This is a genomic window from Roseateles sp. P1_C1_2, assembly GCF_056406535.1.
This window is the reverse complement of sequence record NZ_JBFUAB010000012.1, coordinates 1-111232: the sequence shown is the minus strand read 5'-3', so window position 1 is coordinate 111232 and position 111232 is coordinate 1. Positions and strand designations below refer to the sequence as shown.

General features: G+C 68.9%; 106 protein-coding genes (1 of these 106 cut by a window edge). 53 read left to right on the top strand and 53 right to left on the bottom strand.

Going from position 1 to position 111232, the window contains the following annotated elements:
• Positions 1–229, top strand: the 3' portion of a protein-coding gene (locus tag AC1D2H_RS13585) for a hypothetical protein (RefSeq protein ID WP_478011326.1). It extends 1253 nt beyond the left edge of the window; 229 of the gene's 1482 nt are visible here — the last part of the coding sequence; the start codon falls outside the window, past its left edge; the stop codon is at positions 227–229.
• Positions 230–523: 294 nt separating this feature from the next.
• A complete protein-coding gene (locus AC1D2H_RS13580; RefSeq protein ID WP_478011325.1) occupies positions 524–2710 on the top strand; it encodes a hypothetical protein in 2187 nt (728 codons plus the stop codon).
• Between the two features lie 36 nt (positions 2711–2746).
• Here the strand turns inward: AC1D2H_RS13580 and AC1D2H_RS13575 are convergent, their stop codons facing one another.
• Positions 2747–3466 (bottom strand): hypothetical protein, encoded by a 720-nt coding sequence (locus AC1D2H_RS13575; protein ID WP_478011324.1) that lies wholly within the window; start codon positions 3464–3466, stop codon positions 2747–2749.
• On the opposite strand from AC1D2H_RS13575, the gene AC1D2H_RS13570 reads away from it, so the two are divergent.
• A complete protein-coding gene (locus AC1D2H_RS13570; protein ID WP_478011323.1) occupies positions 3465–3656 on the top strand; it encodes a hypothetical protein in 192 nt (63 codons plus the stop codon). The two genes, AC1D2H_RS13575 and AC1D2H_RS13570, sit on opposite strands and share 2 nt — an antisense overlap.
• A 28-nt stretch (positions 3657–3684) precedes the next feature.
• Here the strand turns inward: AC1D2H_RS13570 and AC1D2H_RS13565 are convergent, their stop codons facing one another.
• Positions 3685–3942 carry a hypothetical protein gene (locus AC1D2H_RS13565; protein ID WP_478011322.1) on the bottom strand — a complete coding sequence of 86 codons (258 nt, stop codon included), beginning with the start codon at positions 3940–3942 and terminating at the stop codon, positions 3685–3687.
• Positions 3943–4169: 227 nt separating this feature from the next.
• On the opposite strand from AC1D2H_RS13565, the gene AC1D2H_RS13560 reads away from it, so the two are divergent.
• The 3 genes from AC1D2H_RS13560 (at position 4170) to AC1D2H_RS13550 (ending at position 5772) form a co-directional block, all read left to right on the top strand.
• Complete coding sequence (locus tag AC1D2H_RS13560; protein ID WP_477931659.1) at positions 4170–4616, top strand: hypothetical protein; 447 nt, start codon at positions 4170–4172, stop codon at positions 4614–4616.
• Positions 4617–4768: 152 nt separating this feature from the next.
• A complete protein-coding gene (gene trhA / locus AC1D2H_RS13555) occupies positions 4769–5431 on the top strand; it encodes a PAQR family membrane homeostasis protein TrhA (RefSeq protein ID WP_477931660.1) in 663 nt (220 codons plus the stop codon).
• Between the two features lie 35 nt (positions 5432–5466).
• Positions 5467–5772, top strand: a complete 306-nt coding sequence (locus AC1D2H_RS13550) for a DUF1330 domain-containing protein (RefSeq protein ID WP_477931661.1) — start codon at positions 5467–5469, stop codon at positions 5770–5772.
• Between the two features lie 11 nt (positions 5773–5783).
• Here the strand turns inward: AC1D2H_RS13550 and AC1D2H_RS13545 are convergent, their stop codons facing one another.
• Positions 5784–6569, bottom strand: coding sequence for a hypothetical protein (locus tag AC1D2H_RS13545; protein ID WP_477931662.1), 786 nt, complete (start codon positions 6567–6569; stop codon positions 5784–5786).
• Between the two features lie 376 nt (positions 6570–6945).
• Between AC1D2H_RS13545 and AC1D2H_RS13540 the strand changes: the two genes are divergently transcribed.
• From AC1D2H_RS13540 to AC1D2H_RS13525, 4 genes are all read left to right on the top strand, one after another.
• Entirely contained in the window at positions 6946–7158 is a 213-nt protein-coding gene (locus AC1D2H_RS13540; RefSeq protein WP_477931663.1) for a cold-shock protein, read from the top strand.
• Positions 7159–7235: 77 nt separating this feature from the next.
• Positions 7236–7451 carry a hypothetical protein gene (locus AC1D2H_RS13535; RefSeq protein WP_477931664.1) on the top strand — a complete coding sequence of 72 codons (216 nt, stop codon included), beginning with the start codon at positions 7236–7238 and terminating at the stop codon, positions 7449–7451.
• 90 nt (positions 7452–7541) lie between these two features.
• Positions 7542–7799, top strand: a complete 258-nt coding sequence (gene infA, locus AC1D2H_RS13530; RefSeq protein ID WP_477931665.1) for a translation initiation factor IF-1 — start codon at positions 7542–7544, stop codon at positions 7797–7799.
• A 117-nt stretch (positions 7800–7916) separates the two neighbouring features.
• Positions 7917–8795 carry an alpha/beta hydrolase gene (locus AC1D2H_RS13525; RefSeq protein ID WP_478011321.1) on the top strand — a complete coding sequence of 293 codons (879 nt, stop codon included), beginning with the start codon at positions 7917–7919 and terminating at the stop codon, positions 8793–8795.
• On the opposite strand, the gene AC1D2H_RS13520 is transcribed toward AC1D2H_RS13525, so the two are convergent.
• A complete protein-coding gene (locus AC1D2H_RS13520) occupies positions 8773–9897 on the bottom strand; it encodes a threonine aldolase family protein (protein WP_478011320.1) in 1125 nt (374 codons plus the stop codon). The two genes, AC1D2H_RS13525 and AC1D2H_RS13520, sit on opposite strands and share 23 nt — an antisense overlap.
• A gap of 98 nt (positions 9898–9995) precedes the next feature.
• On the opposite strand from AC1D2H_RS13520, the gene AC1D2H_RS13515 reads away from it, so the two are divergent.
• From AC1D2H_RS13515 to AC1D2H_RS13495, 5 genes are all read left to right on the top strand, one after another.
• Positions 9996–10670, top strand: coding sequence for a DUF3348 family protein (locus tag AC1D2H_RS13515; protein WP_478011319.1), 675 nt, complete (start codon positions 9996–9998; stop codon positions 10668–10670).
• Positions 10670–13057 carry a coiled-coil domain-containing protein gene (locus AC1D2H_RS13510; RefSeq protein ID WP_478011318.1) on the top strand — a complete coding sequence of 796 codons (2388 nt, stop codon included), beginning with the start codon at positions 10670–10672 and terminating at the stop codon, positions 13055–13057. Before AC1D2H_RS13515 ends, AC1D2H_RS13510 begins: the two co-directional genes overlap by 1 nt.
• Complete coding sequence (locus AC1D2H_RS13505) at positions 13050–13703, top strand: OmpA family protein (RefSeq protein WP_478011317.1); 654 nt, start codon at positions 13050–13052, stop codon at positions 13701–13703. The genes AC1D2H_RS13510 and AC1D2H_RS13505 overlap by 8 nt, the downstream gene beginning before the upstream one ends.
• Complete coding sequence (locus AC1D2H_RS13500; RefSeq protein ID WP_478011316.1) at positions 13703–14215, top strand: DUF2894 domain-containing protein; 513 nt, start codon at positions 13703–13705, stop codon at positions 14213–14215. The genes AC1D2H_RS13505 and AC1D2H_RS13500 overlap by 1 nt, the downstream gene beginning before the upstream one ends.
• 83 nt (positions 14216–14298) lie before the next feature.
• Positions 14299–14943 (top strand): glutathione S-transferase family protein, encoded by a 645-nt coding sequence (locus AC1D2H_RS13495; protein ID WP_478011315.1) that lies wholly within the window; start codon positions 14299–14301, stop codon positions 14941–14943.
• 162 nt (positions 14944–15105) lie between these two features.
• On the opposite strand, the gene AC1D2H_RS13490 is transcribed toward AC1D2H_RS13495, so the two are convergent.
• The 4 genes from AC1D2H_RS13490 to AC1D2H_RS13475 form a co-directional block, all read right to left on the bottom strand.
• Positions 15106–15606, bottom strand: coding sequence for a hypothetical protein (locus tag AC1D2H_RS13490; RefSeq protein WP_478011314.1), 501 nt, complete (start codon positions 15604–15606; stop codon positions 15106–15108).
• A 178-nt stretch (positions 15607–15784) separates the two neighbouring features.
• Positions 15785–16486, bottom strand: a complete 702-nt coding sequence (locus AC1D2H_RS13485; RefSeq protein ID WP_478011313.1) for a creatininase family protein — start codon at positions 16484–16486, stop codon at positions 15785–15787.
• Positions 16483–18060, bottom strand: coding sequence for an ABC transporter substrate-binding protein (locus tag AC1D2H_RS13480; protein ID WP_478011312.1), 1578 nt, complete (start codon positions 18058–18060; stop codon positions 16483–16485). The genes AC1D2H_RS13485 and AC1D2H_RS13480 overlap by 4 nt, the downstream gene beginning before the upstream one ends.
• A gap of 172 nt (positions 18061–18232) precedes the next feature.
• Entirely contained in the window at positions 18233–18649 is a 417-nt protein-coding gene (locus AC1D2H_RS13475) for a GNAT family N-acetyltransferase (RefSeq protein ID WP_478011311.1), read from the bottom strand.
• A 133-nt stretch (positions 18650–18782) separates the two neighbouring features.
• On the opposite strand from AC1D2H_RS13475, the gene AC1D2H_RS13470 reads away from it, so the two are divergent.
• The 6 genes from AC1D2H_RS13470 to AC1D2H_RS13445 all read left to right on the top strand — a co-directional run bounded on the left by AC1D2H_RS13470 (position 18783) and on the right by AC1D2H_RS13445 (position 26667).
• A complete protein-coding gene (locus AC1D2H_RS13470) occupies positions 18783–19706 on the top strand; it encodes an N-acetylmuramoyl-L-alanine amidase (RefSeq protein WP_478011310.1) in 924 nt (307 codons plus the stop codon).
• Entirely contained in the window at positions 19706–20719 is a 1014-nt protein-coding gene (locus AC1D2H_RS13465; RefSeq protein ID WP_478011309.1) for an ABC transporter permease, read from the top strand. The genes AC1D2H_RS13470 and AC1D2H_RS13465 overlap by 1 nt, the downstream gene beginning before the upstream one ends.
• A complete protein-coding gene (locus AC1D2H_RS13460) occupies positions 20719–21615 on the top strand; it encodes an ABC transporter permease subunit (RefSeq protein ID WP_478011308.1) in 897 nt (298 codons plus the stop codon). The genes AC1D2H_RS13465 and AC1D2H_RS13460 overlap by 1 nt, the downstream gene beginning before the upstream one ends.
• Entirely contained in the window at positions 21615–22565 is a 951-nt protein-coding gene (locus AC1D2H_RS13455; RefSeq protein WP_478011307.1) for an ABC transporter ATP-binding protein, read from the top strand. The genes AC1D2H_RS13460 and AC1D2H_RS13455 overlap by 1 nt, the downstream gene beginning before the upstream one ends.
• The gene (locus AC1D2H_RS13450) at positions 22558–23517 is read left to right on the top strand and encodes a peptide ABC transporter ATP-binding protein (RefSeq protein ID WP_477931681.1); all 960 of its coding nucleotides are present in this window, start codon (positions 22558–22560) and stop codon (positions 23515–23517) included. The genes AC1D2H_RS13455 and AC1D2H_RS13450 overlap by 8 nt, the downstream gene beginning before the upstream one ends.
• A gap of 156 nt (positions 23518–23673) precedes the next feature.
• Positions 23674–26667: a TonB-dependent receptor gene (locus tag AC1D2H_RS13445; protein ID WP_478011306.1), complete on the top strand. Its 2994-nt coding sequence runs from the start codon at positions 23674–23676 to the stop codon at positions 26665–26667.
• Positions 26668–26717: 50 nt separating this feature from the next.
• Here the strand turns inward: AC1D2H_RS13445 and AC1D2H_RS13440 are convergent, their stop codons facing one another.
• The 3 genes from AC1D2H_RS13440 to AC1D2H_RS13430 form a co-directional block, all read right to left on the bottom strand.
• On the bottom strand, positions 26718–26972 hold the full coding sequence (locus tag AC1D2H_RS13440; RefSeq protein WP_477931683.1) for a glycine zipper domain-containing protein: 255 nt from the start codon (positions 26970–26972) through the stop codon (positions 26718–26720).
• Between the two features lie 161 nt (positions 26973–27133).
• Complete coding sequence (locus AC1D2H_RS13435; RefSeq protein ID WP_477931684.1) at positions 27134–27430, bottom strand: PsiF family protein; 297 nt, start codon at positions 27428–27430, stop codon at positions 27134–27136.
• 83 nt (positions 27431–27513) lie between these two features.
• The gene (locus tag AC1D2H_RS13430) at positions 27514–28851 is read right to left on the bottom strand and encodes a serine/threonine-protein kinase (RefSeq protein ID WP_477931685.1); all 1338 of its coding nucleotides are present in this window, start codon (positions 28849–28851) and stop codon (positions 27514–27516) included.
• Positions 28852–28891: 40 nt separating this feature from the next.
• Between AC1D2H_RS13430 and AC1D2H_RS13425 the strand changes: the two genes are divergently transcribed.
• The 9 genes from AC1D2H_RS13425 to AC1D2H_RS13385 all read left to right on the top strand — a co-directional run bounded on the left by AC1D2H_RS13425 (position 28892) and on the right by AC1D2H_RS13385 (position 37049).
• Complete coding sequence (locus AC1D2H_RS13425) at positions 28892–29287, top strand: VOC family protein (RefSeq protein ID WP_478011305.1); 396 nt, start codon at positions 28892–28894, stop codon at positions 29285–29287.
• Between the two features lie 63 nt (positions 29288–29350).
• Positions 29351–31069 (top strand): arginine--tRNA ligase, encoded by a 1719-nt coding sequence (gene argS / locus AC1D2H_RS13420; protein ID WP_478011304.1) that lies wholly within the window; start codon positions 29351–29353, stop codon positions 31067–31069.
• Positions 31066–31731: an SPOR domain-containing protein gene (locus AC1D2H_RS13415; protein WP_477931688.1), complete on the top strand. Its 666-nt coding sequence runs from the start codon at positions 31066–31068 to the stop codon at positions 31729–31731. The genes argS and AC1D2H_RS13415 overlap by 4 nt, the downstream gene beginning before the upstream one ends.
• 31 nt (positions 31732–31762) lie before the next feature.
• Positions 31763–32431, top strand: coding sequence for a thiol:disulfide interchange protein DsbA/DsbL (locus AC1D2H_RS13410; RefSeq protein ID WP_477931689.1), 669 nt, complete (start codon positions 31763–31765; stop codon positions 32429–32431).
• Positions 32428–33087 (top strand): thiol:disulfide interchange protein DsbA/DsbL, encoded by a 660-nt coding sequence (locus AC1D2H_RS13405; RefSeq protein WP_477931690.1) that lies wholly within the window; start codon positions 32428–32430, stop codon positions 33085–33087. Before AC1D2H_RS13410 ends, AC1D2H_RS13405 begins: the two co-directional genes overlap by 4 nt.
• A gap of 71 nt (positions 33088–33158) precedes the next feature.
• Entirely contained in the window at positions 33159–33764 is a 606-nt protein-coding gene (lptA, locus tag AC1D2H_RS13400; RefSeq protein WP_477931691.1) for a lipopolysaccharide transport periplasmic protein LptA, read from the top strand.
• Positions 33761–34549 (top strand): LPS export ABC transporter ATP-binding protein, encoded by a 789-nt coding sequence (gene lptB / locus AC1D2H_RS13395; RefSeq protein WP_478011303.1) that lies wholly within the window; start codon positions 33761–33763, stop codon positions 34547–34549. Before lptA ends, lptB begins: the two co-directional genes overlap by 4 nt.
• 166 nt (positions 34550–34715) lie before the next feature.
• A complete protein-coding gene (locus AC1D2H_RS13390; RefSeq protein ID WP_477931693.1) occupies positions 34716–36218 on the top strand; it encodes an RNA polymerase factor sigma-54 in 1503 nt (500 codons plus the stop codon).
• Positions 36219–36239: 21 nt separating this feature from the next.
• Positions 36240–37049, top strand: a complete 810-nt coding sequence (locus tag AC1D2H_RS13385; RefSeq protein ID WP_478011302.1) for a S26 family signal peptidase — start codon at positions 36240–36242, stop codon at positions 37047–37049.
• A 116-nt stretch (positions 37050–37165) separates the two neighbouring features.
• Here the strand turns inward: AC1D2H_RS13385 and AC1D2H_RS13380 are convergent, their stop codons facing one another.
• Positions 37166–38002, bottom strand: coding sequence for an AraC family transcriptional regulator (locus AC1D2H_RS13380; RefSeq protein ID WP_478011301.1), 837 nt, complete (start codon positions 38000–38002; stop codon positions 37166–37168).
• 126 nt (positions 38003–38128) lie between these two features.
• Here AC1D2H_RS13380 and AC1D2H_RS13375 point away from each other — a divergent pair, with 126 nt between their 5' ends.
• Together AC1D2H_RS13375 and AC1D2H_RS13370 are read left to right on the top strand one after the other, a co-directional pair.
• Positions 38129–38458, top strand: a complete 330-nt coding sequence (locus AC1D2H_RS13375; protein WP_478011300.1) for a hypothetical protein — start codon at positions 38129–38131, stop codon at positions 38456–38458.
• Positions 38459–38492: 34 nt separating this feature from the next.
• Positions 38493–39428: an alpha/beta fold hydrolase gene (locus AC1D2H_RS13370; RefSeq protein ID WP_478011299.1), complete on the top strand. Its 936-nt coding sequence runs from the start codon at positions 38493–38495 to the stop codon at positions 39426–39428.
• A 232-nt stretch (positions 39429–39660) separates the two neighbouring features.
• On the opposite strand, the gene AC1D2H_RS13365 is transcribed toward AC1D2H_RS13370, so the two are convergent.
• On the bottom strand, positions 39661–40515 hold the full coding sequence (locus tag AC1D2H_RS13365; protein ID WP_478011298.1) for an alpha/beta hydrolase: 855 nt from the start codon (positions 40513–40515) through the stop codon (positions 39661–39663).
• A 59-nt stretch (positions 40516–40574) separates the two neighbouring features.
• Here AC1D2H_RS13365 and AC1D2H_RS13360 point away from each other — a divergent pair, with 59 nt between their 5' ends.
• Positions 40575–41843: a THUMP domain-containing class I SAM-dependent RNA methyltransferase gene (locus AC1D2H_RS13360; RefSeq protein ID WP_478011297.1), complete on the top strand. Its 1269-nt coding sequence runs from the start codon at positions 40575–40577 to the stop codon at positions 41841–41843.
• Positions 41830–42342, top strand: coding sequence for a hypothetical protein (locus AC1D2H_RS13355; RefSeq protein ID WP_477931700.1), 513 nt, complete (start codon positions 41830–41832; stop codon positions 42340–42342). The genes AC1D2H_RS13360 and AC1D2H_RS13355 overlap by 14 nt, the downstream gene beginning before the upstream one ends.
• Here the strand turns inward: AC1D2H_RS13355 and AC1D2H_RS13350 are convergent.
• The 7 genes from AC1D2H_RS13350 to AC1D2H_RS13320 form a co-directional block, all read right to left on the bottom strand.
• Positions 42324–43487 carry an MFS transporter gene (locus AC1D2H_RS13350; protein WP_478011296.1) on the bottom strand — a complete coding sequence of 388 codons (1164 nt, stop codon included), beginning with the start codon at positions 43485–43487 and terminating at the stop codon, positions 42324–42326. The genes AC1D2H_RS13355 and AC1D2H_RS13350 overlap by 19 nt on opposite strands.
• The gene (locus AC1D2H_RS13345; RefSeq protein WP_478011295.1) at positions 43484–44197 is read right to left on the bottom strand and encodes a 16S rRNA (uracil(1498)-N(3))-methyltransferase; all 714 of its coding nucleotides are present in this window, start codon (positions 44195–44197) and stop codon (positions 43484–43486) included. Before AC1D2H_RS13345 ends, AC1D2H_RS13350 begins: the two co-directional genes overlap by 4 nt.
• A gap of 41 nt (positions 44198–44238) precedes the next feature.
• Entirely contained in the window at positions 44239–44757 is a 519-nt protein-coding gene (locus AC1D2H_RS13340; protein WP_478011294.1) for a hypothetical protein, read from the bottom strand.
• A gap of 55 nt (positions 44758–44812) precedes the next feature.
• A complete protein-coding gene (locus AC1D2H_RS13335) occupies positions 44813–46486 on the bottom strand; it encodes a long-chain-fatty-acid--CoA ligase (RefSeq protein WP_478011293.1) in 1674 nt (557 codons plus the stop codon).
• A 99-nt stretch (positions 46487–46585) separates the two neighbouring features.
• Positions 46586–48061, bottom strand: coding sequence for an NAD(P)(+) transhydrogenase (Re/Si-specific) subunit beta (locus tag AC1D2H_RS13330; protein WP_478011292.1), 1476 nt, complete (start codon positions 48059–48061; stop codon positions 46586–46588).
• Positions 48058–48381, bottom strand: coding sequence for an NAD(P) transhydrogenase subunit alpha part 2 (locus AC1D2H_RS13325; RefSeq protein ID WP_457352318.1), 324 nt, complete (start codon positions 48379–48381; stop codon positions 48058–48060). The genes AC1D2H_RS13330 and AC1D2H_RS13325 overlap by 4 nt, the downstream gene beginning before the upstream one ends.
• 2 nt (positions 48382–48383) lie before the next feature.
• Positions 48384–49499: a Re/Si-specific NAD(P)(+) transhydrogenase subunit alpha gene (locus AC1D2H_RS13320; protein WP_478011291.1), complete on the bottom strand. Its 1116-nt coding sequence runs from the start codon at positions 49497–49499 to the stop codon at positions 48384–48386.
• 85 nt (positions 49500–49584) lie between these two features.
• Here AC1D2H_RS13320 and AC1D2H_RS13315 point away from each other — a divergent pair, with 85 nt between their 5' ends.
• From AC1D2H_RS13315 to AC1D2H_RS13290, 6 genes are all read left to right on the top strand, one after another.
• Positions 49585–50082 carry an NUDIX hydrolase gene (locus tag AC1D2H_RS13315; RefSeq protein ID WP_478011290.1) on the top strand — a complete coding sequence of 166 codons (498 nt, stop codon included), beginning with the start codon at positions 49585–49587 and terminating at the stop codon, positions 50080–50082.
• Positions 50083–50099: 17 nt separating this feature from the next.
• Positions 50100–50858 (top strand): substrate-binding periplasmic protein, encoded by a 759-nt coding sequence (locus AC1D2H_RS13310; protein ID WP_478011289.1) that lies wholly within the window; start codon positions 50100–50102, stop codon positions 50856–50858.
• A gap of 9 nt (positions 50859–50867) precedes the next feature.
• Positions 50868–51569 (top strand): 2OG-Fe(II) oxygenase, encoded by a 702-nt coding sequence (locus AC1D2H_RS13305; RefSeq protein ID WP_477935357.1) that lies wholly within the window; start codon positions 50868–50870, stop codon positions 51567–51569.
• 98 nt (positions 51570–51667) lie between these two features.
• Complete coding sequence (mnmA, locus tag AC1D2H_RS13300) at positions 51668–52789, top strand: tRNA 2-thiouridine(34) synthase MnmA (RefSeq protein WP_478011288.1); 1122 nt, start codon at positions 51668–51670, stop codon at positions 52787–52789.
• On the top strand, positions 52786–54006 hold the full coding sequence (locus AC1D2H_RS13295) for a sensor histidine kinase (RefSeq protein WP_477935361.1): 1221 nt from the start codon (positions 52786–52788) through the stop codon (positions 54004–54006). The genes mnmA and AC1D2H_RS13295 overlap by 4 nt, the downstream gene beginning before the upstream one ends.
• Complete coding sequence (locus tag AC1D2H_RS13290; protein ID WP_478011287.1) at positions 53988–54650, top strand: response regulator transcription factor; 663 nt, start codon at positions 53988–53990, stop codon at positions 54648–54650. Before AC1D2H_RS13295 ends, AC1D2H_RS13290 begins: the two co-directional genes overlap by 19 nt.
• On the opposite strand, the gene AC1D2H_RS13285 is transcribed toward AC1D2H_RS13290, so the two are convergent.
• Complete coding sequence (locus AC1D2H_RS13285; RefSeq protein WP_478011286.1) at positions 54628–55140, bottom strand: CAP domain-containing protein; 513 nt, start codon at positions 55138–55140, stop codon at positions 54628–54630. The two genes, AC1D2H_RS13290 and AC1D2H_RS13285, sit on opposite strands and share 23 nt — an antisense overlap.
• A 51-nt stretch (positions 55141–55191) precedes the next feature.
• Between AC1D2H_RS13285 and AC1D2H_RS13280 the strand changes: the two genes are divergently transcribed.
• The gene (locus tag AC1D2H_RS13280; protein ID WP_478011285.1) at positions 55192–55623 is read left to right on the top strand and encodes a hypothetical protein; all 432 of its coding nucleotides are present in this window, start codon (positions 55192–55194) and stop codon (positions 55621–55623) included.
• Positions 55624–55717: 94 nt separating this feature from the next.
• Here the strand turns inward: AC1D2H_RS13280 and AC1D2H_RS13275 are convergent, their stop codons facing one another.
• The 14 genes from AC1D2H_RS13275 to AC1D2H_RS13210 form a co-directional block, all read right to left on the bottom strand.
• Positions 55718–58873 (bottom strand): S8 family serine peptidase, encoded by a 3156-nt coding sequence (locus tag AC1D2H_RS13275; protein WP_478011284.1) that lies wholly within the window; start codon positions 58871–58873, stop codon positions 55718–55720.
• Positions 58874–58905: 32 nt separating this feature from the next.
• Positions 58906–59655: an NF038120 family PEP-CTERM protein gene (locus AC1D2H_RS13270; RefSeq protein WP_478011283.1), complete on the bottom strand. Its 750-nt coding sequence runs from the start codon at positions 59653–59655 to the stop codon at positions 58906–58908.
• Positions 59656–59901: 246 nt separating this feature from the next.
• On the bottom strand, positions 59902–60423 hold the full coding sequence (locus AC1D2H_RS13265) for a type II secretion system protein (RefSeq protein ID WP_477935373.1): 522 nt from the start codon (positions 60421–60423) through the stop codon (positions 59902–59904).
• Between the two features lie 6 nt (positions 60424–60429).
• Positions 60430–60972, bottom strand: coding sequence for a type II secretion system protein (locus tag AC1D2H_RS13260; RefSeq protein WP_478011282.1), 543 nt, complete (start codon positions 60970–60972; stop codon positions 60430–60432).
• Between the two features lie 11 nt (positions 60973–60983).
• Positions 60984–61451: a type II secretion system protein gene (locus AC1D2H_RS13255; RefSeq protein ID WP_477935377.1), complete on the bottom strand. Its 468-nt coding sequence runs from the start codon at positions 61449–61451 to the stop codon at positions 60984–60986.
• Between the two features lie 9 nt (positions 61452–61460).
• Positions 61461–63629, bottom strand: a complete 2169-nt coding sequence (locus AC1D2H_RS13250) for a secretin N-terminal domain-containing protein (RefSeq protein WP_478011281.1) — start codon at positions 63627–63629, stop codon at positions 61461–61463.
• A complete protein-coding gene (locus AC1D2H_RS13245) occupies positions 63626–64147 on the bottom strand; it encodes a hypothetical protein (RefSeq protein WP_478011280.1) in 522 nt (173 codons plus the stop codon). Before AC1D2H_RS13245 ends, AC1D2H_RS13250 begins: the two co-directional genes overlap by 4 nt.
• Positions 64144–64641: a hypothetical protein gene (locus AC1D2H_RS13240; RefSeq protein ID WP_478011279.1), complete on the bottom strand. Its 498-nt coding sequence runs from the start codon at positions 64639–64641 to the stop codon at positions 64144–64146. Before AC1D2H_RS13240 ends, AC1D2H_RS13245 begins: the two co-directional genes overlap by 4 nt.
• Positions 64642–64664: 23 nt before the next feature.
• On the bottom strand, positions 64665–65789 hold the full coding sequence (locus AC1D2H_RS13235) for a hypothetical protein (protein WP_478011278.1): 1125 nt from the start codon (positions 65787–65789) through the stop codon (positions 64665–64667).
• Positions 65782–67293: a GspE/PulE family protein gene (locus AC1D2H_RS13230; RefSeq protein ID WP_478011277.1), complete on the bottom strand. Its 1512-nt coding sequence runs from the start codon at positions 67291–67293 to the stop codon at positions 65782–65784. Before AC1D2H_RS13230 ends, AC1D2H_RS13235 begins: the two co-directional genes overlap by 8 nt.
• Entirely contained in the window at positions 67290–68498 is a 1209-nt protein-coding gene (locus AC1D2H_RS13225; protein WP_478011381.1) for a type II secretion system F family protein, read from the bottom strand. Before AC1D2H_RS13225 ends, AC1D2H_RS13230 begins: the two co-directional genes overlap by 4 nt.
• A complete protein-coding gene (gene gspG, locus AC1D2H_RS13220; protein WP_478011276.1) occupies positions 68495–68917 on the bottom strand; it encodes a type II secretion system major pseudopilin GspG in 423 nt (140 codons plus the stop codon). The genes AC1D2H_RS13225 and gspG overlap by 4 nt, the downstream gene beginning before the upstream one ends.
• A gap of 122 nt (positions 68918–69039) precedes the next feature.
• Positions 69040–72228: an NHL domain-containing protein gene (locus tag AC1D2H_RS13215; RefSeq protein WP_478011275.1), complete on the bottom strand. Its 3189-nt coding sequence runs from the start codon at positions 72226–72228 to the stop codon at positions 69040–69042.
• Positions 72229–72472: 244 nt separating this feature from the next.
• Positions 72473–73852, bottom strand: coding sequence for a TIGR03790 family protein (locus AC1D2H_RS13210; protein WP_478011274.1), 1380 nt, complete (start codon positions 73850–73852; stop codon positions 72473–72475).
• Positions 73853–74462: 610 nt separating this feature from the next.
• Between AC1D2H_RS13210 and AC1D2H_RS13205 the strand changes: the two genes are divergently transcribed.
• The 3 genes from AC1D2H_RS13205 to AC1D2H_RS13195 all read left to right on the top strand — a co-directional run bounded on the left by AC1D2H_RS13205 (position 74463) and on the right by AC1D2H_RS13195 (position 76944).
• Positions 74463–75224, top strand: coding sequence for a TSUP family transporter (locus tag AC1D2H_RS13205; protein ID WP_477935394.1), 762 nt, complete (start codon positions 74463–74465; stop codon positions 75222–75224).
• A gap of 36 nt (positions 75225–75260) precedes the next feature.
• A complete protein-coding gene (locus tag AC1D2H_RS13200) occupies positions 75261–76079 on the top strand; it encodes an HDOD domain-containing protein (RefSeq protein ID WP_477935396.1) in 819 nt (272 codons plus the stop codon).
• A 67-nt stretch (positions 76080–76146) separates the two neighbouring features.
• Positions 76147–76944, top strand: a complete 798-nt coding sequence (locus AC1D2H_RS13195; RefSeq protein ID WP_478011273.1) for a substrate-binding periplasmic protein — start codon at positions 76147–76149, stop codon at positions 76942–76944.
• Positions 76945–76962: 18 nt separating this feature from the next.
• Here the strand turns inward: AC1D2H_RS13195 and AC1D2H_RS13190 are convergent, their stop codons facing one another.
• Both AC1D2H_RS13190 and AC1D2H_RS13185 read right to left on the bottom strand, forming a co-directional pair.
• Complete coding sequence (locus tag AC1D2H_RS13190) at positions 76963–77946, bottom strand: GGDEF domain-containing protein (protein WP_478011272.1); 984 nt, start codon at positions 77944–77946, stop codon at positions 76963–76965.
• 87 nt (positions 77947–78033) lie between these two features.
• On the bottom strand, positions 78034–78912 hold the full coding sequence (locus AC1D2H_RS13185) for an amino acid ABC transporter substrate-binding protein (protein WP_478011271.1): 879 nt from the start codon (positions 78910–78912) through the stop codon (positions 78034–78036).
• Between the two features lie 38 nt (positions 78913–78950).
• On the opposite strand from AC1D2H_RS13185, the gene AC1D2H_RS13180 reads away from it, so the two are divergent.
• Positions 78951–79661, top strand: a complete 711-nt coding sequence (locus AC1D2H_RS13180) for a hypothetical protein (RefSeq protein ID WP_478011270.1) — start codon at positions 78951–78953, stop codon at positions 79659–79661.
• Here AC1D2H_RS13180 and AC1D2H_RS13175 read toward each other — a convergent pair.
• The 4 genes from AC1D2H_RS13175 to AC1D2H_RS13160 form a co-directional block, all read right to left on the bottom strand.
• Entirely contained in the window at positions 79633–80742 is a 1110-nt protein-coding gene (locus AC1D2H_RS13175; protein ID WP_478011269.1) for a GGDEF domain-containing protein, read from the bottom strand. The two genes, AC1D2H_RS13180 and AC1D2H_RS13175, sit on opposite strands and share 29 nt — an antisense overlap.
• On the bottom strand, positions 80739–81647 hold the full coding sequence (locus AC1D2H_RS13170) for a pseudouridine synthase (protein ID WP_478011268.1): 909 nt from the start codon (positions 81645–81647) through the stop codon (positions 80739–80741). Before AC1D2H_RS13170 ends, AC1D2H_RS13175 begins: the two co-directional genes overlap by 4 nt.
• A 238-nt stretch (positions 81648–81885) precedes the next feature.
• Positions 81886–82788 carry a TIGR02285 family protein gene (locus tag AC1D2H_RS13165; RefSeq protein ID WP_477935410.1) on the bottom strand — a complete coding sequence of 301 codons (903 nt, stop codon included), beginning with the start codon at positions 82786–82788 and terminating at the stop codon, positions 81886–81888.
• Complete coding sequence (locus AC1D2H_RS13160; protein WP_477935412.1) at positions 82788–84089, bottom strand: UDP-N-acetylglucosamine 1-carboxyvinyltransferase; 1302 nt, start codon at positions 84087–84089, stop codon at positions 82788–82790. Before AC1D2H_RS13160 ends, AC1D2H_RS13165 begins: the two co-directional genes overlap by 1 nt.
• Positions 84090–84342: 253 nt before the next feature.
• On the opposite strand from AC1D2H_RS13160, the gene AC1D2H_RS13155 reads away from it, so the two are divergent.
• Positions 84343–86259 (top strand): TOL_0244 family TonB-dependent receptor, encoded by a 1917-nt coding sequence (locus AC1D2H_RS13155; protein ID WP_478011267.1) that lies wholly within the window; start codon positions 84343–84345, stop codon positions 86257–86259.
• The gene (locus AC1D2H_RS13150; protein ID WP_478011266.1) at positions 86247–86792 is read left to right on the top strand and encodes a TOL_0243 family YfiR-like periplasmic protein; all 546 of its coding nucleotides are present in this window, start codon (positions 86247–86249) and stop codon (positions 86790–86792) included. Before AC1D2H_RS13155 ends, AC1D2H_RS13150 begins: the two co-directional genes overlap by 13 nt.
• Positions 86793–86803: 11 nt before the next feature.
• Here AC1D2H_RS13150 and trhO read toward each other — a convergent pair whose 3' ends face one another.
• Genes trhO through AC1D2H_RS13135 form a run of 3 tightly spaced genes read right to left on the bottom strand, consistent with a single transcriptional unit; the run spans position 86804 to position 89177 of the window.
• A complete protein-coding gene (gene trhO, locus AC1D2H_RS13145; RefSeq protein ID WP_478011265.1) occupies positions 86804–87601 on the bottom strand; it encodes an oxygen-dependent tRNA uridine(34) hydroxylase TrhO in 798 nt (265 codons plus the stop codon).
• Positions 87602–87646: 45 nt separating this feature from the next.
• Positions 87647–88570, bottom strand: coding sequence for a hypothetical protein (locus AC1D2H_RS13140; protein WP_478011264.1), 924 nt, complete (start codon positions 88568–88570; stop codon positions 87647–87649).
• On the bottom strand, positions 88545–89177 hold the full coding sequence (locus AC1D2H_RS13135) for a hypothetical protein (protein WP_477935421.1): 633 nt from the start codon (positions 89175–89177) through the stop codon (positions 88545–88547). Before AC1D2H_RS13135 ends, AC1D2H_RS13140 begins: the two co-directional genes overlap by 26 nt.
• Before the next feature lie 223 nt (positions 89178–89400).
• Here AC1D2H_RS13135 and asd point away from each other — a divergent pair, with 223 nt between their 5' ends.
• On the top strand, positions 89401–90237 hold the full coding sequence (gene asd / locus AC1D2H_RS13130) for an archaetidylserine decarboxylase (protein WP_477935423.1): 837 nt from the start codon (positions 89401–89403) through the stop codon (positions 90235–90237).
• Here the strand turns inward: asd and AC1D2H_RS13125 are convergent.
• The 9 genes from AC1D2H_RS13125 to AC1D2H_RS13085 all read right to left on the bottom strand — a co-directional run bounded on the left by AC1D2H_RS13125 (position 90179) and on the right by AC1D2H_RS13085 (position 103783).
• Positions 90179–92488 (bottom strand): putative bifunctional diguanylate cyclase/phosphodiesterase, encoded by a 2310-nt coding sequence (locus tag AC1D2H_RS13125; protein ID WP_478011263.1) that lies wholly within the window; start codon positions 92486–92488, stop codon positions 90179–90181. The genes asd and AC1D2H_RS13125 overlap by 59 nt on opposite strands.
• A 91-nt stretch (positions 92489–92579) precedes the next feature.
• The gene (locus AC1D2H_RS13120) at positions 92580–93962 is read right to left on the bottom strand and encodes a glycoside hydrolase family 30 protein (protein ID WP_478011262.1); all 1383 of its coding nucleotides are present in this window, start codon (positions 93960–93962) and stop codon (positions 92580–92582) included.
• Positions 93963–93971: 9 nt separating this feature from the next.
• Positions 93972–95459 carry a tryptophan halogenase family protein gene (locus AC1D2H_RS13115; protein ID WP_478011261.1) on the bottom strand — a complete coding sequence of 496 codons (1488 nt, stop codon included), beginning with the start codon at positions 95457–95459 and terminating at the stop codon, positions 93972–93974.
• Positions 95459–96514: an ABC transporter ATP-binding protein gene (locus AC1D2H_RS13110; RefSeq protein ID WP_478011260.1), complete on the bottom strand. Its 1056-nt coding sequence runs from the start codon at positions 96512–96514 to the stop codon at positions 95459–95461. The genes AC1D2H_RS13115 and AC1D2H_RS13110 overlap by 1 nt, the downstream gene beginning before the upstream one ends.
• Entirely contained in the window at positions 96511–97371 is an 861-nt protein-coding gene (locus AC1D2H_RS13105; RefSeq protein WP_477935433.1) for a carbohydrate ABC transporter permease, read from the bottom strand. The genes AC1D2H_RS13110 and AC1D2H_RS13105 overlap by 4 nt, the downstream gene beginning before the upstream one ends.
• Positions 97368–98246 (bottom strand): carbohydrate ABC transporter permease, encoded by an 879-nt coding sequence (locus tag AC1D2H_RS13100; RefSeq protein ID WP_477935435.1) that lies wholly within the window; start codon positions 98244–98246, stop codon positions 97368–97370. The genes AC1D2H_RS13105 and AC1D2H_RS13100 overlap by 4 nt, the downstream gene beginning before the upstream one ends.
• A 1-nt stretch (position 98247) precedes the next feature.
• Positions 98248–99480, bottom strand: a complete 1233-nt coding sequence (locus AC1D2H_RS13095; protein WP_478011259.1) for an ABC transporter substrate-binding protein — start codon at positions 99478–99480, stop codon at positions 98248–98250.
• A gap of 132 nt (positions 99481–99612) precedes the next feature.
• On the bottom strand, positions 99613–100959 hold the full coding sequence (locus AC1D2H_RS13090; RefSeq protein ID WP_478011258.1) for a GH1 family beta-glucosidase: 1347 nt from the start codon (positions 100957–100959) through the stop codon (positions 99613–99615).
• Positions 100960–101020: 61 nt separating this feature from the next.
• The gene (locus AC1D2H_RS13085; protein WP_478011257.1) at positions 101021–103783 is read right to left on the bottom strand and encodes a TonB-dependent receptor; all 2763 of its coding nucleotides are present in this window, start codon (positions 103781–103783) and stop codon (positions 101021–101023) included.
• A gap of 215 nt (positions 103784–103998) precedes the next feature.
• Here AC1D2H_RS13085 and AC1D2H_RS13080 point away from each other — a divergent pair, with 215 nt between their 5' ends.
• The 5 genes from AC1D2H_RS13080 to AC1D2H_RS13060 form a co-directional block, all read left to right on the top strand.
• A complete protein-coding gene (locus AC1D2H_RS13080; protein WP_478011256.1) occupies positions 103999–105933 on the top strand; it encodes a glycoside hydrolase family 3 protein in 1935 nt (644 codons plus the stop codon).
• Between the two features lie 31 nt (positions 105934–105964).
• Positions 105965–106987, top strand: a complete 1023-nt coding sequence (locus AC1D2H_RS13075) for a LacI family DNA-binding transcriptional regulator (RefSeq protein ID WP_478011255.1) — start codon at positions 105965–105967, stop codon at positions 106985–106987.
• Between the two features lie 83 nt (positions 106988–107070).
• A complete protein-coding gene (locus AC1D2H_RS13070) occupies positions 107071–108354 on the top strand; it encodes a tryptophan--tRNA ligase (protein WP_478011380.1) in 1284 nt (427 codons plus the stop codon).
• A 1-nt stretch (position 108355) separates the two neighbouring features.
• Entirely contained in the window at positions 108356–108940 is a 585-nt protein-coding gene (locus AC1D2H_RS13065; RefSeq protein ID WP_477935448.1) for an ECF-type sigma factor, read from the top strand.
• Positions 108940–111232, top strand: a 2293-nt coding sequence (locus AC1D2H_RS13060) for a serine/threonine-protein kinase (RefSeq protein WP_478011254.1), incomplete at its 3' end; no start/stop codon positions are given. The genes AC1D2H_RS13065 and AC1D2H_RS13060, both read left to right, overlap by 1 nt.

Here is a 111232-nt window from a genome sequence, read left to right as displayed (position 1 = left end):
CCTGTACAAAGGGAAATTAGCCGGTATTGTCTCGGCAGTCACCATGGCAGCGGCCCCAGTGGGCATTCTGCTTGCATTACTTGATTCAACCGTCAAGTGGTCAAGCGCCGACAGTCAAAAAACACTAGCCGAGTTGTTTTTGGTTAATATTTTTGCCTCAATAACAATTGCCATTGTATTGCTGGATATTCGAATCACGCTGCTTAAGAACGCATACCTAGAGTCTTAGGCATTCTTTTGAAATTAATATCCGGCTCAGTTCATACAACAGTGGCGAATTTGGGGCCAAGTCTCAAATCTAACGGCCGGATGGCAATTGCCTGCGCACCACGCAATGATGCGCAGCAAGTGGGCTCACCCCCCTAACCAACACCCATTACCAGCACGCCACGTGCGGCTGATGTAGTCATGTCCGGCTTGTTTGAGCAGCACTCATTACAGATGAGGATGTAACACCGCCCGCCGCCACACAAGATGCCCTCCGATTTCGCCGCGATGACGGCGGCAGCCTCAAGGAGGACATATGTCGACACGAAACCATCGGCGCGTTGTCGCCGCCGCATTGGCGGCATGCCTGGCTCTGGGAACAACGCTCGCGCATGCAGAGGACGCGACGACCACCGACGCGCTGAAGCGCGCCCGTACCAAGGCCCTGCTGAAGAATGATGCGCAGTTCTTCAACGAAGCTGTGCGGCGCCTGACGCCCGAGCAATACCAGAGCGTTTTCAAAGCCGCCAAGTCGGCGTCTGCGCCGACCAAGGAGGGGCAAGATGCCCTGCGCATGCAGCAGCGCCTGGTAGGCGACCTGCCGACGGCGGATTTCGATCAGCTGGTTGTACTGGCCGCGCCGTTGTTCGCCGCCTATCAGGTCGAATGCGCCAAGAAGATGCCGGCCATCCACACCGTTGGCTGGAGCCCGACGTTCACCTTCGAGTCATCTCAAACGCCGCGGCCGTCCAAGGCCGGGGAACGCGCCGTGCGTATCCCTGTCGAGGGCTATGACCTTGATCAGCCCTGCATCGCCATCGACGTCAGCATCGAAGGCACGGTCCCGGTCTCCTTGAACGGCGACTTCAAGTCCGGCAGCACGGACTTCAAGGTCAACTTGCCCTCCGAGGATCAGAAGGATGGCCTGGAAATCGTCCTGCAGGAGCCCTTCATCGACCGCCTGCACACCGGTGACAAGGTCGTCATCAAGGTCACGGCGGCGAACAAGTTCGCGCTGCCCGAGACGGCGGAGGCCGACGGCAAGGAGATCTACCGCCGCAAGTCCATCGCGCGCCGGGTCTTCGTCGCCTACGAGACCGAAGCCTTCCGCACCCAGGTGCTGCGCTCGCGCATCCGGCCCGACGACATCAATGCCTTCCCGCTCCCGGAGAACGACATCGCCGCCCTGTTCGGGCCGCTGATCGCCAGGAACTATTTCGTGGTTCGCGTGTCGGTGCGCAACACGGAGTCGGACGCCAAGATCATCAGCACCGGCATGATCCGCGCCTCGGGTACGGCCATGATCGACCCCAAGGCGCCGGGCCCGTCCTTCTCCGTGCCGGTGTCCGTCGTGCCGCACAGCCTGACTCAGATCTATTCAGTGCTCACCGACGAGGAGGTGGACCGGGCGCGGCACCGCACCTTCCGGGCCCTGGAATTCATCGGCGCGCTGGCCGCAGGCGCACAGGGCGTCTTCAGCTACGGCGCTCAGGCCGCCAAAAACGTCGCGCTGTTCACGGGCATCGTCGTGCCCGAGGCCAAGAAGCTGTGGCCGGACCGCTGGCCGGGCTACCAGCGCAACATCGTCACCTATGCCATGCAGGACCTGGTCAAGGTGCCCGCCAATTCCGTCATGGACCACAAGTTCCTGTTCTTCTCCAAGAAGGAGCTGGATGGTCTGGTGTCCGACCCCAATCTGTTCAAGGCCTCGACCCCAACGGAGCAGATGATCGACAGGGTCTTCACCGGCGACTCTCGCAATCGTTCCAAGCCCGACGCCTACGTCATCGCACTCGCCTTCGACACGCTGGACATCCGCTTCGAGACCATGGCGGTGACCCTTGACCAGACCTCGCGCGACGTGTTGAAAGACCTGGTGGGCCAGGTGGCCGACCAAGCCGGAAACCTGGACCAGTCCGCCGTCTGGCTCACCACGCAGCCTGCGGTGGACTCGCTGAAGTTCGGTAGCTACTCGGTCGCCGACAGCAAGAAGCTCACGCCGGCACTGGCCGCCATTGCCGGGGTGAATGCGGGCACGGACGCCGACCTGTCCAAGGCAGTGCAGAACGCCAAGCTGCTGAAGGGATTGGCCGAGGGCGTGGAACCGACCACCAACACGTCGGCGCTGGCCACCGACCTCTACGCCTCGTCGGCCAAATACGGCCAGGCCAGCCTCGCCAAAGCGAAGCTCCGCGTCGGCGAGCTGACCCAGCGCGTCAACAGCGGAGCCGACGCCGAGATCGCAAAAGACGAGATCAACGCCCTGAAGAACACCATGACCGGCAGCCGCGACCTGCTGGCCTTCTACAAGGCCGTGGCCAGCACCTTGCATGACCTGGCCGGCACCATTGACAAGGTCAAGGCGGCGGCCACCGCCAGCACCTTGAGCAAAGACCAGAAGCGTCAGATGCAGGACTTCAACACCAGCGTCGAAGCGATGCTGACCGATCTCGCAAGCAAGCGCCCGCCACAGGCATCGCTGCAGGTCAAACCGGCGCAGTGAGCGCGCTCCCACTGAGCGGGGCCGGCACGGCCCCGCTCACCGCTTCGCCCGATGCAGGATGGTGGCGATGACCGACCGGTCGTCAGGCCCGGTGGTGGACGAACTGATGCCGGAGAAGTTCGGCCCCCACCAGGGCTGTTGGGCGATCTGGCCGACGGTGCCGCCCCAGCGCTGGGCCGCGCCCGCCCCGACGCCGAACAGGCGCAACTCGCACAGGGTGCGGCGGCACTCCACCGCGAGCAGCTCCAGGCCCTTCTGCACGCCGGCATCCTGCAGCGACTGTCGCAACTGCGTCTCCATCTGCCGGGACCAGTCCGGGTCCAGCGGCTCACCGGCAAAGCGGGCATGCAGTTCCTGCAGCGAGGGCGGCCGATCGCTCATGTCGAGCAGCAATTTGGCATGCTCGCTCGACAGCGCGACGGCGGGCACGTCCACGCGCAGGGCAGCAGGCGCCACGGCGGAGGCGCCGGTCTTGCGCGGGTCGGCCGCGGCCAGCACGGGCGGGCAGGCCGCTGCAGGCGTGACGGCGACAGGCGCACCGCCGTGGCTGCTTGCCGATGCCACCTGGCTGGCGGCCACCGCAGCGGCAGGCGCCGAGGTCGGCTGAGGCACGAGGGCTGGGGCCAGCGGCGCGCTGGTTGAAGCCGCGGCAGGCGCAGCCACCGGGCTGGCCGACGCACCGCTGAAGTAGTGGGTTGCGATGACAGCAAGGGCCGCGCCCGCGACGCCGCCGATGACAAGGTCTCGAATATTCATGGCTCCCTTGCCGCCAGCGGGCTTGCCGCGCTGGGCGCGGTCTGGGGCTGTACGGCTGCGGCGCAGCATAAGGGCGGCGCCGGTATGGCGCGACAAGGTCGAAGGCCTGGGCTGGCGCGTGACGCGCCTGGCGCACATCAGCGACTACTTCTGGGCCCCGGCCTTCGTGCTGGTGGCCGAGGCGGCCTGACTGACGCGAAACCGCGCTGCGCGTGGGCTCAGTGTGCGTGCGAGGCCGCGCCTGCGGGCGCCTCCGCCCGGGCCTTGCAGTGCTTGTCCATCATGCTGTCGGGCGCGCTGGCGGCGCGCCCGGGCTCGGCGGCGTGGCGCTTGCACATCTCGTCCATCATGCCGCCTCCCTTGGCGGCGTCCTTGGGGGCGCCTTCAGCCGCCGAGGCGTGGGCGGTGTGGCCTTGGGGCGCTTGGGCGGCGCAACCCGCCAGCGCCAGGACGAGAACGGGGGCGAGCGGCTTCATGCGGAATCCTCCAACAGCTTCGCCCCAGCATGCGCCGCCGTGGCTGCGCGGCGCTTGACGAGGATCAACCCCGCTGGCCTGCACCCCCCGAGCATCCTGAAGATGAAGGACGCTTCGCCGCCCTGACGCCGCCCGTCTCACCGCAAACAGGGCCGCGGGCGCACAGTGCGCCGGCGCACCACCGCGCGAACGCATTCACCGGCGTCGACGGTGAGGAGGACTTCAAGATGAACTACGCGAAGCACATGCTGACGGGGCTGCTGGCGGCAGGTTTGACGATGGTTGGCGCTGCGGCATTCGCCCAGGACTCCAGCTACAAGCCGAGCACGGTGTGGAACTTCTCCCATATCAAGATCGAGCCCGGGCAGTTCGAGAACTACATGGACTTCCTGGCCAAGACCTGGAAGAAGTCCAACGAGTTCGGCAAGAAGGAGGGCTACATCCTGTCCTACCACGTGTTCGCGGTGAACAACCCTCGCGAGGGCGAGCCCGACCTGATCCTGGCCATCGAGTCCAAGGATTACATGACCACCGCGCAGCAGCTGGACGTGCAGAAGAAGTACGAGGCCTTCATGGCCATGGACCCGCACAAGCAGGACGCGGCCTCCGGCGAGCGCAAGGTGATGCGCAAGCTGGCGGGCAGCATGGAGCTGCAGGAGCTGGTGCTGAAGTAGGTGGGCGGGGCCCGGGCTCCCATCTGAGCTCGGCGTTGTTCGCGTCCCGCGCGGCGACCTCATGCTTTTTCAACCCCCTCAAACCTTGGGTCGGAACCGTCACGCCACGCTGGCATGCTTGGTCCATCTCTCAGCAGTACGAGACGACCATCATGTTGCACCTCACGCCCACCCCCGACCGCGACCAGACCCTCGGTGAAGAGATCGCCAATGCCATCAGCCACGGCCTGGGCGTGGTGCTGGCCATCGCGGCCCTGCCCATCCTCGTGACGCGGGCGGTCAGCGCCGGCAGCGCGGCCGATGTGGTGGGCGCTGCCGTCTTTGCGGCCACGATGATCCTGCTGTATGGCATCTCCACGCTGTACCACGCCTTACCTGTGGGCGGCCGCGCCAAAGCGGTGCTGCTGCGGCTGGACCATGCCGCCATCTACGTCTTCATCGCTGGCAGCTACACGCCCTTCACGCTCGGCGTGCTGAATACCGGCCCGGGCACGACGCTGCTGATCGCCGTCTGGGCCGCGGCGGCCTTCGGTGTGGCCATCAAGCTGCTGAACCGGCTCAAGCACCGCTTCGTGTCCACGGGCCTTTACCTGGCCATGGGCTGGGTGGTGGTCTTCGCGGCCGGGCCGCTGGTGTCGCGCCTGCCGGCGGCGGGCCTGACGCTGCTGATCGCCGGCGGCCTGAGCTACACGCTGGGCGCCTTCGTCTTCCTGCTGGACAACAAGGTGCGCTACTCGCACTTCGTCTGGCATCTGTTCGTGCTGGGCGGCAGCGTCTGCCACTTCTTTGCGGCGCTCTGGTACGCCTATGGTTGAGGGCGCGACACTGGGCCCCTCAGCAAGGAGTGCCCATGCCCAAGGCCTACTGGATCGCCCGCGTCGACGTCAGCGACGCCGAGACCTACAAGCTCTACGTCCAGCGCAATGACGCGGTGTTCGCCAAGTTCGGCGGCCGCTTTCTCGTGCGGGCCGGCCAGTTCGAGAACCCCGAGGGCGCCAGCCGCGGCCGCAATGTGGTGATCGAGTTCCCGAGCTACGAGGTGGCGCAGGCCTGCTACCGCTCGCCCGAGTACGCGCCGCAGATCGCGCTGCGCCAGTCCTGCGCCGAGGCGGACATCGTCATCGTCGAGGGCTACGACGGGCCGCAGCCGGGCTGAACCGCAAGGGCTCAGCTGCTGCGCCGCCGCGCGAGAGCGAGCAGCGCCGCGAGGCCACCCACCCACAGCCAGGCGGTGCCGGGCTCCGGCACGGGCGCGTTGGCCACGCCCGGACTGACGGTCACGGTGTAGAGATTGGCGTTCGGAAAGCTCAGGTCGACGAAGAAGAAGGGGTCGGCCGAGGCCGAAGCGAACTCGTCGACGAAGCTGGCACCCGCGGCGGCGGTGATGGCCAGGTGAACCGTGCCATTGGGCCCGCCAGACTTCATCGGCAGCGACAGCACGCCATGGAATGACGGGCCGCCGCCGCAATTCAGGTCTGGCGCGCAGGCCGCCACGCCAATGCCCTGGCCGAGGCCGTTGGCGACGTTGAGCGTGGCGATGGCCCAGGCCTTGGAGCTGTCCCGGCCCAGGGCGTCCAGGTGGGTGGCGATGGAGATGGGCACCATGTCGCCCGGGTTGCCGCCGGTGACCTGGAACTCGTAGTCCAGCCACGCGGTGACGCTCGCTCCCACCGCATTGGCTGGGAAGCCATAGGCGCTGGCCTGCCCCGACAGCAGCACGAAGGGCGCCATGCCGACACTGCCCGACGCGCTGAGCGCCCCGCCGCCGCCCAGGCTGCAGCCGGAGGTGCTGGTTTGCAGCCCGTGGTTGCCCGGCTCGTCGGTGCGGCACTGGATGAACGATGCCGGGGCCGCGAGCGGCACTGCCGCCGCAGGCGGCGCCAGCACGGTGAGACCGGCCACCATGAGGCCGCTGGCGAGCCCGGCCAGGCGCATGCGCTTGATGAATCTCATGGCGGCCTCCCTGGCCTGGCCAAAGAACCAACTTAGGCGCGGGCCGTGGCGGCCGCCATCCCCAGTTGAGAAGGGCTCGGGCAGCGCCGGCCACGCAACGCGGGGGCGCCAACCGTGACCTAACCCCGCCGCAGGCGGGCTTGCAGCCTCGCGTCCTACAAGGGTTTAGAGGCCGCGTGGTACATTCGGCGCATAGATTCGCACAAGACCGTTTCCTCAAGGTCTTATCTGCAGCCCCGCTGGCCATCCCCTGGCCCTTCTTGCGAGCGGCTCGCTTCAGCAACTCCCGGTGAGTGTTCTTGAGTGTTTCTGTCTCCGCGCGGCATGACGCTGGCGGAGTATTTTTTCCATCTATACATTTCCCAAAGGAAACACCATGACTACAGAAACCGGCACCGTGAAGTGGTTCGACGACGGCAAGGGCTTCGGCTTCATCACGCCTGACAACGGCGGCAAGGACCTGTTCGCTCACCACAGCGAAATCAAGAACGCCGGCGGCTTCCGCTCGCTGGCCGAAGGCGCCAAGGTTTCGTTCGAAGCCACGCAGGGCGCCAAGGGCCCGCAGGCTTCCAACATCCGCACGCTGTAATTTGTGCACGGGCGCCTCGTGCGCCCAAGGCCGCCGCCAGCTCGATCTGGCGCGGCACCACCAAAAAGAAGAAAAATATGAACAACAACAATATCGAGGTGGGACGCTTTCTGGTTTCACCCATGACCCAGGCCCGCGCGGGCGGCGGTTTCGACGCCTTGGTGTCGATCCGCTCCGGTCGCGGCATGGCCAGCGTGGATCGCGTCATGCGTTTCACGCCGCAGTTCATCAGCCCGCAGGCAGCATTGCACTACGCTCGGACTGAAGGCCTTGCCTGGGCGCGCTGCCATTGAGGAGCGCGCGCGGTCACCGGCCGCACCAACAAGTGCCGGCACGGCCACGTGCTCGGCCTCCCGTCTAACTTTCGCAACGGAGCCCAACACTTGGCCAAAGAAGAACTGATCGAAATGCAAGGCGTCGTGGATGAAATCCTGCCCGACTCGCGCTTCCGCGTGACGCTGACGAATGGCCACAAGGTCATCGCCTACACGGGCGGCAAGATGCGCAAGCATCACATCCGCATCCTGGCTGGCGACAACGTGTCGCTGGAGATGTCGCCCTATGACCTGAGCAAGGGCCGCATCACCTTCCGTCACCTGGGCGGTCCGCGCCCCGCGCCCACGGGCGCCCAGCGCCGCTAAGCCCTCGCGGCTCAGCCACCCCCGATCGGCCGCCCGGCATGCCCTGGCGGCCGATACTTTTTGTGCGGCCCGTGCACAGCCCGACATCCAGCGGCCGCCCCAGCGCGTAGGCTCCGCATGCCCATGTTGAAAGCCGGCCTCTTCCTGCTTGGCGCCCTGCTGCTGGCGGGCGTGCTGGTGGCCTGCGCGCCGGTGAAGGCGCTGAATGCCCTCGCACCCCGCCACACGCACACGCTGACGACCGGTGTGGCCTACGGGCCGGGGCCGCGCCAGCAGCTGGACGTGTACCAGCCGGCGCGCGCGGCGCCGCGCGACGGCTGGCCGGTGGTGGTGTTCTTCTACGGCGGCTCCTGGAACCGCGGCAAGCGCGGCGACTACGCCTTCGTCGGCGAGGCGCTGGCCTCGCGCGGCATCCTGACGCTGGTGGCCGACTACCGCCTCTACCCGGAGGTTCGCTACCCCGACTTCCTGCGCGACAGCGCTGCGGCGCTGGCCTGGGGCCTGAGCCATGCCCAGGGCCTGGGTGGCAACCCGCGGCGGGTCTTCGTCATGGGCCACAGCGCCGGCGCCTACAACGCCGCCATGCTGGCGCTGGACGCGCGCTGGCTGCAGCCGACCGGCCACACGCCGCGCGAGCTGGCCGGTTTCATCGGCCTGGCCGGGCCCTACGACTTCCTGCCCATCACCAACCCCGACGCCAAGCCGGTGTTCTTCCACCCCGACTACCCGCCGCGCACGCAGCCACTGGAGCACGCCGGCAAGGGCGCGCCACGCAGCTTCCTGGGCGCGGCCAAGGACGACGAGCTGGTGAACCCGCAGCGCAACACGCAGGGCCTGGCCACCAAGCTGAAGACGCTCGGCGTGCCGGTGACGGTGAAGCTCTATGACCGCGTCGGCCACATGACGCTGATCGCGGCCTTCGGCGCGCCGCTGCGCTGGCTGGCGCCGGCGCTGGAAGACGTGACGGCCTTCGTCAACGGACCGCCTGGGCGCTGACCACGGCGCGCCGCAGCGCGTCCAGCGCGTCGCCGTCACGCCAGCCCTCGGCCGCATCGCCGACGACCACTTCCACCATGGCGCCACCCGCCAACACGTGCGAAGCCACGGCCCGCGCGCCGAGCCAGAAGCCGTCGCGCCGCGCCACTTCCAGCAGCCCCTCGCGCAGCGCCTCGGGCGCGGCGGGCAGGTGCAACTGGAAGGCGTTGACCTGCGGCCGCTCGGGCGCCACGCGCCAGCCGGGCTCGGCGGCCAACACGGCGGCCAGCACCTGGGCCCTCTCGCGGTAGGCGGGCATGCGCGGCAGCTGCGTGCGCAGGCCTTGCAGCGCGCTCAGCACGAAGGGGTGGACGGTGAAGAGGTTGCCGGCCAGGCGGGTTTGCCAGGGCGCGAGCTGGGCGATGAAGTCCTCGCTGCCGGCCAGCACACAGCCGGCCAGGCCGCCCAGGCCCTTGTAGAAGGACACATAGACCGATTCCGCCAGCGCGGCGATCTCGGCCAGCGAGCGACCGTAATAGGCCGAGGCCTCCCAGAGCCGGGCGCCGTCGAAGTGCAGCGGCACGCCGCGCTCCCGGCACCACCGGCTGAGGGCAACCAGGTCGTCCCACTCGGGCAGCACATAGCCGCCGCGGCGCAGCGGCAGTTCCACGGTGACGACGGCTGGCTGCTCCGGCGCAGCCATCACCTCCTCGATGCGGCTGGGCCGATCCGTGCGGCCGATGCGCAGGCCGCGCAGTCCCATCAGCTTTTCAAAAGCCTCGGCCTCGTCGATGGCGATATGGCTTTGCGGGTGCAGGGCCACCGGGCCGTCGCCTTCACCGCAGTGCACACGCAGGGCGGCCAGCTGGGCGGCCACACCCTTGTGCATGAAGCGCGCGGCCGGCTTGCCGAGCAGGGCCGCCACCTCGGCCTCCAGCGCCTGGATGGCCTGGCCCTGGCCATAGACGTCCAGCGGCAGCCCGGCCTCGGGCAGCTTGGCCAGGGCCAGCAGGGAGTCGCGCATGGACGTCAGCGGCCGGTGACCGTTGAGCCAGCGGGTGCAGCGGTTGCGCAGTTCGGCATCGGCGTGGAGGGTGGTGTTGGAGTAGCTTGCAGCGGGCATGGGCGCGAGTGTCACACCGGGCGGGAATGCCTTTCCGATCGGGGTTCACTAAACTCTCGCCCTTTTTCCTCGCGCGCTCGCACAAGCGCGCCAGCCCCATGCAAGCCCTCCCACCGCAGCCCATCGCCGCCGAGCCCCTGACCCGGTTGCTGCTGCAATGGGGCGTCGCGCCGGCGCCGGCGGCTCCCGTGGCCGAGCGCCTGGGCGGCTGGCTGGGCTGGGCGGAGGCCATCGGGCTGTCCCAGTTGCTGGCCACCGCCCCCGCAGCCGGTGCCAACGCCGCCGCCCGCAGTGAAGGCCTGGCCTGGGCCGACGCCGCGCTGGCGCGCCTGCAGGAAGAGCTGACCGCAGCCTTCGACGACGCGCTGCTGGCACGCGAATCGGCCGAGCTGGCGCCCGAAAGCGTGCCGCTGGCCGACCTGATGGCCCCCTACCGCCTGCACCACGCCCAGCAGCAGCGCAGCATGGCCGCCCGCGTCGCCACGCTGCGCGAGCGCCTGCGCCCGCGCCTGGCCGAGGCATCCGGCCCGCTGGCCCGCCTGGCGCAGCTGGACGCCGTGTTCGAGCGCGCCGTCGCGCAGCAGGAGCGCCCGCTGCTGGCCGGCCTGCCCGCGCTGCTGACCCGGCGTGCCGAAACACACCATGCCACCGACCCGCGCCGCTGGCGCGCCCGCTTCTGGGCCGACCTGCAGCGCGCGCTGCGGGCCGAGCTGGACCTGAGACTGCAACCGGTGCTGGGCCTCCTCGAAGCCCTGCACCAAGCCGATTCCTGATGAACCGTTTCCTGAACGCCCTCTACCCTCTCGCCCTGGCCGCCGGCCTCGCGGGCATTGCCGGCGCCGCGCTGGCCGCCGCGCGCCACCACCCGGTGGCGCTGGCGATGACGCTGCTGATCGCGGCCTTCTTCGCCATCGGCATCTGGGAGCTGACGGCCTTCCGCCGCGCCAGCCGCGAACTGGATGCGGCGCTGGACGGTGATGACTTCATCGCCAAGCTGCCCGCCACGCTGAGCGCGGCCGTGCAGCAGCGCCTGGACGGTTTGCGCGTGGCCCTGCCCGGCCTGTCGCTGGCGCCGGCCCTGGCCGGCCTGCTGGTGCTGCTGGGCATGCTGGGCACCTTCATCGGCCTCGTCATCACGCTGAGCAGCACGGCCAGCGCCCTGGGCCAGACGGCCGACCTGGCCGCGCTGCGCAACGCGCTGGGCGCACCCGTGCAGGGCCTGGGCCTGGCGTTCAGCGCCAGCGTGGCCGGCGTGACGGGCTCGGCCATGCTGGGCCTGATGGTGGCCCTGGCGCGCCGCGAACGCGCCGCCGTGGCAGCGCAACTCGACACCGCCCTGCTGGGCAAGCTGCGCCCGCTGACCGCCGCCCACCGCCGCGCGCTGGAACAGCAGGCCGCCGAGGCCGCGGCCACCGAGGCGGCGCAGCAGCGCCAGCTCGAGCTCGTCGCCCAGCTGCAGCAATACGCCAAGCAGATGGCCGAACAGCTCGCGGCGCAGAACGACCGCTTCCACGGCGAGACGAGCAAGGCCTACACGGCCCTCGCCGCCAGCGTGGACACGACGCTGCGCAACAGCCTGGCCGAGAGCGCCCGCCTGGCCGGCGCCGCCATCCAGCCTGCCGCCGAAGCCGCCATGGCCGGCATCGCCCGCGAGGCCGCGGCCCTGCACGAGCGCGTGGGCACGCAGGTGGCCGGCCAGCTCGGCGCGCTCAGCCAGCGCTTTGAAGCCGGCGTGGCCCAGATCGCCCAGCAGGGCGAGGCCGCCGCCAAGGCCCAGGGCGAAGGCCTGGCCCAGCAGCGCGAGGCCGCGCTGAAGTTGCTGGCCGACACCCATGCCGCCACGCAGCAGGCCGTCGAGCGCCTGGGCGAGCGCTGGGCCGGCGAAGCACAGGCCCTGCTCGCCAAGCTGGGCGAGGCCGACGGCGCCCGCGCCGCGGCCCTGCGCAGCCAGGTCGATGCGATGGCCGAACAACGCCTCGCCGCCCAGCAGGCCGTGGCCGACACCGCCGAGCGCTTTGCCGCGCAGACGCAAGCCCTGCTCGACCGCGTGGCCGAGGCCCAGGCACGCCAGCAAGCCACCCAGGCCGAACAGCGCGATGCGGCCCAGCAGGCCATCACCGCCACGGCCGAGCGCTTTGCTGCGCAGACCCAGACGCTGCTCGACCGCATCGCCGAAGCGCAAGCCCGCCAGCAGGCAGCACTCGCCGAACAGGACGCCCAGCGCCGCGCCGAGGCGCAGGCCGAAGCACAGGCTCTGGCCCAGCAGCGCGCGGCCAACGAACAGCTGCTGGCCGCCAGCGGCGAGCGAGCCCAGAACGCCCTGACCGAGCTGACCGCCGGCTTCGCCGCGCAGACCCGGGCCGCCGTCGCCGCCCTGGCCGAAGCGCATGGCCAGCTGCAGTCGGCCCATGGGGCCAACGACGCCGAACGCCTGGCCGCCTGGTGCACCGAGCTGCAGGCCGCGGGTGCCGCCCAACTGGCCCAGCAGCAGCAGCTCGCCGACGGCCTGCTGAGCCACACGCGCGACCTGGTGGCCCAGGGCCAGGCCCAGGCGCAAACGGCGCTGACCGAGGCCGGCGCGCTGCTGAAGGCCGCTGGCGAAGCACCGCGCGCGGCCGTCGAGGTGGTGGCGGCCCTGCGCGAGCAGCTCGCGCAAAGCCAGGCTCAGGACCGCGCGGCCCTGACCGAACGCGCCGAGCTGATGCAGACGGTGTCGACGCTGCTGGCCTCGCTGCAGCAGGCGGCCGGCGAGCAGCGCGCCGCGCTCGACGGGCTGATCAGCAGCGCGGCGTCCCAGGTGGATGCGCTGGTCGGCAGTTCGGCCAGCCAGCTCGAAGCCCTGGGCCAGCGCTTCACGGAGCAGACCGCCATGACCGGCCAGGCCCTGTCCGACGCGGCGACGACCATCGCCGCCAGCGCCGCCGAGATGGGCAGCCTGGGCGAGGGCTTCGGTGCCGCCGTCGAGCAGTTCCAGGGTGCCAACGCCCAGCTGGTGCAGCACCTGGCCGCGCTGGAGGAGCGCCTGGCCGGCGCGATGGCGCGCAGTGACGAGCAGTTGGGCTATTACGTGGCCCAGGCCCGCGAGGTCATCGACCTCTGCCTCGGCTCACAGAAGCAGGTGCTGGACGCGCTGCAGACCACGGCGGCCGCGAATGGATGAGCCGCTGGAGATCGAGCAGGAAGGCGTCGGCGCGCCCGCGTGGGCGGCCTTTGGCGACCTGATGGCCGGCGTGCTGGGCGCTTTCGTGCTGGTGCTGGCCGCGGCGCTGGTGGGCCAGCTGGACCTGGCCAACAAGCTGGAAGCCGAGGTGCAGCAGCGCCAGGCCGAACAGGCCCGCCGCGAGGCGCTGGAGCGCGCCCTGGCCGGCCCGCTGGCGGATGGGCGCATCACGCTGGTGGAAGGCCGCATTGGCATCAGCGGCGCGGTGCTGTTCGCCATCGGCTCGGACCAATTGCACGCCGACGGCCGCGCGCTGATCAAGAGCCTGGCCCTGCCGCTGCGCACCTATCTGGCCCAGCGCGACGAGATCCTGATGGTGAGCGGCTTCACCGACGACCGCGGCATGCTGGCCGGCAAGGGCGCATCGAAGTTCGCCGACAACTGGGAGCTGTCGGCCCAGCGCGCGCTGACCGTCACGCGCACGCTGATGGCCGAAGGCCTGCCGCCGGACGCCGTGTTTGCCGCCGCCTTCGGGCCGCAGCAGCCGGTGGCGTCCAACGACGAGGCCGCCGGCCGCGCGCTGAACCGGCGCGTGGAGATCGCGCCCACGCCGCGGCCCAAGCGGGCAGCAGCCTCGGCACCGTGATGGACGATCCCGTCGCCTGGGTGCAGGCCCGCACCGAGACCGACCCGGTGCGCCGGCGCGTGCTGGAGGGGCTGGCGCGGCGCGCATCTGCGCTGGAGGCGGGTGCGCTGCGTGAACGGCTGATAGCCAAGCTGGTGCAGCGCGCCGAAGCCGCGCCGGTTGCGCTGCCGGTGCGCCCGGCAGCGAACGCCCCAAGTCCGCTGACGGAACTTGTCGCCCAGCTGCAATCCGGCCCCGAGCTGCGCAATGTGCAGGCCCACCGCCGCACCTGGAGCGCGCTGCGCCTGACGCGCCGCATGGCCGAGGTCTGCGCGCCGGTGCCCGAGCACCTGGGCCCGCTGAACAGCCAGGTGCTGGTGGCCCGCGCGCTGCAGCAGGTCCAGGCCCTGTCGCCCGACTATCTGCAGCGCCTGATGACGCAACTCGACGCGCTGGCCGCACTCGCGCCGCTGCAGGTTGCCGCCGAAAGCGATGCCAGGCCGGCCCGCAAGCCCGCCGCTCGGCGGCGTTGACGCGCACAGCAGTTCGCTGCTGACAGGATCTGACAGGGCTCAGGCGCGAAGATGACAACGCTGCCAACGCTCCAACCTGCCGCATGACGCCCATCCTCTACTTCTCCCGCAACCCCAACCCACGCCTGGCCGTCGCGGCGGCGAAGTATTTGGCCGCGCCGGTCACCTACGAGTTCGCCGCGCCGCTGGCGCCGGGCCAGGCCGACAAATACCGCCATCTCAACCCCTCGCTGCGCCTGCCCATCCTGGTCGAGGCCGACGGCAGCTCGCTGTTCGAGGCCGATGCCATCGCTTGCCGGCTGTCGCAGCTGGTGGGCTCGGAGTTCTGGCGCACAGGCGCTGAGCTGCCCGACATGATCCGCTGGGTGAGCTGGAGCCGCGACAACTTCATGAATGCCTGCGACATGGTGCATTTCGAGCGCGGCACCAAGCAGCGCTACAAGCTGGGCGCGCTGGACGAGGGCCTGGTGGTGCGCGGCACCACGCGCTTCCATGAGACCGCGGCCATCCTGCAGGCCCATCTGGCCAAGCAGGAATGGTTGCTGGCCAGCGGCCTGAGCTATGCCGACTTCCGCATGGGCGTCTTCCTGCCCTTCAACGACGTGGCCAAGCTGCCGCTGGCCGACTACCCGGCCGTGGCCGCCTGGCATGAAAGGCTGATGGCGCTGCCGGCCTGGGCCGATCCCTTCGACGGCTTGAGCGCGCCCGAGCTGCCGCCTGTGGCTTAGGCTGGAATGCGGTTCAGCTAGGGCAGTTGTCGACCCAAACCGGAAATAGCACGAGGCCCGATGAGGCGGCCCAAAGCTGACGTTCAATGTTGAAGTTGATCTGCGGACTGAGGCTTGCCGAGCAAAGTCAGCTCCAAAGGGAGGTCAGGCGTCTTCCGAAATTTAGGAAATCCATTTCATTCGTTCTTGGACGACTACCCATTTCCCATTGACTTTCTTCAACCGGTAGGAATTTCCTGAAGAGCTGAGCGACGCTTCGTAGTAGCCGCCATCAACTTGCATCTCTGTGCCCGATATCCATGAGATAGCTCCTGTATTGAAGAGCAGGCCGCGGCCGCCTGTAGTTCTGTCGATGACGCCCTCCCTATCATTGAAATCGCACGCCGAGTTCCTTTTCACCGGAGGAGCGTGTCCAGCAAAGCGCTGAATGAACTCATCGTCAGGGTCAATCTTGACAAGGCCCTTCGTTGGATCAAACGTCAAAAATGCCAGGCAGTAAACCTTTGCGTTTCCCTTTATGGCAGAAGCGTTTCTGCCAAATTGGTATCGAAATACGGCCTCGCGCGCCAAGGACTCCTCGACATCCCTTCCGACCGTTGGAATTGGATCCGCACACCCGAAAAGCAGGGTCGTCGCCGCAAGGAGCGCGAAGTGATTTTTCATACGGTGTCATCCGACTGCGTCGTCGCGTAGATTTTTTGCCGAAAGCGAAACATCGCCAAATAAGCTTGCAGCTCGGTCGGGGTGTGCATGAGACTCAGAAAGCTTCAGCCTACCGGAAAGCCGCCGTCCGCGAGTGACCGGACCTGCCCGAAAGCTGCCCTCCTTGAACCGAAATGAGCTAAGCCCAGGGCCCTTCGATCAGCGCCCGCGTCTCCTCGACAGCGATGCGCCACATCTCCAGCACCTCGGCATCGGGCCTCTCGTACGCACCGCCGAAGTTGCCGTCACCGGCCAGCTCGCGCGCCGCATCCGGGGGCAGCACGGCGTAGCGCTGGTAATCCACGGCCGGCTTGCGGCCCTCGGGCTGGGTGACGCCGGCCAGGCGCGTCCACGGCAGGTTTTCCATCCACGAGGCATGGGCCGACTGCGGGTCCTTGGCCTTCACATAGGCCAGCGTCTTGGGCGAATTCCACCAGTTGTGGAAGCGCACGCGGGTGCGCGGGTGGGCGGCCATCCATTCGGCGACCGCTGCCGCGACCGGCTGGTTGCCGCCATGGCCATTGACGATGAGGATGCGCCTGAAGCCCTGGTGGTCCAGGCTGTCCAGCAGATCGTGAACGACGCGCACCATCGTCTCGACCTTGAGCGTGACGGTGCCGGGATAGCTCATGAAGCTGGGTGTGATGCCGAAGGGTAGGACCGGGAACACCGGCACGCCCAGCGGCTCGGCCGCCTCGACGGCGACGCGCTCGGCCAGGATGGCGTCGACCGCGAGGCTGAGATACGCGTGCTGCTCGGTGCAGCCTATGGGCAGCAGGCAGCGGTCGTCGGCTTTCAGCCAAGCCTCGACCTGCATCCAGTTCATGTCGGCGATCTTCATTTCACGTCCACTGCCGAGTAGTTGTTGAGGCCAAAGGGACTGACCTTCATGCCGACGACGCGCTTGGTTGTGGCGATGGCCGTCGTCGGGTAGGTCAACGGCACCCAGGGCGCATCGTCGCGATAGAGGCCTTGAGCACGGCGGTAGAGGGCGTCCCGCTTGGATTGGTTGGCGACCTGACGAGCCTCTGCAAGCATTGCATCGAACTCAGGCCGACACCAGCGTGCCACGTTGGAACCGCCTGCGACAGCCGCGCAGGCGAAGTTGGGCGTCAAGAAATTGTCGGGGTCGCCGTTGTCCGAGGCCCAGGCCAGCAGCGTCGCGTCATGCTCGCCGGCGCGGGTGCGCTTGAGCAGCTCGCCGAATTCCAGCGTGACGATCTCCACCTTGACGCCGATGCGTGCCCAGTCGGCCTGCAGCAGCTCGGCCGTCGCCCTGGGGTTGGGGTTGGTGGCACCGGCGCCGGCGCGAATCCACAGCTTCAGCGCAAAGCCGTTGGCCAGCCCGGCGGCCTTGAGCAGCTCGCGCGCCTTGGCCAGGTCCTGCGGCGCAGGGCCGGCCTTGTCGTCATAGCTCCACTGCGAAGGCGGATAGGGGTTGCCGGCCGGACTGGCAGCGCCGCCGTAGACGGCACGGGCGATCGATGCTCGGTCGGTCGCCAGCCCCAGGGCCTGGCGCACGCGGCGATCGTCCAAGGGCTTGTGCTCGACGTTCAGCCCGACAAAGGTCGTGACCAGGCCGGGGCCGGTCAGCAGCTGCAGCTTGCCATCGCGGCGGATCTCGTCCCAGGTCTGGGGCATCGGGTAGAGGCCGATATCGCATTCGCCGGCCTTGAGGCGCTGCAGCCGGGTGGCGGGGTCGGGCGAGATGGAGAAGATAAGCTTGTCCAGCGCCACCTTGCCGCGGAAATAGCCTGGGTGGGCGTCGTAGCGGACGACGGCGTCCTTCACATAGCTGCGGAACTGATACGGCCCCGTGCCAACCGGCTTGAGGTTCATGTCTTCCATGCGACCGGCGGCCTGCAGTTGCTGCGCGTACTCGGCAGACAGCACGCTCAAGAAGCCCATGGCCACGTCGGCCAGGAAGGGCGCTTCGGGCCGCGTCAGCTCGATGCGCACCGTGCGCGCATCCACGGCGATGACGCTCTTGACCAACTGGCCGAACTGCATGGCCGTCGCGTAGTACCAGCCCTGGCGCGGCTGGCCATGCCAGGGATGTTTGGCATCGATCTGGCGGGTGAAGCTGTAGACCACATCGTCGGCCGTCAACGGCCGCGTCGGCTTGAACCAGGGCGTGGTGTGGAAGGCCACGCCCGCGCGCAGGTGGAAGGTGTAGGTCTTGCCGTCGGCACTGACGTCCCAGCGCTCGGCCAGCGCCGGCACGAGCTTGGTGGTGCCGGGCTCGAACTCGACGAGGCGGTTGTAGAGGGCCTCGGAGGAGGCGTCGGCCGTGGAGTTGGCGTGGAAGAGGGAGTAGTCGAAGCCGTCGGGGCTGGCTTCGGTGCAGACGGTCAGCGTCTTGGCTTGAGCCGAGACCGAGGCGGCCACCAGCGCGAGCACGATCAGGCGTTTCATGTCAGTCATCCATTCACAAGCGAAACCGAGTATTCCGGGCCGAGCGCTGGGCCGCTCCCGAGCCGGCCCGCTTGGCGATGTGCGTGCGGCTCGATGCCGCAAGCATCGCCGTCCCCTCGGGGGACCAACCAGGGTTGCGCGCGTTCAGCGTCGCAAGACTGGGCGAGGGGCATCACGCTGTTCGCTTCCATGCCATGCCCAAGGTCGCGGGCGCGGTGTGCACGAAGCCGAACTGGGCATAGAGGGCGTCGGCCGGCACATCAGCCAGCAGGCTCACATAGCCCGTCTCAGGCACGTGGTCGCGCAGCCAGGCGGCGATCTCGCCCATGATGAGCTTGCCCAGGCCCCGGCCCTGGTGCTCGGGCAGCACGGCGATGTCGACGACCTGGAAGGCCGTGCCGCCGTCGCCGATGACGCGGCCCATGCCGATCGGCTCGCCGCCGTGCAGGATCTGCACCCCGAACAGCGTGCCCGGCAGGCCGCGCGCAGCGGCCTCGTCGGACTTGGGACTGAGGCCGGACGCGACGCGAAGGTGGCGGTAGGTGTCGGCCGACGGTGTGGCGTGCAGGGTCGTGTAGGCAGGACTCATGCGCGCATTCTGTGCCGGCCCATCACCTGCACTCATACCCGCAGCGCCCTCCGACATGGCCCCTGCGGGCTGGCCCGGGGCCGGCAACCCGGGTGCGCTGCAACAATCCGGGTCTGGCCACGCCCTCCCACGCATGAAGTCCACCTCCCTCGTTGCTGCCTCCCTGGCCCTGCTGCTCAGTGCCTGCGCCAGCGTGGCGCCGCCGGCGGCCACGCCGGCGCCCGCACGCCAGAGCGCCCCGGCCCCCACCGCTGCGCCGGCCATCGCCGTGCGAGCGCCCAACATCGACCGCAGCTACACCTCGCAGAACCAGGACAGCCGCGCGCTGTACATCGTGCTGCACTACACCGTCATCGACTGGGAGAAGTCGCTGAAGGTGCTGACGACGGGCGGCCAGGTGTCGGCCCACTACCTGGTGCGCGACAACCCGGTGGCCAGCTACGCGCTGGTGGACGAGAACCGCCGCTCCTGGCATGCCGGCGCCAGCTACTGGGCCGGCAACACCAACCTGAATTCGGCCTCCATCGGCATCGAGATCGTCAACGCCGGTTATGTGGACGGGCCCGGCGGCCGCGTCTACGCGCCCTTCCCGCAGGCCCAGATCGATGAGGTCATCGCCCTGGTGCGCGACATCCAGAAGCGCCACAACGTCAAACCCGACCGCATCATCGGCCACGCCGACATCGCGCCCGGCCGCAAGCAGGACCCGGGTCCGCAGTTCCCCTGGCGGCAGCTGGCCGAGGCGGGCCTGATTCCCTGGCCGGACGGCCCCTTGGTCATCGTCAAGACGCTGGAGCATGAGGTCGCGCCGCGCGACGTGGCCTGGCTGCAGGAGCGCCTGGCGCGCATCGGCTACAACGTGTCGCGCTCGGGCCAGCTGGACGTGTTGACCAAGGAAGTCATCGCCACCTTCCAGATGAAGTACCGGCCACGCGACATCTCCGGCACGCCGGACGCCGAGACGGCCGCGCTGATCGAGGTGGCGTCCACGCCGAGCGCCATGCGCGTGGCGGGTGCGACCGACACCGAGACGCGGCCCTACACCTCGCGCTGGTGATGCTCGCCTTCCTGCTCAAACGTCTCGCGACCCTGGTGCCGACATTGATCGGCATCACCATCGTTGCCTTCGGCCTGATCCGCCTTGTGCCCGGCGACCCCATCGAGGTCATGATGGGCGAGCGCCGCCTGGACCCGGAGGCGCATGCGGCGCTCGTCAAGCGCATGGGCCTGGACCAGCCGCTGCCGGTGCAATACGCGGACTACGTCGGCAAGTTGCTGCACGGCGACCTGGGCCAGAGCCTGGTCAGCCGCGAGCCGGTCAGCAAGGAGTTCGCAGCGCTGTTCCCGGCCACCGTCGAGCTGGCGACGGCGGCGCTGATCTTCGCGGTGGGCTTTGGCCTGCTGCTGGGCGTCAGCGCCGGCCTCAAGCGCGGCTCGCTGCTGGACCAGGGCGTGATGGGCACGGCCACCGTCGGCTATTCGATGCCGGTGTTCTGGTGGGGGCTGATCCTCATCATGTTCTTCTCGGTAAACCTGGGCTGGACGCCGGTGTCGGGCCGCATCGGCATCGAGTTCGACCCCGAACGCGTGACCGGCTTCATGCTGATCGACGCCTGGCTCAGCAACGAGGAAGGCGCCTTCAAGTCGGCGCTGATGCACCTCATCCTGCCGGCCCTGGTGCTGGGCACCAGCACGCTCGCGGTGGTGGCGCGCATGACGCGCTCGTCCATGCTCGAAGTGCTGCGCGAGGACTATGTGCGCACCGCCCGCGCCAAGGGCCTGTCGCCGACGCGAGTCGTCGTCGTGCATGCGCTGCGCAATGCGTTGATCCCGGTGCTGACGGTGGTGGGCCTGCAGACCGGCAGCCTGCTCGCGGGCGCCGTGCTGACCGAAACCATCTTCTCCTGGCCCGGCATCGGCAAATGGCTGATCGACTCGATCGGGCGGCGTGACTATCCCGTCGTGCAGGCCGGCATCCTGATCTCGGCGCTGACCTTCATCGGCGTGAACCTGATCGTGGATGTGCTGTATGGGGTGGTGAATCCGCGGATCCGGGGAGGCGGTCACTGATGAGCGCCGTCCTTGAGAAAGCCATCGAGCCGCCCGGCCCGCTGCGCGAGTTCTGGCTGGGCTTTGCCGCCAACCGCGGCGCCCTGGTCGCGCTGATCGTCTTCGCCGTCATCGCCCTGGCATCCCTGTTTGCGCCGCTGATCGCGCCCCACGACCCCATCGAGCAATACCGCGACTTCATGCTGACGCCACCGGTCTGGGCCGAAGGCGGCAACACGCGCTTCCTGTTGGGCACCGACGAGCTGGGCCGCGACATGCTGAGCCGCTTGCTGCATGGCGGCCGCGTGTCGCTGGGCATTGGCCTCGCTGCGGTCCTGATGTCGCTGCTGCCCGGCGTGCTGCTGGGCCTGCTGGCGGCCTTCTTCCAGCGCTGGCTGTCGCCCGCCATCATGCGCGTGATGGACATTGTGCTGGCCCTGCCGGCCCTGCTGCTGGCCATCTGCGTCATCACCATCCTCGGCCCCGGCCTGGTCAATACCGTCATTGCCATCGCCATCGGCGCGCTGCCGGGCTATGTGCGGCTGACGCGCGCCGCGGCCCTGGGCGAGATCGGCCGCGACTATGTGACGGCCAGCCGCGTGGCCGGCGCCCATGTGTGGCGATTGATGTTCATCACCGTGCTGCCCAACTGCATGGCGCCGTTGATCGTCAACGCGACGCTGAGCTTCTCGTCGGCCATCCTCGAAACCGCCGGCCTGGGCTTCCTGGGCCTGGGCGTGCAGGCGCCGACGCCCGAGTGGGGAACGATGTTGTCCTCCGCCCGCGACTACATCACCCGCGCACCCTGGGTCGTCACGCTGCCGGGGCTGACCATCCTCGTGTCGGTGCTGGCCATCAACCTGATGGGCGATGGGCTGCGCGATGCGCTGGACCCGAAGCTGAAGAAGGTGGCCTGATGCCCTTGCTGAACATCAGGAACCTCAAGGTCCAGTTCGGCAACTTCCCCGCCGTCGACGGCGTGGACCTGACGCTGGACGCGGGCGAGCTGCTGGGCATCGTCGGCGAGTCGGGCTCGGGCAAGTCGGTGACGATGCTGGCGCTGATGGGCCTCATCGACGCGCCAGGCAAGGTCACTGCGGACGCGCTGGAATTCCAGGGCCGCGACCTGTTGAAGCTGAACGCCTCGGAGCGCCGCGCGCTGATCGGCCGCGACGTGGCCATGGTGTTCCAGGACGCACTGAGCAGCCTCAACCCCAGCTACACGGTGGGCGCCCAGATCGCCGAGGTGTTGAAGGCCCACCTGGGCATGCGCGGCGCGGCGGCGAAGCAGCGCGTCATCGAGCTGTTGGAGCAGGTCGAAATCCCCGACGCGGCCAATCGCGCCAATGCCTATCCGCACCAGCTGTCGGGCGGCATGAACCAGCGCGTGATGATCGCGATGGCGATTGCCTGCGGCCCCAAGCTGCTGATCGCCGACGAACCGACCACGGCGCTGGACGTGACCATCCAGGCCCAGATCATGGCTCTGCTGCTGAAGCTGCAGCGCGAGCAGGGCATGGGCCTGATCATGATCACGCACGACCTCGCCATCGTGGCCGAGATGGCCCAGCGCATCGCCGTGATGTACGCCGGCCAGATCGTCGAGACCGGCCCCGTGCCCGCGCTCTTCGACGCGCCGCGCCACCCGTACACGAATGCCCTGCTCGCGGCGATTCCTGAGCACAACAAGGGCGCGACCCGCCTGTCCGCCCTGCCCGGCATCGTGCCCGGCGCGCTGGACCGCCCCAAGGGCTGCCTGCTGTCGCCGCGCTGCCCGCGCGTACAGCCGCGCTGCGTGGCCGAGCGGCCGGCGCTGGAGAACGGTGTGCGCTGCTTCTTCCCCGTCGAGGAGCGCGCCCATGTCTGAGCTCCTCCTCGAAGCGACCGACCTCGCCAGGCACTACAGCGTCAGCCAGGGCCTGTTCAAGCCCAAGGCGACCGTCAAGGCATTGAACGGCGTCAGCTTCACGCTGGCCCCGAAGAAGACGCTGGCCGTCGTCGGTGAATCGGGCTGCGGCAAGAGCACGCTGGCGCGCCAGCTGACGCTGATCGAGCACCCGACGCGCGGCGCCTTGAAGATCAGCGGCACCGATGCCGCGACGGCCGACAAGGCCACGCTGAAGTCCTTGCGCCGCCAGGTGCAGATGGTGTTCCAGAACCCCTTCGCATCGCTGAACCCGCGCAAGACCGTCGAGACCACGCTGGCCGAGCCCCTGCTGATCAACACGCCCATGACGGCACTGGAGCGCCGTGAGCGCGTGGCGGCACTCGCGGCCAAGGTGGGCCTGCGGCCCGAGCATCTGCGCCGTTATCCGCACATGTTCTCGGGCGGCCAGCGCCAGCGCATCGCCATCGCGCGGGCCATGATCCTGAACCCCGGCATCGTCGTCGCCGACGAGCCGGTCAGCGCGCTGGACGTGTCCATCCAGGCCCAGATCCTGAACCTCTTCATGGACCTGCAGGACGAGTTCGGCACCGGCTATGTGTTCATCTCGCACAACCTGTCGGTCGTGGAACACGTGGCCGACGAAGTGATGGTCATGTACCTCGGCACGGCGGTGGAGATCGGCGAGAAGAAGCGGCTGTTCGCGGCGCCCCTGCACCCCTACACGCGGGCGCTGATGAGCGCGACGCCGGCCCTGCGCAAGGCCGACCGGCGCGAGCGCATCGTCATCCACGGCGAACTGCCCAGCCCGCTGAATCCGCCCACGGGCTGCAGCTTCCACAAGCGCTGCCCGCTGGCCGTGCCGCGCTGCTCCGAAGAGGTGCCGCTGCTGCGCGAGGTGGATGGCCGGCGCGTCGCCTGCCACGTCGTTTGACATGACGCCACGGCGGGCATAACCGCCGTACATGCCCGGCGCTCATTCCGTGATGCGCGGAGTGTTGCTCCGGTGCCGACTCCGCGGGCTTGGCCCCTGATGGGGTGTGACTTGCGTCGCAAGAATCTTTGCATTCGGCAACGCAAGGAAAACACCATGAGATTCCAGCCCACCCCCATCGCCTGCGGCCTCGCCGGCCTGCTGCTGAGCCTGCAGGGCGCGGCCCTGGCCCAGCAAACCCCGGACGCCGCCAAGGCCAAGGCCGATGCGCAGGCGCTGGAGAAGGTCGTCATCACCGGCATCCGCGCCTCGCTGGAAACCTCGCTGGAGGCCAAGCGCAACGCCTCGGCGAACGTGGACGTCATCACGGCCATTGATGTGGGCAAGATGCCCGACAAGAACCTGGCCGACTCGCTGCAGCGCGTCGTCGGCGTGGCCGTGCGCACGGACTACGACGAGGCCGAGAAGGTGGCCATGCGCGGCACCAACCCCGACATGTCGCTGATCCTGTTCAACGGCCACACCGTCTCCGGTGGCGACTGGTATCTGTCCGACCAGGCCTCCAGCAGCCGCTCCACCAGCCTGTCGCTGATGCCCTCCTCGGTGCTGAACTCGGCCACCGTCTACAAGACCTCGCAGGCCAATATCGTCGACGGCGGCCTGGCCGGCACGATCAATGTGACGACCCGCAAGCCCCTGGATTCCCCGAAGGGCTTCAGCGGCGTGGTCAGCGCCGGCGGCGTGTACGCCGACCTGCCGGCCAAGACCAGCCCGCAGCTCAACGCCAACCTGAACTGGAAGAACGAAGACAGCACGCTGGGCTTCATCGGCCAGGTTTTCGCCGAGAAGCGCTACATACGCCGCGACACCGCCTCGCGCTTCGCCTACGGCGCCAACTCCGGCTGGGACCAGATCAACACGGCCACCATGCTGGGCATCACCGACGCCTCGCTGGCCGGCACGCCCTACAAGGCCGCCGACCTGAACGGCGTGCGCCTGCCGGGCTCCATGTCCACCGAATTCGTGGAAGGCGTGCGCGACCGCAAGGGCGGCATGCTCTCCGGCCAGTTCAAGCCCACCAGCAATACCGAGGTGGGCCTGACCGGCTTCTATTCCAAGATGAACGCGGCCAACTTCGGCCGCGCGACCATGGGCGCCCTCTACCAGATGCTGTCCGGCCAGTCCGGCCCGCTGGGCGGCACCACGGCCACCAACGTCAACGGCCAACGCGTCTACGCCTCCATCAAGAACCCGGTGATCGCCGAGGAAGAGACCATCTATGGCCACAAGCTGCGCGTGCTGAAGTCCGCGGAGATCTCCTACGCCAACGGCCTGCCGGCCCAGTACGTGGGCGACTCGGAAGGCTTCTACCGCAGCGGCGCCTATGCCAGCTCCAGCTTCCTGGACCTGGATGGCAAATGGGTCGTCAGCGACAAGCTGACCCTCAAGGGCCTGCTGAGCACGACCAAGGGCATCGGCCACACCGACATGGACCGCGGTCTGACCTACTCGCGCTATGGCCAGGGCGTCAAGTACGACATCACCGACCTCGAGAAGGCGCCGGACTTCAGCTGGATCAACGCCGGCAGCGGCACCACGCCCCTGGCCACCAGCGCGGCCCCCGGCACGCCCGGCTACCGCCTGACCGGCCGCAGCGGCCTGAACCGCTATCACACCATCGACAGCGAGAAGAGCTTCGCCGTCGACGGCGAGTACACGCAGGACAGCGGCATCTTCAGCTCGATGAGCTTCGGCTTTCGCAATGCCGACCACCGCCGCCAGTACGGCCTGTCGACCGTGGCCCTGAAGTCCGCCTTCGTGGCTGCCAACGCGCCTGACCCGGCCCTGGCCGTGCCCTACCCCGGCGACTTCGGCAAATACCTCGGTGGCAACATCGACAACTCCGGCTTCTATTTCTCGCGCGACACGCTGACCAGCCTTTTCGGCGACCTGGCCAAGCCCACCAGCCCCCAGTGGGAGCGCCGCATCTCCGGCTCCATCGACCTGCGCGAAATCCAGAGCTCGGCCTATCTGATGCAGAACCTGGAAGGCGAGAAGTGGTCGGGCAATGTCGGCCTGCGCCTGGTGCGCACGGCCGTCACCTCGCGCACGCCGGTGCCGATCCCGGCGGGCGCCTGCCTGCGCATCGAGCCGGGCAAGCCCTATGTGCCCTGCGCCGCCTACCCGGACGCCATCCTCGATGTCAGCGAAGGCCAGCCCTACTACGACAACACGGCCTTCAACGGCGCCACCGGCGTGATCTACCGCAAGGAGACCACCCGGCGCATCTTCGACGACATCCTGCCGAGCCTGAACCTGCGCTACGAGATCTTCAGCGGGCTGGTCGGCCGCCTGGGCCTGTCCAAGACCATCGGCCGCCAGAACTACAACCTCTACGGCGCCACCTACTCAGGCCAGGCCTGCACCTCGCAGGGCTGCACGGTGACGGGACCGAACCCGAACCTGACGCCGATGAGCGCGCGCAACCTCGACATCTCGCTGGCCTGGTATTACGACAAGCGCGCCATGCTGGCGCTCTCGGGCTTCAGTTCGCTGATCGACGGCTACGCCAAGACCGGCGGCACCGCGTCGGGTCAGACCGTCGAGTTGTACGACGGCACGACCAATCAGTACCGCACCTATCTGATCAACTCGTCCACGCAGCAGAAGGCGCGCATCCAGGGCCTGGAATTGAGCTGGGAGCAGCCGCTCCCCTGGGGCTTCGGCTTCCAGTCCAACGCCAGCTACACCGAAACCCGCGTGGAAGACGGCCGCCCGATGACGGGTGCGTCCAAGATCGCCGGCAATGTGGGCGTGTACTGGGAAAACGACGTGTTCAGCGCACGCCTGGTCTACAACTACCGCGGCGCCTACGTGTCCAGCACCACGGCACCGTCGCCGACGGCCAACAGCCAGGGCAATTCGACCATCGGCGGCGTGCTGATGCCTTCCGCGCCGACCATCGCGGCGCCGGTGGCCAACGTGGCCTTCTCGGCCAACTACAACATCACGCCGGAGCTGCAGTTGTCCTTCAGCGCCACCAACCTGACCAACCCGGTCCGCGCCACCTATCGCTACAGCGAGGCGGAGCAGCAGAAGGTCGACGCTTCGGGCCGCCAGTACTACCTGGAGGCGCGCTACAAGTTCTGAGTTTCAGAACCCGCAGCGCAAGGCCGGCTCACGCCGGCCTTTTTCATGCCTTAGCGGTTGCGCTTCTTGGCGACTTCGTTGCCGACCACGCCACCGGCGGCAGCGCCGACCGCAGCGCCGGCCGTCGTGCCGGTCACAGCGCCGCCGACGACGGCACCCGCCGTGGCGCCAACGATGGTGCTGGTCTCACGGGCCGACATGCCCGCGCAGCCCGTCAGGGCCAGGGTTGCCGCTGCCACAACGGACAGCAGGGTCAGGCGCCAGTAGGCGGTGGAGGGGCTGGAAATCATGTCAATCGTGCTCATGGTTTGCTCCTAAGGGGTGGCAATCACGTGAGCCAACTTTCGGCGCCGGCGGCCCCGGCCGGAACCAGCCGGCGGGCCAATCCCGTGTCGGAGCCAACCTACCACCCCAAAGCAAAGAGCCACCCGAAGGTGGCTCTCGTCCTACAGGGCTTGTCAGCCGGTCACTTGGGCGCCGAGGCGGCTGCGTCGGCCATGCACTTCTTGACGTGGCTCTTGGCGGCTGCACCGTGCAGCTTCTTGTCGGCGGCGGACTTGTCGCAGGTGGCGCTCGACGGGGCGGCCGCAGCGGGCGCTGCACCGCCGGACAGGCATTCCTTCATGAAGGCCTTGCGGTCGTCGCCCTTCTTGCCGTTGGTCTTGGCCTCGGCATTGCAGGCCTTCATCTTGTCCTGCTGCGGCGTGGCCTGGGCCCCGAAAGCAACGGCAGCGCAGGCGAGCAGGATGGCGAATCGTTTCATCGGGAACCCCTTCTTCGGGAGGTGGATAGGCGAGTCAATTCAAGCATGCGCCCATGACCGTGCCAAGCCGTGTTTCATCGGCGTCACAAAATTCGCCGCGGGTGGTGCAGGGCCTCGTGCGCCGCATGCAGGCGGCGCACCAGCACGCGGATGAAGCCGCGGTCGAAGCGGTGCTGGCATTCGGGGCTCAATTGACCCACGGACTCCGGCGTGAAGCAGATCGTCGTGCACTCCTGGCTGACGCGGATCTCGGCGCTGTGGCGGCGCAGGTCGGGGTTGGGCGCCAGATAGGCCATCTCGCCCACCGAGGTGCCCTGGCCCAGCGAGGCCACCAGCCGCCCTTCGCGGAAGACCTGCACCTCGCCCTGGGCAATGATGTGGAAGCTGTTGCCCTCCTGGCCGCGCCTGAAGAGGGCGTGACCGACGGGGTAGCGCTTCCAGCGCGCGCGCCGCACCACTTCCCACAGCTGCACGTCACCGAAGTCGGCAAAGAATTCCAGCGAACGCAGCAGGTTGAAGCGCTCGGAGTCGCGCACCTCGCCCAGGCGGTTCAACGGCACCTGCTGGCTGGCGACGAGAGCCGACAGCGCCTGGGCAAAGCTCTCCCAGTCGGCAAAGCGCTCGTGCGGGTGCTTGGACAGCGCGCGCAGCACGACGGCGTCCAGGCCCTCGGTGACGCCCTGGCGCTGGCCCATCAGCGGCAGCGGCGGCTGGTGGTAGATCTGGTGCATCAGCGCCATCTGGTGCGGCGCATCGAAAGGCGGGCGGCCGCTGATGAGGTGGTAGAGCACCGCGCCCAGCGCATAGATGTCGGCCCGGCAGTCGACGTCGCCGCCCTCGATCTGTTCGGGCGGCATATAGGCGAGCGAGCCGACGCGGTGGATCTGCGTCGAATCGGCCAGCAGGTTCAAGGCCGAGCCGAAATCGCTGACCTTGACGTCGACGACCTGGCCGCCGGGATCCAGCACGGCCAGCAGGTTGGCCGGCTTCACGTCGCGGTGGATGACGCCCTGGCGGTAGACATAGCTCAGGGCCATCGCGCACTTGAAGCCCAGCTCGACGATCTGGTCCAGCGGCAGCAGGCGATCGCTGCGGCAGAAGTGCTTCAGCGTGACGCCGGGCACGTACTCCATGACGAGATAGGGCGCGGCCTCTTCGGACACGGCGTCCAGGATGGCGACGACATTGGGGTGGTGCAGCCGCCCGGCCAGGGCCGCTTCGGCGCTGAAGAAGCGGTTGCTGAAGTCGCTGCTCGGCGCATCCGGCGGCGCCGCCCAGGCGCGCATGCGCTTGATGGCCACGTCCACGTCCTGGAAGGGGTCGCGGGCCAGGAAGACGTCACTCGTCGCCCCCTCGCCCAGGCGCTTGAGCACCTGGTAGCGGCCGATATGGGCGGGCAGATCGTCGGCGGATGCGGTCATCGCGGGGCATGATAGGGGCCGCTCCCGGAGGTGCAGGCCCTTGTTCTCCCACGTATTTCTCGGCACTCGTGACTTCGATCGCGCCTTGGCCTTCTATCGGCCGCTGCTGGCGCTGCTGGGTGTCACCGAACGTTTCTGCAACCCGGCCGAGGGCTGGGCCGGCTGGCAGAGCACGCCGGGGCCACGCCCGTTGCTGTTGCTGGGCAAGCCTTTTGAAGGCCAGCATGAGCCGGGAAACGGCCAGATGGTGGCCCTGCTGGCCACGAGCCGCGCGCTGGTGGACCAGGCCCACGCACTGGCGCTGGCCCAGGGCGGCCGCTGTGAAGGCCCGCCCAGCCTGAGGGCCCACTACCACCCGAACTACTACGGCGCCTACTTCCGCGACACGGAGGGCAACAAGCTCTGCGTCGCCTGTCACGAAGCGCCACAGCCCTGAGTCAGCGCAGCGGCCCCGCCATGCGTTCTGGCTGTTCGAGGTCCGCCTCCTAAAATCGCCCCCATGATCCAAGCCAAGCAGGCGCTGCTCGCCGCACTCGCCGACTCTCTCCAGGAAATCGCCCCCGGCTCGAATGCCGCCGTGGCCTTCGAATCCCCCAAGCAGGCTGCCCATGGCGACTTCGCCTGCACGGCCGCCATGCAGCTGGCCAAGCCGCTGAAGGCCAACCCGCGAGAACTGGCCACCCGCCTGATCGAAGCCCTGCAGGCCAAGCCGGCCTTCCAGACCTGGGTGCAGGCCCTGGAGATCGCCGGCCCCGGCTTCATCAACATCCGCCTGAAGCCCGAGGCCAAGCAGGCCGTCGTCGCCGAGGTGCTGGCCGCCGGCGCCAAGTTCGGCCACCGCGCGGCGACGGGCAAGCACGTGATGATCGAGTTCGTGTCGGCCAACCCGACCGGCCCGCTGCATGTCGGCCATGCCCGCCAGGCCGCCCTGGGCGATTCGCTGTGCTCGGTTTTCCAGAGCCAGGGCCACGACGTCACCCGCGAGTTCTATTACAACGACGCCGGCGTGCAGATCGCCACGCTGGCCAACTCCACGCAGATGCGCCTGAAGGGCATCAAGCCCGGCGACGCCGGCTGGCCCGAGGCGGCCTACAACGGCGACTACATCCAGGACATTGCCGACGCCTTCCTGCGCAAGGAGACCGTCAAGGCCGACGACCGCGAGTTCACCGCCTCGGGCGATATCGACGACCTGGACAGCATCCGCCAGTTCGCCGTGGCCTATCTGCGCCACGAGCAGGACCTGGACCTGCAGGCCTTCGGCCTGAAGTTCGACAACTACTTCCTGGAATCCAGCGTCTACGCCGGCGGCCAGCTGGAGAAGGCTGTGGAGCGCATCGTCGACGCCGGCAAGACCTACGAAGAAGGCGGGGCGCTGTGGTTCCGCTCCACCGACTACGGTGACGACAAGGACCGCGTCATGCGCAAGAAGGACGGTGGCTTCACCTACTTCGTGCCCGACGTGGCCTACCACGTCAACAAGTTCGAGCGCGGCTACACGCAGTGCATCAACATCCAGGGCACCGACCACCACGGCACCATCGCCCGCGTGCGCGGCGGCCTGCAGGCGCAGAACCTGGGCATCCCGCAGGGCTTCCCGGACTACGTGCTGAACAAGATGGTCACCGTCATGAAGGACGGCGCGGAGGTCAAGATCTCCAAGCGCGCCGGCTCCTATGTGACGCTGCGCGACCTGATCGACTGGACCAGCCGCGACGCGGTGCGCTTCTTCCTGATCAGCCGCAAGGCGGACACCGAGTTCGTCTTCGACGTCGACCTGGCGCTGAAGGCCAACGACGAGAACCCGGTGTTCTATGTGCAGTACGCGCATGCGCGCATCTGCTCGGTGATCCGCAAATGGGGTGGTGACGTGTCGACCATCGCCGGTGCCGACCTCAGCCTGCTGACCGCGCCGACCGAGGAAGCGCTGATGCTCAAGCTGGCCGCCTACCCCGACATGCTGGCGGGCGCTGCCGCCGGCATCGCGCCGCACGACGTGGCCTTCTATGCCCGCGACCTGGCCGGCGCCTATCACTCCTATTACGGCGCCGAGCGCGTGATGGACCAGGCCCCCGAGCTGAGCCGCGCCCGCGTGGCCCTGCTGGCCGCCACGCGCCAGGTGCTGGCCAATGCCCTGGGCATGCTGGGCGTCAGCGCGCCCGAGCAGATGAACCGCGACACTGCTGAAACTCCTTCGGAAAGCTCGGAGAACGAATGACTGCTGCTTCCAAACCCGCCGGCCACAAGAACCAGAAAGGCGGCTTCGTCCTCGGCCTCATCGTGGGCCTGCTGGTCGGCCTGGCCGTAGCCCTCGGCGTGGCCCTCTACATCACCAAGGTGCCCATCCCCTTCGTCAACAAGGTGCCGCAGCGCACCGCCGAGCAGGACGCGCAGGAAGCCGAACGCAACCGCAACTGGGACCCGAACGCGCCGCTGGCCGGCAAGGCCGCCCGCAGCGCCAGCGGCGTCGTCAATGCGCCGGTCGCCACGGTGCCGCCGCCGGCGACCACGACCGCCAGCACCGCCGCCGCAACGGCCAGCGCCGCCGCCACTGCGGCCCTGCCGCCGCCCAAGCCCGCGGCCCCCAAGGCCGAAGCGCCGGCGGCATCCACGCCCACGACGGCCGCCGCCACCGGCGCCGACGCCTATGTCTACTTCGTCCAGGCCGGCGCCTTCACGCGCCCCGAGGAGGCCGAAAGCCAGAAGGCCAAGCTGGCCATCCAGGGCTTCACGGCCAAGGTCATGGAGCGCGAGCAGAACGGCCGCACCGTCTTCCGCGTGCGCCTCGGCCCCTCGGACACCCGTGAAGCCGCCGAAGACCTGCAGCGCAAGATTGAGGGGGCTGGCTTCGAGGCCAACCTCGTTCGTGTACAACGCTGACCGCATTACCGCCTGAAGGATGACTGCCGCCATGAAGCGACGCGACTTTTCCGCCCTCCTCGCCACTGCGCCCCTGGCTGGCGCCGCGAGCGACGCCCTCGCCCAGGGTGGCCCCATCGAGGGCCGCAACTACATGGTGCTGAACCCGGCGCTGCCGACCGCGCCGGGCAAGATCGAGGTCGTCGAGTTCTTCTGGTACGGCTGCCCGCACTGCTTTGCCTTCGAGCCCGCCATCGAGGCCTGGACCAAGAACCTGCCGACCGACGTCGCCTTCCGCAAGGTGCACGTGGCCTTCCGCGCCAACGTCAAGATCCACCAGCGCATGTTCTATGCGCTGGAGTCCATGGGCAAGGAAGCCGCCGCCCGCCCGGCCATCTTCAATGCCATGCACCAGCAGGGCCTGGCCCTGGACGACGCCAAGAGCCAGGCCAAGTTCCTCAGCCCCCTGGGCATCGATCCGGTCAAGTACCAGGACGCCTACAACTCCTTCGGCGTGCAAACCAAGTGCACCCAGGCCGAGAAGCTGTCCGAGGCCTACCGCATCGACGGCGTGCCCAGCATCGGCGTCGCCGGCCGCTTCCTGACTTCGCCCAGCGACGCCGGCAAGGGCCTGGCCCAGCGCCTGCCCGAGCAGGAACTCGGCCAGAAGGCGCTGCAGATCGTCGAATTCCTGATCCAGCGGGCCAGGAATAAAGCATGAAGCGTCGCCACGCCACCACGGCCCTGATCGCCGCCGGCTTCGCGCCTGCGGTGCTCGCCCAGGGCGGCCCGGTCGAGGGCAAGCACTACACGCGCCTGGGTCAGACGCTGCCGGGCACGCCCGGCAAGATCGAGGTCGTCGAGTTCTTCTTCTACAAGTGCCCGCACTGCAACGCCTTCGACCCGCTGCTGGAGGCCTGGCTGCACCAGCTGCCGGCGGACGTCAGCTTCCGCCGCGTGCCGGTGGGCCAGCAGGCCATGCTGAAGCTGCACCAGCGCATGTTCTATGCGCTGGAAGCCATGGGCGCGCTGACACCGGCCGTGCACAGCGGCATCTTCAACGCCTTCCACCGCGGCGGTGTCGATGCCAATGACGAGGCGGCCGTCGTCGCCCTCGTCAGCCGCCTGGGCGTGGATGCGGCCAAGTTCAAGCAGACCTTCAATTCCTTCGGCATCCAGGCCAAGGTCCAGCAAGGCAACAAGCTGGCCGAACTGGCGGGCGCCAATGAAGTGCCGGCCCTGGTCATCGCCGGCCGCTGGCGCACCAGCCCCGGCCAGGCCGGCACGCCGGGCCAGAGCGAGGCAGCCCAGGGCCAGCAGGCCATCGCCGTGGCGGACTTCCTCGTCAAGATGGCACGGGCCGGCAAGGTTTCCTGACGCACTTGCCGTGGCGGAAAGGCTGGAGACGGTGGCTGGCCCCTAGAATGGCCTGCAACTTCCGTGCCGCCATGCCACGCCACCTGATCCCGCTCGCTCTCGTGCTTGTCTTCTCCGCCGCCCAGGCCGAGAAGGCCGACCGGCTCAAGCCCATGGTCTTCACGGCCGACAAGGAGGGCCGGATCGACAGCGTCAACCAGCGCACCGAGCTGTTTGGCAACGTCATCATCACCAAGGGCAGCCTGATGCTGAACGCCGAGAAGGTGGATGTGCGCGAGACCCGCGACGGCTACCACCAGGCCTATGCCACCGGCGCCACGGGCAAGCCGGTCAGCTTCCGCCAGGCGCGCGACACGCCCGGCGAGTCCATCGAAGGACGCGCCGACCAGCTCGAGTACGACACCCGCACCGAGACCGTGCGCTTCATCGGCAACGCCAATGTGCGACGCATTCGCGGCGCGACGGTGGCCGATGAGGTCACCGGCGCCGTCATCGTCTACGACAGCCGCACCGAAGTCTTCGCGCTGGAGGGCGGCAGCGCCTCGCCCAACCCGAACGGCCGCGTGCGCATGGTGCTGATGCCACGTGCCCAGCCCGACACGCCGGCCTCGGCGCCGCCCGCCGCGCTGCCGCTGCAGCCGTCCACGACGATCACGCCGCCGAAAAAGCCCTCATGACCGCGGTCGCAGAGTCCGTCACCAGCCGCCCCATGGCGGAATGCGGCAGCCGCCTCGAAGCCGAGGCGCTGGCCAAGACCTACGGCGTGCGCAAGGTCGTCAAGAACGTCCATGTGCGCGTCGACTGCGGCGAGGTCGTCGGCCTGCTCGGCCCCAACGGTGCCGGCAAGACGACCAGCTTCTACATGATCGTCGGCCTCGTGCGGTCGGACGCCGGCGTCATCCGCATCGACGGCGCCGAAGTGCAACGCCTGCCCATCCATGCGCGGGCCCGCCTGGGCCTCTCCTATCTGCCGCAGGAAGCCTCGATCTTCCGCAAGCTCACCGTCGAGCAGAACATCCGCGCCGTGCTGGAACTGCAGCAGGATGACCGCGGCAAGGCCCTGTCCAAGGCGCGCATCGACGAGCTGCTGAACGGCCTGCTGCACGACCTCTCCATCGAGGGCCTGCGCGACAGCCCCGCGCCGGCGCTGTCAGGCGGCGAACGCCGCCGCGTCGAGATCGCCCGCGCGCTCGCGACCCAGCCGCGCTTCATCCTGCTGGACGAGCCCTTCGCCGGCGTCGATCCCATCGCGGTGCTGGAGATCCAGCGCATCATCAGTTTCCTGAAGGCGCGCGGCATCGGCGTGCTGATCACGGACCACAACGTCCGCGAGACGCTGGGCATCTGCGACCGCGCGTACATCATCAGCGAGGGCGCCGTGCTCGCCGAAGGCACGCCCGACGAGATCGTGGCCAATGCCGACGTGCGCAAGGTCTATCTCGGCGAAAATTTCCGGATGTAGAGATGATGAGCCCCCCGTCCAGTCTTGCCGCGCTGAACGCGGGCCAGCCTAGCCGGCCCCCCGAGGGTGCGGCGATGCTTGCGGCATCGAGCCGCAAGCACATCGCCGTGGCGGGCCGGCTCGGGAGCGGCCCAGCGCTCGGCCCGGAATACAGCGGTCTCCCAGGATGAAGCAGACCCTTCAGGTCCGCCTCAGTCAGCATCTCGCGCTGACGCCCCAGCTGCAGCAATCCATCCGCCTGCTGCAGCTGTCCACGCTGGAGCTGCACCAGGAAGTCGAGCAGATGCTGGCCAGCAACCCGCTGCTCGAGACGGAAGAAGAGTTCACCGTCAGCACCCCCGAGCTGGCCAGCAACGCGCCGGCCGAGTCGTCTGCCGCCGAAACCAGCAGTGACAGCGGCACCGAAGCCGACACCGCCGAGGCGCCCGAGCTGAGCGGCGAGGACTTCGGCGGCACCGAGCGCGAGGACTGGGAGAACGGCACCGAGAAGGACGACTTCGACGGCATCCGCGAGCTGCCCAGCAGCTCCGGCAGCGGCAGTGACGACGACGGCGAGCGTGAGAGCCAGGAGTACGCCGAACTGACGCTGGCCGAGCACCTCACCCAGCAGCTCGCCGGCCACCACCTGTCGCCGCAAGACCGCGCCGCCATGCAGGTGCTGATCGAGTCACTGAACGAGGACGGCTACCTCGAAGACCCGCTCGACGAGATCGCTGCGGCCCTCATCGAGGACGCCGAGAGCCGCGAGGAGCTGCTGGACCACCTGCGCATCGCGCTGCAACTGCTGCAGAGCCTGGAGCCGGCCGGCATCGGCGCGCGCGACCTGTCGGAATGCCTGGTGCTGCAGCTGCGCGCCTGCCCCAAGTGCCCGGCCCAGGTCATCGCCATCCTGATCTGCAAGGGTCATCTGGAATTGCTGGCCCGGCGCGACATGCGCCGCCTGATGGCCGAAACCGGCGCCGACGAAGTCCTGCTGCGCGAGGCCCAGGGGCTCATCACCCAGCTCGAACCCAAGCCCGGCCGGCGCTTCGCCCAGGGCGCCGCGGCGGCCATCGTGCCCGACGTCATCGTGCGCAAGAGCGGCCGCGAGTTCCGCGTCATGCTCAACCCCGAGGTGGCGCCCAAGCTGCGCATCAACGACCTCTATGCCAACGCGCTGCGCGCGACCCGTGGCGGCATCAGCAACTCGCCGCTGGGCGGCCAGCTGCAGGAGGCGCGCTGGTTCATCAAGAACATCCAGCAGCGCTTCGACACCATCCTGCGCGTGAGCACGGCCATCGTGGAGCGCCAACGCGGCTTCTTCACGCATGGCGAGCTGGCCATGAAGCCGCTGGTGCTGCGCGAGATCGCCGACGAACTCGGCCTGCACGAATCCACCATCTCGCGCGTGACGACGGCCAAATACATGGCCACCAGCTGGGGCACCTTCGAGCTGAAGTATTTCTTCGGCTCGGGGCTCAGCACCGAGGCCGGCGGCGAAGCGTCCAGCACCGCGGTGCGCGCGCTGATCAAGCAGTTCGTCGCGGCCGAGGACATCAAGAAGCCGCTGTCGGACAGCGCGCTCGCGGCCATGCTGGAGGAGCAAGGCATCCAGTGCGCGCGGCGCACGGTGGCCAAATACCGCGAAGGCATGAAGATCGCGCCGGCGAATTTGCGCAAGGCGCTGTGAGCCAGGCTGCTTGACGTGCGGATGACTGCAATCTTGCTGGTGTTGGCGGCCGGCGCCATTCGCGCTGCTGCAGCCCCAATGCCACCGCTTCCAACCTTCCGTGAAGCATTCCTTCGAGCGCCTCCAGCGGCCATGGAGCCGGCATCTTCGGAGGGGGCCATCATGGTGATGGAACCGATTGCCGGATTGCCTAAGCGAAGCGAGGTTGTTGCCGTGAAGCTGCCTGGCACCGACAGCCTTTTCGCACTGCGGGTCGTCGCGCTACCCGGCGAGCAGGTTGCATTTGATGATGGCTATCCGGTCATCGACAACGTCAAGCGAACCGATCTCGTGCAATGGATTCCGCCAAGGATGACCGGATGGAGTTCATTCCCGAAATGGGGGCAAGTCTTGAAGGTGCCTTCCGCCTCGTACTACGTACTTGCAGACAACCATGGTGAAGGCGCCGTCGACTCTCTGACTCATGGCGCAGTCCCCCGTTCATCCATAGCCGGTGCGCTATCGACATGGGATGAGGTTTTGCATGAACCTGGCCGGATGAAAGCCGTCTTCGGGCGAGCGTTCAAGGACATGAGCTCGCGCCTTCCCATCAACTCCGATGGGTGGCAACTCGTCGATATCGAAATACTGGACGACCTGGATCTCCGATTCACCTATCGGACATCTGCACCTGGCACTGAGGTCGACCGAGCGGCGCTACAGGATGCAGCTTGTCAAACTAACTGGTTCAATCAGGCCAACGGCCTCAGGCTGAGGTATCGGGTCATGGCAGGGACAAACACTCGTTTCGAGACGATGATTGAACAGTCGGCGTGCCACGGCAAGCGCTGAAAGCATCACTCGCGCGACACCCCCTTCTCTGGCGCCAGCGGCTCGAACACGAATCGCAGGCTCCGCGTGTAGCTCTCGGCCTTGGTGCCGGCGTGGTGCTCAATACGCACCATGGTCTAGCCAGCCGTGAAGGCGCCCTTGCGCCACTCCCGCGGCGACTGCCCCGTGTGGGCCCGGAAGGCGCGTGACAGCGCCGCCTCGCCGCCGTAGCCCACGTCCATGGCGATGTGCTTGAGCGAGCGGCCCTCGCGCAGCCCCTTCTGCGCCAGGCCGATGCGCCAGCGCTGCAGGTAGACGCCGGGCGTGCAGCCGACCACGTCGCGGAAACTGTTGGCGAACACCGTGCGTGACATGCCGGCCGCCGCAGCCAGCTCTTCCAGCGGCCAGTCGCGCTGCGGCGCCTCGTGCAGGGCCACCAGCGCGCTGCGCAGCTTGGGGTGTGACAGGCCGGCCAGCATGCCGGACTCGACCTGGCCCTGGCTCATCAGCTCGCGCAGCACCCAGATCAGCAGCACCTCGAACAGCCGGTCCAGCATCAACTGGCGGCCGCAATGGGTGGCCTCGGCCTCCGCAAACAGCTGCTCCAGCACCGGCGCGCAGCCGGGCACCGAGGCCAGCGGCAGGCAGACCCAGGGCGGCAGGGCCGCCGCGACGGGGTGGCTGGCACCGCCCTCGAAGGCCATGTGGGCGCACAGGAACTGCGCGCCGCAGCTCGGGTCCGTCACGAAGCGGTGCGCCAGCGGGCGGGGGTAAAGCAGCAGGCTGGGCTCGGCGATGCGCAGCGGCTCGGGCCTGCCGTCGTGGTGCACCTCCACGCCACCCTCGCGGATCAGGTGCAACTGGCCACGCCCGGCCTGGGGCTCCAGGCTGTTGACGCCGCACAGCGGGCCCACCTGAAAAGTCTCGGCCCGCACGGCGAAGTGGGTGAAGAGAGCGGCAAGTCGATCGGCCATGGTCAGTACGAAATGCAAAGTTAAACGTACTTTATGGCATTTCTGGTACGAGCATCGTCGGCACAGTTCGTTCTGTCGCAAGACCACTCGATCCCCCCCAACGCACCGACTTCCCAGGAGCCTGCCATGACCCGCCAACCCAGCTTCAACCGCGCCGTTTTCCAGCTGCTGCTCGCCAGCGCCGCCCTTGTCGGCACCGCGGCCAACGCCCAGTCCTATGTGACGGACCCCGAGTCGGGCGCCAGCGTCAGCGTGGCGTCCACCGTGTCGCGGGCCGAGGTGCTGGCCGACCTGAAGGTCTACCAGGAGTCAGGCCTCGCCGCCGCCGAGCGCGCCGCGGCCGAGACCGGCCAGGACACCCCGGCCCTGCGCGCGGCCCGGGAGCGCTATGTCGCGCTGCGCCAGGGCGAGCGCTACGCCGCCCTGGTCGCCCAGTACCGCGCCGCCAAGGCCTGATCCCGCCACTGCCCCCCCCTCAGGAGACCTCACCATGAACGCCTTCACCCGCCTCGCCCTCGCCGCCACCCTCGCCATCGGCGGATTCGCCGTCCAGACCCAGGCCAGCGCCGCCCCGAATGCCGCGGCCGCAGTCGCCAGCCAATATGTGGCCGCCGCCGACGGCACGCCGCTCTACGTCAAGGACTGGGGCCCCAAGACCGGCCCGGTCGTCGTCTTCAGCCACGGTTGGCCGCTGAACGCGGACAGCTGGGAAGCGCAGATGCAGTTCCTGGCCGAGCGCGGCTTCCGCGTCATCGCCCATGACCGCCGCGGCCACGGCCGCTCGGGCCAGCCCTGGGCCGGCAACACCATGGACCAGTACGCCGACGACCTCGACGCCGTGCTGCGCACCCTGGACGTGAAGCGCGCCACGCTGGTGGGCTTCTCCACCGGCGGCGGCGAGGTGGCCCGCTACGTCGGCCGCCATGGCACGGCGCGCGTCGCCAAGGTCGTGCTGGTGAGCGCCGTCACGCCCATGCTGGGCGCCAGCCCCACCAACCCCCATGGCGTGCCCGAGGCCGTGTTCGACAGCCTGCGCAAGGCCTCGCTTGACAACCGCGCCCAGCTCTACAAGGACATCGCCGGCGGCCCCTTCTTCGGCTTCAACCGCCCGGACGCCAAGCCCTCGACCGGCCTGGTCGACAGCTTCTACGTGCAGGGCATGCAGGCTGGAGCCAAGGCCACCTACGACAGCATCGAGGCCTTCTTCCACTCCGACTTCCGCGCGGACCTGAAGAAGGTCGATGTGCCGACCCTGGTCATCCACGGTGCCGATGACCAGATCGTGCCCATCGAGACCACCGGCCGTGCCACGGCCAGGCTGGTCAAGGGCGCGCGCCTGATCGAGTACGCCGGCGGCCCGCATGGCATCACCGACACGCACAAGGATCGCCTCAACCAGGACTTGCTGGACTTCGTCAGCAAGTAAACGGTCCGACCTGCGGGACGAGCGCCGGGCCGCTCCCTAGCCGGCCCGCCTCAGGCGATGTGCTTGCGGCTCGATGCCGCAAGCATCGCCGTCCCCTCGGGGGCTGAGGCCGGACACAGGGCGTCCAGTGGACGGCCTGTGCCTACCGAAGGGCCGCGGCGCAAGACGCGGCGCGGTCTGCAAGACCGACCAGGCACGCCCGCGTCCAGCAGGGCGGGATTGGGCGAGGGGCTTAGTCCCGGGACGGGCCCTTCTCCGGCGCCAGCGGCTCGAACACGAAGCGCATGCCGCGCGTGTAGCTCTCGGCCTTGGTGCCGGCATGGCGCTCGCCGTCGATGGTGCGGTTCTGGAACACCAGCTCCGGATGCTTCAGCTCCGGCAGCAGGGCCTGGTAGCGCTTGATGCCGGCCAGGAAACCCGGCCACTCGTATTCGGCCCCGGTCACATAGAGCCGCGCCTTGATGGGCTTGCCCGTCGCCGCGTAGGCCTTGGCCCGGCCGATGATCCAGTCGCCACCCACCACGACGGCCGGGCTGGCGGCGATATAGCCCTTGAAAAGCTCGGGCCGGGCATACATCGCGTGCAGGGCGAACAGGCCGCCCAGCGAGCTGCCAGCCAGATAGCGCTGGGCCGGGTCGGCGCGGTAGTCGCGCTCCACCAGCGGGAAGATGTCCTTCTCCAGCGAAGCGATGAATTGGTCGGCATGGCCGCCGTTGCCGTCGCCCATGCGCACCGGCGACAGCTCCCAGTCGCGCAGCGTCTGGTAGTCGGGTTTGTCGCCGGCATAGCCCAGGCCGACGATGATGAACTCCGGTACGACCTCGTCGTATTTCAGGTTGTTGTACGAGGCGACGACGGTGGCGAAGTCCCAGTAGCCGTCGGTCACGTAGAGCACCGGATAGCGGCGCTTGGGGTCCTTGGCAAAGGAGCCGGGCAGGTGGATGTGCAGCTGATACGTGCGGCCATCGGCGTTCTTCGGCAGCACGCGCAATTGGCTGTTGGAAACCGTGTGCGGCGGATACGCCGTCTGGGCCTGCGCCTGGAGGGCGGTGAGCAGGAAGGCGAGAGACAGGACGAATCGCTTCATGAGGCAGCACGCGGCAGATGGCAACGCTGTCAGTTTAGAGGCCGGCGACAATGCGGCCCGTGAGCCTGCCCAACAAACTTTCCCTGTTCGTGTCCTGTGCCGGTGGCGTCGAGCCGCTGCTTGAAGAGGAGCTGAAACGCTTCCTGCCGCCCGGCGTGCGCAGCAAGGTCGAACCGCTGCGAGGCGGCTGCGGCGTGGTCGGCAGCCTTGAAGACGCGATGCAGATCAACCTCGAGAGCCGGCTCGCGCAGCGCGTGCTCATCGAGCTGATCGAAGGCCCCTACCGCCACGAGGACGATCTCTATGTGCTGGCCGGCCGCGTCGACTGGAGTGACTGGATCACGCCGCGGCACACCATCCGCGTCGACACCGTCGCGCAGCGCTCGCCGCTGAAGAGCCTGAACTTCACGACGCTGCGCATCAAGGACGCGATCTGCGACCAGCTGCGCGAGCAGACCGGCGAACGCCCCAGCGTCGACACCTATTCGCCTGACCTGCCGGTGCTGCTGCACGTCGGCCCCGAGCGCGCGGCGCTGTATGTGGACACCTCGGGCGAACCGCTGTTCAAGCGCGGCTGGCGCGTCGACAAGGGCGATGCGCCGCTGAAGGAGACGCTCGCCGCCGCCATGCTCGCCGCTGCCGGCTGGCGCGGTGACAGCGCGCTGCACGACCCCTGCTGCGGCTCCGGCACCATCCCCATCGAGGCCGCGCTGATCGCCTGCGACTCGGCACCCGGCCTCACGCGCCGCTTCGCCTTCGAGCGCCAGATCCCGTTCTCGACGCCCGACATGAAGACGGCCTGGGCCGGCATCACCCAGGCAGCCCGCGCGCGCATCCACCCGCCGGCCGTGCCCATCTATGCCAGCGATGTCGCCTTCCGCATGGTCGACTTCGCGCGCCGCAATGCCGAGCGCGCCGGCGTGGCCGCCTACATCCAGTTCAACGGCGGCGACGCGCTGGAGCGGCCTGCACCGCAACTGCCCGAAGGCATGCCCGGCGCCATCGTCATGAACCCGCCCTACGGCGAGCGCATCGAGGTGCGTGGCAAGGCGGCCATGTCGCGGGACGCGCGGGGCTCCGAAGAGCTGGACGCGGGGGACGACTTCTTCCCGCGCCTGGCCGCGCACTGGAAGCGCCAGTACACCGAGAACCCGGCCGGCTGGACGGCCTGGATGCTGAGTCCCGACATGAAGCTGCCCAACAAGATGCGGCTGAAGGAGTCGCGCCGCGTGCCGATGTGGAACGGCCCCATCGAATGCCGGCTGTTCCGCTTCGACCTCGTCAAGGGCTCGGCACGCAAGCCGGCCGAAGGCGATGCGCCCGCGTGAGCTGATCGCCGCTGCGGCTTTGGCGCTTGCCGCGGCCGCGGCGCAGGCCGACCCCTGCACGCTGGTGTTCGGCCAGGGCCGCAACCCGCCGCTGCGCGGTGGACCGAACTGGGACGAACTGAACCAGCGCTTCAACGCCGCGGTCGCCAATGCCCTCGACGCCGACGGCCGGCGCGTCATCCCGATGACGGCGTCTGCCGTGCAGATCGACCCCGAAGCGGCCGGCATCGCGCTACTGCAGGAGGCCGACCGCCTGCGCTGCGCCACCCTGGTGGAGACCGCGCTGTTCGCCGACGAGCAGGACACGCTGGTGCTGCGCTTGCGCGTCTACCCGCTGCTGCCCACGCTGGGTGATGGCGGCACCATCGTCGGCCTGCGCATCGGCACGCCGCTGTTCGTCACGCAGCGTGATCTGTCAATGGCGGCGCTCACGCGCCTAAAGCCCGACCTGGTCGGCCAGCAGATGGCGGCTGAATACCTTCAGCACGACCGGCGTTGATAAACCGCCTGCACGATCAGCGCCAAGGCGCACAGCGCGATGGGCACCAGGCTGGCCCAGTTCATCCATTGCCAGCCGCCGGTCGTGACGAGGGCGCCTGAGGAGAACGAGGTCAGCGTCATCGTCGCGTAGACGCCGGTGTCCAGCAGGCCTTGCGCGCGCGTCTTCTCCTCGGGCCGGTAGGCCTGGGTGAACAGCGTCGTGCCGCCGATGTAGAGGAAGTTCCAGCCCACGCCGAGCAGCAGCAGGGCGCCGAGGAAGTGGTCCAGGTCCTGACCCGACAGCGCGAAGGCGACGCAGCCCAGGTTGAGCAGCACGCCCACCGTCATGACCGGCAGCACGCCGACGCGCTTGATCAGCGGCCCGGTGAAGAAGCTCGGCACGAACATGCCCAGCACATGCCATTGCAGTACCGTGCCTGCGTCGGAGAACGGCAGGCCGCATTGGCCCATGGCGATGGGCGTGGCCGCCATCAGCAGGTTCATGACGCCATAACCGAGCGCACTCGCGGCCAGCGCGACCATGAAGACCGGTTGCCGCAACAGCTCGGCGCTGCTGCGGCCACCGGCGCCGGGCGCGGGCCGCGTCAGGGCCGGGAAGTCGATCAGCGAGATCAGCACCAGGCCGGCCAGCGCGACCCCGATCAGCAGCAGATAGGCGCCAGCGAAAGGTGCCATCAGCAGGTTCTTGCTGGCGCCGGCCAGCCAGGGGCCGAGCACCGCGCCCAGGCAGCCACCGGCCAGCACCCAGGAGATGGCGGCTTCGCGCTTTGCCGGCGCCACGATCTCCGTGGCGGCGAAGCGGTAGAGGGCCGCGCCGGCGTTGTAGTAACCGGCCACCAGCGTCGCGATGACGACGCCCCAGAAGTTCTGGTCCTGCACGCTCCACAACGAGATCGCGCAGCTGACGATGGCCACGAGCAGCCCGATCTGGAAACCGCGCCGGCGCCCGAAGCGCAGCTGGTGGCGGCCCACCATGCGCGCCATCAGCGCGCCGCCTGCCACATAGGCGCAGATCGGCAGCGTCGCCATCCACGGCCGCGGCGCCAGCGCCAGGCCGACCAGGCCATTGATGGCCATGAAGCAGATGTTGTTGGTGAGGAAGAGGCCCTGGGCCAGGACGAGGAGGGCCAGCTTCCTGTTCACGACAGAGCCAGCCAGGAGAGCACGGCCAGCGGTGCGGTGTCGGCGCGCAGCACACGCGGGCCCAGCGTGACGGCGGCAAAGCCGCGGGCACGGGCGGCGTCTTCCTCGGCGTCGCTCAAGCCGCCCTCGGGGCCGCTGAGGAAGAGCGCGCGCTGCTGAGGGAATGCGGCCAGCGGCGACGCGGCACGCGGGCTCAGCAGGCCGCGCCATTCGTCGTCACGATCCGGCAGCGCCGCGAGCCAGGCGGACAAGGACATGACGGCCTCGATGCGCGTCGGCACCGTGCGCCCGCTCTGCTCGGCCGCCGCGATGGCCACGCCCTGCCAGTGGGCGCGCTTCTTGTCGGCCCGCTCGCCATTCAGGCGCAGCACCGAGCGCTCGCCCATCAGCGGCTGGACGGCGGCGGCGCCCAGTTCGGTGGCCTTCTCGACCAGGAAGTCCATGCGGTCATTGGCGGGCATGACGACGGCCAGCGTGATCTGCCGGGCCAGCTCGCGCTGCGGCTGCGCGGCCTCCATGAGCTTCACACGCACCTCGCTGCGGCCCATGGCCGTCACCTCGGCCTGCCACTCGGGGCCGCTGCCGTCGAAGAGGGTCAGCGCGTCGCCGGGCTGCAGGCGCAGCACCTGCACATGACGGGCAGCACCGGGCGGCAGGGCGATGTCGCCATCGGTCGCGGCGAGCGGGGTATCGACGAAGAAGCGGGGCAAGGCGGGGCGGTGGCGGGTCTGAGACCCGTCAGTGTCCCAGATCAGCGCAGGCCCAGAGCGTCGCGCACGGCGGCCGCGGCGGCCTCGCCCTTGGCCTTCTGCACGCGCTCGACGAGCTGCAGGGCCAGGCCCTGCAAGGTCGCGAGGCTGTCGGCCCGCTCGACCTCGAGGGCAAAGGCATAGCCCTTGAAGGGGCCGAGCAGCTTGGTCGCCTCGCCGCTCAGATAGGTGTACAGGGCCGCGCGGTCCAGCAGCGGCGAATGGCCCGCCGAAGCCGGGGCCGCGGGGGCTGGCGCCGCGGCTGCCGGTGCCGGCGCGGCCGCAGGCGGCTGCACGGGCAGCGGCTGGCCGCCGGCGTTCTGGGCCGCGATCAACCCATGCTGGCGCAGCGTCTCGAAATCGGCTTCGTTCGCACCGGCGACGAGACGCACCCACTCGCTGCCCGGCTTGCTGGCGTCCAGCACAAGCAGCAGGTTGCGCGCGGTGCGCGACAGCGGCAGGGTGCGCGCGCGAATCTCGGCGCGGCCTGCCTCGGTCTTGGAATACAGCAGCTCGATCACGTTTTCTGGCCTCACCCCTGGTCGGACTCACCGCCCGCAGGGCATCGGGAAGCAATCAGCTCTTGTCCCGCAATTCCCTGCGCAGGATCTTGCCAACGGGCGTCTTGGGCAGTTCGGTACGGAACTCCACGATCTTCGGACGTTTGTAGCCCGTCAGGTTGGCCTCGCAATAGGCGCGAACGTCAGCTTCCGTGACATTCGGGTCTTTCTTCACGATGACAACCTTGACCGCCTCGCCAGCCTTGGCGTCCGGCACACCGACGGCGGCGCATTCCAGCACGCCAGGCATCTGCGTGAGGACGTCCTCGACCTCGTTGGGATACACATTGAAACCGCTGACGAGGATCATGTCCTTCTTGCGGTCGACGATCTTGAAATAACCGCGTTCGTCGACGGTGCCGATGTCGCCGGTGCGGAAATAGCCGTCCGCCGTCATGACCTTGGCGGTCTCATCCGGGCGCTGCCAGTAGCCGGCCATGACCTGCGGGCCGCGGATGGCGATTTCGCCGGGCTGGCCCATCGGCACTTCGTTGCCGTCGTCGTCCAGCAGCTGCAGCTCGGTCAGCGGCATCGGCAGGCCGATGGTGCCGCTGTAGGCGGTGCTGTCGGTCGGGTTGCAACTGGCCGACGGCGAGGTCTCGGACAGGCCGTAGCCCTCGACGATGGGGCAGCCCGTCTTCTCCAGCCACAGCTTGGCCGTGGCCTGCTGCACGGCCATGCCGCCGCCGACGGAGATGACCAGCTTGCTCCAGTCCACCGTGCCGAACTCGGGGTGGTTGGCCATGGCCATGAAGAGGGTGTTGACGGCCGGGAAGCTGTGGAAGCGGTGGTTGGCCAGTTCCTTGAACACGGCCGACAGGTCGCGCGGGTTGGGGATCAACACATTGGCGCCGCCCATGTGCATGGACAGCATCATGTTCGTGTTGAAGCCGAAGATGTGATAAATCGGCAGCGCGCAGATGGTGACGACCTGCTCGCCCTTGGGCACTTTCTTCAGCGCTGGCTGGTACCAGGCTTCGCTCTGCAGGATGTTGGCGACGAGGTTGCGGTGCAGCAGCACGGCGCCCTTGGACACGCCGGTGGTGCCACCGGTGTACTGCAGCACGGCGATGTCGTCCGGACCCAGCTTGGGCGCCTTGTAGGTCAGGCTGCGGCCCTTGGAGACGGCGTCATTGAAGCGGACGGCACCCGGCAGGTCGAAGGCCGGCACCATCTTCTTCACCTTGCGCACGACGTAGTTGACGATCGTGCCCTTGACCATGCCCAGCATGTCGCCCATGGCGGCCAGGATGACGTGCTTGGTCGGCACGTTCTTGATGACCTGCTGCAGCACCGAGGCGAAGTTCTCGATGATGACGATGGCCTTGGCGCCCGAGTCCTTGAGCTGATGCTCCAGCTCGCGCGGCGTGTACAGCGGGTTCACGTTGACGACCACATAACCCGCCCTCAGCACGGCGGCCACGGCCACCGGGTACTGGAACAGATTGGGCATCATCAGCGCGACGCGGTCACCCTTCTCCAGGCCCAGGCTCTGCAGATAGGCGGCCAGCGCGCGCGAGGCCTCGTCCACCTGCGCGAAGCTGACGCTCTTGCCCATCATCAGATAGGCAGGCTTGTCGGCGTTCTTCTTGAACGAGGTGTCGAGCAGGTCGACAAGGCTGGGGTAGAGCGACACGTTGACGTCGCGCGGCACCTCGGCCGGGTATTGCTTCAGCCAGATCGGCTCCATGCCTTGTCTCCTTCTTTGTTGCGGCGATTCTGACCGAAGGCTGACAGCCGACGGGTCAGGGGATTCGATAGCGCTCTCCAGGCGGAGCGCTTCCGCGTGTTATTCGACCGCCTTGAGCATGTCCTCGACAACCTTCTTGGCGTCGCCGAAGACCATCATGGTCTTGTCCATGTAGAACAGTTCGTTGTCCAGGCCGGCGTAGCCGGCCGCCATCGAGCGCTTGTTGACGATGATGGTCTTGGCCTTGTAGGCCTCCAGGATGGGCATGCCGTAGATGGCGCTGCCCTTCACGTGGGCGGCCGGGTTCACGACGTCGTTGGCACCCAGGATGATGGCCACGTCGACCTGGCCGAACTCGCCGTTGATGTCTTCCATCTCGAAGACCTGGTCATAGGGCACCTCGGCCTCGGCCAGCAGCACGTTCATGTGCCCAGGCATGCGGCCGGCCACCGGGTGGATGGCGTATTTGACGGTGATGCCCTTCTCGGTGAGCTTGGCGGCCAGTTCCTTCACGGCATGCTGGGCGCGCGCCACGGCCAGGCCGTAGCCCGGCACGATGACGACGCTTTCGGCATTGCCGAGCACGAAGGCCGCGTCGTCGGCGCTGCCGCTCTTGACCGGGCGGGCCTTGCCGTCACCCGTGGCGGCCGTGCCGGCCTCGCCCCCGAAGCCGCCCAGGATCACGTTGAAGAAGCTGCGGTTCATCGCCTTGCACATGATGTAGCTCAGGATCGCGCCCGAGCTGCCCACCAGTGAGCCGGAAATGATCAGCATGCTGTTGTTCAGCGAGAAGCCGATGCCCGCCGCCGCCCAGCCGGAGTAACTGTTCAGCATGGACACGACGACCGGCATGTCTGCGCCGCCGATGGGGATGATCAGCGTCACGCCCAGCACGAAGCCCAGGGCGATGACCAGGCCGAAGTCCATCGCGCTCTGGCTGTGCCAGAAACCGAAGATGAAGAAGGCCGCCGCCAGCCCCAGCACCGCGTTCAGCGCGTGCTGGCCCTTGAACACCACCGGCGCGCCCTGGAAGAGGCGGAACTTGCTGCCGCCCGACAGCTTGCCCCAGGCGATGACGGAGCCGGTGAAGGTGATGGCGCCGATGAAGGCGCCCAGGGCCAGCTCGATGCGGTTGCCGCCCGGGATGGGGGCCAGCGTGCGCGCGGCCACGCCATCTTCCGGCGGGATGGCGGCCAGGGCCGCATCCATGGCCGGCGTGATGCCGAAGGCCGCCGGCTCAGCGACCGCCGCGACTGCAATGGCCACCGCGGCCAGGCCGATCATGCTGTGGAAGAAGGCGACCAGCTCGGGCATCTTGGTCATCTCGACCGTCTTGGCCCGCCAGGCGCCATAGCCACCACCGACGACCAGGCCCAGCAGCACCCAGGCCAGGCCCACGCCGTGGCCGGCCAGCTTGACGATGAGGGCCGCGGTCGTCAGCACGGCGATGGTCATGCCGACCATGCCGAAGAGGTTGCCGCGGATGGACGTCGTCGGATGCGACAGGCCCTTGAGCGCCTGGATGAAACAGACGCTGGCGATCAGATAGAGCAGCGTGACGAGATTGAGGCTCATGCCTTGCCCTCCTTGGCAGCTGCGGGCTTCTTGTCCTTCTTCTTGAACATCTCCAGCATGCGCCGCGTGACGAGGAAGCCGCCGAAGATGTTGACCGCGGCCAGCGCCACGGCCAGCACGCCCATGCCCTTGGCAAACGGCGTCTCGGTCAGCGCCGCGGCCATCATGGCGCCGACGATGACGATGGCCGAGATGGCGTTGGTGACGGCCATCAGCGGCGTGTGCAGGGCCGGCGTGACGGTCCAGACGACGTGGTAGCCCACGTAGATGGCCAGCACGAAGATGATGAGATTGATGATGGTGTGGTCGACGATTTCCATGCTCAGTTCCTCGTGACTTGGCCGTCTTGCGTGACGCGGCAGGCCGCGACGATGTCGTCATCCAGCGGCACGTTGAACGCACCCTCCTTGGTGATGACGAGCTTCAGGAAGTCCAGCACGTTGCGGGCATAAAGCGCCGACGCATCGGCTGCCACCAGGGCCGGCAGATTGGTCTCGCCGACGATGACGACGCCATGCTTGACCACCGTCTTGCCGGCTTCCGTCAGCGGGCAATTGCCGCCGGCCGGGGCCGCGATGTCGACGATGACCGAGCCCGGCTTCATGGCCTTGACCATGTCCTCGGTGACCAGCACCGGCGCCGCGCGCCCGGGGATCAGCGCCGTCGTGACGACGATGTCGGCCGCCGCCACACGCTTGGCCACCTCGGCCTTCTGCCGGTCCAGCCAGCTCTGCGGCATGGGCCGCGCATAGCCGCCCACACCCTCGGCCGCTTCCTTCTCCTCGGCCGTCTCATAGGGCACGTCGATGAACTTGCCGCCCAGCGACTCGACCTGCTCCTTCACCGAAGGCCGCACATCGCTGGCCTCGATGACGGCGCCCAGGCGCTTGGCCGTCGCGATCGCCTGCAGGCCCGCGACACCGACGCCCAGGATGACGACGCGCGCCGCCTTCACGGTACCGGCTGCCGTCATCAGCATCGGGAAGAAGCGCTGGTATCTGTCGGCCGCGATCATGACGGCCTTGTAGCCGGCGATATTGGCCTGGCTGGACAGCACGTCCATGCTCTGGGCCCGCGTCGTGCGCGGCGCGGCTTCGAGCGCGAAGCTCGTCAGGCCTGCACCGGCCATGGCCGTGAGGCCGTCGCGGTCGAAGGGGTTGAGCATGCCGACCAGGGCCGTGCCGGGCTTCATCAGCGGCAGCTCGTCGACACCGGGTGCACGCACCTTCAGCACCAGCTCACTGCCAAGGGCCGCGGCCTGGTCGACGATCTCGCAACCGACCGCTTCATAGGCGGCATCGGTGACGCTGGCGGCGACGCCGGCACCACTCTCGATGCGCAGCGTGTGGCCAGCGGCCTTCAGCTTCTTGGCCGTCTCTGGCGTGACGGCCACGCGGGTCTCTCCGGCCGCGCGTTCGCGCGGGACGCCGATCTGCATGGAAGCTCCTGTCGGGGGGCAAGGGGTCGCGGCAGCTTACACAATGGATGCGCCACCCTGGTGCGGGAATTCGAGAGGAAGTTTCATGGCTGGAACAGATAGGTTTCGCCCCAGCGTCACTGTCGCGGCGGTGATTGCGCGTGGGGACCGCTACCTTTTGGTGGAGGAAGACACCCCCGAAGGCCTGAGGTTGAACAACCCGGCAGGCCATCTGGAGCTGGGCGAAACGCCGATCGAGGCCGTCGTGCGCGAAGCGCTGGAGGAGACGGCACGGGCTTTCACGCCCGAGGCTTTCCTGGGCGTCTACCTGGCCCGCTTCGTCCGCCCGGCGCGATTAGAGGATGTCACCTATGTGCGGCTGGCCTTCAGTGGGGCAGTGGGCGAGGAGATCGCCGGGCGCACGCTGGACCAGGGCATACACCGCACGCTGTGGCTGAGCCTGGATGAGATCCGCGCCAGCCAGGAGCGCCACCGCAGCCCGCTGGTGCTGCGCTGCATCGAGGACCACGCCGCCGGGCGCCGGCTGCCGCTGGACAGCGTGAATTCCGACGCATCGCTGGCCGAGCCGCGGCGCCTGGGCTAGGGTCACAATGCCGCGCGATGCCCCCTAAGCCCTCCCGCTTCCACCGCCAGCGTCTGGCCGCCTGCCTGGCGTTGCCGCTGGGTTGGGTTTTTGGTGCGGCGGCCCAAGCCCAGCCGCTGCAGATCGCCAGCTGGGATCGCGCGACGAATCCGCTGATCGGCATCAGCGAAGCGGTGCTGACGCGGCTGTACGCCGACGTCGGCCAGCCCATGCAGTTCATCGACCTGCCCGCGCGCCGGGCCGGCCTGCAACTGGCCAGTGGCGAGATGGATGCCAACACGCACCGGGCGCGCGACTACATCGAGGCCAACCCCGGCGTCGTCGCCGTGGCCACGCCGCTGGGCCAGGTGCAGCTGCGCGCCTACACGCGCGACCCGACGCTGCGGCTGACGGGCTGGGCCGACCTGCCGCGCTGGCGTGTCGCCCACCTGCGCGGCATCGTGCGCGTGGAGCAGCTGATGCCTGCCGGCGTGCACCGCGTCGAGGCCGGCAACCTGCGCGAGCTGTGGCGGCTGCTGGCCACCGACGCGGCCGACGTGGCCATCCTCAGCGAACTCGCCGGCAGCCCGGCGCAGAGACCGGTTGGCATTCAGGGCCTGCAGCGACTGGACCTCGTGTTGGACGAGCACACCGTCCACCATGTGCTCGCCGCCCGGCATGCGGCCCTGGCCCAGAAGCTCAACGCCGCCCTGCTGCGGCTGCAGGCCAGCGGCGAGCTCGAGGCCCTGCGCCAGTCGACGCTGCAGGCGCTGCTGAAGCGCCAGGGCGGCGGCTGAGGTGCCGGCATGACAGCTCCCGATTTCATCGAGGTCTACGAGGGCGCCCTGAGCCCCGAGGCCTGCCGCGCGCTGGTCGAGCGCTTCCAGGCCAGCCCCCGCGTGCAGCGCGGCGAGACCGGCAGCGGCGTCGATGTCAGCATGAAGGACAGCTGGGACATCGCCATCAGCCGCCACCCCGAGTGGACCGATGCCTGCGAGCAGCTCAACGACGCCGTCATCGCTGGTTTCAAGCACTATCTGCGCCGCTATGCCCATCTGGCACTGGCCCCGCTGAAGCTGCAGATGCAAAGGCCCGACGGCACGGCGGCGCTGCTGGACGCCGACGGCGTTAGCGCGCTGAATGACGAGATGCTGATGGGTCTGATCGCCAAGGTCTTTCGCCCCGGTGCCATCAACCTGCAGCGCTACCAGGCCGACCAGGGCGGCTACCCCTACTGGCATTGCGAGCAGTACCCCAAGCTCGACCAGGGCGAGGCCCTGCACCGCGCCGTGCTGTGGACCCTCTACCTGAACGACGACTTCGCCGCCGGCGAGACGGAATTCCTCTACCAGGGCCGCAAGATCGCGCCGCGCACCGGCAGCCTCTTGATCGCGCCGGGCGGCTTCACCCACACCCACCGCGGCAACCGCCCCCAGGGCGGCGACAAGTTCATCGCCACCTCCTGGGTGCTCTACCAGCGCGCCGAAAGCCTGTTCGGCAAAGGTTGAGGAACCTTGCCCCCAATGCGGCGTGCGCCGCGCCCCCCGAGGGGGCTCGAGAAAACTTGGGGCGGCCCGGCGTTTTCTCCTTTGGGACAATCAGCCCCATGAGTTCCGCAGGAAAAAAACATCGAGTCGTCGTCGGCCTGTCCGGCGGCGTGGACTCGGCCGTGACCGCCCACCTGCTCAAACAGCAGGGGCACGAGGTCATCGCCATCTTCATGAAGAACTGGGAAGACGATGACGACGACGAGTACTGCTCGACGCGCCAGGACTTCCTGGACGCCGCCTCGGTGGCCGACGTGCTGGGCATAGACATCGAGCACGTCAACTTCGCCGCCGAGTACAAGGACCGCGTCTTCGAGAGCTTTCTGCAGGAGTACCAGGCTGGCCGCACGCCCAACCCGGACGTGCTGTGCAATGCGGAGATCAAGTTCAAGGCTTTTCTCGACCATGCGATGCGCCTGGGCGCCGAGAAGATCGCCACAGGCCACTACGCCCGGGTCCGCGAGGTCGACGGCGAGTTCCAGCTGCTCAAGGGCCTGGACCCGCTGAAGGACCAGAGCTATTTCCTGCACCGCCTGACGCAGCAGCAGATCAGCAAGGCCATGTTCCCGGTCGGTCATCTGCCCAAGACGGAGGTGCGCCGCATCGCCGCCGAGATCGCGCTGCCCAACGCGAAGAAGAAGGACTCGACCGGCATCTGCTTCATTGGTGAGCGGCCCTTCCGCGAGTTCCTGAACAAATACCTGTCGCACCAGCCCGGCCCCATCAAGGACGAGCGCGGCCGCAAGCTCGGCGAGCATGTCGGCCTGTCCTTCTACACGCTGGGCCAGCGCCAGGGCCTGGGCATCGGCGGCGTGAAGGAAAAGGGGTCGCCGCGCGGCGGCGGTGAACACGAGCCCTGGTTCGTCGCTGCCAAGGACATCCCGAACAACACGCTGATCGCCGTGCAGGGCCATGACCATCCACTGCTGCAAAGCCCCGCCCTGGTGGCCGACGACCTGAGCTGGATCGCCGGCCGCGCGCCGACGACGGGCGCGGCCGCGGCCAAGACCCGGTATCGGCAGGCCGATGCGCCCTGCAGCGTCGGCTTCGACGCCAACGGCAAGCTGACGCTGCGTTTCCCCGAGCCGCAATGGGCCGTCACGCCCGGCCAGAGCGCCGTGGTCTACGACGGTGACGTCTGCCTGGGCGGCGGCATCATCTCGGCGGCGCTGGCGGCATGACCAAGTTTGACCGCCTCCTGGCGCGACTCGCCGAGCCCGGCGTGGTGCTGCGCCTGGCGGCGCTGGCGCTCTGCACCATGGAGTTGGTCAGCGCCGGCTCCGCGCTGCTGGGCGTTCGCACCGAGCCCTATGACGGTCTGGCCGCCTGGGTCTGGCGCCAACTCGGGGGCGACGTCAATGACCGCAGCCTCGTCCTCGTCTGCGTGGGGCTGCTGCTGGCCTTCGTCGCACTGATCTTTCACCTGGCGCGCCAGGGCCAGACCGCCGTGCCGGTCAACCAGCGCCTGGCCTGGCTGCTGCTGGTGGACCTGCTGGCCTTCGGCGTGACGCCCGGCCTGCCCTTCCTCGTCACGGCGCTGGCCGCCGTCGTGCTGCCGGCGCGCCTGGCGCTGGGCTTCGGCTTCGCCCAGGTGCTGCTGAACACCGGCATCTACGCCGCGCCGCAGGCCGCGCCCTGGCTGGACCAGTTCGGCCTGCTGACCTCCATGCTGGCCCTGCACGGCCTGGCCTTCGGTCTCGGCCGCATGGCCGCGGCAGAGGGCGAGAAGCGCCGTTGGCTGCAGGCCGTGCTGGCCGAGCAAATGTCGGGCGAGCACCTGCTGGCCGAGCAGATGCGCTACAACGAACGCATGCAGATCGCCCGCGAGCTGCACGACCTGATGGGCCACCACCTGACCGCGCTGAATCTGCAACTGCAGCTCGGTGGCGCCCTGCTGGCGCGCCAGGACACCCCGGGCGCCGGCCAGGCGATGGGGCGCGCCGAGGGTGTGGCGGCCCAACTGCTGGCGGATGTGCGCGAGGCGGTGTCGCAGCAGCGCAGCTCGCAGCGCATCGACCTGTCGGCCGCCCTGCAGGCCCTGGCCGAGGGCATTGCCAGCACGCGCATCGAGCTGGCCCTGGACGACGCCGCCCGCGACCTGGGCCCCCGCGCCGCCCACGCGCTGCTGCGCTGTGTACAGGAAGGCGTGACCAACAGCGTTCGTCACGCCGGCGCGCGTCGCGTGAAGGTTGAACTGCGGGGAGATGGGGATGAGGTCGCCGTCAGCATCGACGATGATGGGCGAGGCGCGCCGAACTGGCACGCGGGCCGTGCCGAGGGCTTTGGCAATGGGCTCTCGGGCATGGCCGAGCGCATGACCGAACTGGGTGGGCAGATGTGCGTGACCCGCACCAGCCCGGGTTTTCGAATCGAGTTGAGATGTCCACGATGGGTGTGATCAAGATCCTGCTGGTCGAGGACCAGCAACTGGTACGCGAAGGCCTCAAGGGCCTGCTCGCGCTGCACGACGAGCTGCAGGTCGTCGGCGAGGCCAGCGACGGGGCCGAGGCGCTGGAGTGGCTGTCCGCCGCGCCGGCCGACGACATGCCCGACGTCATCCTGTCCGACATGCGCATGCCGCGCCTGGACGGTGTCGGCCTGATCCGCGCGCTGGCCGCGCGGGCGCTGCGCCTGCCGACCGTGCTGCTGACGACCTTCGACGACACCGCCGCCTTCGACGAGGCCGTGCGCGCCGGCGCCCGCGGCTTCCTGCTCAAGGCCATCAGCCCCGAGACGCTGGCCCAGGCCCTGCGCGACGTGCACGGCGGCGGCACCGCGCTGCGGCCGTCGCTGACGACGCGCATGGAGGCCAAGGGCGGCGAGCGCGCCTTCACCGCGGCGGATCACCCGGACCCGCTGTCGCCCAAGGAACTGCAGGTGCTTCGCCTGGTGGCCAGCGGCCGCAGCAACACCGAGATCGCCGGCCTGCTGGGCAACAGCGAAGGCGTCATCAAGAACCACTGCTCGGCCATCTTCTCCAAGATGGGCGTCAGGGACCGCACGCAGGCGGTGCTGCGCGCTATCGATCTAGGCTGGATTTAGTCGGGCTGGCCGGCAAGGCCAGGTGCAGCACCCAATAGCGCTGCAGCTTGCCGGGGCCGGCCACGCAGGCCAGGCCGAACTCCTGGAAATCGGCGGCCATCAGGTTCTCGCAGTGCGCCGGGCTGGCCAGCCATTGGGCCATCGCTTCGTCCAGCGTCTCGGGCCCGCCGGCCAGGTTCTCGCCGGCCGAGCGCATCAGATAGCCCGACTCGCGCAGCCGCGTGCGCAGCGAGGTGCCCGCGGCGCCGACGTGGTCGATGCGGTCGCGCGCGGCCAGTTCCTGCGCGTAGCGGCGCGCTGATTCCGCCAGCACAGGGCTGGCGCGCAAGGGTGCCGCGGCAGGCCACAGGCGTTCGCCACAGGCCTGGGGCTGGGCGCGCAGGGTGTTCAGCCGCGCCAGCACCGCGTCGCCCGCCGGCTGGCAGCTGTCCTGGGCCACGGCATGGGCCAGGCCCGTCAGACCAAGCAACAGAGGCAACAAGGCTCGCATGGCCGCATCCTAGTTGTTGCCAAGCAGTCCAGCCGAGCCCACCATGGGGGCATGAAACCCCAACGACTTCTCGCCCCCCTGCTCGCCTGGGCCGCCTTCACCAGCTGCGCCCAGACACCGCCCGCCGCACCGGCCGCGCCAACCCCGCCCGCCCCACCCGTTGCCGTTGAAGCCGAGTCCGTGCGGCTCGGTCGCGAGCTGCGTGCGCTGATCGGCCCAGCGGCCTGCAGCAGCAACTCGCAATGCCGCACGCTGGCCGTCGGCGCCAAGGCCTGCGGCGGGCCGGCCGGCTATCTGGCCTGGTCCACCGTGGGCACCGACGCCGAACGCCTGGCCGACCTGGCCGCGCGCCAGGCCCGGGCGCACAAACGCGAGATCGAGGCCAGCGGCATGCTTTCCAACTGCGCGATGGTGGCCGACCCCGGCGCAGCCTGCGTGGCGGGGCGCTGCCAGTCCGCAGCCCAGCGCGGCGGCGCCAGCTAGCCAGCCTGGGGGCAGCCAACAAGCAAAAAAGGCCACACGCCTTGCGGCATGTGGCCTCGCTCGGGGACCAAGCCCCGTGGCGGTTTGGCGCTACTTACTGCGCCGGGTCGGCATCCACCAGCTTGGAAGGCGCGTTGGTCGGCTCGTTTTGAACCGGCAGGGCGCCGTCGGTCGAAACGCGCAGGACCGTGGTCGCCTGCACCTTGCCGGCCAGGTCCAGCCACTGAGCGCCACCGACGGTGCGCTTGCCAGCAGCCACGCCCGACCAGGCCAGGCCCACCGTGGCCGTGCTGCCCGCGTAGACCGTGCTCGGCACGACGGCGTTCAGGCCGCCGGCATCGCCGGGGCTGACGATCCAGCTCGACAGCTTGTGCTTCATCGGTGCCGCGGCGCCGCCATAGGCGAGCACGCAGACGCGATAGGTGCCAGCCGCCGGAGCGACGACTTGCAGCACTTCGTTGGAACCGTCGTTGCCCGAGTACAGCGAGCTGGTGCCGTTCGGGTAGGACACGACCATGTCGTTGTCGTCGTTCGGACCGCTCGTGTCAGCCTGACGCAGCGCCCAGCGCGCAACGATCGCACCAGCCGGCACCGTGAAGTTGTACTTCGCGATGGAGGCAAAGTTGGTGGCGCTGCGGCAGCGGGACAGCAGCGTGGCGGACGAGGTGGCCAGCGGCGTCAGCGACGTCTCGGCACCCATCGTCACGTCCTTCAGGCCGCCCTTCAGCGCGGTCATGCGGCCGCTGAAGCCGGTGCGCACGGTGAACAGCTTGCTGCCCGAACCCGTCGAGGCGGTGAACTCGGCGGGTGCCGAGATCGCCTTGCCGGCGCGAGCCTGGATAGGCGCGCGCACCGAGTGCGTGCCGTCGTTCCAGACGAGCTGGCCGAACTGCCAGACACCTTCGGCGGCACCAGCCACGGCGATGGTGACCGTGAAGGACTTGGTTTCACCCGGGTTCAGCGTCAGCGAGGCCGGCGACACCACGGCGGTGAAGCCCGCCGGCGGCGTGACGGCGGCCGTGTAGGTGGCGGCCGACGTACCGACGTTGGTGACGTTGCGAGCAACGATCGTGCTGCCTGTGACCGTGCTGACCGTGATGGACGGCAGGTTCAGGTTGTAGGTCTCGTCCAGCGTGCCGATGTTCGTGCAGTCGCTGGCCGGGGTGACCGCGGCCTTGTTGACCTTGCACTGGTACTTGACCCAGTCGTTCTTGCCAGCGTTGTAGACCAGGCCCGGATCGTTGGCCTTCTGCGGGTCGATATGACCGGCACCTTGCGACCAGGGCAGCAGGCCGTTGGAAGCACCGGCCAGGCCGTCGTCCAGCGTCGAGTAGGCCGAGGTCATCAGCGCCGACTTGATGGCGCCAGGGCCCCAGGTCGGGTTGGCTTGCTTGAGCAGCAGCGCCACGCCAGCCACGTGCGGGCTGGACATGGACGTGCCTTGGTAGGAAGCCCAGGCCGGTCCCGGCACCAGCGCGCCGGCGGCCACGGCGTCGCGATCGGCCTGGTTCAGGGCCGGCGTCACCTGGGCGATGACGTCCACGCCAGGCGCCGTCACGTCGGGCTTGAGGAGATTGGCGTCACCGGCGTTCGGGCCACGCGAAGAGAAGTTCGCCATCGTCGGCGCCGGAGCGCTGCCGAGGTAGAACTTGCTGATGCTGGCGGTGGCGCCAGCGGTCTGGGCGTAAGCCTTGATCGCATTGCCATCGGCGGTCGTGACGTGCACGGTCGGCACCGAGTGGGCTTCGGCCACCAGGCCGCCACCGTTGTCCGAAAGGATCATGCCGACGCCACCGGCGTTCAGCACGGCCAGGCTCTTGTCGACGCGGGCGTTGTTGCCGCGCGTGCAGACCACGATCTTGCCGGCCACCTTGGCGGGGTCGAGCTCGAGCGGGTTGCTGAAGCACAGGTTCAGGTTGGCGCTGGCGCCGGCAATGCCTGCGTCTTCCGCGCGGATTAGCGAGGCGCTGCCCAGCGGGTTGGGGTTGACCGAGGCACCGGTGTACTTGGCGGCGTTGCCCAGCGTGGCATCGGCCGAGAAGGCGCGGTCATGCGTGGAGGCGGCGACCGTCGTCAGCCAGGGGCTGATGTGGGCGACAGCCTGGCCAGGGCCGCTGTTGCCGGCCGAAGCGGCGACGAACACGCCAGCGACGGCAGCACGGTAGAAGGCCTGCTCGACAGGATCGTTGACCGAAGTCTGCGAGCCGCTGATCGAGTAGTTGATGACGTTGACGCCATCGGCCACTGCCTTGTCGATGGCGGCCACCGAGTCGGAGTTGAAGCAGGAGTTCTGGCTGCCGGTGCCGTCGGTCGCGGCGGCATTCACATAGGTGTAGCAGACCTTGTAGGAGGCGACACGTGCGCGCGGCGCCATGCCCGAAGCCTGGCCGAGGGCGAGGCCGTTGACGATGGCCGTGACGTTGGAGTTGCCCGCTGCGGTGGAGGCCGTGTGGTCGCCGTGGCCGCCATGGCCGGTCGCGCCGCCCAGGTCGTCACGGCCAGAGGCGAACGACGTCCAGTGCGGGGTGTTGCCGGAAGCGATGAAGCCAGCATTGAAGTGCTGGATGCTGATCAGCTTGTTGTTGCAATGCTTGGCGGGGTCGATGCCTTCGCCAGCCATGCAGACACCGGTGAAAGTGGCGGGCTTGGGACCGTAGACCAGGGTGTCGGCCGGGTTGTTGCTCGGCACGCCGTTGACGTCGACACGGTCGAAGAAAGCGGGGTTCTCGGGCCAGATGCCCAGGTCGACCACGCCGATGACCATGTTCTCGCCCTTCAGGGCCGCACCGCCAACGGTCTTGGACCAGAGGCCGCCGGGTTCGCTCAGCTTGAGGAACTTGGAGGTCGAGATGGTGTCGAGCTGGCGAGCTTCGTCTTGCCAGATGCCGACCACTTGCGAGTTGGCGACCAGTGCGCGGGCCTCGTCTTCGGTCAGGCGGGCAGCGAAACCGTTGAAGACGTTCGTGTAGGTCGCCAGCACGGGCGCATTGCCCACGAGGGAAATGACGTTGCTCTGCTGCTGGCCCAGATAGCTGATGTAGGCCTGCACGGCAGCGCTGCCGAACTTGAAGCTTTCACCGGCTGCCGGTTGGGTGGCGGCCAGGCCTGACACCGTGCCCTGGTAGGAGGCAGCGGGTTCATCCTTGAGCTGGACGATGTAGGTCTTGCGATCCTGCGCAAAGGAGCTCGTGGCCAAACCAGAGAGCAGGACCAGCGTCGCCAGTGCGGCGGGCTTGAGTTTCATCTTCATCGAAATATCCTTTCGAAGCGGGGGGTATGGGATCAGACGGCGCGGCGGCGACGGGCACCCAGGGCCGCCAGGCCGGCGGCACCGAGCAGGGCCAGGCTGGCCGGCTCGGGCACGTGCTCGATGACGATGTCGTCGAGGGCGAACTGGGCGCGGTCGGTCGAGAAGGACGAGCAGGTGTTGCCGGCACCCGGGGCAGGGCATGCGAAGCCGTAGGCGTACACGTAGTCGAACTCGATGTTGCCGAAGGCGCCGGTGTTGATCGTGCCGAAGTTCAGGTGTCCGCCAGCATCCAGACCCGTCAGGGCAAAGGTGGCGACCGTCGACACGCCATTGCGCACGCCTTGCAGGCGGACAAATCCGGGGGTGTTCTGCAGGGGGTCACCGCTGCCGATGAAGCTGGCAGCGAAGCTGCGCACCGAGAAGCGGAAGCCGTCGGTCGAACCGAAGACGACGGCGGCGTCGTCCAGCATGGCCAGATAGTTGGTCGGGTTGTTGGCCGGGCACAGGAGGTCGGCGCAAGCACCGTTCAGGAGTGCACCGACCAGATCACCGGTCTGGGCGCCTGCGGCGTTCGAGAACGGGTCGAAGAACATGGTCCGGCCTGCCAGGCCTGCCTGGTAGAACTCGTCGTTGTGGCCGAGGACGCCGCTGTCGCCGTACATCAGCACGGACATGTCGACCGGGTCGAAACTGATGGTCGAGCGCAGCACGCCGGCCTGGGCGCTCACCGAAGCGGCCAATGCCACCGCAGCCAAAGCGATCGACGTCAAAGTCTTCTTCATTGAACTACCCACTTTCTTTGTAAAGTTGAATCACACTGCGCAGGCAAGCGGCGCCGGCGGCGCTGCAACCTCCTTCGGATCGAATGGAGGTCCTGCGTATGAGTCGAATGACCCATCGAGGCGGCCGATTCTGGGTGAGCAGGAATTCACGGCCATCCCCAGTTGCCCGGCCTTCAGGCGAGGGGGGAACGGGTATTCACCGAGTCAACAGACTTGACTAGCCCGTACGAAATTCCACTGCACTAATCACCTTGACACGCCGCTGGCTGCTGAGGCGGCCGAAGCCGCAGAACCTGGATCGGCGATGAACTGGGGTCTGGCCGAATTGCGCGAGGCGAAGAGCAGGTCGCGCGCCTGCCGGACCTGCGTGCCGTCGGGCCCGAACTCGCGCAGCAGGAGGTGCTCGGAGCGGCTGCGCACGGCGCTGAAGGCGCCCGGCTGGCCGGGCTCGGCCACCAGTTCCCAGTCGGGCTTGCCGGTGAAGGGGTCCGCGTAGGCACGGCGCAGGTGGCGGCGCGGTTGGGGCGTGCGGTTGTCGGCGAGCAAGTCGTCCAGGCTCTTCGGATATTGCTGCGGCGGGTTGGGCGTGGCCAGCGCATAGGCGGCGATGGCCCGCGCGATCTCGCCGCCACGGAACAGCAACTCCCGCTCGCGTTCCCGCTCGGCCGCCGTGCTCCAGGCCTGGCCGAGGGCGGCGAGGCCAGCTGCGGTCAGCGCAACGAGGAAGAGGACGGCGAGATAGCTGTAGCCGCGCTGCAGACGCCCCATCGCCGGCTACCAGTCCGCATAGAGACGGCCATCGGCGCTGCGCCCGGCGGCGCCGCTGCGCACGTCCCAGAGCCGACCACTGGCCTGCATCTCGGTGGGCGGCGGCAACTCCACCCAGGTCTCACGGCTGGCGGTCAGCGGGTCCTCGGGAATGTCACGGACATAGCGCGCCGCGGCCAGCTCCTGCAGCGACTCGGGATAACGGCCCTTGTCAGCGGCGTACTGGTCGATGGCGTCGCGCATCGTCGTCAACGATTGCAGCAGGGCTGTCTCCTTGCTCTTGTGCAGCGAGGCGAAATAGCGCGGCGCGGCGATGGAGGCGAGCAGGGCCACGATGGCCATCACGACGATGAGCTCGATGAGGGTGAAGCCGCGATGAGCCGGGCGCCGGGCCGCCGTGAAACCAACACTGCCGGCTCGCGCCCCCTCGGGGGCTGAGGCCGCGCAGAAAGCGCCCAGTGGGCGGTTTCTGGCTGCCGAAGAGTGGCGCCCTGGGGCGCCACGCGGCCTGCAAGGCCGACCGCGTACTCGCGAGCGGGGGGCTGACATCCGCTGCTTCATCACCATTCCTTCAATCGCGAACCATCCAACGCCTTGCGCTCCGAGCGCGAGTAGACGTCGAACACATCCTTGCCGGCCCGCGGGTCGTCGGGGGCGCTCTCGTAGGCACGCAGGCCCCAGGTCTCGGCGGCACTCATCTCGGCCGGCGCGAAGGGGTCGCGCGGCAGGCGGCGCAGGAAATAGATCTTGCGGCCATTCGGCGACTTCACATCGGGCACGCCGTCGACGAGCAAGGCCAGCTTCGGCGGGTAGCCGCTGTCCTCGGGGCTCTGCACGATGCTGCCGGTCTCGACGGCATGCTTGTAGGCATCCAGGGCCTCGCGCAGCGTGCGCAGGGCCTGGCGCAGCTCGTGCTCGCGGCCACGCTGCACCGACAGCTCGAGCAGCGGCCGCGCGGCGGACGCGAGCACGCCCAGCATGACCAGCACGACCAGCATCTCGATGAGCGTGAAGCCACGAGCTCGCATCGGCGCTACCTACTTCACCGCTTCTACGGTCAGCAGCCCAGAGCCTTCCAGGCGCACCGGCGCGGACTCGCCATTCAAGCCATTGGCCACCAACGAACTGACGCCGATATTGAGCACCTGCCCTGCCGCCGGCGGCAGCGCGCGGAAGGCGACGACACGGTCGCCGCGCGGCGCCAGCTCGACCGGATAGCGCCCGGGCGTGACACCCTGCAGGGGCTGGGCCGGCGTGAGCTTGGCGGGGTCGTACTCCAGCTCGCCCTTGATCTGCAGGCCGCTTTCGTTCTTCAGCGCGACGGAGACGGTGCCGCCGGGCGGGATCTGCGGCGTGACGTCCAGCTTCAGCGTCGCCTCGGTGGGCGCGGCGGCAGGCTGGAACTGGGCCGCGGGCGCGGCCGTGCCGCTGCTCGGCGCCACGCCGACCCTGGCCTCGCGGCGCAGCAGGCTGCTGAAGGCGCCGGGGCTGGCGTCCGTGCCGCTGGCCAGTCGCGTGAGGGACGCATCCGGCACGGCCAGGTTGCGCACGACCCGCGGCGTGATCAGCAGCACGACCTCGGTCTTGGCGCGCGTGTCGGTCTGGGTGCCGAACAGGCGACCCAGCACGGGGATGCGCGACAGCCCCGGGATGCCGGAGCCGCTCTTGCGATCCTCGTCGTTGATGAGGCCGGCCAGCACCTGCGTCTCGCCGTCGGCCAGGCGCAGCACGGTGGAGGTGTTGCGCGTGCCGATCTCGTAGGCCGTCGTGCCGCCGGGGCCGGTGACCTGGCGGATCAGGTTGCTGACTTCCAGGCCGATCTTGATGACGACGTCGTTGTCGAGCTGGATGGTGGGCTCGACGTCGAGCTTGAGGCCGACGTCGAGATAGCTGACCGAGGCCGCGACCGACGTGGAGCCGGTGAAGTTGGTCGTCGTCGTGAACACCGGCAGCTTCTGTCCGATGTGGACCTTGGCCTTGTCGCGGTTGCGCACGCGGATCTTGGGATTGGCCAGGATGTTGGAGTTGCCGGCCGTGCCGCGCAGCGTCGCGATGACGGTCGGGTTGGCGATGCTGGCGCGGAAGTTGATCGGGTTCTTGCCGCCAATGAAGACGCGAGACGGGATCGCGCCCGAGGCATCGCTGATGCCCACTTGCATTTCCTCGGGCCACTGCAGGCCCAGCGAGTCGACCTGGTCGGTGGCCAGCTCCATGACCTCGACCTCGAGCATGACCTCGGGCTCGGGCAGGTCGACCGAGGCGATAAGCTTTTCCACCAGGCGCAGCACCTCGGGCGTGTCGCGCACGATGAGCAGGTTGAGGCGCTCGTCGATGTGGATGTCGCGCACCTTGGCGATGGTGCGCACCATGGCCTGCACCTGCTTCACGTCGGCGTTGGTCAGGTAGAGGGTGCGGGTGATCAGCTCCTGGTGCTCGCGCTGCTTGGCGGCCGTGTTCGGGAAGATCAGCACCGAGGTCTCGTTGAGCAGCTTGCGGTCCAGCTGCTGGGTGCCGAGGATGACGCGCATGGCCTCGTCCATCGTCACGTTGCGCAGGAAGACGGTCACACGGGCATCGGAGCGCACGTCCTTGTCGAAGACGAAGTTGACGCCGCTGGAGCGGGCCAGCGCCTCGAAGACCTGGCGCAGCGGCGCCTCGCGGAATTCCAGCGTGACCGGCTTCTGGAAGGCCGGGCCGAGTTCGCCGACCGCCGCCTCCAGCGGCCGCGCCTGGGCGACCTGGCTGGCCAGCAGGCGGGCACCGGGGTGCTGGGGCGACTCGGCCAGGATCTCGCGGGCCACGGCTTCGGCACGCTCCAGGCGCCCTTCCTTCAACGCGGCACGGCCGGTGGCCAGCTGGGCGTCCTGACGGCGGCTGCGCTCCACTTCGGTGGTCAACGCGGCCAGGCGCGGATGGCGGGCGTCGGCCTGGGCCAGCTGGCTCAGCAGCGCCGAGGCTTCGTCCCAACGCCCGGCGCCGCGCAGCGCCTCGATCTGCAGAATGAGCCGCGCCGAGGCCTGCTCACGGGCGCGCACCTGGGCGGCGCGCAGCTGCGGGTCGGTCGGGTCCTTGGCGAGGGCGTCGTCCAGCACGCGCAGGGCCGCGGGCCACTGGTTGCCGCGGCCGAGGTCCTCGGCCTGGCGCAGCGCCGGGTTGGCGCAGGCCGTCAGCAGCGCGACGGCGAAGATGAGAAGGAGCTTCTTCATGGGATGGGCCTGAAGACGATGTTCTGGGGAAGCTGGCCGGGCAGCCAGGTCAGGCGCACGCCACTGTCGGTGACCTGCTCGACGCGCCATTGGCCGTCGATGACGTCGCCACGCTTGGCGCTCAGCGCCTTGTTCGGGCCGGTCAGCAGGGCAACCTCGACGGCCTTGGCGCCCTCGCCTTCGATGACGCGGCCGATCATCTGGTAGGGCGCCGGCGGCGCGACGGGCGGCGGTGGCGGAGCGGCAGCGATCGGCGGCGGCGCGGGGGGCGGTGGTGGGGGGGGCGGAGGTTGCCAGGCTGCCAGTTGGGCCGCGGGGACCTCGGCCCAAGGCTGGCGCGCACCGTCCACTGGCGCGGGGGCGATGGTGGGGGGCGCAGCGACAGGGGCGGGGCGGCGAGCCGGCGCGGCGACGGCGGTCACGGCCTCGTCGTCGGGGCGCGTCGCGACCCAGGCGGTGGCAGCCAGCGTCGCAACCAGGGCGCCGGCGAGAACGAGTTGACGGGACGTCGGCTTCATGGCGCGGCCCTCCCGTGCAGCGACCACTGCAGCTCGGCATCGACGTCGGCGCTCAAGGGGCTGACGCGGCGCAGCTTGATCGCGTCCAGGCTCAGCGCCGGGTCGTGCTCCAGCGCGGCGGCTATGAAGCGGCGCAGCTGCGCATAGCTGCCGGTGACGGGCATGGTCACACGCAGCCTCTCCAGGCCCTCGGTGCTGGACAGCCGGTGTTCGGTGCGCGCACCGACGAGGTCGAGGCGGATGCTGAGCTCCAGCAGATCGGCCAGGCGCTGCTGGCGGCTGCTCGACGCCGGCAGCGTGGCCTGCCATTGCTGCACGCTGATCGGTACGGCCGTCGCGACGGCGGCGGGCCTGGCCTTGGCGCGCAAGTCGCGGGCCTCGGCTTGCAGCCTGACGGCCTGGGCGTCCCAGCGCTGGCCCAGCACGACGGCCGCCACGGCGAGCGCCAGCGCGGCAAGACCGGCGAGGCCGGGCCAGCCTAACTTTCTGAACATCCCCTTGATGAGGGCCTGCCGTTTCACGAGCCCCCTCGCGTCGCCACGCGGGCATTGATCTCGAAGCGCTGGCCGACCAGGCCCGTTTCGGCGGCCGAGAAGCGCGACAGCACGACCTGGTTCCAGCCCGGCGTCGTGCCAAGCTGTTCGGCCAGCTGCAGGGCCAGCAGCTTGTCGGGCGTCAGGCCTTCCAGGCGCAGCTCACCGCGGCCGGCGCTGGCGTCCAGGCCCAGCCAGGCGATGGTCTTGGCGTCGGCACCGACGGTCTCGACGCGCGTCAGCAGCGGCTCCCAGGGCATGGCCAGCAGCGCGCGGGCCTCATTGGCCGAACGGTTCTCAGCCGGTTCGGCACGGCCACGCGCAGCCGGCTTGGGCGCCGCTGCCGGGCGCAGCGTGGCGACGCGGTCGCGTGCGGCCTGGGCGGCATCCAGCGTGCGATGGCTGTCGACGGCGCTCCAGGCGGCCGTGGCCAGCACGAGGGCACCGGTGGCGGCCAGCGGCCAGGCCAGCGGCGAGCGTCCCGAGCGCGGCAGGAAGTCGGGTTGCGGCGTCGCGGGGCCGGGCTGAGGGATCAGTTCGGCGGCAGACGTGCCGACGGCGAGCGGTGGGTCGCCACCGAGATCGGCCAGGCTCTGCACGCGGCGCGACTGCAGGCCCGTCACGCGGCCACGGTCGAGCTGGATGACGACGGCAACGTCGCCTTCATGCCAGACCGCGCGGCCCGAGCCGGCGCGCGTTGCGGCGGGCAGCGAGGCCAGCCATGCGGCCCAGGCCGGACGCACGGCGGCGAGGCGCACGCGGGCGGCATCCGCCTGGCTGCGCAGCGCGGCCAGGTCCAGGCCATGCAGCGCCGACGCGCCCGCCGCTTCGCCGAGGCGCCAGGGCGCGATGGCGAAGCGCTGCGCGGCGCCGCCGAAATAGTGGGCGAACTGCTGCTGGGCGTAGGACTGCACGGCATCCAGGTCGGCCAGCGGCAGCCCCGGCTCGGTGACCAGTTCATGCAGGGCGCGGGCGCTGACGACCAGTTCGACGGCCGTGCCTGGCATGTCGCGGCACCAGGCGGCGAACTCGTCGCCGCCGGGCGTGACGAAGAGGCGCCGCGGCTTGGCCAGCTTCGCGGCGATCTGCTGGCGCAGGCGCTCACTCATCGAGGGTGACACGTTCCAGCTCCTCGAAGGTGGTGTCGCCACGGCAGACGGCCGCCAGGGCCATCTCGCGCAGCGACTTCATGCCACGCGCCTTGGCCGCGGCCTTGATTTCGGACATCGGCGCGCGTGCGGCGATGAGGTCGCGCAGGCCATCGTCGAGCTTCAGCAGTTCGGCCACCGCGCGACGGCCCTTGTAGCCTGTGCCGCGGCAATGGCCGCAGCCCTCGCCCTTCAGGAAGTTGCCGTTGATGACGCCGTGTCTTGTGAGGGTGGCGGCATCAGGTGTGAACGGCTGCGCGCAGTGCTTGCACGTCAGCCGCACCAGGCGCTGGGCCAGCACGGCGTTCAGGGCCGACACGACGTTGTAAAGGTCCAGGCCCATGTGCATGAAGCGGCCGATGACGTCGAACGCGTTGTTCGCATGCACCGTGCTGAAGACCAGATGGCCCGTCAGCGCGGCCTGCACGGCGATCTGCGCGGTCTCGGCGTCGCGGATCTCGCCCACCATGACGCGGTCCGGGTCGTGGCGCAGGATGGAGCGCAGGCCGCGCGAGAAGGTCAGACCCTTCTTCTCGTTGACGGGGATCTGCACGACGCCGCTGAGCTGGTACTCGACTGGGTCCTCGATGGTGATGATCTTGTCGGCGCCGGTGTGGATCTCGGCCAGCGTCGCGTACAGCGTCGTCGTCTTGCCGGAGCCGGTGGGGCCGGTGACGAGCAGCATGCCGTGGGGCTGGCGGGCCTGGTGGCGGATGGCGGCGCGCTCGTCGTCGCCAAAGCCGAGGGAATCGAGCGTCAACGAGCCGGCGCGGGCGATGGCCGCGCGATCCAGGATACGGATGACGGCGTCCTCGCCAAACACGCTGGGCATGACGCTGAGGCGGAAGTCGATCTCGCGGCCCTGCACGCGCAGCTTGAAGCGACCGTCCTGCGGCAGGCGGCGTTCGCCGATGTCGAGCTCGGCCATGACCTTGAGGCGCGACACGAGTTGCTCGGCCACCTGCGGGCTCTCGACCTGGCGCACCACGGCCATGACGCCGTCGACGCGGAAGCGAATCATCGCGCCACGGGCCGTGCATTCGATGTGGATGTCGGAGGCGGTGTCCTGCAGCGCGTCGTAGATGGTGGCGTTGAGCAGGCGCACAACGGGGCTGGCCTGCTCGGACAGCGCCAGGGCCGACAGCTCCTCGGTGTGGTCCTCAATGGTGGTCAGCGCGTCTTCGACATCCGACAGCGCGCGGAAGTCGGCCTCGCCAGCGCCGAGGAAATGGGTCACCGCCTCGGTCGATGCACGCTGCCAACCCACCGGCGCGTTCAGGCGCGACTCGACACTCTGCAGCAGCATGGTGTCCTCGTCGCGCTCGGCGAGCAGCACGCGCTTGTTGTCGGCACCCACGGCCAGCACGGCGCGCCAGCGCTGGGCCTGGGCCTGAGGCCATTGCTCGAAGTCGAGGTGCCAGGGGCCTTGCTCGGCCGGCAGCCAGTCGCTCAGGCTGGTGCTCATTGCACTTGCTCCACCAGCTGGAAGATCGGCAAGTACATCAAAACGATGATGCCGCCGATCAAGACACCCATGATCAGCATCAGCGCCGGGTTGACGAGGCGGGACAGCAGATCGGTCAGGCGTGCGGCCTCTTCGTCATGGAAGGCAGCGGCACGCTCCAGCATGGCGGCGACCTCGCCGCTGCGCTCACCCACCCGCAGCATGCGGCGCGCGACCGGCGTGGCCAGGTCTTGTGAATCGAAAGCGGCCGACAGGCGCTCGCCACGCTCGATCTGTGCGGCGGCGGCCTGCACGGCGGCGCGCCAGGGCGCGGCAACGACGTCGACGACGATCTTCAAGGCCGGCAGCGCGGGCACGCCCGAGGCGAGCAGCATGGCCAGCGAACGGTAGAGCCGCGCCAACGCCAGCACGCGCAGTCGCGGGCCTAGGCCCGGCAGCGTCCACAGCGCGGCCTGGGCCCGCTGACGCACGATGGGCTGGCGCAGCAGCGTGAAGATCGCAAAGCCCACGGCCGCGATGCCACCGATGACCAGGCCGGGATGCGCGCCGGCCGTCTGGCCGAACTCGATCAGCACCCGCGAGGCCCAGGGCAGGTCGGCACTGGTCTGCTCCAGGATGCCGGCAAAGCGCGGCAGCACGTAGAGCAGCAGGAAAAGGATGACGAGGGAACCGACACCGAGCAGCATCAGCGGATAGACCAGGGCCGCGACGAGGCGCGAGCGCAGCGCATCGACCCAGGCCAGGTAGCGCGCATGCTGGGCCAGGGCCGTGGACAGCTGGCCGGTCTTCTCGTTGGCGGCGACGATGGCGCAGATCAGCTCGTCGAAGGCCTGCGGCTGCTGGCGCAGCGCGACGGACAGCGGCTGGCCCTGCTCGATCTGGCTGGTGACGGCATCCAGCGCGGCGCGCACGCCGGGCTGGCCTTCCTTCTCGCGCAGCGTGCTCAGGGCTTCGAGCAGGGCGATGCCGGCGTCCAGCAGCACGGCCAGTTCCTGGCTGAAGAGCTGCAGCGGGAATTTGCTGTTGCGGCGCCAGGGCTGGGCGCTCTCAGAAGCGGCAGCGACCTCCTGCACCTCCAGCACGTGCTGGGGCGGCACACCGAGCACGGCGGCGACGGCGGCGCGGTCGGGCGCTTCGACCCGCTCGGTGCTGACGGCGCCCGCGCGCAGCACGCGGGTCTGGAACTGGGGCACGGCGAGGATCACCAAGAGGTGAGGTCGGCGTCCTCACCCTCACCGCCGGGGCGGCCGTCCTTGCCGAAGCTCAGCAGGTCGTATTCGCCATGCTCGCCGGGGCTGCGGTATTGGTATTCATTGCCCCAGGGGTCCTTGGGCACGGCCTTGGACAGATAGGGGCCGGCCCATTTGGGCTCGTCGGCCGGCTTGGTGACCAGCACGGCCAGGCCCTGCTCGGTGCTGGGATAGCGGCCGACATCCAGGCGGTACTGGTCCAGCGACTTGGTCAGCGCATCGATCTGGGCACGGGTCGCCTTGACCTCGCTCTTGCCGATCTGGCCGAAGAACTTAGGCCCGACGTACCCGGCCAGCAGGCCGATGATGACCATGACGACCAGGAGTTCAAGCAGGGTGAAGCCGCGTGGGCGGGCGGAAAAGGGGCGGGACATGGTCGGGCAGGGTACAGCGGGAGGGCGACTGTTCAACGGCAGGCGCCGTCGGGCAATCGGGATTTGACCGACCCGCATTCTCAGGGGAGGCATGTAAAGAGCCTCCCCCATGGGGCACCTCGTCAGTCCCCGACGATGGCGCCTTCGCTGAGGAAGACCAGCCGGCCGGCCGGCGTGACGGTGATGGCCGTGGGCTGGTTGATGTTGCCGCCCGGGCCCGGCTGCAGGACAGACACCAGGCTGTTGCTGGCGATCACGGTGCTGACCTGGCCGCTGGGGGTGATGCGACGGATGGCGTTGTTGCCCGTGTCGGCCACATAGAGGTTGCCGCGGGCGTCGAAGGCCAGGCCACTGGGGTTGTTGAAGCGGGCGAAGGCGCCGATGTCGTCGATGAGGGCCGAAGAGTAGGGAGCGCCCGCCGCCGTGCTGACCTCGCCGTTGGGCGCCAGCTTGCGGATGGACTGGTAGCCGTCGGTGAAATAGACGTTGTCCGCCTTGTCGATGGCCAGATACCTCACGGCGCCGAGACGGGCGTCGCTGCCCACGCCGTTCACATAGCCGCTTTCGCCTGATTTGCCGGCAATGGTGGTCACCGTCCCGTCGGGCGTGACGCGCCGCAGCACGTAGTAGCCTTGTTCAGCGACGATGAGATTGCCCTTGCTGTCCACCACCATGCCGGCAGGCGCGCTGAAGCGCGCGGCAGCGCCGACGCCATCCACACAGCCCCAATCCCAGGTCCTGCCGGCGATGGTGGTCACCGTGCCGCTGGCGCTGATGCGGCGGATCTGGCCGCCATCCGAGACATAGAGATTGCCCGCCGCGTCGTAGGCCAGGCCGATGGGATGGGCGAAGGTGGCCAGGCTGGCCGGGCCGTCGTCGCCGCCATAGTTCGAGGTACCGGCCAGGGTGTCCAGCAGCCGGCTGTCCAGGGAGAAGCGCCGGATGCGGCGATTCGTGGTGTCCGCGAGGGTCAGCGTGCCGTTCGGGGCGAGGATCAGCGCGCTCGGGTGGCCGGCATAGGAGGCAAATCGGGCCGCAGTGCCGACCCCGTCGGCAAAGCCACCCGAGCGCCCGCCGCCCGCCAGCGTCGTCACCGTGGCGTCCACCGTCAGGGTGCGCACAGCGTAGGCCGAGTTGTCGAAGAAGGCGAGACCGCCGTTGGGAAGGCTGGCCAGCACCGTCGGGTTGCCGGCCGACGCGGTGGCGCCTGGGCCATCGACGCTGGTCGGATAGCCGTCGTTGGAATTCCCGCTGCCGACGGCGGTCACGACATTGCCGATGGTGGAGATGCGCGCAATGCGCTGGTTGTCGGCAACGAAGAGATTGCCGCGCCCGTCAAAGGCCAGGCCCGTGATGTAGCCGAGGCGGGCCGAGGTGCGGTAGCCCTCGGTCTGGCCATAGCTGTCCGGCGCACCGGCGTAGTAGCTGACTTCCCCGGACGGCGAGATCTGGCGAATGGCGGTGCCGTCGGCCACAAAGACGTTCTTGTTGGCGTCGACCGCCAGCTTGCCGATGTTGGAAAAGCGCGCAGCACTGCCTGTGCCATCGGTCTTGCCGCTTTCGGTGGGGCTGCCCGCCAGCGTGCTCACCACGCCCGCCGACGTGATCTTGCGCACCAGCTGGCCGTTGGAGTTGTTGCGCTCGGAAAAATAGAGCGTGCCGTCGGCGTCAACAGCCATGCCCATGACCCCGCTCACGCTCGCCTGGCTGAGCGCGCCATCCCGGGTGTTGCAGCCGTCAGTGCCCAGGAAGCCGGACACCACACCCGCGGCAATGCGGCGGATGTTGCAATACTCGGCCACATAGACGGTTCCGGCCCGGTCCACCGCGATTTGCTGCGGGTAGTAGAAGCGCGCATCCACCAGGGGGCCATCGACGCGGGAAGGGTTCTTGGCTTGGCCACCAAACAGCTTGACGGTGCCGTCGGGGCTGACGCGCCGGATCACGCTGTTGTTGTTGTCGATCACATAGACATTGCCGCTGGGGTCGGCGCTGATGCCCCCAGCCCAGTTGAAGCGCGCCAGGTTGCCCTTGCCGTCGGCATAGCCGCTGCCACCGGTGTTGCCGGCCAGGAGGCGCACCAAGGGCGTCACTTCCAACCGAGCGGCGTTGCTGTTCAGCGTGGCAGCCGCATTGCTGACGGCCGCACGCAGACGGGTATGCGTATCGGCCAGCGTGACGCTGCCGATCGAGTAGCTGGGCGAGGTGGCGCCGGGGATGCCGCTCCAGCTCAGGCCCTCGTCCTGGCTTTGCTGCCATTGGTAGCGCAGCGGCGGGGTGCCGGTGGCGGCAACGCGGAAGGTGACGCCTTCACCGTTGAAGAGCAGGGAGGCATCTGACGGGTGCAGGGTGATGGCCGGGGCCGCGGCGTTCACGGTGGCGACGGCCGCCTCGCTGAGCGCGTAGCCGGCGCCGTTGCCGACGCGCACGGTGAAGCGGTCGCCGCTGCTGGCAAGGGCCAGGGTGGTGATGTAGCTGGCCTCGGTGGCACCCAAGATGGTGTTGCCGTTGCGCAGCCACTGGTAGGCCAGCGGCGCGCTGCCGGCGGCCGTGACCTTGAAGGTGACGGAGGCGCCGTCGCTGGTCGTGACCGACTCTGGCGCCGTGACGATGCGCGGCGCGACCGCGGTCACGGTGAGCTTGGCTTCCTGGCTGTTGACCGTGCCGGCCGGGTTGGTGACCACGACCTTGAAGACCGCGGCGTTGTCGGCCAGCGCCAGGACCGCGGTGGTGTAGGTGGCCTTGTCCGCGCCCGCGATGACGACGCCATTGCGATGCCACTGGTACTGGATGGGCTCGCTGCCGGTGGCGCTGACGTCGAAGGACACCACGTCGCCATCCTTGGCCGTCTGGGCCTGGGGCTGGGCGGTGAGGTTCAAGGCGATGGGCGAGACCGTCAGCGTGACGACGCTGCTCGTCACCGAGGCATTGGGGCCGCTGACCACCACGACGTATTTGGCGCCGTTGTCGGCCATGTGCAGCACCGGCGTGGTGTAGCTGGCACCGGTGGCGCCGGTGATGGCCTTGCCATCGCGCTGCCACTGGTAGCTCAGGCTGGAGCCACTGGCGCTGACGCTGAAGGTGGTGGTGGCACCGTCGTTGACCTTGGCGTCCAGGGGCTGGGTGCCGATGCTGGGCGCCACGATGGCGGGAGGGGTGACCGGTGGCGTCGGGGTGGGGTCGGAACCGCCGCCACCACCACCGCCTCCACAGGCGGTCAGCGTCAGGCCGGCACAGAGGCTCAGCATCCAGCCCGCAGCCCGCAGACGTCGGGCCATGGCTTGCGGTGCCACGCGATCGATTCTTTTCATCACAGTCCCCAGCTCTTGCAATCCAGCCGGGGGTGCATCCACGCCGCGGGCAGCCATCGGGCTGTCCGTCCTGCTTGCCGTGCGCGCCTCCCCAGCGCCAGCCCACTTTTGGGGCTCAGTCGCGATGACGCTGAAGGAGCAGCTGCCTCGCGGGGCGCCACGATAGAGGCGGCCCGACGTGAGTGTCCATGGCAGAAAGCCCCATCGCGGCCCGGCGCACCCCGCATTCGAGCGAGCGCAAACCCTAGGCCGAAACCGCCAGGGCGCAGCGATTGGCCGGGTTGTCGGGGCAGGGCCCGACCCAGCGGATCTGGGTGGCCGCCGCGGGCGGCAGGGGCGCGCGAGCGTCGAGGGCCTGGGCAAGCACGCCGGTGAACTCGGCCAGCGCGGCCCAGGCGCCAGCCGCGCCGATGCGGTATTCCAGGCTGTAGCGCGAGCCAGGCCGCAGACTGCGCGTCTTGATCTGGTATTCGCCGGAGACGATGGCGAAGCTGGGTGTGTCACGGAAGGGCTGGGCCAGCGGTTCGCCGACAAACAGCCCCTGCCCCGGCCACTGCACGGCCTTCCAGTAGGCCTCGATGGCCGTCGCGCCACGCCAGTACTGGTCGATGAGGACCGAAGCACGCGGGAACTTCTGCTGCAGATTGCAGGGCTCCTCGACGGTGCCGTAGCTGGCCGTGACCCCGGCATCCAGCCAGGCGGTGATGGGCATCTGGCCAGCACCCGAAGGCAGCAGGCCGCCGGTGGAGGTCAGCGAATCGGCCAGCGCGCCGGGTCGAAATTGCAGCGTCGACAGATTGGCAACGCTGGTCAGCCCCGTCAGATAGAAGAGCAGGCCGCTCTTGCCCGACAGCGCGTTGGCACTGGCCGGGCCGGCACTGTTGTCGACATAGTTCAGCGCCAAGGCGCCGCTCCAGGCCGCGGGCAAGGGAGCGAAATCGTTCCAGCGCACGCTGCGGTCGCTGTCGGTCGTGCGCACCAGCCAGCCCTCGCCGGCCGGCCGGGTGGCGTCGGCGGCGACGCCGCGGTTGATCAACGCCTGGGCGGCCGCCAGCGTGCGGGCGCCCAGCAGCATCGAGGGGCGTATCTGCACGTCAGCCTGCGGCCGGCGCGCTTCGCTGTCGTAGAGCGGTGAGGCGGCAGTGCTCTTGCAGGCCTCGGTCGATGGGCTGGGGTTGCAATAACGCGCGTCGAAACCCAGGGCCATCGCGCTGGTGATGCCCATGCTGCAGGCCCCGCTGACCCGGCTGGGTGCGGCCCAGGTCAGCAGCGTGGCCTGGATGCCTGCCGGCAACTTGGCGTCGATGTCGGATTTCAACAACGCAAAGTCGGCCGCTGAGATCGCGTCCTGGGCCGTGTTAACCCGTACGCGGATCAGGTTCGCCGCCGGCACGCCGCGCGCCGCGAGATAGGCGGCGCCGACGGCCTCGCTGAGCGCATCGCCCTCGGCGACGACGACCGCCAGGTCGGCCGGCGCCAGGCCGTTGCCCGGCAGGGTAAGTGTCAAGGTCTGCCCTATGCCACCGCCGCCGCTATCGCCCTCTCCCGCGCCACCGCCACCGCCGCCGCAAGCGGTCAGCAGGGTCAGCGACAACGGCAGCAGCAGGCGTATCGACGGGCGCATGCAGCGATTCTGCAGCGCGGGCGCGCTGTCGGTTGCGCACAGTTTTGGTGCGCTTCTGCACCTTTCGCGGCCAGCGAACCCGGGCTAACCCCAGTGTCATGCACCGTGGCGGGGCAATACATTCTCGCCACTCGACGCGGTTCCGGGCTTCGGTTCAGGACCGCCGGGCGGGTTGTGAGGAGACAAATCAAGCGCCAAGCGCACCAGGTTGCTTCGTAACCCCGAAGACAATCCACCGGCCACCAAGGCACCCCTTGGTGGCCGTTTTCTTTTGTGGGCCGGAGGCCCCTCGCCTGCTCTCGCACGCTGAACGCGGCGTGCCCAGTCGGTCTTGCAGACCGCGCTGCGGCAGTGCCGCAGCTCTTCGGCAGGCACATCACGCCCACTGGGCGCAATGTGTCCGGCCTCAGCCCCCGAGGGGACGGCGATTGACCGGGCATCAAGCCCGGTCAACATCGCCAGACGGGCCGGCTCGGGAACTGGAGTCGGACACAAGCAGTCCCTGCGGACTGCTTGTGCCTACGGAAGGACATGGGCCTCTGGCCCATGGCAGGCCCGGCGCTCGGCCCGCCAAAGGCACGACGGCCGCGCCGATGATGAAATCCAAGACATGCTCGAACTCGCTACCGTCGCCCTCGCCTCCCTGCTCGCAGGCTTCATCGACGCGGTGGCCGGTGGCGGGGGACTGGTGCTGGTGCCGGCCCTGTTCAGCACCTACCCGGGCGCCGCACCGGCGACGCTGCTGGGCACGAACAAGGGGGCGTCGGTCTGGGGCACGGGCTGGGCGACGCTGCAGTACGTGAAGCGGGTCGACCTGCCTTGGCGTCGCCTGATGCCGGCCGCCGTGCTGGCGGGTGCCGGCAGCTTCGCTGGCGCCTGGGCGCTGACCCTGGTCAGCGCCGACGGCCTGCGCAAGGCCCTGCCGCTGGTGCTGCTGGCGGTGCTGGTCTACACACTGGCCAAGAAGGACCTCGGGCGCGAGCACAAGCCGCGCTTCGCGGGCCGTGCCGAGGCCCTGGTGGCCGGCGGCATCGCGCTGGGCGTGGGCTTCTACGACGGCTTCTTCGGCCCCGGCACCGGCAGCTTCTTCGTCTTCCTGTTCGTGCGGCTGCTGGGTTACGACTTCCTGCATGCCTCGGCCACGGCCAAGCTGATGAACCTGCTGACGAATGCCTTCGCCATCGTCCTCTTCGTCAGCAAGGGCCACATCTGGTGGCATGTCGCCGCGGTGATGGCGGTGACCAACGTGGCCGGCAGCCTGCTCGGCACCCGGCTGGCCCTGAAGCATGGCGCCGGCTTCGTGCGTGGCGTCTTCGTCATCGTCGTCGGCGCCCTCATCCTCAAAACAGCCTGGGACGCCTTCTTCCGCTGATCTACCATCAAGCATTCCCTAGCGCCCCTACTCACCATGCCCGTCGATCCTCAACTGCGCAATCTGGACATCGAGATCCCGACCCAGCCCGAGGTCCTCGTCAAGCTCTCGCTGCTGATGGCGGCCGAGGACATCGACCTGCAGGCCATGTCCTCCCTGGTCGAGACCGACATGGCCCTCGCCGCCGCCGTCATGAAGGCGGTCAACTCCTCGCTGTATGGCCTGCGCGGCCGCGTGCAGACCGTGCACCAGGCGCTGACCTACCTCGGCATGCGCGAGGTGGCGGCCATCACCTTCGAGATGGGCCTGCGCGCCGCCTTCCCGGCGGCCGCGGAACTTGAATCGGTGTGGACGCGCGCCTCGCAGCGCGGCCTGCTGATGGGCCGCATGGGCCAGATGCTGGGCGTGGACCCCTGGGCCGCCCACTCGGCCGGCCTGTTCGAGGAATGCGGCAAGGCGGTGCTGTACCGCCACGCCCCGACTCACTATCCCGCCATGCTGCGTGCCGCGACACGCGACGCCGAGCTGGTGGAGCTGGAAAAGACCGCCTTTGGCGTCAGCCATGACGCGCTGGGCGCCGCACTCTGCGAAAGCTGGGGCCTGGCCCCGGCGGCCGTGGCCAGCGTGCGCTATCACGTCGAGATCCAGGCCTCGCTGACCATGCCGGAAAGCCTGGCCCGCCGCAGCGTCGCCGCCATCTCGACGGTGGCCTGGGCCCTGCTGAACCACCAGGACCAGCTCGACGACATCGCCAGCCAGATCGCGCCCCAGGCCCAGCTCGACGAGACCCTGGTGCTGCGCGCGGCGCGGCGCGTCAACGAGCAGTTGCTCGCTGCCCAGGAACACGGCCGCTGAAGCCGCTTCCCGGCGCGCCGCCGGGCCCTTAGCATCGACGCATCGGCCAGAACAACAAGGAGGCTGCATGCGCAACGCTCGGAGCCTGTTCGCGGGACTCTGCGTCGTGGCGGCCGGTGGCCTCGCGGCCCAGCCCATGCCCGCGGCGTCGGATGCCGCCCAGGCGGTGCAGTGGTTGAGCGAACCCTTCCCACCCTTCAGCTTCGTCGGCCCCAGTGGCCCGGCGGGCGTGGCGGTGGACCTGATGAAGGCGGCCCAGGCTCAGGCCAACCTGCCCGAGGGGACGCCCCTCTTCCTGCCCTGGGCCCGAGTGCTGCAGGCGCTGGCCGGGCCGGCTCCCGCCTGTGTGACGGCGATGACGCGCACGCCAGCCCGGGAGAAGCAGTACCAATGGGTGGGGCCTTTTTTGTCGGCCGACCTCGCCGTGGGGCGCAGAAACCCCGCAGCGCCCTGGCCGGCAGGGGACAAGCCGCTGGCCGGCAGCGATGTCGTCGTCATCCGCGGCGACGTTTCCGAAGAGACGGCGCGCACGCTGGGCGCCGAGGAGGCGCGCATCCATCGCGTGGCCGACCCCGTCATCGCGGCGCGCATGATGCTGGCCGGGCGGGTGGACGGCTGGGTCTATGGCGAGGCCGTCATGCGCTGGACGTTGACCAGCCTGGAGATCCCGCCGGACCGCTACCGCTTCGACGGCCAGATCCGCGGCGGCGACAACTATTTCGCCTGCAACGCCGCCGTCAGCGCCGACTACCTCAAGCGCCTGCAGCAAGGGCTGGATGCGGCGAAGAAGGTCAAGGGCAGCGCCAGCGACTACGACCGCATCCTGTCGCGCTATCTGCGCACCGACACGATGCCGCGTAAATAGGGCCTGCAACCCCTCGACTCAGGCCGCCAGGCTGAGCCGGTCCCGTCCGGCATGCTTGGCGATGTAGAGGGCCTCGTCGGCCGCCTGCAGCAGCGCCTGCGCGCTCAAGTACGGATGAGCCGGGCTGGCCGCCGCCAGGCCCACGCTCAGCGTCAGGCTGCCTTGGCCATCAGGCAGGCGCAGCGCACGCAACTCATCCCGCAAGGACTCCAGCACGCCCTGGGCCTCGGCCATGCCGAAGCCGGGCAGCAGCGCCACGAACTCCTCGCCGCCCAGGCGGGCGACGACGTCGGTGTCGCGCTTGAAACGGTCATTCAGCAGGTTGGCCACGCGCTGCAGGGCCACGTCGCCAACGGCCGTGCCATGGGCGATGTTGAACTGCTTGAACTGGTCCAGATCCAGCACGGCCAGGGACAACAGGCCGCGCTGGCGCTGGGCGCGCTTGAATTCGCGGCGCAGGGCCTCGTCGAAGGCGCGCTGGTTGGCGATGCCGGTCAGCGCGTCGATGCGCGCCAGGCTGGCGAGTTCGCGCTGGTTGGCCTCCAGCGCCGAATGCGCCTCCTCGAGCAGGTGGCGCTGCTGGGTCAGCTCACGCCGCAGCTCACGGGCATCCTGGTCCTGCTGCCACAGCGAGCCGCGGGCGCGCTGCATCGCGTGGCCGATGCGGTCCAGCTCGGCGGTCAGGCGGGGCGCCACGACGGCTTCCGGTGTCAGGGGGATGGGCGCCGATTCCATGGCCTCGCAGCCGGCGGCGAGCTGGCGCAAGGGGCGCAGCAGCAGGGCTTCGATGAGCAGCAGCTGGGCGGCGCTGAGCAGCAGCACCAGCCAGGCCGAACGGGCCACGCCTTCGCTGGGCGACTCGAAACCACCCAGGCTCCATTCGAAGACGGCCACGATGAGGGCCGTCAGCAAGGGCACACCCAGCGTCAGCCTGAACCGCAACGAACCCAGCCGCCGCGGGCTGACGCGGTCCAGGGTTTCGGCGGGGGAATCGGTACTCATGGGTCGACGCTGACTGCAGACAAATTGTCACGGCCGCATCCAAGGCCACCGCTCGGGGTTTGTCTGCAGGGAGTACTGCAGGCTGCTTCAGTACGGAACCTGGTCCGACGGGTACTTCCAGAAGTCCTTCAGCAGATAGTTCATCGGCAGATTCAGCGCCTTGTTCTTGGGCGGGATCGGCTTCATGAACCAGCGCTCGTAGATCGCATGGGCTTCGCGGCTCGTGACGAGGCGCTTCATCTCCTCGTCGACGATGGCCTTGAGCTCCGGATCGTTCTTGGGCAGCACGATGGACAAGGGCTCGATGGTCAGGAACTTGCCGACGACGCTGAATTTGGCCACGTCGGGCCGCGCCGACACGATGCCGTAGAGCAGCACGTCGTCCATGACGAAGCCGTCGGCCTGGCCGGCCGCCAGCATCTCCATGGCCTTGGCGTGGTCGGGCGCCTCGACGATCTTGACGCGCAGTGCGCGCTCGTCGTTCGCCTGGGTGATGGCTTTCAGCGGCGTCGTTCCCTTGGTGGAGACCAGCGTCTTGTTCTCGAAGCCGGCCAGGTCGTTGATGCCGCTGTCGGCCCGGACCAGATAGCGCGCGCCCGTGATGTAGTGCGGCACCGTGAAGGCGACCTTCTCGCGCCGCTCGGCATTGTTGGTCGTCGAGCCGCATTCCAGGTCGGCCTTGCCATCGACCACCATCTGGATGCGGTTGGCCGGCGTCACCAGCAGGAACTGCGGGTTCAGCGCATTCATCTTCAGCTTCTTGCGCACCGCCTCGGCGACCTTCAGGCACAGATCCACCGCATAGCCGACGGGGTGGCCGTCGGGCAGCAGATAGCTGAAGGGAACGGAGGATTCGCGGTGGGCCAGCACGATGCGGCCGCTGGACTGGATGCGCTCCAGCGCCGGGCCGGCCTGTGCGTTGTTGACGAAGCTGAGGGCAAGGAGGATCGACAGCAGGGTTTTCATGGCCAGGCCATTGTGATTCAGACCCATAGAGTCTGCGCATGCGAAGTTGGCGTTGGCTGATGCTTGCGGCGTTGGCCGGCACGGTTGCGGCCGATCCGGGCTATTACATCGTCACCCCCTATGACCAGGCCGGCCGCGTGGGTGCGGAGCTGCGCTACTGGACGGTCAAGGCGCCCGACGAAAAGGCGGTGCTCTGGCCCGAGCTGGGCCTGAGCTATGGCGTCAACACGCGCTGGACGACGCGGCTGCTGGCCAGCTGGGAGGGCGAGACCCTGCGCGGCGCCAGGCTGGAGACGTGGAACTGGATCAACGAGTTCATGCTGACCCAGGGCGAGAAGCCCTATGACCTGGCCATCCACGCCCAGCTGGTGCGCAACCGCGAGGACCGCACCAATGCGCTGGAGCTGGGCCCCGTCTGGCAGACCGACCTCGGCCGCCTGAAGCTGAACGCCAATGTGTTCTGGGAATACGACAGCGACAAGCGCGACACGCGGCTCAAGCTGCAGTGGCGCGGCGTCTACCGCGTGGCGCCGGGCTGGCGGGTCGGCGCGGAAGGCTTCAGCGAGGTCGGGCAGTGGAACGACTGGGCGCCGCGAGCGCGCCGGTCGCACCGCGCCGGGCCGGCCTTGCTGGCCACGCTGTGGGACGAAGGGCCGGACACGGTGACGCTGAACGCGGCCTACCTGTTCGGCAAGACCTACGGACAGCGCGGCGACATGTTCACGGTGCAGTTGCAATGGCTGCGCTGAGCGGCGCATCGCCTTCAGCGGCGACGGTGCGGTTGCGGCCGGCGCCCTTGGCTTCGTAGAGGGCGCGGTCGGCGGCGGCCAGCAGGTCGGCAAAACTCGTCGCGCTGGCCGGCACCATGGCCAGCCCGACCGACAGGGTCGCGCCGACGGTGCCACCGTCGGGCGTCACGAAGGGGGCCTCCTGCACCATCAGCCGGATGCGCTCGGCCACCTCGCAGGCACCGGCCAGATCGGTGCGTGGCAGCAGCACGACGAACTCCTCGCCGCCGTAGCGCGCCGCCAGGTCGCCGGTGCGCAGCGAGCGCAGGATCAGCCCGCCCACCTGGCGCAGCACCTCGTCACCCGCCGGATGGCCGTGGCCGTCGTTGATGGCCTTGAAGTGATCGATGTCCAGGAACAGGCAGGCCAGCGGGTAGCGGTGGCGCACGGCCTGGCTGAACTCGATGAGGCTGCGGTGGTCGAAATAGCGGCGGTTGTGCACGCCGGTGAGGCCGTCCGTCATGCCGGCGCGGCGCAGGCGCTCGCGGTTGAGCATGCTTTCGATGGCGATAGCGGCGATGGCCGACAGGCGGTCCAGGAACTTGGTGCCTGAGGCGGTGTCGTAGCGCTCGGGGTCGCGCGAACCCAGGTGCAGGCTGCCGATCAGCAGGCCCTGGCGGATCAGCGGCAGCAGGGCCGCCGAGCGCACGCCGGCTTCGGCGCCGAAGGCCTTGGGCAGCAGGGCCTCGTCCGGCCCGGGGCCGATGAGGCGGGTCGTGCGCGCGGCGCCGAACAGGTCCTTCAGCGGGCCATGGCCGTCCAGCAGCTGGGGCGCCTTGATCATGGGCAGGGCCGGCAGCGCACGGCGCAGCTCCTGCTCGGGATCGAGCAGCCACAGCTCGGCGGCATCCAGGCCGAAATCCTCGCGGCAGTCGACGAGCAGCAGGTTGACCAGCTCCTCCATCGAGCTCACCGCGACGAGGCGGCGCTCCAGCGCGTCGAAGCGGTCCAGCTTGCGCTCATTGGCCTTTGCGGCGTCGAGCAGGGACTGCAGCTGGCGGCGCAGTTCCTGGACCTGGGCTTGAGGGTTGGGCGCGTTCATGAAGGCGGGATTGTCAGGGCGGCGCGCGTGAAGCTCCGTGGCAGGCCGGTGACGGGATCCGTGAAAGAGATTTCGCGTGCAACCAATTGCAGCGGCGCATCCAGGCGCGGCGGGTTCTCGTGGGGCTGCAGCACCGGGTAGATACGGTCGCCGACCAGGGGCAGGCCGAGGGCATTCATCTGGGCGCGCAACTGGTGGCGCAGGCCGGTGTGGGGGCGCAGCTCGTAGCGCGCCAGGCCGCCCGGCAAGGTCTCGACGAGATCGACCCAGGTTTCGGCATTGGGCTCGCCATCGACGACCTGCATCTGCATGAAGCCATCGCCCTCGGGTTCCACGAGGCGGTGGCGCAGCACGCGCGGCCAGGGGCCGGCGCCGGCCGGCGCGATGGCGTCGTAGACCTTGGTGACGGTGCGGTCGCGGAACAGGCGGTGGTAGGCGTCGCGCTCCTCGCGCCGCAGGTTGAAGACGACCAGGCCGGCGGTCTCGCGGTCCAGCCGGTGCACGGGGTTGAGGTCCACCAGGCCGGTGGCGTGGCGCAGCCTGGCCATCAGCGTCTGGCGCGCATAGATGCCGCTGGGCGTCACAGGCAGGAAATGCGGCTTGTCGGCGATGAGCAGGTGTTCATCCTGGAAGACGATGCGCTCGCCGGCCGGGATGTCGGGCTCGACGTCCAGATGGCGCCAGTAGTAGACGCGCCGGTCGCCGCGGTAGGGTCTGTCGGCGACGGGTTGGCCGGCGTCGTCCACCACGTCGCCGTTGACCACCCGCTCGGGCCAGTCGACGACGCGCGGCAGGCGCTCGGCCAGGAAGGCCGTCATGCTGGGCCAGGGCCCCGGAGGGCAGAACACGGCACTCGCCGCGACGCCGTCGCGCAGCGGCAGAACCGGCTTGGGGGGCCTGGCCACCCTAACTCCGGCGGTGGGGCGCGCCCGAGGGGCGGGCGAGGCGGGCCGCTGACAAGGCGCGCCGACGCCGTGGGCGCATGCCCAGAAGGAGAAGCAACGCAGCCAGCGGTCCGCAGCGCACGTCCAGCGGGCGTGCAGCGTTGGATGTCGAAGCCAAGCCTGTCGAGGGTGAAGCCTGGACGTCGAAGCGATCCACCTTTTGCGTCATGAGAAGCGGCCCGCCGCCGGAGTTGGGGTGTTACTCGATGCGCGGCCCGCCGCGGGCGCGCTCGTCCATGTAGGCGTTGAGGCGCTTCATGTCCTGCGCTTCGGAGCGCGCACCGCGCCAATCGCGCACCCAGGCCTCGCGATTGGGCTCGCTCGCCAGCTTGCGCACCGCGGCGTCGATGGCCTCGATATGTCGCTTGCCCGCCGGTGTGCGGCTGCAGGACACGGTGGCCAGCAAGGTGCTCAGGCCCTCGGCCACCGGCAGCGCGACGAGGGCGCCCGGATCGCCGGCGCGGGCCAGGTAGTCGTTGACGACGGTGGGGTACTCCAGCGTGTAGTCCATGCGGCCGGCGCGCAGCATGTCCAGCAGCTGGGTACTGAGCTGGGCGCCGACGGCCAGGCGCGGCACCGTGTACTGGGACAGCAGGCTGTCGATCTGCGCGCCGAAGGCCCGGTCGCGCGCCACCAGCAGGCGCAGCTCGGGGCGCTTCAGCAGTTCCGACAGTTGCAGGCGCCCCTCCCGGGGCCGACCTTGGGAAAGGCTGTCCATCAGGTCACGCCGCACGATGACGTGGAGCTCGCGCGAGATCAGCGGCGGGTAGAGGTGGGAGAAATAGGCCCACTGCAGGCGCTCGGGGGTGCGCACATGCATGGTCGAGCACAGCGTCTGGCCGCGGCGGCTCTCGGCCTCGTAGCGGGCGGTGCTGGACTCGACGAACTCATGCCGGAAGTTGGGCATGCGCGTCAGCAGCACGCGCATGAAGCCGTCCACCTCGCCATGGCCCAGCTCGGCGATGGAGCGCGGCGGGCGGCCCTGCACGAAGCTGAAATGAGGCGGCACGTCCTGGGCCACCCAGCGGATGGTGTCGACGGGCGCCGCGGCCTCGGCGGCCGAGGCCACCAGGCATGCGGCCGCGCACATCCAGCGCAACATCAATCCCCTTCAACCCACTCGATTCGAGCGCCAAGTTCGCAGATGTGCTCGACGAAATTGGGATGGGCGCGGCGGATCGGCGTCGCGTTCTTGATCACGCTCTTGCCCGGGATGCTGGCCGCCACCATCAGCAGCGCGATGGCGACGCGGATGATGTAGGGGCTCTCGACCTCGGTCGGGCTCAGCGGCTTGCCGCCGAAGGTGATCATGCGGTGCGGGTCGCTCAGGAAGGCATGGGCGCCGAACTTGGCGAGCTCGCTGGTCCAGCCCATCGCGCCGTCATAGACCTTGTTCCAGAACATCACACTGCCTTCGGCCTTGACGCCCAGGGCCACGAAGATGGGCAGCAGGTCCACCGGCACATAGGGCCAGGGCGCCGCTTCCACCTTCTGCAGGATGTTGCGCGTGAAGGGTTCCTTGACCTTCAACGGGCCATTCGTCACGCAGCGGCTCCAGCCGTCTTCATGGACGATCTGCACGCCGAACTTCGCGAACGTGCGGTCCAGCAGCGGGAACATCTCCGGCGCGCCGTTCTTGACCTGCACATTGCCGCCGGTGATGGCGCCCAGGGCCAGGAAGGTGACGATCTCGTGGAAGTCTTCCGTGAAGGTGTAGTCGGCGCCGCCGAGCTCCTGCACCCCGGTGATCTTCAGCTTGGACGTGCCGTGGCCGTCGATCTTGGCGCCCAGCAGCGACATGAAGTTGCAGAACTCCTGCACATGCGGCTCGCTGGCCGCATTGGTCAGCGTGGAGACGCCGTCGGCCAGCGCCGCGCACAGCACGAAGTTCTCCGTCGTCGTGACGGAGGCGTAATCGGTCCAGTGGTCGTTGGCGCTCAGCGGCCGCTTGACGTGCAGCACCAGGCCGTCGGGCAGGCGCTCGACGTCGGCGCCGAAGCGCTGGAACACCTCGACGTGCGGGTCGATCTCGCGCGCGCCCAGCGTGCAGCCCTTGACGTCGTCCTCGATGCGCGCCGCGCCGAAGCGGGCCATCAGGCCCGGCACCAGCATGATGGAGGAGCGCATCTCCTCGGGCAGGCGGTCGGTGGCCGGGTCGAAGTGGGTGTCGCGGTGGTGGACGTCGAGGATGCCGGTCTTGAAATCGAGCTCCACCTGGGAGCCGAGCTTGCGGAAGACCTCGACGATCTTCTTCACATCGGTGATCTCGGGCACGCCGCGCAAGCGCACCGGCTGCCGGGTCAGCAGCGTGGCGCAGAGGATGGGCAGGACGGCGTTCTTGTTGGCCGAGGGAGTGATGCGGCCCGAAAGGGGCGTGCCGCCGTGGACGATCAGATGAGACATCGAATGACAGGTTTCGGTGCGCGCAAGCGGCGCGCGGTGGCATTGTCGGCGTTTGCGGCGCGGCGCACCCGCCACCCCCCGGAAGCTTTGTTCCGCACGGGGGGAATCAATCTTCCGCCGTCGGGTCCAGGCGCCTGGCCGTCCCAGTCGGCTGCGGGCCTGTCGAGCGACGCCGCATCCAGGGGACGGCGTTGTTATGCTGGCGCGACCAGTCCGGGTCACCCAGACCCCCAACGACAGGGAGGTGATTCCATTGCGCCAGCCCGCTGACGAGGACCAGCCTCACCCCACCCACCGCCGCGTTGGCGGTGGCGCCGTGCCACTGCTGCTGGCGCTGCTGTCCGGCCCCGCGGCGGCGCAGGATCTGAGCCAGCTGTCGCTGGAGCAGCTGTCCAACATCGAAATCAGCTCGGTATCACGGCGCCGCGAGAAGCTCGCGCAGGTGCCGGCCTCGCTGTACGTGATCAGCGCCGACGCGATACGGCGCTCAGGCGCGCGCAGCCTGCCCGAGGCGCTGCAACTGGCGCCCAACCTGCAGGTCGCGCGGGTCGATGCCAACCAGTACGCCATCAGCGCCAGGGGCTTCAACAACTCGGTGGGCAACAAGCTGCTGGTGCTGATCGATGGCCGCACGGTCTACGCGCCCTATTTCTCCGGCGTGCAATGGGACCAGCAGGATGTGCTGCTGGACGATGTCGCCCGCATCGAGGTCATCAGCGGGCCGGGCGGCAGCGTCTGGGGCACGAACGCGGTCAATGGCGTCATCAACATCATCAGCCGGCCGGCCGCGGACGCGGGGTTGCTGCTGCGCGTCGATGCTGGCACTGACGAGCGCGCGGCCGCGCTGCGCCACGGCGGCAGGCTGCCGCTGCAGGGGCACTGGCGCGCCTACGCGAAGCTGCAGCAGCGCGATGCCACCGAGACCGAAGCCGGCGCGGCCGTGAAGGACAGGTCGCGGCGCTGGCAGTTGGGCTGGCGCGCCGACTGGCTGGACGGCGAGGACGGGCTGACCTTGCAGGGCGACATCTACCGCGGCCATACGGTGGACCGCATCAACGGCGCACAGAACTTCGGCGGCTTGCGCACGTCGGGCGAGAACCTGCTCGCGCGCTGGACCGGCCAGCTGGACGGCGGCTCGCGGCTGCGCCTGCGGGCCTACTACGACCGCGTGGAGCGCGAGGACGCGATCCTGTACAGCCCGCGCTTCACGGTGCTGGACCTGGAGGCACAGCACAGCCTGGCCTGGGGTGCGCACCAGATCGACTGGGGCGGCGGCTGGCGGCGTTCGCGCGACCATGTCACGCCGGGCCGGCTGTTCGGCTTCGCGCCCGACCACGCGACGCAGCAGTGGCAGAACCTGTTCGTACAGGACGAGTTGCATCTGGCGGACGGCTGGCGGCTGACGGCCGGCACGAAGTTCGAGCACAACGACTACACGGGCTGGGAGACGCTGCCGTCGCTGCGCCTGGCCTGGTCGCCATCGCCGCGCTGGCAATGGTGGGCCTCGCTGTCGCGCGCAGTGCGCGCGCCGGCCCGGCTGGACCGAGACCTGCGCCTGCCGCCGCAGCCACCCTACATCATCGCGGGCGGGGCCGGCTTCGTGTCGGAGGTCGCACGCGTCGTCGAGTTGGGCCACCGCGGCCAGCCGAGCAGCACGCTGAGCTATGCGCTGACGCTCTACCACCACGACTGGCAGCGGCTGCGCAGTGGCCAGCCGCCGCCCAATGCGATGGTGCAGAACATGATCGCCGGCAGCAGCTGGGGCCTCGAAACCTGGGGGCACTGGCAGCCGCTGGCCTGGCTGCGGCTGAGCGCCGGCTTCAATCACCTGCAGCAGGACCTGTCCGTACAGCCGGGCAGCCGCGACCCGGTGGGGCCGTCCGCCCTGGGCAACGATCCGCCGCGGCAATGGCAGCTGCGCGCCACGCTGCAGCCGGCGGATCGCCATGAGCTGGACGTGGCGCTGCGTCATGTCGCTGCGCTGCCGCAACCGGCCGTGCCCGCCTACACCGTGCTGGACGCCAACTATGGCTGGCGCGCCGCGCCAACGCTGGCGTTGACGCTGGGCGGCCGCAACCTGCTGCATGGCCGCCATGCGCAGGCCAATGCCGCGCCGGGCCGCAGCGTCTTCGGGCCCGAGGCCTACGCGCAGCTGCGGTGGACCCCGTGACACCGGCGCGGCGCCGGTCGCTGCTGGCCCTCGCGTTGGGTTTGCCGGTGGCCGGCCTGAGCCGCGCACAGACCGACGATGCCGTCGGCGAGGTGCGCATCAAGGCCGAGTTCCTCTACAAGTTCACGGCCTACGTGGACTGGCCCGACGGCGCGCTGGGTGCGGCCGATGCCCCCTTTGTCATCGGCGTGCAGGGGTCGGAAGCCATGCTCGGCGAGCTGAACCAGACCGTGCAGGGGCGCACCGTGCAGGCGCGACCGGTGCAGGTGCGGCGCGTACGCGCGGCCGATGCCGACCCGGGCCTGCACCTGCTGTTCCTGGCTCAGGGCGAGGCGGCCAGCCCGCGGCGCGGGCTGTTGCAGGTCAGCGAGGGTGCGGCCGGCGACGCGCCGCCGCGTGCCAGCGCCATTCACTTCATGGTCATTGGCGGGCGCGTGCGCTTCGATGTGCTGCTCGACGGCGCTGAACGCGCCGGCCTGCGCCTGAGCTCGCGGCTGCTGTCCGTGGCTCACAAGGTGCATGCGGCGCGTTGAGGCCGCCGGTTTCAGGCTGAGCCGCTGCCGGGATCCAGCCGCCGCGCCCGCGCCAGCCGCCAGGCATCCGCCGGGTCGCTGAAGACGGCCTCCGCCGTCGTGTCGGTCTCGCGACCAGCGGCGTCGATGGCGATGCGCTTGTCGAAGACATAGCACTCGCCCTGCCAGTCCTGGGCCGCGTCGTCGGGGAAGGCCTCGAGGTAGCTCAGGATGCCGCCGTCCAGCTGGGCCACCTTGAGCCCCTGGGCCTGCATCCAGGCGGCCGTCTTCTCGCAGCGGATGCCCCCGGTGCAGTACATCGCCACCGTCTTGCCCTGCCATGCGTCGCGCTGTGACTCGACATAGGCCGGGAAGTCGCGGAAATGGGCCACGCCGGGGTCGATGGCGCCGCGAAAGCGGCCGAGCTTGAACTCGAAGCTGTTGCGGTTGTCGAGAACGACGGTGTCGGGGTCATCCAGCAAGGCGCGGAACTGTTGCGGGCTGACGTGGGTACCGCTGTCCTCGCCGCTGACGCCTGGCACGCCGAAGGCGACGATCTCGCGCTTGACCGACACCTTGAGTCGGCCGAAGGGCGAGCGCTCGCATGCGTTGTGCTTGAAATGCAGGCCTGCCAGGCCGGGTTGCTGCTGCAGCAGCGCCTCGAAGGCGGCCACCACCGCCGCCGGCCCCGCCAGGGCCGCGCTCAAGCCCTCCGGGGCGACGAGGATGACGCCGCCCAGCCCCACGGCCGCGTCGCGCAGCCAGGCCGCCAGGGCGCTGGGGTCGGCAATTGGCGTGAAACGGTAGAAGGAGCTGTGGATCAGGGACATCGGTGCGGATTGTCGCGCCCGCCCTGAACCACAGACCTCGCCCGGTCAGCCGGGCGCCGAGGCCGCTTCGCTGGCCACCGGTGCCGAAGGTGGCGCCGGCACGACCACCGCAGGGCAATCCGCCTCCCGCTCCGGCGGGTTGGACAGCGGCACCGACTTCAGCTCGCCCGTCAGCGTCCTGAGCAGGGCCCGGCCGCAACGCTGCTGCAGCACCTGGGCACGCTCCATGCGCTCCCGTCGGCCTTCCAGATAGCGCACCGTGCGTTGCCGCCCTTCGTCGGTCGCGCCGGGCGGCAGGTCGCTCGCCAGCGCATCGGCGGCCATCGCGAGCAGCTGGGCCGTGCGCTTGACCAGCAATTCGCCGTCCTTGCTGGACCAGGCCTCCACCACGTTCTCCTCCACCAAGGGGTCGGAGACGACGGTGACCGAGGCGCGACGCTGCGGGTTCGGATCGGCCGCGACACGCCAGCCGGCGTCGGCCTGCACGATCAGCGCGCGGCTGTCCTGGGTCATCCAGAACGCCGGCACCAGCTCGAGCCGCCAACGTGCGTCGGCCAGCGGCGTGGCGGCGCTGGACAGCAAGCCGCGCGCCTGCGTCACCAGGCCCTCCGGCGTCATCTGCGCCACGATGTTCTGATAGGGCGCCACCACCAGGTCGGCGCGCTGCTGCCGCTTGTTGGCCTCCGCGCGCAGCACGCCCTCGTTGACGGCGGCATGCGTCAGGATGGCGACCAGAAGACCGGCGGCGTTGGGTGCCGGGTACATCATCTGCCCCGTCTTCATGCCGGCGCTGTCGCGGTCCAGCACGCCGTGGAACTCGACGCCGGGGCGCGCCAGGCTGTCCCAGCCCAGCGCCCAGCTGTCGCCACGCGTCTGCGCCCCCGCCGCACAGGGCAGCAGCGTCGCCCCGACGATCAGGGCCCGGCGCAGGCGCCAGACGCCCTCACTGCAGCGGCTTGAGGACGGCATCCTTGCCAAGCTCCAGGGCTTCGAAATAGGCGTTGGTCAGGCCGGGGAACTTGGGCGGCTGGTCCCAGGCGGTGCCTGCCGAGGCCTTGCCGATGTCGATGGTCTTGTACCAATCCAGCGCGTTGGTGCGCAGGTCCACCAGATAGGCCACGCCCTTGAAGACGGCCTTGGGCTCGGCCGTCGGCACATAGGCCGAGTAGTTGCGCCACACACCCAGCGCGCTGATCTGGATGACGAGCAGGCGATCGACGCCATGCTTCTCGCGCAGGCCGCGGAAGTCCTGGCGCGCGAAGTTGGGCGCATCGCCACTGAACTTGGGCAGCTCATCGAGCTTCAGGTCGGCGGGCAGGGCCACCGCGCTGCCACCACGCTTGACGATGATCGACGCGGCCTGGTCCTTCAACGTGGCCAGGTCTTCCAGCGGCAAGGTGCGCACATAGCCTGTCAGCGTGCTGTGGGCGGCGCTCGCCACGCCGATGCAGAGCAGGCAGCCGGCACCGGGGAACTCGGTATCCACCTTGGGCAGCGCCGTCATCACAACGCCCACCTTGCCCGCGCCAGCAGCGAAGGCGGCCGGGTTGAGCGACACCGGGTTTTGCGGCTTCACCGCGCAGCCCGTCAAAACGACCAGCCATGCGGCGGCCAACCAAGTCATCCATTTGCGCATGAAAGCTCCCTGAAACTGTTTGAGGTCGGCGTCCGCCATGCCGGGCGTCGCGCTGGCGCGGATGATCTCGTAATGCCATGACATCAAGGCCGAAGCGCGGCTCCAGACTTTCCCCAATCCCGGGGCTTCCTAGAATCCAGTGCTTGCCTGCTCACGCCTGCACATGTCCGATCGCCTCAAAGTCCTGCCCCAATACCTGATGCCCAAGCTCGCGATGACGCGGCTGGCCGGGCATTACGCCTCCAAGCCCATGGGGGGCATCACGACGTCGACGATCCGCCGCTTTGTCGCCAAATACGGCGTCAACATGGCCGAGGCGGCGGAGCCGGACATCAATGCCTACAAGACCTTCAACGACTTCTTCACCCGCGCGCTGAAGCCCGGTGCCAGGCCCATGGCCGACGCGCCGCTGATCTGCCCGGTGGACGGCGCCATCAGCCAGGTCGGCCGCATCCAGGGCGACCAGGTCTACCAGGCCAAGGGCCAGAACTTCACGACGACGGCCCTGGTCGGCGGTGATGCCCAGCTGGCCGCGCGCTTTACGGACGGCCTGTTCGCCAACCTCTACTTGAGCCCCAAGGACTACCACCGCATCCACATGCCGGCCGCCGGTCGCCTCGTGCGCATGGTGCATGTGCCGGGCGAGCTGTTCTCGGTGAACCCGACGACGGCGCGCGGCGTGCCGGGGCTGTTCGCGCGCAACGAGCGCCTCGTCTGCGTGTTCGACGACGACAGCCTGGGCCGCTGGGTGCTGGTGCTCGTCGGCGCGACCATCGTCGGCAGCATGGCCACCGTCTGGCAAGGCCAGATCAAGCGCGAAGGCCCGGTGCGCGAGTGGGATTACTCACCCAGCCAGGTCACGCTGGCCCAGGGCGATGAGATGGGCCGCTTCCTGCTCGGCTCCACCGTCGTCATGCTGTTCGAGAAGAGCGGCCTGCAGTTCAACCCGGCGTGGCAGCCGGGCGGCTCGATCCGGATGGGTGAGTTGATGGCGCGCTGAGCAGGGCTGCCGCCGCATCGGGCAGCAGCGGCCGGGACAGCAGCCAGCCCTGCAGATGCGTGCAGCCCAGGGCCTCGACCTCGGCGGCCTGGGCCTCGGTCTCCACCCCTTCCGCGACGATGGCCAGGCCCAGCGACTGGGCCAGCAGGCAGGCCGCGCGCACGACGGCGCCGGCCGCAGGCTCGGGCAGCGGGTCGATCATGCTGCGGTCGAGCTTGAGCGTCGTGATGGGCAGGCGGCGCAGCAGCGTCAGCGAGCTCTGGCCGGTGCCGAAGTCGTCGAAAGCGACGCCCACGCCCGCATCGCGCAACCGCGCGAGCTGGGGCAGCACGCGGTCCATATGCGTCATGGCGGCGGTCTCGGTGATCTCCACCTCGATCAGCGCCGGGTTCACGCCATGGGCGCGCACCAGGTCCAACAGCCAGTCGGCAAAGCCCGTGTCCTCGAACTGCAGCGGCGACACATTCACCGCCACCGGCATCACGGCCAGGCCCTGCTGCTGCCAGGCCCGCAGCTGCTGGGCGGCCTGGCGCAGGATCAGCGTGCCCAGCGGCACGATCTGGCCAGTGCGCTCGGCAGCGGGAATGAAGTCGGCCGGGCTGACACGGCCGCGGCCCGGCCGCTGCCAGCGTACCAGGGCCTCGAAACCCGCCAGCTGCCGGCCGCCCGCACTGAACTTGGGCTGGTAGTCGAGCTGGAACTCCTCGCGCTCGATGGCCGCGGCCAGGGCTTGCTCGATCTCCAGCAGGCCACCCGCGCCGGCCGCCATGCCGGGCCGGAAGGCGACGGCGGCCGCACCGGCCTGCTGCTTGGCCTGGTGCATGGCCACGTCGGCGGCACGCAGCAGCGCCGCGCCATTCAGGCCATGGGCGGGGAAGCGCGCGATGCCGACCGACAGATGCACATACAAGGCCCGGTGGGCGACCGCGAAGGGCGCGTTCATCAGCGCGAGCAGGCGCTGGCCGACGAGCATGGCGGCCGTGTCGTCGTCGACGCCGGGTTGCAACAGCAGGAACTGGTCTTCGCCCAGGCGCGCCAGCAGGGCTTCGGGCGGCAGGGTCTCGCGCAGGCGCGCGGCGATGGCCTGCAGCAGCGCGTCGCCGGTCTCGTGGCCCAGGCTTTCGTTGACGAGCTGGAAGCGGTCCAGGTCGGCCGACAGCAGCGCGAAGCCCGGGCCGCCGGGTGCCGTCAGCTCGGCGAGGCGGGCCAGTGCCGAGTGGCGGTTGGGCAGGTCGGTCAGTTCGTCGTGCAGGGCCTGGCGGCGCAGCGCCTCATGGGCCTCGCGGCGCTCGGTGTCGTCCAGCAGCAGCACCAGCTCGGCCGGACCGTCGTCCCAGTCGATGAAGCTGGACAGGCAATGCAGATACAGCAGCCGCCCATCGAGGCGCTGGCGCAGGCCATCCCAGGCCAGGCCTTGCAAGCGGCCTTCGATGACGCGGCGATGCCGCTCGGCGGCCTCGGTGACCTGCTCGGGCAGGCGCACCGCCGACAGATCCCCGCCGCCCGCGGCCAGTTCGGTCTGGCCATACTCGAACATGGCCAGCGCCGCCGGGTTGGCATAGAGCAGGCGGCCGTCACGGATGACGGCCTGGCCCTGCAGGGACTGCTCTGCGAGCTGACGCAGCCTGGCGCCGGCGCGTGCCGCCTCGGCCTTGGCACGTCGCACCGAGAGCAGGATCATCGACATCGCCAGCACGCCCTGGACGCAGGTGCCGGCGATGTGGGCAAAGGCCGAATGGGCCAGCGGGTCTTCCAGCGGACTGATGAAGTGCAGCGCGCCCGAGACGGCGAAGCAGGCGGCGGTGAAACGCTCGGCGCGCAGGCCGCCCTGCCACATCCACCGGGCCGACAGCCAGGCGCTGCAGGCCAGCGCGATGGAGGCCAGCCAGATGGCCGCCGGCTGGTTGACCAGGGCCGTGCCCATGACCGCGAACAGCAGCACCGCGAAGCCGGGCAGGAAACGCCGCCAGGGCCAGGGCCGACCGGTGTAATGGGCCGCGCCGGCAATCTCCAGCGCCATGGTGCCGATCATGCAGATCGTCGCCACGGTGGCTTGCAGCCGATAGTGCAGGGATTCCGGCTGGTCGCTGGGCAGCAGCGCGATGCCCAGGGTCAGCGTCAGCGCCAGCAGGATCTGGGACCAGCCCCAGTCGCGGATGTGCCGGTAACCGGGCTCCAGCCGCGCCAGTGCCAGCATCGCACCGCCCAGCATGGCGATGAAGCAAGAACTGATCAGCAGCAGCGGCAGCATGAATGCTCGGCCCTCCCCGGGTCGCGCGAATCCTAGCCTTACAACTGCTGGCGGTCCCTGTCCAAATACCGTCTAGGCAAGCATTTATGCCTCACCAGTGCAGCGTAACCACGGCGCTGGCCGGCAGCTCGTAGCTGAAGCGCTGCCCCGGCGCCTGCACCGTGAAGCGGCGTGCTTGCGACGCCGAATTGCAGACGATGAGGACGGTGCTGCCATCGGGGTTGGTGAAGGCGACGTGATCGAGTCCCTTCGCTCCGCCCTCCGAGTCCACACGCCGCGCGCCCTGCGTCACGAAGCGGCTGGCATGGCCGAAGGCGTAGTACTCGATGTTGCGCGTGACCTGGCCGGTCTTGGGGTCGATGGTGACGACGCCGCGACAGTCCTTGCAGCCGCCCAGGTGCGGGCCGTATTGCGGGTCCAGCGCCAGGTTCCACATCAGCACGCCACGCGCGCCGTGGCGGGTGCTGCCGATGATGAGGTTGCGCGTGATCCACGGCAGGGTCTCGTTCCACTGCGGTTTCCATTCGCCGCCGGAACACTCGGTGAACCAGACGTCCAGCGCTGGGAATTGCCGGGCCACCTGCGACTGCGCCGACACATCGCCGCCGTAGCAATGCCAGGCCACGCCCGAGACGTATTTGCGCGCCTTGGCATCGGACAGCATGGACAGCGGGCTCCAGGGCTCGTCCCAGTTGTGGTCCCATTCCAGCAACTGGGTCTTCATGCCCTTGGCTTCAAGCAAAGGGCCGAGGTGCTGGCCGACGACGACGGCGCGGGTGCGGGGCGTCATGCGCATGCCGGGATAGTCGGGCGGCTCGAAGTGCGGTTCGTTCTGCAGCGTCAGCGCAAAGATGGGCACGCCCTCGGCCTTCATCTCGTCCACGTAGCGGACCATGTAGCGGGCGAAGGCGCCATAGAACTCGGGTTTGAGCTGGCCCTGCACCAGGCTGTCGGTCGTCTTCATCCAGCCCGGCGCGCTCCAGGGCGAGGCCATGACCTGCAGCTTGGGGTTCAGCGCCAGGGCCTGCTTGACGGCGGGGATGACGTCCTCCCGCTCGGGCGCCAGCGAGAAGTTCTTCAGTTCGGGGTCGGTCTGACCCGCGGGCATGTCGTCCAGGCTGTAGTGGCGGCGCGAGAAATCGGACGCGCCAATGGTCAGCCGCGTCAGCTCGAAGCCCAGGCCATGGCCTTCACGCGTGAACAGCTCGCGCATCAGGGCGTCGCGCTGCGTGGGACTCATGCCGTTGCGGATCAGCCAGGCCGAGCCTTCGGTGATGGCGGCACCAAAGCCGGCGATGCGCTGGTGCTGGCGCCTGGGGTCGATGCGGATGACTTCACCCGCCTTGGTGGCCTTGTCGACCACGCTGGGCGCGAGCAGCTGCTGCTGGTCGGCCGTGGTGAGAAAAGCCCGTACAGGAGCAGCGTTAGCAAGGCCGACGAGCGCGGCTGTCAGCGTCAAAAGCAGTGTCTTCATGGTCTCTGGCTAAGGTGCCGCGCAGTGAGCGGCGATGAAGTCGGCGTGGGCGGGCATCACCTCCACGCAGCGGCGCACGACGCGATGGACGTCGGCTATGAATTCCTGGGCTTGTCCGGCAGGACGCGCGGCGGCGAGCGGGTGGTGGCCGCGCGGCATCAGCCCCTGGCCGATCAGCACCTGCAGCCAGCTCGGCTCGGAGAACAACTCCTGGCCCTGGCGGAACAGCCGGCCATGGCTGGCGAAGAGGTCCATGCGGACCTGCAGCGCCTCGGGCACGGCCATGGCGCGGCAATGGCGCCAGAAGGCCGAATCGTCGCGGCGCGTCAGCTTGTAGTGCAGGATGATGAAGTCGCGCACCGACGCCATCTCGGCGGCGGTCTGGCGGTTGTATTCGGCGATGTCGGCGGCGGCCAGACTTTCGCTCGGGAAGAGATCGATGAGACGCAGCACTGCGCTCTGGATCAGGTGGATGCTGGTGGACTCCAGCGGCTCCAGGAAGCCGCTCGAGAGGCCGATGGCGACGCAGTTGCCGACCCAGGCCTGCTGGCGGCGACCGGTGCGGAACTTGATGAGACGGGGATCGGCGAGGGGTTCGGCGTCGAGGTTGCGCATCAACGTGTCGCGCGCGGTGGCTTCGTCGGTGAAGGCGCTGGCAAAGACATGGCCGTTGCCGGTGCGGTGCTGCAGCGGGATGCGCCACTGCCAGCCAGCGTCGTGGGCCGTCGCCCGCGTGCAGGGCAGCAGCGGGCCGTGCGAAGCCGTCGGCACGGCCCAGGCGCGGTCGCAGGGCAGCCAGTTGGACCAGTCCTCGAAGGGAACACCGAGCGTCTTGCCGATCAGCAGCGCGTGCAGGCCGGAGCAGTCGATGAAGAAGTCGCCTTCGATCTTGCGGTCGCCGTTCAGGTGCAGGGCGCGGATGTGGCCGCCCTCGCAATCGACACGCTCGATGCGGCCCTCGAGGCGCTGCACGCCCTGCTTCTCCGCATGCCGGCGCAGCAGGGCCGCATAGCGCGAGGCGTCGAAGTGGAAGGCATAGGCAATCTCGGCCAGCGGCGAGCCGGCCATGTCGGGCCGGGGGCGCATGAAGCGGCCGGCCAGCGCAGCCTGGTTGTTGATCGAGAACTCCGCCAGCGGCGTTTCAGCGCCCAGGCGCAGCCAGTGCTGGTGGAAGGGCAACTCGTCCAGCGGCCGCCCGACGTCGCCGAAGGCGTGCATATAGCGCTCGCCGATGGCACCCCAATCGACGAACTCGATGCCGAGCTTGAAGGTCCCGCCGGTCTCGCGCAGGAACTCGTCCTCGTCCAGCCCGATGCGCGCATTGAAGCCGCGGATGGGCGGGATGGTGGCCTCGCCGACGCCGACGATGCCGATCTCGTCGGACTCGACGAGGGTGAGTTGCCAATGCCCCTGCCCCAGCTTGGCCGCCAGCGCCGCCGCGCACATCCAGCCGGCACTGCCGCCGCCCACGATGACGATGCGGCGCAAGGCGTCCATCAGGCCAGGCGCTGCTCGGTGGTCGCGTCGAAGACGCTGAGCGCGGTCTCGTCGATGTCGAAGGCCAGCTCATCACCGGCCGCGACCTTGCGGCCATCGTGCACGAGCACCGAGAAGCCCTGCTCGCCCAGCTTCATCCAGACGACCTGGTGGTTGCCCATGGGCTCGACCAGTTGCACGGTGGCGCGCCAGCGGCCATCGGACTGCAGGCGCACATGCTCGGGGCGGATGCCGAGCACCAGGTTCTGGCCCGCCTTCACGCGGCCCTCGGCCAGCTGCAAGGGCAGTGCACCTTGCAGTGAACGGCCATCGGTGCCGACCTGGGCGGGCACGAAGTTGATGGCCGGCGCGCCGAGGAAGCCCGCGACGAAGAGGTTGGCGGGCGTCTCGTAGACCTCACCGGGCGTGCCGATCTGCTGGATGACGCCGCTCTTCATGACGACGATGCGCGAGGCCAGCGTCATGGCCTCGACCTGGTCGTGGGTCACGTAGATCATGGTGTTGCCCAGCGTCTGGTGCAGCAGCTTGAGCTCGCGGCGCAGTTCGGCGCGCAGCTTGGCGTCGAGGTTGGACAGCGGCTCGTCGAACAGGAAGACGCCGGCCTCTCGCACGAGGGCGCGGCCGATGGCGACGCGCTGGCGTTGGCCGCCCGACAGCTGGGCCGGCTTGCGGGCCAGCAGTGGCGTCAGCTGCAGCATCTCGGCCGCGCGCGTGACGCGGCGCGCTATCTCGGCCTTGGGTACGCCGGCCACGCGCGGGCCGAAGGACATATTGCGCTCCACCGTCATCGTCGGGTACAGCGCATAGCTCTGGAACACCATGCCGATGCCGCGCTCGGCCGGTTCGGCGTCGGTCATGTCGGTGCCGCCAATGTGGATGCTGCCCGCACTCACGTCGATGAGGCCGGCGATGCTGTGCAGCAGCGTCGACTTGCCGCAGCCCGAGGGGCCGAGCAGCACGAGGAACTCGCCCTCGTGGACCTGCAGGTCCAGGCCCTTGATGACTTCGTTGTGCCCGAACTTGATGCTCAGGCTCTGGATGTTCACGCCACTCACTTGACGGCTCCCGCTGCGATGCCGCGGACGAACCAGCGGCCGGAAATCAGATAGACCAACAGGGGCACGGCAGACGTCAGGATGGTCGCGGCCATGTTGAGGTTGTAGAGGCGCTCGCCCGTCGTCGTGTTGATGACGTTGTTGAGCTGCACCGTCATCGGCTGGTTCTCGCGGCCGGCGAAGGTCAGGCCCAGGATGTAGTCGTTCCACACGCCGGTGATCTGCATGATGGCCGCGACGATCAGCATGGGCGTAGACATGGGCAGCACCAGCTGCACGAAGATGCGCCAGAAGCCGCCACCATCCACGCGCGCCGCCTTGAAGAGCTCGGTCGGCAGGCTGGCGTAGTAGTTGCGGAACAGCAGCGTCATGATGGGCATGGCGAACACCAGGTGCACGGCGACGATGCCGGGCAGGCTGCTGTAGATGCCGACGGCCGCTTCCAGCTTGACGAGCGGGTAGATCATCACCTGGATGGGGATGAAGGCGCCCATCATCAGGATGCCGAACAGCCACTCGCCGCCCTTGGGCTTCCACCAGCTCAGCGCATAGCCGTTGATGGCGCCGAGCAGGATGGGCAGGATGACCGAGGGCACGGTGATGGCGACCGAGCTCCAGAAGCCGCCACGAATGCCCTCGCAGCTGACGCCCGTGCAGGCCTCGCTCCAGGCGGCGCGCCAGGCGTCGAAGGTGATGGTCGACGGCAGCGCGAAGATCTGGCCGAGGCGGATCTCGTCCATGCTCTTGAACGAGGTCGTCAGCATCACGTACAGCGGCAGCAGGAAGAACACCGCCGCGAAGATCAGGAAGGCGTAGACGCCGATACGGGCCCAGTGGGCTGTGGCCTTGCGCTTCATGCGTGGCCTCCCTTCGCGGCCTGACGGCTGCGCACATAGGCGAGCGGCGCAACGAGGGCAAGCACCGTGAGCAGCAGCATCACCGCACCGGCCGAGGCCAGCGCCAGGTTGGCGCGGCCGAACAGGTGGTCCATGATGAACTTGGCCGGCACGTCGCTGGCCGTGCCCGGGCCGCCCTGGGTCATCGCGACGACGGTGTCGAAGACCTTGACGACGCCGGTGGCCAGCAGCGTGAAGACGGTGGCCAGCGTGGGTCCCATCATGGGCAGCACGATGGACAGATAGACGCGCCAGGTCGGGATGCCATCCAGCTTTGAGGCCTTCCAGATCTCCTCGTCGATGCCGCGCAGCCCCGCCAGCATCAGCGCCATCACCAGCCCTGCCCCTTGCCAGGTGCCGGCGATGACGACGGTGTAGATGACCATGTCCTGGTCGACGATCCAGTCGAAGTGGAAGTCCTTCCAGCCCATCTGCTGCATCGCGTTCTGCAGGCCGCTGTCGGGGTTGAGCACCCACTGCCAGACCAGGCCCGTCGCCACGAAGGACATCGCATACGGGTACAGGAAGGCCGTGCGCAGCACGCCCTCGCCACGCACCTTCTGATCGATGAAGACGGCGAGCAGGAAGCCCAGCAGCATGGCCGCGGCGATATAGAGCACGCCGTAGATGGCGAGGTTGTGGATGGCGAGCTGCCAGCGCTCGTTGTCGAGCAGGCGCTCGAACTGCTGCAGGCCGACGAAGTCGTCCTTGGGGAAGGTGCGCGCGCTGGACACGGAGGTGCGCAGCGTCCACAGCACCGTGCCCACATAGCCGACGCAGACGATGAGGGCCAGGGGCAGCAGCGCGCCCCAGGCCGCGAGGGACCGACGCTTCATGTCAGTTCCTGAGTGCGGAGACGATGTCCTTCTGGACCTTCTCGACCGGGATGTTGCGGTTCCAGTAGCTGGTCAGCACGTCCTGCAGCGCGCCGTTCTGGTCGGGCGTGATGTAGATCTCGCCGTTGCCGAGTTGGCGCGACTTGTCCTTCATCGCCGCCACGCCCATCTGGGCGCACATGTCCATCTGGCTGACGTCGACGTCGGTGCGGATGGGGATGCTGCCCTTCTTGATGCTGAAGGCAACCTGGGTGGCGGGCTGGGTGATGACGCTGGCGAGCAGCTGCTGGGCCTTGACCTGGTCGGGCTTGCTGGTCTTGGGGAAGACCATCACGTCGCCCTGGATGATGTAGGGCGCCTTGGGGCCGAAGCCGGGCGCGCAGCCATAGTCCTTGCCGGCCTCCTGCTTGGCCTGGGCGAACTCGCCCTTGGCCCAATCGCCCATGATCTGCACGCCGCCGCGGCCGCTGATCAGCATGGCGGTGGCGTCGTTCCAGTTGCGGCCGGGCGAGCCCTTGTCGGTGTAGCTCTGCAGCTTCTTGAAGGCCAGCAGCACCTTCTTGAAGTCCTCGCCCAGGATGGCCTGGGGGTCGCGGTCGCGGAAGATCTTCAAGTAGAGGTCGCGGCCGCCGTAATGGGCCAGCGTGGCGGTGAAGACGATGCCGTCCTGCCAGGGCTGGCCGCCATGGGCCAGAGGCACGAGGCCGGCGGCCTTGAGCTTGTCCAGAGCGGCGAAGAGTTCGTCGAAGTTCTTGGGCTCTTCCGCGATGCCGGCCTTCTTGAAGGCGGCCTTGGAGAACCAGAACCAGGTCATGTTGTGGATGTTGACCGGCGCGGCGTAGTAGTGGCCGTTGACGCGGATGGCGCTCAGCACGGTCTCGGGCAGGAACTTGTCCCAGCCGTCGCGCTTGGCAACGTCGTCCACGTTGTTCAGCAGGCCCTGGTCGACGATGTCGCGGAACTGCTGGGTGGTGTTGAACTGGGCCGCGGTGGGCGGGTTGCCGCCGGCAATGCGGTTGATGGCGACGGAGCGGGCCTGTTCGCCCAGGGCGACGGCAGTGTCGACCCAGATGCCGCCCTGGGCCTTGTAGGCCTCGGCCAGGGTCTTGGCGGCGGCAGACTCGCCGCCGGAGGTCCACCAGTGGATGACCTCCGCCTTCAGGGGTTCAGCGGCGTTGGAAGCGGTTGCAGCCAGCAGCGCAACCGTGGCCAGGGCATGGCGGGGGAACTTCATCTTGTCTCCGGATCTTGTGGGGCAGCGAGCGCAGTTTGCCCCGCCACGGCTGAACGCGCCTGAGGGAGGACCCTGTAATATTTCATTTAGAAACCGCCTGTACCCTTTAACAAACGGCTGCTTAGGCGTTAATTATTCGTTCAGGAACTGGCTGTACCAGAGGCCGCTGTCCTTCAGGATGCGCTTCTGCGTCGCGTAGTCCACATAGGCGATACCGAAGCGGCGCAGATAGCCTTCGGCCCATTCGAAGTTGTCCAGCAGGCTCCAGGCGAAATAGCCCTTGACCGGCACGCCGGCGGCCATGGCCTGCTTCAAGGCAGCCAGATGGCGCTGCAGATAGGACAGGCGCTCCTTGTCGTGCACGCGACCCTCGGGCGTCAGCACGTCCTCGAAAGTGGAACCGTTCTCGGTCAGCTGGATGACGGCCGGGTTGTAGTCGCGCTGGATGCGGGTCAGCAGGTCCACCAGTCCTTGCGGCGAAACCTCCCAGCCGAAACCGGTGCGCTCGACCCCCTCCTTCTCGACGAGGCTGGCGCGCATCGGGCCACCCGCCGGATCGTTCTTGACCATCTCGGGGAAGTAATAGTTCACGCCCAGGAAGTCGGTCGACGTCGCGATGGCGTCCAGGTCGCCGGCGAACACGGTAGGCGCGGCGTCGCCGATCAGCTCCAGCGTGTCCGCCGGATAGCCGCGGCCGAACAGCGGATCGAGGAACCAGCGGTTGCGCAGGCCGTCGTGGCGCTTCAGCGCGGCAAGATCCTCGGCACTGTCAGACGCCGCCGTGATGGGATGCAGGCTCAACGTGATGCCGACCTGGGCATCGGCCGAGTTCTTGCGAATGACCGGAATCGCCTGACCATGGGACAGCAGCACATGGTGGCAGGCCTGCATCGCATCAGCCAGGCTGCTGCCGCCCGGCGCGTGGATGTTCTCCCAGTAGCCCATCATGCAGGAGCACCAGGGTTCGTTGTGGGTGATCCAGTGCTTGACACGGTCGCCCAGGCGGCGGGTGACGACGTCGGTGTACTCGAGGAAGGCGCTCACGGTGTCGCGCGAGGTCCAGCCCCCTTCGTCCTGCAGCACCTGCGGCAGATCCCAGTGGTAGAGCGTCGCCCAGGGGTCCAGGCCGCGTTCCAGCATGCCGTCCACCAGCCGATCGTAGAAAGCCAGCCCCGCTTCGTTCACGGCGCCGCGGCCGTTCGGCAGGATGCGCGGCCAGGCAATGGAGAAGCGGTAGGCGTTGACGCCCAGGCCCTTGGCCATGTCCAGGTCCTGGGGGAACAGGTGGTAGTGGTCGCAAGCCACCAGGCCGTTGCTGCCGTCGCGGATGCGGCCTGGTTGGGCGCAGAAGCGGTCCCAGATGGACTCACCCTTGCCGTCCTCGCGGCCGGCGCCCTCGATCTGGAAGGAAGAAGTGGACACGCCCCAACGGAAGTCGGCGGGGAAGTCTTTGCGGGTCGGGGCGTTGTGGGAGCTCATGCTTCGGATGTGAGGGCGCCGGCCACGGGGACCGGCGCGGGGTCAGGGAACAAGAAAACGGTCAGAACTTGTAGGTGCCGCCGATCAGGAACTGGCGGCCGTAGGACGTGTAGCGCTCGGGCAAGGTCGCCAGCGGGTCGACGGAGCCGGTGGAGACACCCACCCTCGTGCGGTAGGGCTCGTCGTTCAGATTGTTGACCTGCAGCGTCAGCGACAGGCCCTTCAGCGGGCCGGACTCGAAGGAATAGCCGATCTGGGCGTCGATATTGGTCTCGCTGGAGATCATGCTGGGCACGTTCTCGCCGAAGGTGCCCCGCACCGTCGTCACGAAGGGCGAGCGGTGGCGGCTGCCGATGCGCGCCGAGAGGCCATTGCGCTCGTAGTACAGCGTGATGCTGCTCACCGAACCCGACAGGCCATCCAGAGGCTTGGTCAAATCGTTGGCCTCATGCAGCGAACTGCGGGTCTTGGAATAGCTCGCCTGCACACCGATGCCTTCCAGCGCCGGGCTGACCAGCGAACCATCCAGCGTGCCGCTCAACTCCGTGCCGGCAATCATGCCGCCCTTGCCATTGGACTGGGTGCTGAGTGTGCCGATATTGCTGTAGGGCGTGAAGGCCGTCGGGTTGGGGAAGCCGGTGAAGTCGAAGTCGATGGCCTGCGAGTAGACGAAGTTCTTCAGGTTGCGGTGGAAGGCCGCGGCCGCCAGATAGCTGCGCTTGGTGAAGTAGTGCTCCACCGACAGGTCCACCGCGTCGGCGCGCCACGGCTCGAGCTTGGGGTTGCCGCCGTTGGCCGACCACAGATGCGGCTCCGTCGTGCTGATGCTGATGCCGGCGAAGCCGGCGCGCATGTCTTCCATGTTGGGCCGCGCCAGCACCTTGGCCAGGCCGAAGCGGACCACGGTGTTGGCCGTCAGGTCAGCCGACAGGTTGAGGCTGGGCAGGGTGTCGGTGTAGGTCGCGCCGCCGCTGGCGGGCTGGGTCGTGCTGGTCTTGGAGTCCCACAGCAGGCCATTGCTCATCTGCTTGGCATGCACGACGCGCACGCCCAGGTTGCCGTGGATGGGCAGGCCCCAGTCGAACTCGAAACCGATCTTGCCGTAGGCCGTGGTGACCTTCTCGTGCACCTGCCAGATGCGGCCCGGCGCCTGGTCGGCCGAGGTCGGCACGACGTCGTAGAGATTGAGCGCGCTGGGCAGGTCGAAATTGACCATGCGGATGTTGCTGCCGGCAAAGCTCAGGTCCGTCGGATCACGCAGCAGCGCGGCCGGGATCAGCATGGCGGCGCGGCCGTTCTTGAGGTTGTAGTTGACCTCGGTGCGGTTCATGTCCTTGTCGCGCTCGGAGTAGTTCACGCCGCCCTCGACGCTGTTGATCCAGCTGTCGAAGTTGCGGCTCACCGCGAGCTTGAGCGCCTTGAGCTCGTCGCCCACCTTGGGGAACTGGCTGCGGCCGTCGCGCCCCCAGTTGGCGGGGTCGCGCAGGTAGACGTTCTTGGCGTCGGAGAAGTCGAAGTTCGGGGCGAAGGTGGAACGCCCGTCACCGGTGACGATGTTGGCCTGGCCGAGGCTGACGCGGTTCAGCGAGCCCGCCTGCAGCTCCGCGTTCTGCTCCTTGCGCTTGGCCTTGGACCAGCTCAGATCGCCCTCCAGCTTCCAGTCGGCCAGCTTGAGTTCGTTGTTCCAGCCCACCGAGCGGATGTCGTCCTGGCGCTTGTTGAAGGTCGTCAGCGCCACCGGCGTCGTGTTGTTGACGATGCCGCTGGTGATGATCTTGTCGCCATTGACCACCGTCGTCTGGGCATTGCTCCAGGTCGCGCCCGACCAGGTCGACATGTCCGACATCACCGTGCGGCGCGCCTCGGTCTGGTCGAACTTGGAGTAGTAGAGGTCCAGTGTGCTGTGGAAGCCGTTGCCAGGCTTGTATTCCAGTACCCCCATCAGGCCGTCGCGCTTCTGGCGCGAGGAGGCGGCACCCAGCTCGAAGCCCTGCAGCGCCACGGCGTCCAGCGGCGCACCCGGCAGCGGCGCGCCCCAGTTGTTGGTGTTGGCCCACCACCAGCTCTTGTAATGCTTCTCCTGGCTGGGCGAATCCAGATGCGCGAAGCCGATGGCCGCGCCCCAGGTGCGGTTGGTGGACTGCGTCACATACGAGGCGCTGAGGCGGTTGCCCATGCCCGAGATCTCCGGGTTCAGCGAGCCATTGGAGTTGCGCTCGGCACGCGCGCCGATGACGGCCTGCGTGCCATCGATCTCCAGCGGGCGCAGCGTCATCATGTTGATGGTGCCCGACAGCCCCTGCGTCGACAGGCTGGGCTCGGCGGTCTTGTAGACGGTGGCCTTGTTGATCAGCTCCGACGGGAACTGGTCGAACTCCACCGAGCGGTTGTCGCCCGTGCTGACAATCTCGCGGCCGTTCAGCAGCGTCACGCCATAGCGCGGCGCCATGCCGCGGATGCTGAGCACCGAGGCACGCCCGCCCACGCGCTGGGCCGTCAGGCCCGGCAGGCGCGACAGCGCATCGGCGATGGACACATCGGGCAGCTTGCCGATGTCTTCGGCCGAGATGGCCTCGACGATGGACTCGGCATTGCGCTTGGTGCTGATCGAGGACTCGAGGCTGGCGCGAAAGCCCGTGACCGTGACGGTCTCGAGCTTCTGCTCGCCGGCCTGAGCCTGAGCCTGGGCCTGGGCCTGGGCCAGTGCCAGCCCGGGTGCGCCCAACAGGCCGACGCACAGGGCGACGGGCGTGAGGCGGTTGCGCCGCTGGGGCGAAGTTGGGGCGATGGCGCGCGCTGCCGCACGCTGGGCTTGCTTGGGCATTTCTTTCGTCTCCTGGTTCGTCTTGTTCGCTGCTCGGCCGGCTTTTTGGTCGCCACCTCGCCGCTCTCTGGCGGTGTCGATGACGTAAAGTGGAACCGGTTCCAAACGCGGCGCAAATCTAATGCGGCACAGTCGGGGCTGTCAATCTCGTCGGCCCGGGGGTTGACGTTTTTTTGCTTCACCTACTACTGTCGCGGCCGCAACCGAAGATGACGATGACGCGCAAACCCCTTCCCTTTCTCCTCGCCGCGGCCCTGTTGACGGCCACCACGGCGGGCGCCAGCGAAACCGATTCCATCGTGCAGGCCTGGCCCGCCCGCAAGCCGGTGCGCGACGCCGCGCTGGAGGCCCGCGTCGAGGCCGCGCTGAAGGGCTTGAGCCTGCGCCAGAAGATCGGCCAGATGACCCAGCCCGAGATCCGCGCGATCACGCCGGACGAGGTGCGCGAGTACGCCATCGGCACCATCCTGAACGGCGGCGGCGGCTGGCCGGGCCAGGACCGCGCGGCCACGCCGGCGCAGTGGCGTGAGCTGTCGGAGAAGTTCCAGGCCGCGGCCCTGCAGGCGACGCCGGGCATCCCGCTGATCTGGGGCACGGACGCCGTGCACGGCCACAACAATGTGCGCGGCGCCACGCTGTTCCCGCACAACATCGCGCTGGGCGCGACGCGCGACGCCGACCTGGTGCGCGACATCGGCCGCGCCACCGCGCGCGCCATCCGCGCCTCGGGTCTGCACTGGGCCTTCGCGCCGACGCTGGCCGTCGTGCAGGACGTGCGCTGGGGCCGCACCTATGAAAGCTTCAGCGTCGATCCGGCGCTGGTGCAGCGCCTGGGCCAGGCCTCGGTCGAAGGCCTGCAGGAAGGCATGAAGGACGGCCGCGGCGTGCTGGCGACAGCCAAGCATTTCATTGGCGACGGCGGCACGCGCCGCGGCATCGACCAGGGGGTGACCCAGGCCTCGCCGACAGCGCTTGCCGACGTGCACGGCGCCGGCTACCTCGGCGCCCTGGATGCCGGCGTGATGACCGTCATGACCTCCTTCAGCAGCTGGACTGACAGCGCTGGCTATGTCGAGCACGGCAAGATGCACGGCAACCAGATCCTGATGACCGGCGTGCTGAAGCAAAGGCTGGCCTTCGACGGTCTCATCGTCAGCGACTGGGACGGCGTCGGCCAGGTGCCCGGCTGCCGCAACGACGACTGCCCGGCGGCCATCAATGCCGGCATCGACGTCGTCATGGTGCCCTTCCACTGGAAGGCCTTCTTCAACAACACGCTGCGCGCCGCCGAGCAGGGCCGCATCCCCATGGCCCGCATCGACGACGCGGTGCGCCGCATCCTGCGCGTGAAGTTCAGCATCGGCATGCAGCCGGCCGTGCCGGCCACGGTGGAGGCGCTGCAGGCGCCCGAACTGGCGCGCCGCGCGGTGCGCGAGTCCCTGGTGCTGCTGAAGCACAAGCCCGGCCTGCTGCCGCTGAAGGGCACGGCACGCGTGCTCGTCGTCGGTACGGCGGCCGACAGCCTGGCCCACCAGGCCGGCGGCTGGAGCGTCACCTGGCAGGGCCGCGACACGAGCAATGTCGACTACCCCCAGGGCACCTCGCTGCTGGCCGCGCTGCGCCAACGCCTGGGCACGGCCAACGTCACTTTCGATGCCGACGGCTCCAGGAACGATCCGAAGAACTTCGACGCCGTCGTCGCCGTGCTGGCCGAGACGCCCTATGCCGAGGGCGAGGGCGATGTGCGCATCACCGAGAACCTGCGCCACAGCCGCCGCCAGCCCAAGGACCTGGCCGTGCTGCAGAAAGTCGCCGGCCGCGGCGTCCCGGTCGTCACGCTGCTCTACTCGGGCCGGCCGCTCTATGTGAACGACCTCGCCAACCAGAGCGATGCCTTCATCGCCGCCTGGCAACCCGGCACCGAAGGCGCGGGCCTCACGGACGTGCTCATCGCGCCGGCCGACGGCAAGAGCTGGCCCGGCTTCACTGGCCGCCTCTCCTTCCCCTGGCCGGCCGGCCCCTGCCAGTTCAGCGCCCACGAGGCCAAGCCCTGGTGGCCGGTCGGCGGCGGCCTGAGCGGCCGCGAGACCAAGGTAAACACCAAGGCGCTCCCAGAACCGGCCGACCCCCAGCCCATCTGCCCCCTGTGATTCAATCCGCCCCAGAAAAAGCAGAGGGCGAATGGCAACGATCAAGGATGTAGCGCGGCTGGCCGGCGTGGGCGTGGGCACCGCGTCGCGCGTCATCAGCGGAAACGGTTCCGTTGCGCCGGCCACGGCCGAGCGTGTGCGCAAGGTCATCGCCCAGCTGAAGTTCCGGCCCTCGCACACGGCGCGGTCGCTGGGCGCCGGCACGTCCAAGCTGATCGGCGTCTACATCCCCTTCCTGCGCGGCACCTACTACACGCCCATCCTGCGCGTCATCGACACGGTGCTGCGCACCCAGGGCCTGCACATGGTGGTGGCCTTCGGCGAAGGCATCGAGGACGAGCGCGTCGAGACCAACGACGGCATGCGCTTCCTGCTGGACCGCGACTGCGACGGCCTCATCGTGCTGTCCAACGCCATGCAGGACGAGGACCTCAAGGCCCTGGGCCCGGCAGCGCGCCAGGTCGTCGTGCTGAACCGCCACTTCGACCGCATCAAGGACCAGTGCTTCACGGCCGACCACGTGCAGGGCGGCGTGCAGGCGGCGCGTGCGCTGCTGCAGCACAAGCACAAGGACATCGCCATCGTCTCCGGCCCGACGACCTCGCCCGACAACGTGGCGCGCCTGAATGGCTTCCTGGGGGAGCTGGCGCTGCGCGGCCTGGACACGGCCAAGATCCTGACCGTGCCCGGCGACTTCTCCAACCAGGCCGGCTGGGATGCCGCCGAGGTGCTGCTCAAGCTCAAGCGCCTGCCGACGGCCGTCTTCTGCGCCAACGACGAGATGGCCATCGGCCTGCTGGCCCATTTCCAGGAGCGCGGCGTGTCGGTGCCGCACGAGGTTTCGGTGCTCGGCTATGACGACTCGCCCAGCGCCGAATTCGCCGCGCCCCGCCTCACCTCGGTGCACGTCCCCAGCCACGAGGTGACGCTGGCGGGCCTCAACTGGCTGCTCAACCGCTGCTATGGCCAGGAGCTGCCGGTCTCGCGGCAGTTCGACATCTCCGTCACCTGGCGCGCCTCGGTAGCAGCACCCCCTTCCCGCAAGCGAAGCTGAGGCCACAATCCGGCTTGGTAACTTTTCACCAAACCGGATTCTTAGCCCTCATGTCCCTCCGCGGACGGCCGGGCGCCATCGATATGTCCCACCGCGTCCTGACCGGCATCACCACCACCGGCACCCTGCATCTCGGCAATTACGTCGGCGCCATCCGCCCGGCCATTGAAGCCAGCCGCGCGCCCGGCGTGGAGAGCTTTTTCTTCATGGCCGACTTCCACGCGCTGATCAAGTGCGACGAGCCGGACCGCCTGGCCCATTCCAGCCGCGCCATCGCCGCCACCTGGCTGGCCGCCGGCCTCGACCCCGAGCGCGTCACCTTCTACCGCCAGAGCGACGTGCCCGAGATCCCGGAGCTGACCTGGCTGCTGACCTGCGTGACCGCCAAGGGCCAGATGAACCGGGCGCATGCCTACAAGGCCGCCGTGGATGCGGCCGTCGCCGCCGGCGAGGAGCCGGACGCCAACGTCAGCATGGGCCTGTTCAGCTACCCGGTGCTGATGGCGGCCGACATCCTGATGTTCAACGCGCACAAGGTGCCCGTCGGCAAGGACCAGGTCCAGCACATCGAGATGGCGCGCGACGTCGCCCAGCGCTTCAACCATCTGTTCGGCCAGGGCAAGGAGCTGTTCACGCTGCCTTCAGCCGTGACCGACGCGGAAATGGAGCTGCTGCCCGGTCTGGACGGCCGCAAGATGAGCAAGAGCTATGACAACGTCATTCCGCTCTTCGAGGGCGGTTCCAAGGCGCTGCAGGACGCGGTCGCGCGCATCGTCACCGACAGCAAGCTGCCCGGCGAACCCAAGGACCCGCAGGGCCAGGCCATCGTCACCATCTACGACGCCTTCGCGACGACCGAACAGCGCACCGCCTTCCGGGCCGCCCTGCGCGGCGGCCTGGGCTGGGGCGAGGCCAAGCAACAGCTCGTCGCGCTGATCGAAGGCCAGATCGGGCCGATGCGCGAGCGCTATGCCCAGCTGATGGCCCACCCCGAGCAGCTCGAGGCCATCCTGCAGGCCGGCGCCGCCAAGGCCCGCGCCATCGCCGTGCCCTTCCTGAAGACCTTGCGCGAGGCCTGCGGCCTGCGGCCCTACACGTCGACGGCGGCCACGGCGGCCGCCAAGACCGAGAAGGCCGCCCTGCCCGTTTTCAAGCAATACCGCGAGGCCGACGGCAAGTTCTACTTCAAGCTGCTGTCCGCTGGCGGTGATCTGCTGCTGCAGAGCCACGGCTTCGAGCAGGGCCGCGACGCCGGCCAGTGGGTCGCCAGACTGAAGCGTGAAGGCTTGGTGGCCGACGCGCCCGTGCTGCGCGAGGCTTGGGACTCTGTCATCGAGGCCGCCCTGGCCGCTTTCCAGGAAGACTGACGTGGCCGACGTCACCGAACTGCTCATCGGCACGTCGCGGGGTGACCCCGCGGCGCTGCAGCAGCTGTATGCGCTGCTCTACCCCGAGATCAAGCGCGTGGCCCGCATTCGCCTGGCGCAGTGCGGCCCCAACGGCCGGTCGGCCGGCCTGGACACCACGGCGCTGGTGCACGAGGGCTTCCTGCGCATGGCCGACCAGCAGGGCCTGCAGGGCGACACGCGCGGCCAGTTCTTCGCCTACATCGGTCGCGTGCTGCGCTCCGTCGTCATCGACCACCTGCGCACCGAAGGCCGCGACAAGCGCGGCGGCGACGCCGTCATGGTCACGCTGTCCGCCGCCAGCGACGTGGCCGCCGTGCAGAGCCAGGCCGTCGACATGGTCGGCCTGGACCAGGCGCTCAACCGCATGCGCGAGCTCGACAAGGGCCTCTACGAGCTCATCGAGATGATCGGCTTCGCCGGCCTGTCCATCGCCGAGGTGGCCGAATTGCGCCAGCTGTCCACGCGCAGCATCAACCGCGAGCTGCTGAAGGCCCGAGCCCTGCTCCAGGAGCTGCTCGGAGACAAACCCAACACCGTCTACTGATGCACTCCGGGCTGCAGGCCGACGACTGGCAGCGCCTGTCCACGCTGTTCGACGAGCTCGCCGAACTGCCCGCCGCGGAACGCCTGGCCCGCCTTGCCGCCATCGAGCCGCGCGAGCTCGCCGAACGCCTGGCGCGCATGCTGGCCTCGCTGCCCGACGACGACGCGACGGTGCTCGTCGCGCAGCCGGACTTCGACGCCCATCTGGCGCGTGCGCTGGCCGAGCCCGCGGTGCTGCCGGCGCCCCAGCCGGGTGACCGCTTCGGCGCCTGGTGCCTGGCCGAGCTGCTGGGCGAAGGCGGCATGGGCCAGGTCTGGCGGGCCGAGCGGGCCGACGGCCTCTACCAGGGCGAGGCTGCCATCAAGCTGCTGCGCGACGACCTCGCCAGCCCCGGCCTGGCCGCCCGCTTCGCCCGTGAACGCGCGCTGCTGGGCCGGCTGACCCACCCCAATATCGCGCGGCTGCTGGACGCCGGCGAGCAGGACGGCCGCGCCTACCTGGTGCTGGAATACGTCGCCGGCCGCACGCTGTCCGAGCATGTGCGGGCCCACGAGCTGCCGCTGGCGGCGCGCGTGAAGCTGCTTGTCGAGGTGGCCCGCGCCGTCGAGCATGCCCACGCCCAGCTCATCGTGCATCGCGACCTCAAGCCCAGCAACGTCATGCTGGACGAGAGCGGCTGCACCAAGCTGCTGGACTTCGGCATCGCCGGCCTGCTGGACGACTCCGGCCAGCAGGCCGACCACCAGCTCACCATGGTCACGGGCCGGCGCCTGACGCCCGCCTACGCGGCGCCCGAGCAGATCACCGGCGAGCCGGTCGGCGTCGCCAGCGACATCTATTCGCTGGGCGTCATGCTCTACGAGCTCGCCAGTGGCGAACTGCCCTTCGGCCAGCGCGGCCTGAGCCGCACGGCGCTGGAGCATGCGGTGCTGCACGGCGCGCCGCGGCGCATCTCGCGCACGACCGGCACCACCATGGACGGCGAGGGTGGCGGCCGTGGCGCCGGGCCCGGCCGGCCGGCCGATGCCGAGCGCGCCGCCGGCGACCTCGAGGCGGTCGCCGCCAAGGCCCTGCGCCGCAACCCGGCCGAGCGCTACGCCAGCGCCGGCAGCCTGATCGACGACCTGGAGCACTGGCTGGCCCAGCGCCCGGTCAGTGTGCGCGCCGAGGACTGGCGCCACCGCGCCCACCTCTGGGCCCGGCGCAACGCGGCCCTGGCCGTCGGCGCGACGCTGGTGTTCGCGGCGCTGAGCGCCGGCCTGGCCGTCAGCCTGTGGCAGCGCCGCGAGGCCCAGGCCGCGGCACACCAGAGCGAGGCGGTCACGCGCTACCTGACCGAGCTGCTGTCCACGGCCAACCCCGACCGCCACGGCGGCCACATCCCGACCATCTTCGAGGTGCTGGAGAAGAGCCGCACCGAGCTGCGCCAGCGCTTCGCGGGCGACGACCTGACGTATTCCCGCGTGCTCGACGTCATGGTGGCCACCTACTCGGACATGAACCGCCACGACATCGCCATCCCGCTGGCGCAGGAGCTGATCAGCGTCAGCGCCCGGCACTGGGGCGACGACGAGGAACACACGCTGATCGCCAAGCTGCGCCTGATGCGCATCTACACGGCCCTGAACGCGCCGCTGGAGGTCATCGCGCTGGGCGAGCCCCTGCTGCCCGCCTTCTCGGCGGCACAGGCCGGCACGCCGCTGGAGGACGAGTACGAGAGCCTGCTCTACATGCTCCTCGTGGCCTACGGCGGCGCCGCGCGCTTCGCCGACGCCGAGGCCATCCACGCCATCGCCTGGCCCATGGTGCAGCGCTTCTACAAGCCGACCGACTACGAGTACCCCTACTACAACACCTACCTCTACCAGTTGCGCCTGGCGCAGGGCCGGCTGCTGGAAGCCGAGCAGCTGATCGAGGCCACGCGGGCCTCCTGGGCCACCGCACCGGCCCACCGCGCCCGCTTCGTGCAGCGCTCGCGCCAGCATCTGTGGAATATCCAGGCCCGCCTGGGGCGGCCCGAAGGCAGCGTCGACAACGCCCGCCAGCTGATCGCCGACATGGACACCCTGCTCGGCCCCGGCAACGCCAGCAGCCAGCGCATGCGGGCCGACCTGGCGCGTCATTTCGTCGAGCGGGGCGACTATGCAGCCGCCGTGCTGGTGCACGAGGACATGGCCAACCGCCTGCCGCCCGAGGCCGCCCGGCACCCGGCGCTGCGCCTGCCGCGCGAGAGCGCCGCCCTGCTGGCCCGCGCCCTGGCCGAGCCCGCCCGCGCCGCCGACTGGCTGCCCG

Coding starts and splice junctions, on each gene's coding strand:
- AC1D2H_RS13580 (WP_478011325.1), top strand. CDS start 524: ATGTCGACACGAAACCATCGGCGCGTTGTCGCCGCCGCATTGGCGGCA.
- AC1D2H_RS13570 (WP_478011323.1), top strand. CDS start 3,465: ATGGCTCCCTTGCCGCCAGCGGGCTTGCCGCGCTGGGCGCGGTCTGGG.
- AC1D2H_RS13575 (WP_478011324.1), bottom strand. CDS start 3,466: ATGAATATTCGAGACCTTGTCATCGGCGGCGTCGCGGGCGCGGCCCTT.
- AC1D2H_RS13565 (WP_478011322.1), bottom strand. CDS start 3,942: ATGAAGCCGCTCGCCCCCGTTCTCGTCCTGGCGCTGGCGGGTTGCGCC.
- AC1D2H_RS13560 (WP_477931659.1), top strand. CDS start 4,170: ATGAACTACGCGAAGCACATGCTGACGGGGCTGCTGGCGGCAGGTTTG.
- trhA (WP_477931660.1), top strand. CDS start 4,769: ATGTTGCACCTCACGCCCACCCCCGACCGCGACCAGACCCTCGGTGAA.
- AC1D2H_RS13550 (WP_477931661.1), top strand. CDS start 5,467: ATGCCCAAGGCCTACTGGATCGCCCGCGTCGACGTCAGCGACGCCGAG.
- AC1D2H_RS13545 (WP_477931662.1), bottom strand. CDS start 6,569: ATGAGATTCATCAAGCGCATGCGCCTGGCCGGGCTCGCCAGCGGCCTC.
- AC1D2H_RS13540 (WP_477931663.1), top strand. CDS start 6,946: ATGACTACAGAAACCGGCACCGTGAAGTGGTTCGACGACGGCAAGGGC.
- AC1D2H_RS13535 (WP_477931664.1), top strand. CDS start 7,236: ATGAACAACAACAATATCGAGGTGGGACGCTTTCTGGTTTCACCCATG.
- AC1D2H_RS13525 (WP_478011321.1), top strand. CDS start 7,917: ATGCCCATGTTGAAAGCCGGCCTCTTCCTGCTTGGCGCCCTGCTGCTG.
- AC1D2H_RS13520 (WP_478011320.1), bottom strand. CDS start 9,897: ATGCCCGCTGCAAGCTACTCCAACACCACCCTCCACGCCGATGCCGAA.
- AC1D2H_RS13515 (WP_478011319.1), top strand. CDS start 9,996: ATGCAAGCCCTCCCACCGCAGCCCATCGCCGCCGAGCCCCTGACCCGG.
- AC1D2H_RS13510 (WP_478011318.1), top strand. CDS start 10,670: ATGAACCGTTTCCTGAACGCCCTCTACCCTCTCGCCCTGGCCGCCGGC.
- AC1D2H_RS13505 (WP_478011317.1), top strand. CDS start 13,050: ATGGATGAGCCGCTGGAGATCGAGCAGGAAGGCGTCGGCGCGCCCGCG.
- AC1D2H_RS13500 (WP_478011316.1), top strand. CDS start 13,703: ATGGACGATCCCGTCGCCTGGGTGCAGGCCCGCACCGAGACCGACCCG.
- AC1D2H_RS13495 (WP_478011315.1), top strand. CDS start 14,299: ATGACGCCCATCCTCTACTTCTCCCGCAACCCCAACCCACGCCTGGCC.
- AC1D2H_RS13490 (WP_478011314.1), bottom strand. CDS start 15,606: ATGAAAAATCACTTCGCGCTCCTTGCGGCGACGACCCTGCTTTTCGGG.
- AC1D2H_RS13485 (WP_478011313.1), bottom strand. CDS start 16,486: ATGAAGATCGCCGACATGAACTGGATGCAGGTCGAGGCTTGGCTGAAA.
- AC1D2H_RS13480 (WP_478011312.1), bottom strand. CDS start 18,060: ATGAAACGCCTGATCGTGCTCGCGCTGGTGGCCGCCTCGGTCTCGGCT.
- AC1D2H_RS13475 (WP_478011311.1), bottom strand. CDS start 18,649: ATGAGTCCTGCCTACACGACCCTGCACGCCACACCGTCGGCCGACACC.
- AC1D2H_RS13470 (WP_478011310.1), top strand. CDS start 18,783: ATGAAGTCCACCTCCCTCGTTGCTGCCTCCCTGGCCCTGCTGCTCAGT.
- AC1D2H_RS13465 (WP_478011309.1), top strand. CDS start 19,706: ATGCTCGCCTTCCTGCTCAAACGTCTCGCGACCCTGGTGCCGACATTG.
- AC1D2H_RS13460 (WP_478011308.1), top strand. CDS start 20,719: ATGAGCGCCGTCCTTGAGAAAGCCATCGAGCCGCCCGGCCCGCTGCGC.
- AC1D2H_RS13455 (WP_478011307.1), top strand. CDS start 21,615: ATGCCCTTGCTGAACATCAGGAACCTCAAGGTCCAGTTCGGCAACTTC.
- AC1D2H_RS13450 (WP_477931681.1), top strand. CDS start 22,558: ATGTCTGAGCTCCTCCTCGAAGCGACCGACCTCGCCAGGCACTACAGC.
- AC1D2H_RS13445 (WP_478011306.1), top strand. CDS start 23,674: ATGAGATTCCAGCCCACCCCCATCGCCTGCGGCCTCGCCGGCCTGCTG.
- AC1D2H_RS13440 (WP_477931683.1), bottom strand. CDS start 26,972: ATGAGCACGATTGACATGATTTCCAGCCCCTCCACCGCCTACTGGCGC.
- AC1D2H_RS13435 (WP_477931684.1), bottom strand. CDS start 27,430: ATGAAACGATTCGCCATCCTGCTCGCCTGCGCTGCCGTTGCTTTCGGG.
- AC1D2H_RS13430 (WP_477931685.1), bottom strand. CDS start 28,851: ATGACCGCATCCGCCGACGATCTGCCCGCCCATATCGGCCGCTACCAG.
- argS (WP_478011304.1), top strand. CDS start 29,351: ATGATCCAAGCCAAGCAGGCGCTGCTCGCCGCACTCGCCGACTCTCTC.
- AC1D2H_RS13415 (WP_477931688.1), top strand. CDS start 31,066: ATGACTGCTGCTTCCAAACCCGCCGGCCACAAGAACCAGAAAGGCGGC.
- AC1D2H_RS13410 (WP_477931689.1), top strand. CDS start 31,763: ATGAAGCGACGCGACTTTTCCGCCCTCCTCGCCACTGCGCCCCTGGCT.
- AC1D2H_RS13405 (WP_477931690.1), top strand. CDS start 32,428: ATGAAGCGTCGCCACGCCACCACGGCCCTGATCGCCGCCGGCTTCGCG.
- lptA (WP_477931691.1), top strand. CDS start 33,159: ATGCCACGCCACCTGATCCCGCTCGCTCTCGTGCTTGTCTTCTCCGCC.
- lptB (WP_478011303.1), top strand. CDS start 33,761: ATGACCGCGGTCGCAGAGTCCGTCACCAGCCGCCCCATGGCGGAATGC.
- AC1D2H_RS13390 (WP_477931693.1), top strand. CDS start 34,716: ATGAAGCAGACCCTTCAGGTCCGCCTCAGTCAGCATCTCGCGCTGACG.
- AC1D2H_RS13385 (WP_478011302.1), top strand. CDS start 36,240: ATGACTGCAATCTTGCTGGTGTTGGCGGCCGGCGCCATTCGCGCTGCT.
- AC1D2H_RS13380 (WP_478011301.1), bottom strand. CDS start 38,002: ATGGCCGATCGACTTGCCGCTCTCTTCACCCACTTCGCCGTGCGGGCC.
- AC1D2H_RS13375 (WP_478011300.1), top strand. CDS start 38,129: ATGACCCGCCAACCCAGCTTCAACCGCGCCGTTTTCCAGCTGCTGCTC.
- AC1D2H_RS13370 (WP_478011299.1), top strand. CDS start 38,493: ATGAACGCCTTCACCCGCCTCGCCCTCGCCGCCACCCTCGCCATCGGC.
- AC1D2H_RS13365 (WP_478011298.1), bottom strand. CDS start 40,515: ATGAAGCGATTCGTCCTGTCTCTCGCCTTCCTGCTCACCGCCCTCCAG.
- AC1D2H_RS13355 (WP_477931700.1), top strand. CDS start 41,830: ATGCGCCCGCGTGAGCTGATCGCCGCTGCGGCTTTGGCGCTTGCCGCG.
- AC1D2H_RS13335 (WP_478011293.1), bottom strand. CDS start 46,486: ATGGAGCCGATCTGGCTGAAGCAATACCCGGCCGAGGTGCCGCGCGAC.
- AC1D2H_RS13330 (WP_478011292.1), bottom strand. CDS start 48,061: ATGAGCCTCAATCTCGTCACGCTGCTCTATCTGATCGCCAGCGTCTGT.
- AC1D2H_RS13325 (WP_457352318.1), bottom strand. CDS start 48,381: ATGGAAATCGTCGACCACACCATCATCAATCTCATCATCTTCGTGCTG.
- AC1D2H_RS13320 (WP_478011291.1), bottom strand. CDS start 49,499: ATGCAGATCGGCGTCCCGCGCGAACGCGCGGCCGGAGAGACCCGCGTG.
- AC1D2H_RS13315 (WP_478011290.1), top strand. CDS start 49,585: ATGGCTGGAACAGATAGGTTTCGCCCCAGCGTCACTGTCGCGGCGGTG.
- AC1D2H_RS13310 (WP_478011289.1), top strand. CDS start 50,100: ATGCCCCCTAAGCCCTCCCGCTTCCACCGCCAGCGTCTGGCCGCCTGC.
- AC1D2H_RS13305 (WP_477935357.1), top strand. CDS start 50,868: ATGACAGCTCCCGATTTCATCGAGGTCTACGAGGGCGCCCTGAGCCCC.
- mnmA (WP_478011288.1), top strand. CDS start 51,668: ATGAGTTCCGCAGGAAAAAAACATCGAGTCGTCGTCGGCCTGTCCGGC.
- AC1D2H_RS13295 (WP_477935361.1), top strand. CDS start 52,786: ATGACCAAGTTTGACCGCCTCCTGGCGCGACTCGCCGAGCCCGGCGTG.
- AC1D2H_RS13290 (WP_478011287.1), top strand. CDS start 53,988: ATGTCCACGATGGGTGTGATCAAGATCCTGCTGGTCGAGGACCAGCAA.
- AC1D2H_RS13285 (WP_478011286.1), bottom strand. CDS start 55,140: ATGCGAGCCTTGTTGCCTCTGTTGCTTGGTCTGACGGGCCTGGCCCAT.
- AC1D2H_RS13280 (WP_478011285.1), top strand. CDS start 55,192: ATGAAACCCCAACGACTTCTCGCCCCCCTGCTCGCCTGGGCCGCCTTC.
- AC1D2H_RS13275 (WP_478011284.1), bottom strand. CDS start 58,873: ATGAAGATGAAACTCAAGCCCGCCGCACTGGCGACGCTGGTCCTGCTC.
- AC1D2H_RS13270 (WP_478011283.1), bottom strand. CDS start 59,655: ATGAAGAAGACTTTGACGTCGATCGCTTTGGCTGCGGTGGCATTGGCC.
- AC1D2H_RS13265 (WP_477935373.1), bottom strand. CDS start 60,423: ATGGGGCGTCTGCAGCGCGGCTACAGCTATCTCGCCGTCCTCTTCCTC.
- AC1D2H_RS13260 (WP_478011282.1), bottom strand. CDS start 60,972: ATGTCAGCCCCCCGCTCGCGAGTACGCGGTCGGCCTTGCAGGCCGCGT.
- AC1D2H_RS13255 (WP_477935377.1), bottom strand. CDS start 61,451: ATGCGAGCTCGTGGCTTCACGCTCATCGAGATGCTGGTCGTGCTGGTC.
- AC1D2H_RS13250 (WP_478011281.1), bottom strand. CDS start 63,629: ATGAAGAAGCTCCTTCTCATCTTCGCCGTCGCGCTGCTGACGGCCTGC.
- AC1D2H_RS13245 (WP_478011280.1), bottom strand. CDS start 64,147: ATGAAGCCGACGTCCCGTCAACTCGTTCTCGCCGGCGCCCTGGTTGCG.
- AC1D2H_RS13240 (WP_478011279.1), bottom strand. CDS start 64,641: ATGTTCAGAAAGTTAGGCTGGCCCGGCCTCGCCGGTCTTGCCGCGCTG.
- AC1D2H_RS13235 (WP_478011278.1), bottom strand. CDS start 65,789: ATGAGTGAGCGCCTGCGCCAGCAGATCGCCGCGAAGCTGGCCAAGCCG.
- AC1D2H_RS13230 (WP_478011277.1), bottom strand. CDS start 67,293: ATGAGCACCAGCCTGAGCGACTGGCTGCCGGCCGAGCAAGGCCCCTGG.
- gspG (WP_478011276.1), bottom strand. CDS start 68,917: ATGTCCCGCCCCTTTTCCGCCCGCCCACGCGGCTTCACCCTGCTTGAA.
- AC1D2H_RS13215 (WP_478011275.1), bottom strand. CDS start 72,228: ATGAAAAGAATCGATCGCGTGGCACCGCAAGCCATGGCCCGACGTCTG.
- AC1D2H_RS13210 (WP_478011274.1), bottom strand. CDS start 73,852: ATGCGCCCGTCGATACGCCTGCTGCTGCCGTTGTCGCTGACCCTGCTG.
- AC1D2H_RS13205 (WP_477935394.1), top strand. CDS start 74,463: ATGCTCGAACTCGCTACCGTCGCCCTCGCCTCCCTGCTCGCAGGCTTC.
- AC1D2H_RS13200 (WP_477935396.1), top strand. CDS start 75,261: ATGCCCGTCGATCCTCAACTGCGCAATCTGGACATCGAGATCCCGACC.
- AC1D2H_RS13195 (WP_478011273.1), top strand. CDS start 76,147: ATGCGCAACGCTCGGAGCCTGTTCGCGGGACTCTGCGTCGTGGCGGCC.
- AC1D2H_RS13190 (WP_478011272.1), bottom strand. CDS start 77,946: ATGAGTACCGATTCCCCCGCCGAAACCCTGGACCGCGTCAGCCCGCGG.
- AC1D2H_RS13185 (WP_478011271.1), bottom strand. CDS start 78,912: ATGAAAACCCTGCTGTCGATCCTCCTTGCCCTCAGCTTCGTCAACAAC.
- AC1D2H_RS13180 (WP_478011270.1), top strand. CDS start 78,951: ATGCGAAGTTGGCGTTGGCTGATGCTTGCGGCGTTGGCCGGCACGGTT.
- AC1D2H_RS13175 (WP_478011269.1), bottom strand. CDS start 80,742: ATGAACGCGCCCAACCCTCAAGCCCAGGTCCAGGAACTGCGCCGCCAG.
- AC1D2H_RS13165 (WP_477935410.1), bottom strand. CDS start 82,788: ATGTTGCGCTGGATGTGCGCGGCCGCATGCCTGGTGGCCTCGGCCGCC.
- AC1D2H_RS13160 (WP_477935412.1), bottom strand. CDS start 84,089: ATGTCTCATCTGATCGTCCACGGCGGCACGCCCCTTTCGGGCCGCATC.
- trhO (WP_478011265.1), bottom strand. CDS start 87,601: ATGTCCCTGATCCACAGCTCCTTCTACCGTTTCACGCCAATTGCCGAC.
- AC1D2H_RS13140 (WP_478011264.1), bottom strand. CDS start 88,570: ATGCCGTCCTCAAGCCGCTGCAGTGAGGGCGTCTGGCGCCTGCGCCGG.
- asd (WP_477935423.1), top strand. CDS start 89,401: ATGTCCGATCGCCTCAAAGTCCTGCCCCAATACCTGATGCCCAAGCTC.
- AC1D2H_RS13125 (WP_478011263.1), bottom strand. CDS start 92,488: ATGCTGCCGCTGCTGCTGATCAGTTCTTGCTTCATCGCCATGCTGGGC.
- AC1D2H_RS13120 (WP_478011262.1), bottom strand. CDS start 93,962: ATGAAGACACTGCTTTTGACGCTGACAGCCGCGCTCGTCGGCCTTGCT.
- AC1D2H_RS13115 (WP_478011261.1), bottom strand. CDS start 95,459: ATGGACGCCTTGCGCCGCATCGTCATCGTGGGCGGCGGCAGTGCCGGC.
- AC1D2H_RS13105 (WP_477935433.1), bottom strand. CDS start 97,371: ATGAAGCGCAAGGCCACAGCCCACTGGGCCCGTATCGGCGTCTACGCC.
- AC1D2H_RS13100 (WP_477935435.1), bottom strand. CDS start 98,246: ATGAAGCGTCGGTCCCTCGCGGCCTGGGGCGCGCTGCTGCCCCTGGCC.
- AC1D2H_RS13095 (WP_478011259.1), bottom strand. CDS start 99,480: ATGAAGTTCCCCCGCCATGCCCTGGCCACGGTTGCGCTGCTGGCTGCA.
- AC1D2H_RS13090 (WP_478011258.1), bottom strand. CDS start 100,959: ATGAGCTCCCACAACGCCCCGACCCGCAAAGACTTCCCCGCCGACTTC.
- AC1D2H_RS13085 (WP_478011257.1), bottom strand. CDS start 103,783: ATGCCCAAGCAAGCCCAGCGTGCGGCAGCGCGCGCCATCGCCCCAACT.
- AC1D2H_RS13080 (WP_478011256.1), top strand. CDS start 103,999: ATGACGCGCAAACCCCTTCCCTTTCTCCTCGCCGCGGCCCTGTTGACG.
- AC1D2H_RS13075 (WP_478011255.1), top strand. CDS start 105,965: ATGGCAACGATCAAGGATGTAGCGCGGCTGGCCGGCGTGGGCGTGGGC.
- AC1D2H_RS13070 (WP_478011380.1), top strand. CDS start 107,071: ATGTCCCACCGCGTCCTGACCGGCATCACCACCACCGGCACCCTGCAT.